Consider the following 101,374-nt stretch of genomic DNA (forward strand, 5'->3'; position numbering starts at 1 on the left):
ACGAAGCGGAAGAGCAGGGTGCCGAGACCGCGCCCCTGGAAATCGGGATGGGTGCAGAGCCCGCTGAGCTCGATGAAACCGGTCTGCCGCATCCGCTGCCCAGCCATCGCCACCAGCTGCCCGTCGCTTCTGATGCCCCAGAAGCTCCCCACGCACTGGGCGCGCAGAGTGAATGGCCCGGGTTTGGTCAGTGTCGCCAAAGCCAGCATGTCGGCGGCGTCGGCCTCCGTCAGCATCTCGATGCGGGAATCCGAAATTTTCGCATTCGGCTGCTCGGCAATCATCTGGACCAACGGTGCCTCCGTGGCGATGGCAAGGCCCGCTGGAATGGCGATCGGCCCGGCTTCGACGAGGATCATGCTCTCCTCCTGCGAAGGCAGGTTCTCGAGGGCGTCGAGGCTTTCGGGCCTATCGTCAGCGGAGGCGGCGAAGGAGACGATCGATGGTGGGTATCGCCGCGCGTTTTCGTTCCCCTCCGCAAGGCCGGCATGCGCCGTCTTAAGCGCGGTCCAGATCGGCCGGTCGAGGATATGGGTCATGCTTCTTCCTCCTTGCCGGGCTTGCGGCGCGCAAGCGGCACCGCCGCAAGCCCGTCCTCGATGGCTGCGAGCTGTTGGAGAATAGGCCCTTCGAGATCGCCGCAAAGATCCGCAACGGCGGCCGCGATGCGCGGCCAGATGACCGTCTTCGAATGATCGACGAGGTCCTGTCCCCTGGCGGTCAGCGAGACCAGTCGGCGGCGCTGATCGTCCGCGGCCGGCTGCATATCGACAAAGTCGAGTTCGAGAAGCTGGCCGATGGTACGCGTTGCACCGGGCTGGGTAATTCCTACTGCCTGGGCAAGCTCGCCGATCGTCAGCGGTCCGGCCCTGTCGATTGCCGCAAGAAAGGGATACTGACCCGCCTGGATGCCGAGACCGGCCTCGTCGATGACCTGCTGCGTATCGGCCTGCAGCCTCTCTCCAATACGCCGCAACCGGCTGCCCATGCACAGAAAGCCGAGCGTTCGGACCACATCCTCGACCATGCCGCCTCTCCATTTACAGTACAGGTTATATAACAGGTTATATAATTGATCAAATCGGAAATTTGGGGGCATGTGAGGCTAACTGCGAGAGCAGCAGAAGGAAAACGCCCTGGCGTGACCCGCCGCATATCGACTTCAGGCGCCACGGTCGCCGCACGGCTTGAGGATCGCCGGCCTATATCGCGATGGGCCGCGCCGCCCGCCAGACCAGGGGAACCAGCACCAGGGCGGCGGCCGGAAGCACGATCCAGTTGATCGTCTCCCAGCCGGAACTGTGGAGAAGCGATCCGGCCGAGAAGGACGCGCAGGCGACTGTACCAAAGACAAGGAAGTCGTTTGCACCCTGCACCTTGCTGCGTTCCGCCGGCGTATGGCAGTCGGCCACCATGGCGGTTGCGCCGATGAAGCCGAAGTTCCAGCCGATCCCGAGCAGAACCAGCGAGAGCCAGAAGTGGGCGATGTCGAAGCCGGAGAGCGCGACGGCCGCCGAGCAGCCGATGAGGAGGAGACCGACGGCTGCGATCCGTTCCTTGCCGAAGCGCACTATCAGGCGGCCGGTAACGAAACTCGGGGCATACATGGCGAGAATGTGCCATTGGATCCCCAGTGCCGCCTGGTCGATCGAGTGACCATGCCCGACCATCGCGATCGGTGACGCGGTCATCACGAAGGTCATCAAGCCATACGAAACGACACCGGTTGCGATGGCGAGGAGATAGCGCGGCGAGGTCAAAATCTGGACAAGCGGCCGTTCCGGGGCGCTTTCCGGTGCATGAGCCGCCCGCGGCGTCGATGTGCGAAGAAAGAGCAGCACCGGAAACGCCAAGGCGGCAAGGGCGGCCTGGCTGAGGAAGCTCCCGGCAAAGGGTGTTCCCGGAAGGGCGTCGCGCGTCCAGATGACGAGCTGCGGCCCGATGATCGCGGAGACCAGGCCGCCGACCATGACCCGGGCGATCGCTTTATGGCTCTGCGACCCGGTGGCGTTGTCGGTCGCGGCGAACCGGTAGCTCTGAACATAGGAGGAGTAGAAACCTGCAAGACAGGTGCCGAGACAGAAGACCAGGAAGCTGGAGAGCACGATCCCCAGTGCAGCGATCAGACCGGAGATCATGCCGATCGCCGAGCCCAGCAGATAGCCGGGCTTGCGTCCGAAGCGACGCATCACCCAGGCGGCGGGGAGCGTCCCGAGTGCCAGCCCAAGGCTGAGAAGACTGACGGGAAGGGTAACGAGATCGGGATCCGCTGACAAATGCTGTCCGACCAGACCGCCGAGCGAGACGATGATCGGGGCATTGGCGCCACCGAAGGCCTGCGCAATGGTAAGGACCCAGGAGTTGCGCTTCGCGACTGCCGGGTCGGCCGAGGCTTGATGTATGATGTTCATCTGGAATCCATCTTCGACAGAATGTCGGCGACTGCTCGACCCGCAGCGGTAACTGCGCCGGCAAGGTAACCAGGTTCGGAGGGGCTTGTCTCGCTCTCTGCCAGGATGAGGTGGTCCTTCCACAGGCCAGACACCCATTGCGGCTTCCGGGAAGCGGATGCCCGCCGCCGGCGCACAGCGGCGGTGATCCAGGCCGCAGTCGCGGCGAGGAGCGTCGCCCTCGTGCGCAAGGCGCTCGTGGCGCAGGAACTCGACAGCGGCAGGCTGGTCCATCTGTTGCCGGATATCCGCTGGCCGGTGAAGTGGGCGTATTACATCGTCGCCTCGCCAAAGGCGTTGCGTCGATACCAGGTTGCAGCGTTTCACGACTGGCTAGCCTCACGCCCGATGTAACGCCGAGGAGTAATCCCCGAACGCAAGACTGATCGCTTCAAACAGCCATATTCGAGGCTGCCGACATCACTTCCCGAGGGGCGGGACCGCCGAACATATGGCGACCACCCTCTTCGACTTCCGTGAAACACCAGCGCACGACGCCATCCCGATCGAGCAGGAATTCGCCGACAAGCTGGCCATAGCCGGTAGCGATCATCTGCGTGTCATCCTCAGTGAATTCGTAACCATCCGCCTTGTCGAGATAGTCCACCGCCGCCATCACGTCCATGGGCTCCGGGAGCTCGCCCGGCATGTCGATACGCATCGAGGTCACCGTGCTCATGCTGAGCTTGTGCGGCCAGTCATTCTCGGCTTCGGTGAACTGGACATTTGGCAGGCCGAACGCCCTGTGCGACATCCGCTCAGGGTCGGAGGCCGCCAGCAGGTTGGGAAGCGGGTGGTAGCGGAAATAGAGGCGGGCACGGTCGATCGGCGTATTCACCACAGTCAGGCTGTCGATACCTTTTTCCTGCAATGCACCGGTGAGTTCGGCCATGGCGGCGATCTGCCGGCGGCAGAAGGGGCAATGCAGTCCGCGGAACAGCCCGACAAGCACCGGCTTTTGACCGCGAAAATCGTCGATGGCGATCTTGCCCTGGCGGGTGATCGCATCCAGCACCACGTTCGGCGCGCGATCTCCAGGCTGCAATGGTCTTTCCGAGTGGTTCTCCTGCATGTTTAATTCCTCCCTTTATCTGTCTGAATCAGTTCGACTAACCGATCTCCAGTCGTGGTACGAAGAGGAGGATCAGTCGAGGAACGGCAAGACGACAAGTGTGCCTGGATCGAGGTTGTGGCGAATGCACACATCCTGTGCCAGCGTGAAATACCGCTCCGCCTCGTCCATGTCGTCATGCTCGAGGCTCAGTGTCGCCAAGCCATCATAGCACGGAAAGAGCAGTTGCGGCTCGTCAATTTCCTTCGCAACCTCAAGGGCTTCCTCGTAATACTTACGAGCTAGCTTCGGCTCCCCGTGGCACTGATGAATCTGCCCGAGGACGATCAGCGGCACGGAGAGATGATCGCGCTGATCGAGAGCCCGGTCGATTTCGACGGCCTTCTCCGCCGACGGAACACCCTCGGCGGCGCAGCGATCGGTAAAGGTACAGCAGGAAACGGCGAGATTGGCGAGAAGCCGCGCCTGGAAGCCGAGATCGCCGATACGGGTGGCGACCTCCAGTCCGCGCCGGCAGATCCTGATGGCGTTGGCCGGGTCGACGATAGTGTAGAGAACGCCGAGATTGGAATAGGCGCGGCACGCTGCACTTTGCAAATCGGCCTTTTCGGCGACCGCAAGGCTGCGCTCCACTTCCTGCACGGCATCGCGGCGGCGTCCAAGGCGCGCCAGAGCCACACCCTTGGTGTTCAGCGCCTCCGCCATCGCGCGCGCCGCCTCCCGCCCGGCCTCGGTCGTTCCGTCGACCGGCAGCGTCTGCAGGCATTGCAGCGCCTGCGTCGCCCACTCGGCGGCGGCAGCTTGATCGCCCATGCGGAAGGCGAGATGGCCGCGCTCCTGCAGCAGATGCGCGTGCTCGACCGGCGCATCGATCGTCGCGATCATCGCTTCGGCCGCGGCGCAATGGGTCTCCGCCTGGTCGCGGCGCCCCGCATCAAGATGTAGACGGCCAATCTTTCGCAATATCCTCGCTGCAGCTATCCGGTCGTCTTTGGCGCGGTGGATCGCCAGCGCGCTATGATAATGGTTCAAGGCATCGTCGCGCCGGCCCGCAGGACCACAAAGATCGGCAAGACGCTCCAGCAGCGCCAATTGCTCCGGCGTCACCTCCGGCTCGTTGGCAAAGGCCGCAAGCGCCTGACGGTAAAGGCGCATCGCATCGTCATTGGCATAGGTTTTGCGCGCCAGATCGCCCGCCGCCATCAGATACCCGGCTCCCTTGGCCTTTTCGGTCGTCAGGCTGAAGTGATGGCCGAGCTGCGCCAGATGCTCCGGCCGATCGGGCGCCGCGCCATATTGGTGTTCCAGAACCCGGCCGATCCGAAGATGAAGCTCCATGCGCCGTTGCAACAGGAGATTATGGTAGATGACGTCGTGCATCAGCGTCTGGCTGAAACGATAGCCCGGCAACCCGCCGGCATCGGGACCGCGCAATTCTTCGATGATATTGGCATCGCAGAGAAAATCCAACGCGGCATCGATCGCGCCGGGGTCGGTCGCCACGGTGCGGAGGAGGGCGGTATCGAACTTCGGGCCGACCACCGCCGCCTCCTGCGCCAACCGTCTTATCTCTTGCGGCAGACGATCGACGCGAGCAAGCAACAGCGCTTGCAGATTGACGGGTATATCGACATCCGTATCGTCGGCCGCGAAATGCCAGCGCTGACCGTCATTGTGCAACGTGCCCATGTCGATCAGCACCCTAAGGATTTCTTCGATGAAAAGCGGATTGCCGCCGGCGCGGTCGAGGATCCGCTTTCGCATCGTCACCGGCAACTTGCCATGACCCTCGCCGAAAAAGGCAGCAAGCAGCTTCTGCCCCTCGGCTGCAAAGAGCGGTTCAAGACGCTGCACGGTGACGTTGACGCGATTGGAGTTCAGCGGATCGGTCTGCGATGTCGGCCGGTAGATCGCAAGCAGCATCAGCCGGCTGCGCTCCAGCCGATCCATCATGAAGCGGAGCACTTCCAGCGAGGCAACGTCCGCCCAGTGCAGATCCTCGATGACAAGCAGCAAGGGACCTTGCGCCAACCGCCGCTCGAAGACGGTGCGCACCGCATAGAAGATCTGTCGTCGCAACTGTTCCGGCTCGATGTGCCGTAACGCCCCGTCGGGATCGCCGAGACCGAGGACATGCAGAAAGAGCGGCAAAAGTCCCTCGACGTCCTCCTGCGTGAGATCGAGCGCGCGGAAACCTGTCGTCAGCAGTTGCCGTGTCCTGTCGAGATCATCCCGCTCGCCGATGCCATAAGCGCTGCGCACAACCGCGGCGAGGGTGCCATAGGATTGCTCGCCGAGGGGAGAGCAGGTGGCTCTGCGTATGGCAAGGCCCTGGAATCGGGCCGCATTGGCGGCGGTCCCGACGAACTCGTCGACCAGCCGCGACTTGCCGATACCGGCCTCGCCGATCAAGCGGACGAGCTGCGCCGCACCGCCGCAGGCAAGATCGAGGCATGTCAGCAACCGCGACAACTCCGTATCCCGTCCGATCATCGGCGCCTGAAGGCCGAAACTTTCGAGCCCGCGCGCCGTATGCGGCGCTTCCAGCAGCCCGGTCAGCCGATGGACGAGGACGTTTCCGCTTTTGCCGCGCAGGGTCTGTGCGCCCAGACTGTCGAAGGCAAAGGCATGGCGGGTGAGCCGATAGGTCAATGGCCCGACCAGGATATCGTTTTCGCCGGCCATCGATTGCAGGCGCTGGGCGGTGTTCACCGTGTCGCCGGTTACGGAATAGGATTTTGTGCTGACTGCGCCGAAGCCGCCGGTGACAACAGGTCCGCTATTGATGCCGATATGCAGACGCAGCGGCACGCCGGCGCGTGAGCGCCAGCGCGCGCCGACTGCAGTCGCCCGACCGATCATATCGAGTGCGGCCCCGAGCGCCCGAACCGGATCGTCCTCATGTGCGACCGGCGCGCCGAACAGCGCCAGCAGCGCATCGCCGACGAACTTGTCGACGAAGCCGCCATAGGCCTCGACCGCCTGGGTCATCTCTTCGAACAATTCGTTCTGCAGCAGCCGCATGATTTCAGGATCGATCTGCTCGCTCAGCGTCGTGAAACCGCAGAGATCGGCAAAGAGCACGGTCACCGGCCGCCGGTCGGCGTCGCCATCGGATTTGGACGGCACCACCTCGATGCTTGGCTTCGGCGCAGGCTGGGCTTTGCCTGAGATCGACGCGCCACATTTGGGGCAAAAGGCAAAATCGGGCTGACAGGGATTGCCGCAAGCGGCGCAGGAAAGAGGCTGCCTTGCGCCGCATCGCGGACAGAAGGCAAAACCGCTTTGAACATCGAAACCGCAGCCGGCGCACTCCATCGCAGGCATCTCACGAAAACCGATATGTGACGGCTAGGTCAGCCGCAACCACGGGCTCTTAAAACAGAGGATCAGCATGAACCTGCTGCCCCGTGCCGGCAAGCACTAAACAGCCGGGGGAACGCCGATTGCCGTTGAATACATGGCGCTCTTGAGATCCGCGCCGAATGTCGGATGACGTCATCTCGTCCCTGCAAGAAACTGCCGAAATCTTTCGGATTTCGGATTGGTAAAAAGTTCGTCAGGTTCGCCCGCTTCTTCGACGACACCCTTGTGAAGAAATACCACTTTACTGGAAACGTCTCGCGCGAACCCCATCTCATGCGTTACAACCAGCATGGTCCGACCTTCCTCAGCAAGAGAGCGCATCACCTTGAGCACTTCTCCGACGAGTTCGGGATCAAGCGCAGAGGTCGGCTCGTCAAACAGCATGACCCTGGGCCGCTGCGCGAGTGCGCGAGCGATCGCAGCCCGTTGCTGCTGCCCGCCAGACAAGTGCGCGGGATAGAAATTTCGCTTGTCGACGATGCCGACCCGTTCGAGCAGAGCTTCAGCCTCGGCGATGCATTCGGCGCGGTTGCGTTTCTGCACGTGCACCGGCGCTTCGATCACATTCTCCAGGATGGTCATATGAGACCAAAGGTTGAAGCTCTGAAACACCATGCCGATGTGTTCGCGCATCCGATCGACTTGCCTGCGGTCAGCGGGCTCCGTTCTATGCCCCGCTTTCTTCAGAGCATACATCTCACCGCCGATGCGAATTTCTCCGCTGTCGGGGACTTCGAGCATATTGAGGCACCTGAGCATCGTCGATTTTCCGGAGCCGGATGAACCGAGAATGGAAATCACATCTCCCTCATGTGCTTCCAGGGAGACCCCCTTCAAGACTTCCAGTGGGCCAAAGCATTTCCGAAGATCCTTGACCGAAACGGCAGCGCTTTTATCATTGTTGTCGCTTGCCAAAACTGTTCCCCTGTCAGACATGCACACTCCCGTTTAAGATTGCAGCCGCATGCGCATGTGAGGCGAAAGCCAAAATTCGACCACCATGAGCATGCGCGTAACGACGAAAATGATCGCAAGGTAGATCGCGCCTGCGACGATGAAGATCTCGAAAGCGCGGAAGCTGTCGGCGATCAATTTTCCAGCCAGGCCGGTGACTTCCATGATCGTGATGACAGACGCGAGTGCCGTTGCTTTGAGCATCAGGATGATCTCGTTGCCATAAGCTGGCAGCGCATGCCTGATGGCAATCGGCAGGATGATGCGTCTGAACAAAAGAACGCCCGACATGCCGCAAGCGCGTGCCGCCTCGATCTCCTGGATGGAGACGGCCTGCAGGCCGCCACGGAAAATTTCGCTGCAGTAGGCCGCGGTGTTCAGAGTGAGCGCTAGCACCGCACACCAGTAGGGTTCGCGAAAGAACCCCCAGACGCCAAGATCCTGTAGCTCATGCCGGAATTGGCCAAGTCCATAGTAGATCAGGAACATTTGGACGAGCAGGGGCGAACCCCTGAATATGAAGACATAAGCGCCGGTTAAGGTTCGACCCATCGCACCGCCGGTCACGGCCAGCAGCGAAATCGCAAGCGCCAAGGCGCTTCCTGCGAGGATGGATGTAATTGCAAGCTCAAGGGTTAGCGGCAAACCGCCCAGAAGCGTGAGAAACGTTTCCCACAGAAAGCCCGTATCCATCACAACGCCCCCCTTATGCCCTGGGTCGTTCGAGCTTCCATGCGTCGGAACAGGATTGAAGAGAACCAAGTGATGACGAGATAGAGGACAACGGCCATCAGGTAGAACTCGAAGGGCCGGCGGGTAGAGCCGGCCGCGATTTGCGATTGGCGCAGGAGTTCGACCAGACCTGTGACAGAGACCAATGCGGATTCCTTCAGCACGAGTTGCCACGTATTTCCGAGACCCGGAATGGCGTAACGAAGGACGAGTGGAGCAACGATGCGCCTGAATTTAGGCCATGGCCGCATACCGACGGCGCTGGCGGCTTCGATTTCACCGCGTGCAACCGATCTGTAGGCTCCGCGAAAAACCTCAGCCTGATAGGCGGCCGAAACCACGCCAAGCGCCAGGGTTCCGGTTAGAAATGCCGGCATTCCGATGAATCCTTGATAGCCGAACAGACCCCCCACGGATCCGAGGAATGCACTGCCGCCAAAATAGAAGAGATAGATGACCAGAAGGTCCGGCACACCGCGCAGAATGGTCGTGTAACCGTCGGCGAGCCATCGGATGGCCATGTGACGGGATAGCTGCATGAAGGTGATAATCGTGCCGATTACCGTTCCAGCGAGAAAACCGCAGACGGATACACCGATTGTCATGGCGGCTGCGGTCAGAAGGAGCCAACCCCAACCCGTTTGCCCGAAGCCAACCAGAGCCAGGTAACTGTCGATAGGTGCCATGCGTGGACCTCTTGGTGAAGGATCGGGTTTCAGTCAGTCGGCCGCTCGCCGATGCGCCCAGATGCGCTGGAGCTTCGACATGTTTTTCAGCGAGCTTTGAACATGGGCGCGGGCTGCGTTTGCGGCGGCTTCCCTGTCGCGTGCACAGATGGCGTCTGCGATTGCCCGGTGCTCGTCGAGATCCGTGTGCTCCAGATCGACCCAAAGGACTTCGAGCCAAAGGGCCAGGCGAAGCTGCTGGTAAACTTGATCCGTCGCCCTTACGAGCGCCTCGTTGCGAGTCGATTCCACGATGACGCGATGGATGTATAGTCCAAGATCGAGGTTGCGGGCCGCGTCGGACGGCGTCTTGTTGGTCGTCTCCTTGAGTTCCACCATCTGGGCAATGACACCCCGAAGCCGATCGAGGTCTTCCTCGGTCGCCACCTCGCAGGCGAGTTGGGCGGCGCAAACATCGAGCGCTTCACGAACGACCAGCAAATTGCAGAACTTGGTGACATCAAGATCGGTCACCGTATAGCCAAAATTACGCTGCCCGACGATGAGCCCTTCCTCTTCAAGCTTCATCAGCGCTTCACGCAACGGCGTTCGGCTGACGCCGAAGCGCTTGGCCAGTGAAATTTCTGAAAGGCGCTCCGAGGGGCGGAGCTGGCCGCTCAGGATCAGGTCCTTCAATTGCGAATATGTGCTTTCACGCAATGATCCTCGCTGTTCCGTTTTGGTCGATGCCAAGCAATTCCCCTTCCATCTCTGGTCCATTCACCGGTCCGGCGAACGCCATCATAACTTTTTCCCTCTTGCTCGATCAAGAAGAATACGATTATGTATACAATGTTGACTACAACACGCAATGGTTCTAATCGGCTTTTTGAACGCGGCTTGAGATTTGGTTCAGAACATGGAGGCGCAATGCCGGAGATTCTCAATCTGGACGACCTGCGGAAGCGCTATTCCAACGCTTCAGGCGGTGAGATGTTCGATCCGGAGTTTCGAAAGGTCGCCGAATTGGTCTTTGGCGAGGGGGATAGTCGCCAGGCGCCCTATAGCGGCGTTCCGACATTGCTGAAGGCCCCGTATCGTCCAGACGCCGCACCCGATTTTGCGGGTATGGACATTGCGCTTTTCGGAATACCGATGGATCTCGGGGTGACGAACCGATCGGGTGCGCGGTTCGGGCCGAGAGCCGTCCGCAATGTCGATCGGGTTGGGCCTTATGATCATGTTTTGCGGGCCGTCCCGGCGGCGCATGCACGCATTGCCGATATCGGCGATGTCCCATTCAAAAGCCGCTTTGATCTTGCTGCCTCTCATGACGATATCGAAGGATTTGTCCGCAGGTTGGTAGAGGCAGACGTTGTGCCGCTTGCAGTCGGCGGCGACCACTCGGTCGGCCTTCCCATTCTCAAGGCCGTTGGCAGGGATCGACCTGTGGGGATGATCCACATTGACGCCCATTGTGACACCGGTGGTTCATTTGAGGGGTGCAAGTTCCATCATGGCGGACCGTTCCGCCAAGCGGTACTGGATGGTGTGCTTGATCCCAGGCGGACTGTCCAGATCGGAATTCGAGGGAATTCCGAGTATCTCTGGGAATTTTCCTATGCGTCCGGCATGACCGTCATACATGCCGAAGACGTTGGCGATCTCGGCATAAAGGCCGTAATCGCAAAAGCGAGAGAGATCGTCGGATCAGGTCCAACCTACGTCAGCTTCGACGTCGACTCTCTGGATCCGGCATTTGCGCCTGGCACGGGAACACCCGAGGTCGGTGGACTGACCTCCGCGCAGGCCCTTGGCATTTTGCGCGGTCTTATAGGGTTGGACATCGTCGGCGGCGACGTCGTCGAGATCGCTCCGCAATACGACCCAACGTCGAACACGGCGCAAATTGCCGCTCAGGTTCTATTCGAACTCCTCTGCCTTGCGGCCGAGGCAATCAAGGTTCGCGCGTCCTAGCAATCGGCTGGATGTCGCGAAGTCTGCAACCGCCTTGCTTGGGAAAAGGGCAGGGCGCAAAAAGGGGAATAAAGACATGCAACTATCAAAGCTTTTGTTGACGTCCGCTCTGCTCGGCGTCATGTCGGCCGGCGCTGCCACCGCGCAGACAAAACCAACCGAGATCACCATTGCGACCGAGGGCGCATACGAGCCCTGGAATTTTACCGGTCCTGACGGCAAGCTCGCGGGGTTTGAGATCGATCTCGCCAATGACCTTTGCGCCCGCATGAAGATCAAATGCACCATCGTGGCCCAGGACTGGGACGGGCTGATTCCGTCGCTCAATGCCAAGAAGTTCGACGCCATCATGGCCTCGATGATCGTTACCGAAAAGCGTCTGGCGGTCATCTCGTTCAGCAAGCCCTACGCCCCGACCGCCGCCGCATTCATGGTCGATAAAACCGGTCCTCTGGCAGATCTGCCGGGGACGGGGACGACGGTCGACCTTGCCGCAGACAAGGCGAAGGTCGAGCAGGAATTGCAGCCGCTTCGAGACGCCCTCAAAGGCAAGGCCGTGGGCGCCCAGGTTTCAACGGCGAACGCAGCTTTTCTCGACGCCTATTTCAAGGGCGTTGTCGATCCAAGAGAATACAAGACCGTCGAGCAACATGACCTGGACCTCCAGGCCGGTCGCATCGACGCCGTGGTTGCCCAGAAAACGTCATTGACTGCAACCCTCGGAAAGGACGACTTCAAAGATTACAAGATCGCCGGCCCGACCTTCAAAGGCGGAGTCTTCGGACAGGGGATCGCGGCGGGTATCCGCAAGGACGATACAGTCTTGAAGTCGATGTTCGACGCTGCGATCGACGCGGCGGAAGCGGACGGCACGATCAACAAGCTTGCGCAGAAGTGGATCAAGACATCTCTTGATTGATTAAGCGGTCAAGCTCCCATTCCGGCAGCGATTGGCGGCCGGTGCACCGAGAGGTCGCACCGGCCGCCGGGCGAAGCTTTGCCAAACGTCGCCGTCGAAACACACCTACATCTGGAGAACCATTGTGACCATCCTTCTCAACTCCGTTGAATCCCGCGACGCCGCGTTTGTTCTTCATCCCTATACCAACGCCTCGCAACATCTGAAGGACGGCCCGCTGGTGATCGCCAGGGGTGAGGGGATCCACATCTTCGACAACGAAGGCAATAAGTACATCGAAGGTCTTGGGGGGCTGTTTTGTGCGTCGCTGGGCTTTAGCGAACAACGTCTGGTCGACGCGGCAACCCGCCAAATGAAAGAATTGCCGTTCTATCACAGCTTCGGCGGCAAAACGCATGAGACCGCCGTCGAGCTTGCCGAACGGCTCATTCAGCTTTCACCGGTGCCGATGTCGAAAGTGTTCTTTGCCAATTCGGGTTCCGAGGCCAACGACACGGCCATGAAGCTTGTTTGGTATTATCACAATGCGATAGGCATGCCGGAAAAGAAGAAGATCATCTCACGCATGCGGGCTTACCACGGTGTCACCATCGCTTCGGCGAGCCTGACCGGACTCCCGAACAACCACCGCGATTTCGATCTGCCGATCGATCGGGTACTGCACACGGATTGCCCGGAGTTTTATCGCTACGGCCGCCCGGGCGAAACGGAGGAAGAATTCGCGACGCGCTGTGCCAACGCGCTTGAACAGATGATCCTTGCCGAGGGACCGGAAACCATCGGCGCATTCTTCGCCGAGCCATTGATGGCTTCCGGCGGCTGCATCGTTCCGCCGCCAACCTATTACGAGAAGATCCAGGCGATCCTCAAAAAATACGACGTGCTGCTGATCGCCGATGAAGTCATCTGTGGCTTTGGCAGGCTGGGCACGATGTTCGGGTCCGAAAGCTTCGGGCTTCAGCCGGATATGATCGTCATGGCAAAGCAGCTTTCGGCGGCCTATCAGCCGATATCCGCACTGATGATCAACGAAAAGATCCATTCCGCAGTCGTTGCCGAGAGCGAGAAAATCGGAACATTCGGCCATGGTTTCACCTATAGCGGCCATCCCGTTGCGACTGCGGTGGCCCTGGAAACCTTGAAAATCTACGAGGAACGCGACATCGTTGGCCATGTCCGGAACATCGCCCCGCTGTTCCAGCGGCGGTTGAACGAACTTCGCGACCATCCGCTCGTCGGCAACGCCCGCGGTCGCGGCCTCATCGGGACCCTCGAACTGGTTCGCAACAAGGAAACGAAAGAACAGTTCAAGCCAACGGACGGCATCGCCATTCACGCAGGCAAACAGGCCCAGGTCCATGGCGTCATCACGCGTGCCCTTGGCGACAATTATTCACTTTGCCCGCCGCTTATCATCACTGAAGCACAGATCAACGACTTGTTCGACCGCTCCACTCGGGCGTTAGATGACACGTACACCTGGGCGAGGGCGACCGGCCTCTATTGAGTGAAGGAACCGACGATATGCGAAACTTCGAATTGCCTGGACGATCGATGGCTGTCGGCCGCAGCGGAATGGCGGCAACATCCCACCCGATTGCGACCTTGACCGCCATCGACATACTCAAAGCCGGCGGCAAGGCGATAGACGCTGCCGTGGGTGCCTGCGCCGTGCAATGCGTCGTCGAGGCTGGTTCCACCGGCATAGGCGGCGATTGCTTTGCGTTGCTGTCATCAAACGGAAATGATGATGTCGTTGCCTATAATGGCTCGGGACGCACACCGGCGGTGGCGCATTTCGACTGGTTTCGGGAAAACGGGATCGCTTCGATCGAGCGATCGTCGCCGCATGCAGTGACGGTTCCTGGTGCGGTGGACGCGTGGACGCGTCTCGTTGCCGATCATGGAAGAATGTCGCTGTCAGAAATCCTTGCACCCGCAATTGCACTGGCTCGCGACGGTTATGCAATCACACCGCGGGTCGCCGCCGACCTCTCGAAGCAAACTGATTTGCTACTGCGCGATCCTTCGACACGCCGCATTTTCCTGGTCGACGATCAGGCTCCGCAGGTCGGATCGGTTCAACGTCAGTCGGAACTGGCACAGACACTGGAAACGATTGCAGCTTCGGGCCGGGACGGCTTCTATCGCGGCGCGGTGGCGGACGACATGGTGACACGGCTGAATTCGCTTGGCGGCCTTCATACACGCGAGGATTTTGCGTCTGCGGCTGGCGAATATGTCAAGCCTGTCAGCGCAACATATCGAGGATGGACGGTGCATGAATGTCCGCCGAACGGGCAGGGCATCGTCGCACTGATGATCCTGAAGATCCTGGAGCGCTTTGAACGCAAAGGCGATCCGCTTGATGTCGACAATCTGCACATCGAAGTCGAGGCCACTCGGCTGGCTTATGCCGCCCGTGATCGTTGGGTCGCCGACGCTGCGGTCTCGGATGTTCCGGTCGATTTCCTCTTGTCCGAGGAACTTGCCGACAGTCTTGCCGCCGAGATCGACATGAATAGGGTCGCCGACGCCGGGGCGGCCATCGACGGCGTCGAGCATTCAGACACCGTTTACATTTCGGTCGTCGACAAGGACCGAAATGTAGCCAGCTTCATCAACTCGATCTTCCATCCCTACGGAAGCGGCTTGATGGCTCCGAACTGTGGCGTCTTGTTCCACAATCGTGGACAGAGTTTCAGTTTGAAGCAGGGCCATCCGAACGCGATAGGGCCGCGCAAGAGGCCCATGCACACGATCATCCCAGGCCTGGTCACACGCCATGGCAAAACTGTTTTGTCATTCGGCGTCATGGGGGGACACTATCAGGCGATGGGCCACGCCCACTTCCTCACCAAGCTTTTTGATTTCAATTTGGACATTCAAACGGCAATCGATTTACCTCGTCTCTTTCCACTTCCTGGCACGGCGACGATCGAGGCCGAAGCACTTCTCCGTACCTCGATCGGTCCTGATCTTGAAGCGCGCGGTTTCAAGGTTACCGCTCCGAATTGGGCGATCGGCGGCGCCCAGGCAATCTGGATTGACGATCAACACAATACGCTGTTGGGCGCCTCCGATCATCGAAAAGATGGCTGCGCGCTCGGCTACTGACAGCAATGGAGAACGAGTATGGCGGCATATCCGGATACCCAACTTTATATCAATGGCCACTGGAGGGACGGCTCTGACGAGAGTCTGACCATCGTCAATCCCGCCTCGGGCGAGGTCATCGGCCGCGTTTCAAATGCCAGCAAGGGTGATCTCGACGAAGCGCTTTCGGCCGCCACCGCCGGGTTTGAACACTGGCGGCAAGTCAGCGCGTTCGAGCGGGCAAAACTCATGCACGACGCCGCCAAGATCCTGCGGGACCGCTCCCAGGCGATCGCGCGCGTAATGACGTTGGAGCAGGGCAAACCGCTAGCTGAATCCAAGGCGGAAACCGCGGGAGCTGCAGACACCATCGACTGGTTTGCCGAAGAGGCGCGTCGTGCCTACGGCCGTTTGATCCCGCCGCGGGCGACCCATATCAGGCAGATGGTCGTCAAGGAGCCTGTCGGCCCGGTGGCGGCCTTCAGTCCGTGGAATTTTCCATTGAATCAGGCCGTACGGAAAGTTTCGGCGGCCCTTGCAGCCGGCTGCTCGATTATCTTGAAGGGGCCGGAGGAGACGCCGGCAAGCTGCGCTGAACTCGTTCGCGCCTTTGCTGATGCGGGCCTGCCGGCGGGCGTGCTCAATCTCGTTTTTGGAGTTCCCGCCGATATTTCGAACTATCTTATTCCGCACCCGGTTATCCGGAAAATCTCCTTCACGGGATCGAGCGTGGTCGGAAAGCAGCTGGCCTCGCTGGCCGGCGCCCACATGAAGCGCGTGACGATGGAACTCGGGGGCCACGCGCCGGCTCTCGTTTTCGATGACGCCGATATCGATCTGGCGGTCAGACTGTTGGCCGGTGCGAAGTTTCGAAACGCCGGTCAGGTCTGCGTGGCACCGACACGGTTCCTCATCCAGGAAAGCGTCTATGAAAGATTTCTCGATGGCCTGGTAAAGGCGGCCGAGGCAATCAACGTCGGCGATGGATTGAGCGATGGTGTCACCATGGGGCCGCTTGCCAATGCGCGAAGGGTCGAGGCCATGGAAGCGCTGACAGCCGACGCGGTTATGCGCGGCGCGAAGATCGCAACCGGCGGCAAAAGGATTGGCAATCTCGGCAATTTCTTCCAGCCGACAGTTCTGACCGACGCTCCACAAGATGCGCGCGTCCTGAGCGAAGAACCGTTTGGTCCGCTTGCGATTGTCAGTGCCTTTTCAGACTACGCTTCTGCCGTTGCCGAAGCCAATCGCTTGCCATACGGGCTTGCGGCATATGCCTACACGACCTCTGCAAAGACCAGTGCCGGCCTTGCGCGCGATATCGAAAGCGGCATGCTGTCGATCAATCATCATGGACTGGCGCTGCCAGAGCTACCCTTCGGCGGCATAAAGGATTCCGGCTACGGTTCGGAAGGCGGTACCGAAGCGATGGAGAGCTATTTCAATACAAAGCTCGTAACCGAGGCGGTTGGTTAGCGGACCACCGATCCACGCGGTAACGTTGGGCGCGGGAAGGGCACGCCGCTCGGCAAACCTTCCGCCCCATAACTCGGTTCAGCTTTGCACAATTGCCTTTCGGATGAGCCGGTCTTTGACGATTTCAAACACCGCTCAGTCGGCCGATCGCGCCTTATGCCGCATCGACGCTGCGCCGCCAGTCCGGATCCGATCCAGCAGCCGGCGCGCACCTGCCGCTCGCTCAGGTCGAGAACATGCCCGGCCGACACCATCGTCATGCGGCCGGACATCACCTTCGACAGAATCTCGATCCGCTGCAGATCGCGCTCGCTCATCGCAATCAGTTCCATCTGCAATCTCCCAAGCGTCAATCAGACCCGGGGAGTGTGACATTCCAACTTTGCAAAAACAGGACACTTCAACTTTGCGGCTACATACGAATATCGCATAAGATGGATTATGGAACAAAAATATGCCGTTTGATTACAATGGTATACCGTCGTCATCCATCTCAGCCTCCCACTCTTTCAAACCAATCCTCGCGAATTTGCCTTTTGAAGCACATCTTCGATTTCATCTCCGGACCTTCCCTCGTAAAGCGGCGAAGCATTGCCCACAGACTGTTTCGAGACCCATGTCTCTGACGATGCGCGCTTGGCGACAACGGGGTCAGCGATTGCTTCGATAGCATTCGATGGAAAGCCGCCCGTGGCTCAACGCGGTTACTCCTCAGGTGTTGGGATGACTTTTGATGGCCGTTGTAGTTCCGCGGCGGCGGCGGAGGCTATTGCATCTCCCGTCCCGCTGGAAACATGAACCGTCGGAGTTGCAAACTGGATGCCTTTTTCCGCGAATGTCTTCCTGAGCATGGCAAGGGCCTTCCGGCGAACGCCGAATTGTTCGCCGGGTTTCGCCATGAACTTCAGCCGAATTTGCACACCGTAATCGGCCATCTGCTCGATCCCCTGCATTTTCAAGGGCTCGATGATGTTGGGCCCGAGTTCGGCATCCTCCAGAAGCTCGACGCCGATGCGCTTGATGGTCTTGCGGACCTCCTCAAGGTCGCTGTCATAATTCAGGGTAAGAGTAATGATATCGATCACCCAGTCGCGGCTCAGATTTTGCACCGCGCCGAGTTCGCCGAAGGGAACGATGGTGACTGGACCGCGATGATGTCGCAGGCGGATGGATCGTAGCGAGAAACCTTCGACCGTCCCTTTGTATTTTGCTGCCTGAATGTACTCACCGATGCGAAAGGCATCGTCGAACAGATAAAAGACGCCGGAGATGATGTCCTTGACGAGTGTTTGTGCACCGAAACCGACGGCTATACCGACGACGCCAGCGCCCGCCAGCAGCGGTCCGATCTGAATGCCGACCGCATCCAGGATCATCAGGAAACCGACAGCACCGATCGCCAGAAACAGCACATTGCGAAGGATCGGAAGCAGGGTATTCAACCGCTGACGCCGGCGCACTTCGGGTCCGTCGTGATGCCCAGCCTCCGCACTTCGCGACGCCACCGCCATCTGACTGTCGATCAGCGTGCTTGCGAGCTTCCAGATGACATCGGTCACCAGCAGCACGATAACGATACGGATTCCTGCACGGATCAAACGTGTGGTCACCGTCTCGGCTGCGGCAAGGTCACTGAGATTGACATCCCACGAACGGGCAATGAGCAGCGCGGCGACCACGATGAGGCCGTTACGCAGCGTTTGCATGATGACCACCGACCATCCGACGATGGCCGGATCTTCGACGGCGTGCTCGCCGCCGGATCGTATAATGCGACCAATGATATCACGAGCCACGGAAACAGTAAGCGGCAGAAGCGTCATGACGATCACTGTCCAGAATGCTCCGCGGAGCCCGGACACCCATAACAGCCACGACAGCATGATGCTCGCGCTGAAGCCGACACAGACCAGGCGGTTCACCGGCGGCCCATCAGAACGAAAATGCCGCAGCCAAATCATGGCGACCAGCGTGATTGAAACGACACCGAGCCACGCCGCGGTAAAAAGGTCGACCAGGATGGGTGAAGCCCCGATGGTCTGGAATACTTCGATGATCGCCCAGCCAGCCGCCAGCACGGCGACGATTGCGAGGAGCCAGTAGTACCAGAACCACGCAAGCGAGGTGGCAAGCGTCAGAAGCCGCATGTGCGGCAGCCGTGCGCCGGGCGCGATGACAATGCGGCCCACAAGCACGCCGAGGCGCACCATCAGCGCCGCTGATAGCAGAATGAGCGCAATATCGCGAAAGACGGCAGGCCAAGGAAAGAGGATAAACGCGCCGAGGCTTCCGATCAGATAACCGACCAACGCGAGAAGGCCCATTGAAAGCCGGCTCGCATGGAGCTTGATCCGCTGCCGCACGGTGTCGGCAGGCGCGGTCAGCACAAAATGAAGCAGCCCTCGCCCGGACCACCAGGCAACGCGCTGCGCAGCGAATCCGCCTGCTATGAAGAGGGTAACCGCCAGGATCAGTCCGACGGCATCGATACGATCATCCGTTTGGAAGACCCGGATCGCCGTTTGGATCTGTCCCGGAAGGGTCGGGACTGCATCGACGAGTATGAGCAACCTTTGGCGCAAATCCTGTAATGCAGTGGCAATCGACGGCGGTGCCGCCTCCTGCGGTGCCGCTGCCGGTTGCGCCGGTTCCTGAGTGCCGGGGACGATCCGATTGACCAGCGCGCGTCCGGCATCATCATTCGGCAATTCGATGATAACACGGATCGGTCCCGAGGAACCGGTCGGTTCGGCCGCTGTGGCGGCCGTTACGCTCGCGAGCAGAAGCGTCGAAAATACCACCGTCAGGACTATGGACACTCTGCCGAAAAAATGACGGTTGTCGTTGATGCGCATGTAGCCGTGGTCCCCGCGACGTTGGCGTCGCTTCTGCTTGGTTGGTAGAAACTTCGGACGTTGTGAAGCGTTGCACAATCAACGTCAATCGACGAACCCGTCTGACGGACGAAAGCCTAACGTTTGCCCCCGCGCGCAAATGGCCGCCGTTACCCGGAGATCCCTTCGACGGTGGCCTAAGCCCATGTTTTCAGGCTTGCAGAGGGGTGATGCGAGGATCAGCCACTGGCCGTCCGTGAACTCGTCGCATGATCACCGGCGATCAACGTTCCCTCGCCCCATCGGCGGCTCATGACCGCACCGTCTTGAACCCTGCCCTGATCTCCTGACTGAAGAGTTCCGGTTCTTCCCAGGCAGCGAAGTGGCCGCCCTTGGCGACGCGGTTGTAGTAGACCAGCTTCGGATAGGCTTTCGACAACCAGTGCTTGGGCGGCTTGTAGACCTCTCCGGGGAATACGGTGACGGCGACCGGTATTTTGACCTCCGTGAGCTTCGCGCCCGCCATCGCATTTTCCCAATAGATGCGGCCACTCGAGGGGCCCGTGTTCGTCAGCCAGTACAGCGTGATGTTGTCGAGGATGGCATCTTTGCCGAGCGCCTGTTCGGGGTCGCCTGGGGTGAACACCCAATCGGCGATCTTGTCGTAAAGCCAGGCGGCGAGGCCAACGGGAGAATCCGCAATGCCGTAACCGACCGTCTCCGGACGTGTGCTCATGATTGCGGCGTAGCCGAAGCCATTGTTGAGGAAGTCCCGCGCCTCGTCGAAGACCACTTTCTCGTCCGCAGACAGGGTACCGGGAGCCGGTCCTCCATTTTTGAGAGCTTGGGCTGCGTCCGATGGGAACGTCGTGGCGCGCTCGACCCTGTTGACGTGGATCGCGAGCAGCCCGTCGGGCGCCTGGCGACCCAGGGCGTCGCTGATGATCGCGCCCCAGTCGCCGCCTTGCGCGACGTAGCGGTCATAGTCGAGCCGCTTCATCAGCACGTCCCAGGCAGCCGCTATTCGCTGCGGGTTCCAACCCGTCGCCGGAGGTTTCCCGGAGAAGCCGAATCCCGGAATCGAAGGGATCACCAGGTGGAAGGCGTCCTCCGCCGAGCCGCCGTGCGCCGTCGGATCCGTGAGTGGTCCGATGACATCAAGCAGTTCGAACACCGAACCCGGCCAGCCATGGGTCATGATCAGCGGCAGCGCGTTTTCATGGCGGGAACGGGCATGGATGAAATGGACGTCCAGTCCTTCGATATTGGTGAGAAATTGCGGAAAGGCATTCAGCCTGCTCTCTGCCTTGCGCCAGTCGTAGGACGACTGCCAGTAGGCCACCAGCTCCTTCAGCCTCGCGGGCTGGACGCCCTGCGAACGATCCGTGACGGTTTCGCCGTCGGGCCATCGGGTCTCGGCAAGTCGCCGCCTGAGATCGGCGAGCGCTGCCTCGGAAACCTCGGCCTTGAACGGTCGGATCTCCGCCGCTGCGGCGGTGACATCGGCAGCCTCTGATGCGAGCGGAAGGAGAACCGCGGATATGCCGGCGGCGGCACTTCCCCACAGCAGCGAGCGTCGCGACATAGGCCTGTGGTTCAAAGAGGTCAGCAGCGCCATGACGTGTGTCCTTTCCTGACATCGAGGGTCAACGGACAGGTTCGACAAGGGCTGTTCCCTTGATGGGTTCAATTCGGTCAGTCATATCAGTTCTTCCTCATGCTGTCGCCCGACGCTCTGCCTCCCGCCTCGATACGCTAACGAGCTTTCTCAAATCGGCGGCTGGTAGCTATTTGGGTCGGTCGAAGCAGACCCAGCACCTTGAGAAATTAAGAGGCAGCCTCTCGATCGAAAAAGCATTGCGCAGCGGCGTCGCAGCGACATCGAGAGGGTTCCTCTCATTTTCCCCGGCTACCGCGCGGCGACGGCGTGGCCACTTATTTGCGCAGACAGAACCATTGACCCGTCGTTCAGGAAAGGACCTCCTATGTCTGAGAACAAAACCGCAAATAGCGCCGCATCGGTCGCCGCAGCTTCATCCATCCCCCTCGGAGAAGTCTTAGCGTCCGCGGAAACCCGGCACGGCGCCGTCGACTTCATCGAGATCGACGAGATGCTCACGCTGAGGAGAATGATTGTTCGCGCCCCGGCGCCAAAAGGCACCGCGCTTTTCCTGCATGGGTTTCCGGAAACGCTGACGGTCTGGAAGCATATCGCGAGCACGCTTGCTCGCGACTATGACGTTCATGCCTTTGATTGGCCGGGCTACGGCCAGTCGTCGCGCCCGATCCTGCAACGGTTTTCCTACGCGCCGCAGGCCTACGCGGCGGTGTTGAAGGCCTATATCGAGAGGGCCGGCATCGACCGGTCGAACCTCGTGATCTATGCGACCGATATCGCCGCCCTCCCCGTTCTGCTGCTTGCTCTCGATGAGCCGGCGATCGCCAGGCGGATCATCGTCGGAGACTTCGCGCCGTTCGACCGGCCGCAATACATGTGGGAGAGCCTGCAGAACCTCAAGGCCGAGCCGACGGCCTCGCCGACCCGAGCGTATATGAACAAGACAAGCGACGAGATCCTTCAGAACGTGCACAGGCGCGGCCTGTCGCCCGCTGAGCAATTCGATTTGCCGACCGACGTCCAGCGGGACATGGTCCGTTCGTGGAGCCTCGATGGGATGACGTCAGCGGACGCCTTTGCCCACTACTACGCGAGTTTCACGCGCGACCAGAACGTCCTCGAGGCCAACCTCGAGCGACTGAAGACGCCGGTCAAGCAGATCTGGGGCGAAAAGGACGTCTACATAAGAAAGGAAATGGGCATCGAGTTGGCCGCCAAGATCGGTGCGAAAATCGATATCCTGCCGGGTATCGGCCACTTTCCACATCTTCAATATCCTGAACATACAGTTGAAGAAATTCGCGCATCATTCAGATAAAGCTGGATTACCTTCTTTCTTCGATCGCGCGCCTAATCTTGGCGAAGCCCAGTCGACAAAAGCGCGTACCTTCAGCGCCAGAATCCTCTGGCGCGCGTAAACGATATGAATCGGCTGTGGTGCTCCATCGAAATCCCGCAGGATGGGCACGAGCGCGCCAGACGCCAGCTGGTCCGGAACCTGGTAGTCGAAGAGCCGCGCGATCCCCGCTCCGCCGACGGCTGCTGCGACGCAGTTCGCCGCTGTATTCACTTCCAGCCGGTTGCGGGGCGCCGCCTCCATCGGCCTGCCGTCGACGTCGAATGTCCAGAAGAATGTCCGCTTGTTGAAGAATATCCCCTCGCGATCGATGAGATCGCCCGGACCCTGAGGTTCGCCATGTCGCGCGAGATAGGCAGGGCTCGCGCAGGTCAGCAAACGGAATTCGCCGATTTTGACCGCATGGAGGAAGCTGTCGGCGAGGTCGCCGAGGCGAATGGCGATATCCACCTGCTCGGACACGAGATCGACCGTGCGATCGAGCGATAGAAGGTTCAGCGACACCTCCGGGTATCTGTCCATGAAACCGAGCGCAACGGGCAGCACGTACCGGTTCCCATATTCGATCGGCATCGTGATCGTGAGCACGCCTCTGGGCGTCTGGTATTCGCCGGACGCCCTTCGCTCCGCCTCCTCGAGATCCGCTATGATCTTTCGGGCGGCGTCGACATAGTCGCGGCCGGCATCGGTGAGCTGAAGATTGCGGCTGGTGCGGACAATGAGGTTTGCGCCAAGATGGCGTTCAAGGTCGGTTACCTTGCGGCTGACGCTGGGCAAAGGCGCGTTCAGCCTCCTGCTGCCGGCCGAGATGCTTCCGGCGTCGACAACGGCCAGCAATATGCGCATCGCTTCGAAACGATCCATTGGCCACCGCCCGCAAGATAGCGCTTCTGCTCATCATCGGCCAGCAGACTATGACGTTGCCCTGAACCGCAGGCAATCCTAATCCAGCAGTTTGCGTATGGCCATGATCCCCTTTGCAGCATCCGACCAGGATTGCCGCCAGATCAAAACGCCGACGCTGAGGACGGTCGCGACAAGGAAGGGTATTGGCCCAATGAACCAGAATGCGGCAGCGACGGTGAAGTAGTAGGATCGGACGCCGACGCTGAACGATCGAAGAGCCGGGTTCAAGACCAGGGTCAGGGCGTTCGTCCAGCTGACGATGTCCCTGTCTTCATCGCGCGACGGGCTCGCCCCGATCGCCGCAAGGCAATAGTTGATCTGCCGGACCGCCCATATGAAATCGGACAGGCCGCGCAACAGCGTCGCCATGATCAAGAGCACCTTGCATTGGAAGAACCAGGCGGGATCCTGCGCCGCAAACATCGCGATCAGCCCGCCGCCCGATCCGTAATTCGGCTCCATGAACAACGCACCGCTGAGCCCGACGATGACGATGAGGTTGGCCGATCCGAAGAAGGATGCCGAATTGATCGTGTGCCCGAGGATCGCCGCGTCGCCGATGAAGTTGTTGTCTCGAGTCAGCACCTCGCGCATCCAGGCCGCGCGAATGCGCACCATGTCGACGGAAAGACTGTCGTTCCGCCGCGGCCATCCCATTGCCATCAAAGGCTCGAGTGCCATCCAGACGAGAAGGAAGAATACGATCGCCGCGACGTTCAAAAAATCCATGGTGTCCCCCGAACTGAATGGCGTTTTTCCAGACACTACTTCGAGGGAACGGCGGCTCCAAGCGTCTATCGTCGTCCCCGGGTTCCTTCGGTGCGCACAAGCGCCAAGGCGCTACCAGCGGCGCGTCGCGAGCTTCTATGGCAGTCTCGGGCCTCGTGCACGAGGAAGATCAAAAAAGTCGATATTGCGTCCGGTCGAAAGGCGACTAAGATTGAGTGGCACCAGCCGCGTGACGTGGTCAACCGGCAGCGCTGGCGGTCAGACTGGGGATACGGAATGGACCTTGCCGAAGAGCCTGGCATCTTCACGTGGGACTTGGCGACCGACACGGTTTATGCGGATTCGGCGCTGGCAAACCTCTTTGGGCTTGATCCGGAGCAGACCATCTCGGGGCTGCCGATCATAAAATACCTCGACAGGATTCACCCGGACGACAAGCCATCCGTGGCCAAGGCGATTTCAGACTCTGTGATGACAGGAGATCCCTACCGCCATGACTATCGGGTATTTGATGGAAGCGGGCAAATGGTGGCCGTGGCCGCTTTCGGCCGCTGCTTCCGGGATCAAGCCGGAAACCCATCGCAGTATGCGGGCATCGTATTTCGGACGACTGATCACGTCCAGCAAGACGAATTGTATGCTCACTGCAGGGAAGCGCTGAAAATCGCGCAGTCATCCGGCCTGCAGACGACGGCCGATGCGCTTGAAGCGATTCTGAAAGAGCTTGCCAAGCCGATGCCTTCGGACGTTGTACCGCTTCATTGACTTCCTTCCAAGCCATGGTGTCGATGGGTCTGCTCTTGCCGCGCTGACCGCTCGTCCCTCAGCCGGTCACCGCCGCCTCGCCTCCCAGGCATGGCCGGCAGAGCCCGCAAGCAGCACGTCGAACGGCAGGCGCCGAACCAGCCTGGCGGCAACGAAGGTCGCGCCGATCGCCGCGGCTAGCTTTGCCCAAGGGTAGTCGCCGAGCTGAACATGGGCGTTTGCATCGACCGACGTGGCCTTGGCTTTGAGTGCCGCTTCGGCATCCTCGCGCAGCGCGGATATTCGGACCCGCAGCAGCCTTAGCTCCTGCCGCAGGGCGTTCAGGTCCTGATCGGCTTTTTCACGCGCGGTCTCGGCGGCGGCATCCGCAAACGGCGGCTCACCTTCGGCGATCAGTTCATCGGGGTCGAGCGGAAGGTGGCCGTCCCGGTTGATGGATGATTGCATGGACATGTCCTCCAATGACAGGCGAGAGAAAATAGGGCCCGGCATCGCCACCGGGCCGTGGGTTACGGCAGGTACTCATCAGTGGTCGCGTCGGAAACCCTGGCTCTGGTTGGATCCGCCTTGCGACTGGGTTTGCGATTGGCTATTGGCATCTTCCGACGGCGCGGCATCCCTGCCGCTCAATGTGTAGGCACGCACCTTGGCGCTTCCATGCGCGCTGTCGCGCATTGCGACCGGGCGTGCATCATCAGAAGCCGACGCCTCGAAGGCACTTTCGGACACAGCGAGGTCTTCTGACGCTTTGCCGCCAGAGGACTGGCCGGCAAAACCGGTATTGGATGCGCCTTGCTGCCGGTCCTCTAACGACCAGAGGTCCGCCCGGTCATCCATATCGATGCTGCCCTCGTCGTCGAGAATGTCGTGGACGGTCTCATAGAGCGCGTCATCGATATCATTGACCTGGACGAGGAAGCCGCCTCGCCGCAGCCCTTCTGCGTATACCGCACGATCCTCATCGGGAAAGAAGAAGTCCGCCAGCGCGTCGAAGAAACCGCTGCGGTCGTCGCCCATCGTGCCGGCGGTTTTTCCATCCGCCTGATATCCCGGCATCAACCTGATTCTGGCAACCGGCACACCCGCGTCCTCAAGACGAGACACGGCGGATTCGGCTTCCGAGCGGCTGTCGAAAAATGCGGTGAGGCTGCCGCCCCCTGTCGGGCCTGAGAAGGCCGGATTGGTATCGTTATAAATGCTGCTCATGGGATTGTCCTCTCGATGCATAGACCCACGCCGTCGATCCGCCGGCTGGTTTCCTGTTCAGAAAAACAGGTGGACGACAGGAATGTTCCAAGCGAATGCGGAGGATGTAATGGCGGCTCCCCGATATCGAAATGAGGAACGTTTTGGCATCGAGGATCGTTGTCCGGCGCCGCCGCAATTCCAAGCGCTGTAGCGGTTGACGTCAAACCTTCGAGACGCTAGCACGGCTCTTGACGCATCGGGGATAATTCATATGGACATCTTTACGGCAGCCGGTCTCACGGCTTTGCTGCAGGTCATTGCTATCGACCTCGTTCTCGCCGGCGACAACGCCGTGGTTATCGGTCTTGCCGCTGCCGGCCTCGAGGCCACGCAACGCCGCAAGGCGATCATCGTCGGCATTCTGGCAGCGACCGTCCTGCGTATTCTCTTTGCCAGCGTCGCGGTCTATTTGCTGGCGGTTGTGGGCCTGCTGCTTGCCGGCGGCCTGCTGCTCCTGTGGGTCTGCTGGAAGATGTGGCGCGAGATTCGTGCCGGCCATGGCGACAATCACGATGCGGCGAGTGCCGAAGGCGCGCCGAGAAAGACCTTCTTTCAGGCGGCGACCCAGATCGTCATCGCCGACGTCTCGATGTCGCTCGACAACGTGCTCGCCGTTGCCGGTGCCGCGCGCGAACACCCGAGCGTGCTGGTCATCGGTCTTGCCCTGTCGATCGCGTTGATGGGCATCGCTGCCAACCTGATCGCCCGGTTGCTCAACAATCACCGCTGGATCGCCTATGTCGGCTTGCTTATCATTCTCTACGTTTCGCTCGACATGATTTATCGCGGCGCCGTCGAGGTTATGCCCTACGTATAGTGGCCCTGGAGCAGAATGATTTTAGGCCGGACCGGCCTGAAATCTGAATTCTGTTCGAGGTGTTCAGTCCCGGCAGCGTGCTCTGGAGGCGGGGCTCAAGCCCCGATCCTCACTTCGATTTCGAAACTCATCTGGTCATAGGCCGGCACCACGTGGTCTGGCGTTTCAGCCATCACCGTGTCGTAGTCGAGCGGCGTGTGCATATGCGTGAGGATCGCCCGTTTCGGCTTCAGCCGGCCGATCCAGTCGAGCGACTGTTCCAGCGACAGGTGGCTCGGATGGTAGGTATACTGCAGTGCGTCGATGATCAGCACATCGAGATTGTGAAGCTTGTCGACGGTCTGCGGCGGAAAATCGCTGATATCGCTGCAATAAGCCACATCGCCGATACGGAAACCGAGCGAATGAATATCGCCGTGCTGCTGGATATGCGGATGAAACTGTATCTTGCCGCCGGGGCCGCGGATTTCGACGGGTTCGTCGAGGTTTTCGATGACAATGGGCAGCACTATCGGCGGATAATTGCTGCCCGGCGGCGTTTCCAGGCAATAGCCGAAGGCCTCCCGCAGCCTGTCCATCGTATATTGGTCTGCAAAGATCGGCACCCGGCGGCGGGTGTTGTGAAAATAGCCCCGCAGATCGTCGATGCCATGAATATGGTCTGCATGTGGATGGCTGTAGAGCACGGCATCGACATGGTCGGCCCCCGCCCTGATCATCTGCTCGCGAAAATCCGGTCCGGTGTCGACGACGACGGTGGTGACACCGCCATCCGGCGCAAATTGCTGCACCATGAAGGCGGCGCGCGTGCGCCGGTTCTTCGGATTGTCGGGATTGCAGGCGCCCCAGTCGCCGGTAATACGTGGCACGCCGGGTGACGACGAACAGCCGAGAATGGTGAAGCGCCGCCGGTAGAGCACGCGCTAGACCCTCGGCATCTTCGTAAACAGGCGCAAAGCGTTCTCCGTTGTGATCCGTGCGACCTCTGCGTAGGAAAGGCCGATCGTCTCGGCGAGCACCTCGGCGGTGTTGACGACATAGGACGGTTCGTTGCGCTTGCCCCGCCAGCGCTTCGGCGCCAGATACGGCGCGTCGGTTTCCACCAGCAGCCGATCCTGCGGGATTGTCTTGGCGATCTCGCGCAGCTCTTCCGACTTCGGGAAGGTCAGGATGCCGGAAAAGGAAACATAGCCGCCGAGTTCGACGCCGGTCCGTGCCAGTTCCGCGCCTGCCGAGAAGCAGTGCAGGATGAAGGGGAAGGCCCCCTTCCCCGTTTCCTCGGTCAGGATCGCTGCCATGTCCTTATCGGCGCTGCGGCTGTGGATGACGAGCGGCAGCTGCGTCTCGCGCGCCGCCGCGATATGGCGCAGGAAGCCGGTCTGCTGGTCCTCGGGGTTCTGCGTGTCGTAGAAATAGTCGAGACCGGCCTCGCCGATCGCCACCACCTTCTCATGGGCATTGGCAAGCCGCACCAGTTCTTCCGTCTGGATATCCAGCTCTTCGTCGGCATTGTTCGGATGCGTACCGACCGAGCAGAACACCGATGGATATTTTTCGGTGATCGCCAGCAGCCCGTCGAGCTTGCGCACCCGCGTCGAGATCGTCACCATCTGCTTAACACCGGCCTGGTGGGCGCGCGCAACGATTTCGTCACGCTCCGCCTCGAAGTCGGCGAAATCAAGGTGGCAATGCGTATCGATCAGCACGGCCTCAAGCCTCCGGAGCCACGTAGCGCGGGAAGACCGGCGTCGGCGCTTCGAGCGGCGTTCCGGCAACGAGACGGCCGGCTTGCCCGAGAGCAGCGAAGTCGCGCTTGTCTTCCGATGCCGCGACGAGATCGAGCAACTTGCCTGATGAATCAGGCATGAATGGCTGTAGCAGGATGGCGATCTGGCGTACGACTTCGGCTGTGACATAGAGCACCGTGCCCATACGCTCGGGATCGGTCTTCTTCAGCGCCCACGGCGCCTGCCCGGCGAAATAACGGTCGGTTTCGGAAACGACCGAAATGATCGAGGCGAGCGCCCGGTGGATCTGCTGCTTGCCCATGTCGTCGCGTGTCGAGGCATGCAGCGCGTCGGCCTGCGCCAGCATTGCCTTGTCCTCGTCGGTCAGCGGCCCGCATTCGGGGATCTTGCCGTCGCAGTTCTTGACGATCATCGACAGCGAGCGGCTGGCGAGATTGCCGATGCCGTTGGCGAGGTCCGAATTGATGCGGATGCCGATCGCCTCTTCGCTATAACTGCCGTCCTGGCCGAAGGACACTTCGCGCAGGAAGAAGTAGCGCACCGGGTCGAGGCCGAAATGGTCCACCAGATTGACGGGATCGACGACGTTGCCGAGCGACTTCGACATCTTCTCACCCTTGTTGAGCAGGAAGCCATGGGCAAAGACCCGCTTCGGCAGCGGCAATTTCGCCGACATCAGGAAGGCCGGCCAGTAGACCGCGTGGAAGCGGATGATGTCCTTGCCGATAATGTGCACGTCGGCCGGCCAGTATTTTGCCAACGGACCGTTCTTGTCCTCGATATAGCCGGTCGCGGTGATGTAGTTGGTCAGCGCGTCGACCCAGACATACATGACATGGGCGGGATCGTTCGGCACCTTGATGCCCCAGTCGAAGGTCGTGCGCGAAACTGAGAGGTCCTTGAGGCCAGACTTGACGAAGGAGATCACCTCGTTGCGGCGCTCGGCCGGGCCGATGAAGTCGGGATTTGCCTCGTAATGGGCAAGCAGCTTCTCCTGATATTCGGAGAGCTTGAAGAAATAACTTGCCTCTTCCACCCACTCGACCGGCGTGCCCTGCGGCCCGTAACGCACGCCGTCGGCGCGCAGCTCCGTCTCGTTTTCCTGGTAATAGGCCTCGTCGCGAACCGAATACCAGCCGGCATAGCTGTCTTTGTAGATGTCGCCATTGTCGGCCATCAGGTTCCAGATGTTGCGCGATGTCTCGTGATGACGCTCCTGCGTGGTGCGGATGAAGTCATCGTTCGAGGCATTGAGCAGCTTGGCCATTGCCTGGAATTCGCCCGAATTGCGATCGGCGAGCGCCTGCGCGGTGATCCCTTCTGCGCGCGCCGTCTGCTGCATCTTCTGCCCGTGTTCGTCGGTGCCGGTCAGGAAGAACACGTCCTTACCGTCAAGGCGCTGGTAGCGCGCCATCGCATCCGTCGCGATCAGCTCATAGGCATGGCCGATATGCGGCTTGCCGTTGGGGTAAGAAATCGCGGTGGTGATGTAGAAGGGTGTCTTGTCTATCATGGCGGCCAATGTCCGGCTAAGTCTATAAAAATGGTCAGCCGCTCTTAGCGCATGTCACCGCCAAGCGAAACATCAAGTTTTACCGCCGCCAATGATTTCCGGGACGTTAGCGTGGTGAACTTGACTCAGCTTCTGCCGCAATCTACCCGTCATGGAAAAGAGGGCGGGACAGAACGAAGTGCCAATTTTCATCTATCCGGTTTGTCGTGGCCGCGCGCCGTCGGAGGCGCTTGATTGACATTCGAACCTCTCTATTCACTTTCGGGCCTGTTTGTCGGCGCGCTCGTCGGCATCACCGGCGTTGGTGGCGGTTCGCTGATGACACCGTTGCTGGTGCTGCTCTTCGGCGTCCATCCCGCAACCGCCGTCGGCACCGATCTTCTCTATGCGGCGATCACCAAGACCGCCGGCACCGCCGTTCACGGCATGCACGGGCGCGTCAACTGGAAGATCGTCGGCAGCCTCGCGATCGGCAGCGTGCCGGCCGCCTTGCTGATGCTCTGGATGCTGGCAGGCGTCGATCGCAAAAGCATCGGCGTCACCAATACGATCACCACGGCGCTTGGCTGGCTTCTTGTCATGACCGCGATCATGCTGGTCTTCCGAGGCCCGATACTCGAGCTGGCGCGCCGCGCCATCGGCGACCGTACGCCGCCGCAGCCGAGAACCATCCTCGCCCTCACCGTCGTTCTCGGATTCCTCCTCGGCGTCCTTGTCACCCTGACCTCCGTCGGTGCCGGCGCCCTGGGCGTGACGATCCTGCTGGTCCTTTATCCCAGGCTCGACGTGCGCGAGATCGTCGGGTCCGATATCGTCCATGCGGTCCCGCTGACCCTGATCGGCGGAACGGGGTATTGGCTGATCGGCGAAATCGACTGGCCGATGCTGTTTGCCCTGCTCATAGGCTCTATCCCCGGCATCATCATCGGCAGCCTGGTGGCGCCGAAGCTGCACGAACGCACCATCCGCATCGTCCTTGCCTTGACACTCGCCGTCGTCGCCTGGAAGCTCTTGACCGGCTGACCGGAGCATCAGCATCCCGAGGTTAGAGGCCCGGCTGCTTGATGTCGGCGAGAATGCTGATGATCGTCTGTTTGCGGTCGAGGTTGTAGGCATCCGAAATGGCGAGCCGCTCGGTGATCTCGGAATAGAGCCGCGCCAGCCGCTCAGCAGTCGAGATCTGCCCCTCGCCTGCCGCTGCGCGAGCCCGGCTCATGATGTCGTCGCCGACATGGCTGACGAAGAAATCGAAGATCGTGTCACTTTCCCTGCCCGAAAGCGCGTCGGCCAGCCGATGCATGGCCTTGCGGGCGGTCGGTCCTTCGGCCGACAGCATCTCGTCGTAGGCGGCGATGATCTCGCCGCCGCCGTAGTTCAAGAGTTTCAGCGCCTCGCCGACGCTGCCCTTAGCGGCCGAAAGCACCGCCCCGCCCTCGCCTGATATGCCGAGATGGGCAAGCGCCGCCACCAGCGCATCGTCGGCAAGCGGCGCCAGTTTCAGCGGCAGGCAGCGCGAGCGGATCGTCGGCAGCAATCGTCCCGGCGCATGCGAGAGCACCAGAAACAGCGCTCGCTTCGGCGGCTCTTCCAGGATCTTCAGGATGGCGTTGGCCGCATTGCGGTTCATGTCGTCAGCCGGATCGATGATCACGATCCGCCAGTTGCCGGTGCCTGATGTCTGCGAGAAGAATTTGCCGGCGCGGCGCACTTCGTCGACGGTGATCGACGACTTCACCTTGCCGGTCTTTTCATCGACCGGCCGGGCAAGATGCAGGAGATTATGCGAGGCGCCGGAGGCGATCTGCCGGCTGACGGGAGAGGCCGGATACGGATCGCCGATCGTCTCCGGCGCACTCTCGGGATCGGGATGCGAGAGCACGTGATTGGCGAAGCGGAAGGCGAGCGTCGCCTTGCCGATGCCTTCCGGCCCCTCGATCAGGATGGCGTGGTGGCCCTTGCCGGACCGATAGGATTGCGCAAGGAAGGCTTCCGCCTCCTCATGGCCGAACAGCCTGGTATTTTCCCCCGGCCAGACGGCGCCGTCGAGCAGTCCGGGCCGGTCTTCACTCATAACGGGCTTCACTCATGATGGGCGGCTTCCGGCGTCCGGGCACGGTCCGCAGGCGACATGAGCTGCCGGACGATCGCCAGAATCTCGGCGGCGATCGCCTCTTCGCCCTGCATGGCGTTGATCACGTGACAGCGCTCCGGCTCGCGGGCGGCGATATCGAGAAAGGCTTCCCGCCGTTTCTCGTGCGTTTCGAGGCGCTCTTTCTCGAAGCGGTCGGGAGCGTCGGCGGCGGCGCGCTTCTGCGCCCGCTCCAGCCCGATTTTGGCGGGGATATCGAGGATCACTGTGCAATCCGGTATCACGCCGTTGATGGCGATGCGCTGCAGGGTTTCGATGAAATCGGGCTCGAGATTGCCGGTGATGCCCTGGTAGACGCGGGAGGAGTCAATAAAGCGGTCGCAGAGCACGATCTTGCCGGTGGCAAGTGCGGGCCGGATCACCTCTTCGACATGGTCGTTTCGCGCCGCTGCAAACAGGATCGCCTCCATCCGCGTGCCGAAGGCTTCGGCAGCCCCTGACAGCAGCACGTGGCGTACGGCCTCGGCACCCGGCGATCCGCCGGGTTCGCGCGTCATCAGCACGTCGCGACCTTCGCCCTTCAGTGCCTCGGCGAGGCGGCGGATCTGCGTGGATTTACCAGCGCCTTCCCCGCCTTCAAACGTAACGAATAATCCCGTACCGGATGACAATGACAACTTCCCGCATTCCGGGCGCCGCGCGCGCTCCATCTCTTCTATCTATCCGAAGATATCAGGGAGGAAAACCTTTCGCCGCGGCGACATATTCACCTTTCCCGGCAAATTGTATCAGAATGCCGGGGGTTCAAGCCCAGGCGTTCAGCCGGGCGCGGACTTGTCCCAGAGCCAGGAGAAAAACAGCGATTCGCCGAGTTCCAGCATGGCATCAACCGCCCGGCTGCTAAGCGAACCCTCACCGACCGCCTGCACGGTGTAGAGCGGCACTTCCCTGAGCAGCCGACTGCCCGTGAGAATCCTGAGCGTGCCTGCCTGGGTATTCGCCGTCACCGGCGCCGTCAGCGGCCAACGATAGACGATGCGTGCCGACAGCCTGTCGGGATTGCTGATCGGAATGTAGACGCTGACTGGCGCCTTGGCGATGAGATCGACGGTGCGCGCCGTGCCGCCATAGACGCTGGCAGAACCAATCACTTCCTTCTCGGCGAAGATTTGCCGGCTCTCGAAGGCGGTCAGGCCCCATTCGAGCACCCGCTTGGCCTCCTCCGTCCGCTCCTTGTCGGAAGCGATGCCGGCAAGCGCCAGAAACAGCCGCCTGCCGTCGCGCTCAACCGACGCGACGATCGAATAACCCTCGCCCTCGGTAAAGCCGGTGGCCAGCCCGTCGGCGCCGAGATCGAGCCCGAGCAGCGGATTGCGATTGCGCTGGAAAATCTTGTTCCACTCGAAATCCGGCTGCGCGAAATAGGGATAGAGCTTCGGATAGGATTGCTGCAGGGCCGTGGCCAGCGTCACCATCTCGCGCGCCGTCACCTTGCTCTTTCCATCGGGAAGGCCGGTGGAATTGCCGAACTCGGCCTTCTCCATGCCGAGCTCACGGGCACGCCGCGTCATCGACACGGCAAATTGCTGCTCGCTTCCAGCCATGCCTTCGGCGAGGATGATGCAGCTGTCATTGGCGCCCTGGATGGCGATGCCCTTGATCAGATCCTCGACGCGCACGCGCGATTTAAGGCTGGCAAACATCGTTGCCGTCCTCGACGGAGCGCCACCGGTTCTCCAGGCATACTCGGAAACCGGATATTCGGTATCGAACGTGATCTGGCCCTTTGTCACCGCCTCGAAGACGAGATCCATCGTCATCAGCTTGGCGAGCGAAGCCGGCGAAAAGCCCTGGTCTTCGTTTTTGGCGAGAAGCACCGTGCCGGTGGCGGCCTCGATCATATAGGCCTGCGTCGCCTTGGTGACGAAACCGGCAGCACCGCTATCGGCCGCAAGCGCCCCGGTGATGAACGGCATAAGGCATGCCAGAGCAATTCCAGCAAAAGTGCGTAGCGAAAAGGTTAGAGCGGTTCGGCGCTTCGATGGGAAGCTGAACCGCTCTAAAAGGCAAAGCACAGGCTTCAGCATCAACAGTTTCCATCGATCGAGCGGCGTGTCGTGAGGAAGTTAGAGCGAGAGGAAATCCGATGCAATTGCCGCGCTCAGCGCGCGGCGAATTTGGCCTGCTGGCGCTTGGCCGAAGCAAGGATCGACTCCTGCGTCAGCCCGTCGTTGCGCACCATCACCGCGTCGAAGGCGAGATCGACGGTTACCGTCTTCACGTCCTCGTTCTGGTAACCGAGCGCGAGAGAGCCAAGCGGCCGTTCGTAGGGCATGGGACCAATCTCCGGCAGCACGACCATCTGGTCGAAGGCCTGCGGGGCATTGTTGACGGACGGTGCTGGCGGCGCCACCAGAACATGCGCACCCGGAGCAAGAGCGGGTGCCGCATTATAGCGCGCGCTCGGCGTCGAGCCGGCATAGGAGGTCGCCGACATCGGTACCGGCACGTTGGCCGGCGTCTCGTAATCTTCCGAACTCTGCAACTGGTCGCGGGTGATCTTGCGGCTGTTGGAGGCGACCATTACGCCGGTTGCGATCTGGCCTTCCGGATTGACGCCGGGAAGACGGCTGCCCTTCGGCGCGTAGGAGGCCATTAGATAGGGCATGTCGTGTCCGTCCATGCGGGCGCGACCGACATATTGCACGCGCACCTTGCCGGTGCCGCTGTGCTGCAGATCCAGCATGTCGGCCGTCTTGTTCGAAAGGTCGATGATGCGGCCTTCATGATAGGGGCCGCGATCGTTGACGCGCACGATGACGGAGGAACCACTTTCGAGATTGGTGACGCGCGCATAGCTCGGCAACGGGAAGGTCGGATGCGCCGCGGAAAGATGCATCTGGTCGTAGACTTCGCCGTTCGCCGTCAGGCGCCCATGAAAAGCCGAGCCATACCAGGAAGCGACGCCGACCTTGTTATAGGCGAAGTCTTCCTTCGGATAATACCACTTGCCCTTCACCTCGTAAGGGTTGCCGACGATATAGCGGCCGCCGCCCTTGGGGATATTGTTGCCGGTGGCGACCCTCGGGCTCGCCTTCACGCCATATTCGGATTCGGAGAAATATTCTTTGCCGTGGGATTTCTTCTTCGGCACCGCCTGCGTCGTGCCGCACGCCGCAACCGTCGCACACATCGCCGATACCGCCAGCCACCGTGCTGTCGTTGCGAAAGACGCCGCCCCGTATCCCAATGTCATATGCCCCACGCCGCTCAACGATCGTTATGGTTAAGGAACTTTGCCCCATACTGGGCCAATAACGCCTTATCCCCACCCGCCTAACGAGGATTTAATCTTGCTAAGTTCGTGGCAAATTTACGAACGATTTCGCAGCGATAGCGACAATTCTAATAATTATGGTTTATAAATCACTAACGCGAGCCTTGCCGCCCCGCCCTTCCGCTGCCGCAAAGAGGCCTGAAATTCCCGTGCCGATGCGGTGAATATGGTAAACATTCGGCCGCTTCAAAACGCTCGAAAAGCTTTATATTGAGACGCTGTCGGCGATATGACGCTATGCACACGCAGTGTCTCGTATTGACCCTCCGCAACTGCGCGGGAACGAAATGTCCGCCACCGGCTTTGAAGGTTTATGCCTTTGGAGGATCACCATGAACGATGAAATCATTATGCAGCTCGAGACGGTCAGCCAGCAGTTGCATGCCCGGTCTCGCGCGCTTTCTCAGCCAGATCAAGACAACGACATCGCAATCCTGATGTCGGCACTCGCGGTGACGATGGCGGCAGTTCGATCTCTTTGCGAGGATATGAACCAACTCAACGGTCCAAAGGGCCTCGGATCTGACGGACGTTAGATCTGATGTCTCCGGCGCAATTCACACAGAGCTTGCAGCGGCAACGAGATATGCGCCAAACGCAAACTCCCACCGGCGTCCAAAGCTTGCCGGCAGTATCTGAAAGAACAGCGCTTTCTTCCGTTGGATTGTCGCGCGGCGTTCATCGAAAAGTAGATTTTAGCCGCTATTCCAACCCCGCTTCTCATCTCATATCGGGTTCCGGCAATGGATCTTGCGACAGTCCTTCTTCTACACAAGTCTTCCTTCATCGTGGGGGCAATCTGCTTCTTTTACGTGAGATGGCGTTCTGGAGCGACGCCAGGGCTCGGCGTACTTGCCGTCGGTTTCTCCTTGCTCGCGATCGCCTCAACGCTCGCCGGTCTGGATGAGCGCCTTCACATGTCCAATGATGCCAGAACATTCTGGAGTTTTTCGCTTGGCGCCAATGGTTACGGGCTGATGGCGGTGGGTCTTTTCGGCCTCAGCCGGCGTCATAGCTCTCTTCGAGACTGGTGGCCGTTGCTCCTGCCCGTCGTTCTGACGCTGAGTGCCGCGATCACGCCGTGGTATTTGGACAAAGGGCTCAGAGCATCCGTGTTCAACGGCAACGCCGCCATTCTGCTTGCCTTGTCAGGGTTCGTGATCGCCCGCGACTTCTTCGACGAGCGTCTGACCGCGCGGCTCGGTCTTTCCGCGGCTATTTTTGTAGCGACGTCTCTCTCCGCGTTGGTCGTGGTCGGTTTCATCTTTCCCAACGATGCGCCTCTTCCCCCGCGCTACGCATTCTTTTTGCTGATCATCTGTCATTTCGCAGTGGCTCTATTCGTGCTCGTGCTCGTGCAGGAACGAGCCGAAGAGAAGCTAACCAGACTTGCCAATACCGATATGCTGACCGGCGTTCCCAACCGGCAGCATTTCTTCAATTCGCTTCCTAAAGGCCTCGGACCCGGAGACGCATTCGTCCTTATCGATATCGACTTTTTCAAGAGTGTGAACGATCGGTTCGGACACGACAAAGGTGATGTTGTTCTCGTAAATGTTGCTCGGACGATTGCTGACAGCATACCCCAGTCCAGCGTCTTTGGTCGGCTGGGCGGCGAGGAGTTCAGCCTCTTCCTTCGCGGCGAAACCGAGGCCTCTGCTTTCGCACTCGCGGAGCAGATACGTGAGGCGGTCAACGCCTTGAGTCTCGTCTTCGACGGAAAACAGGTCTCACTGACCGTCAGCGCAGGTGTGGCGCTGTGGGAAGCGGGCCTCACGGAACAGGACGTCCAGAAGCGTGCGGATCAGGCGCTTTACAGTGCCAAAAATAACGGTCGCAACCGGGTGGAGTTGTTCACCGGCATCGGGTTGACCAATAGCACCCCTGCACTGGAACTGCGATCGGCCCGCGCAGGCTGACAAACACTGGAGCTCGGTCACGCTCAGACTGACTGGCACGCCATAGCGGAATGCCGGCATATGCTACAGAGCAAGTTGACGCTGCGATCAAAGCTGCTAAAACCCAGCCATCGAGTGATTGGGTCGCAAACCGGCACTAACAGCCGGTTGGAAGAAATCAACGAAATGTGATTTCTTAACCTTTCAATCAGATGGAAGAGTGTCCGAGTGGTTTAAGGAACCGGTCTTGAAAACCGGCGTGCGGGAGACCGCACCGTGGGTTCGAATCCCACCTCTTCCGCCATACCGCCAGTCGGCAGGATTTTACTCCCTCGCATGATCTCAGAATGACGGTCCATCCGGCCTGAAATCATAGATTGCTGGAAAAGCTTGCAAGCTGACGGCCGGCAATAGCTCTTACAATGCCGGAGGGCGTGTCCGAGATGTTTTGTAGGGTCGCGGTGCGACCCGATTAAAGGGATTTACGGCCTGGATATAGCGTGACCGGCAGCTGAAGACGCCGCCCCACTCACGAAAACAGCGAGTAGACCCAGAGGCCAACAGAACCCCAGAAGATAACCGGCATCAGTATCATTCCCAAAACGAAAATCTTCGTCACCGCAAAACCCCGCAACTCCACCAATGCCGCAAAATCTATTACGGTGACCGTGAGTTGCCATGGGCACGAAGTCCGGGATCGATCGGACCTTGGTCTAAGTTTCGATCGCTTATTGCATAGTTAAATCGGAATTGGTTCGGCGCCGGTAGGTCGCCGCCGCGATGGCAAGCGCCGTAGCGATCAATGCCGCTGCGACAGCGAAGGTGATCTGCATGCCTGAATGCACGGCCTCGGGACGCGCCGCGGCGATCTCGGATGCTGCCGATCCGTACGCGAACACGGCTCCCATGACGGATGCGCCGGTGATCAGCCCGAGATTGCGCGACAGGTGGAGCACGCCGGAGATGACGCCGCGCTGGTCGGCGCAGACATCCGCCATAACAGCCGTGTTGTTGGCTGCCTGGAACAGCTGATAGCCAGGCGTCAGCACAGCGATGGCGGTGATGTAGCCGGCGATTCCGGGCAGCACGGCGAGAGCGATGGAACCGGCGGCCATGGCGACGAGCCCTGCGGCAATGACGAAGGGCGCGTCCAGACGATCGACCAGGCGACCGGCCGGGACACCGCTGAGGATGGAGATGACGGGACCGATCGACATGACGGCTCCGACCAGCGCTTCGTTGAGCCCGAGCGCACGGGAGAGATAGAAGGGCGCGACCACCAGCGTCGCCATCATGACCGTCGAAACGAGCGCGTTCATCACCAGACTGGCGGTGAGCACGCGATTGCGGAATAGCGCCACCTGGATCAGCGGCGATGCCGTTCTGACCTCGGCGAAGACAAAGAGAGCGGCGCCGAAGCCGGCGGCGAGCAGCAGTGCCAGGTTCAACAGGCCAAAGCTGCCATGCCCGACCGTCATTGCCAGCGCATAGGCCGAAAGCGTCAGGGCAAGCAGTAGCGTGCCCAATGTATCGAAGCCGGCCCGATCCTTCTTCTTCTGTCCGCCGATCTCGTCCGGCAGATAACGATAGGCGAGAACGAAGGTCGCAATGCCGAGCGGTACGTTGACGAGGAAGATTGCCGGCCAGCCGAAAGAGGCGATCATGAGCCCGCCGAGCGACGGCCCAAGAGCCGTGCCGACCGCCGACATCGTTCCGAGCAGCCCCATGGCGCTCCCGGTCCTCGCCTTCGGCACCGTATCACCGACAAATGCCATGGTGAGCGCCATCATGATGGCCGCGCCCAGACCCTGTAGCGCGCGCGCCGCAATCATCAGCCACAGCGTCGGTGCAAGGCCGCAGACGACCGAGGCCAGCGTGAAGAGCAGGATGCCGATGAGCAGCAGCCGGCGGCGGCCGGTAATATCGCCGAGCCGCCCGACGCTGACGATCAGCGTGGTGATGGCAAGGAGATAGGCGAGCACGATCCACTGGACGTCCTGGAAGGAGGCGTTGAACGCCCGCGCCAGGCTCGGCAGGCCGACATTGGCGATGCTGGTGCCGAGCGATGGCAACAACATGGAGAGGGAAAGACTGGTGAGTGCCCAACGGACGGAATATGTGCGTTCGACACCGGCCTCGCCTGGCTCTGCAATGATCGGCTTCACCGTGAACTCCTCGTTACTGCTCCCGAAACGGAGCGAAGGAAACATAACGCTCCGGCCGATATGGCGAAACGCGCAGCATTTGCATTGTATTGATGCGTTTGGCGCCACATCAAACAGTGTTATATCGGATGTATGTCGACACCCGATCTCAACCTGCTTGTCACCCTGGATGTGCTGCTTGCCGAAGGCAGCGTTGCGCGTGCGGCCCAAAGGCTGCGGCTCAGCCCGTCGGCGATGAGCCGGGCGCTGGCGCGATTGCGCGAAACGACGGGCGATCCGCTGCTGGTGCGCGCCGGCCGCGGCCTCGTCCCCACGCCCCGGGCGCTCGAACTGCGCGAACGGGTCGGCCGGATCGTCGAGGAGGCGCAAACGGTCCTGCGCCCTGCCGAGGCGCTCGACCTTCAACGCCTGGTCCGAACGTTCACGCTGCGCGCCAGCGAGGGCTTCGCCGAGAGCTTCGGACCCGATCTTATCGCCCGCCTCGGTGGTGATGCGCCCGGCGTGCGGCTGCGTTTCGTGCAGAAGCCAGACAAGGACAGCGCCCCATTGCGCGACGGAAGCGTCGACCTGGAAACCGGTGTCGTCGGCGACACGATGGGCCCGGAGGTGCGGGCGCAGGCCCTGTTCCGCGACCGCTTCATCGGGGTCGTTCGAACGGGGCATGCGCTTTGCCGGGACGATGTCACACCCTCCCGATATGCGGCCGGCCGGCACATCCATGTCTCGCGGCGCGGGCTCGACAAGGGCGCGATCGATGAAGCCCTTGATGCGCTCGGGCTGCAACGGCAGATTGCCACCATCGTCGGCGGTTTTTCCACCGCGCTGGCTCTCGCCCGCGCGTCGGATTTGATCGCCAGCGTGCCGGAACGGCACACCGGAGCTTTGCGCCAGGGGATGCACAGTTTTCCCCTGCCGGTTCCGACCCCTGAGATCACCGTTTCACTGCTGTGGCATCCCCGGATGGATGCCGATCCGGCCCATCGCTGGCTGCGCGGCTGCGTTCGGGACGCTTGCGCGGCGGGGTGATCGGCGGCCACGTCGAACTGACCGGCGAGTGATCGATCCGTTCGCAATGGTTGACTATCCCTTGTAGACGTGATTTCCCGCGCCCAAGATCATCAGGCGAATTATCAGGCGGAAACATCATGGCCGACGACATCATCGTAAAGGACAGCAACGGAAGCCAGCTTCACGATGGCGATTCCATGACGCTGATCAAGGACCTCAAGGTCAAGGGAACCTCCGAGACGCTGAAGCGCGGAACGCTGGTCAAGGGCATTCGCCTGACCTCCAATCTCGGCGAGATCGAGTGCAACACCAAGCAGGTCAAGGGTCTGGTGTTGAAAACGGAATTCATCAAGAAGGCATAGGATCGGCCTCGCCCGCCCCGTCCTGCGGCACTTCCTCGGTGATCACCTCGAAGCGGGAGAGCGTTGCCGGGCCGAAGGCCGTCGACATCGCGACGTCGGTGGCGTCGCGGCCGGTCCCCATCAGTATCCTGCCGATGCGCGGCCTATTGTGGCGGGCATCGACCGTATGCCAGTGGCCGCCGAGAAAAACCTCGAACCAGGCGCTGAAATCCATTGGATTGGGATCGATCGGGACACCGATATCGCCGAGATAACCGGTGCAGTATCGGGCTGGGATATTCATGCATCGGCAAAGCGCGATGGCGAGGTGGGCAAAGTCGCGGCAGACGCCGGCCTTGTCGGTGAAGCCGCCATGCGCGGTTCGCAGCAAATCGGCCTTCTGGTAGTCGAAGGTGATGTGGTCATGAACGAAATCGCAGATCGCCTGGACGCGCGCCCAGCCGAGCGGCGTCGACGAGAATGTTGCCCAGGCAAAATCGCCAAGCCTGTCGGTGTCGCAATAGCGGCTGCCGAGCAGGAAGACGAGCACATCGTCCGGCAGGTCATTGATCGCATGTTGGATGGCATCGTCGGGAACTATGTCCGGTTGCCCGCTGTCATAGATCTCGAATTCCGTGGAAATCGTTGTAAGGCCTGGCGGGGCGACGATCCGGCTGCAGGCATTGCCGAACACATCGGTATAGCCCCAGGCCTCGATCGGCTGGTCGAATGTCAGCACCTGCTCGCTGAGAAGATCGGCGCGACGGGAGGGATGAATATTGAGGACGAGCAGCATCGGTGTCGGCTGCGTACATTCATAGCCCAAATGAAACCCGGCGCGTATCTTCATTGTGGCTTCCTTGTGTCCCACATAGGTGGCGTGACTATGCAACGTGGATCGCGCTGCCCGGTTCCCGCAGCCGCGGCTGTCGCCGCAAAACTCGGGATGTCCGATATTACTTCGTGGTGACGTTGACCTGCACCGTCATGCTGTCGAAATCCGTCCCATCCCCATCATAGCTGCCGCTCAACGGGACTGCCTGGCGCGGATCGCGGGCAACGGCGACACGAATGAGATCGCGGTTGCCGACGATCCCATTGGTCGGATCGAACTCCGTCCAGCCGGCGCCCGGAAGATAAATCTGGCACCACGCATGGGTGGAACCGCCGCCGAGCACGGTGGAGCCGTCGCGATCGGGAACATAGACATAACCCGTGACAAACCGCGCCGCGAGGCCGAGGACGCGTGCCGCCTCCATCATCAGCAGCGCGAAATCCCGGCAGGTGCCGGAGCGAAGCTGCAAAGTCTGCTGCGGCGTCTGCGTTCCGTGCTCCATCCGGCGCGCATAGACGAAGCTTTCCCGAATGGCATAACAGAGCGTCATCAGCAGATGCCCGGTCTCTGTCGGACGTCCCTGCCGCACGAACTGGCGCGCCCAGCGTCCGACATCGTCGTTGGGGTCGGGATAATGGCGCTGCATCGCCGGCGTCAGATCGGCAATTTCGTCCTTGTCGTAGGAGAATGGATAGGTCAGGGCCTGGTCGTCTACCTTGAGATCAAGGGCGACCTGGGGTGTGTGATCGAGCGTGATCCAGGTTTCGAAACGAAGCTCGGACGCCGGCCTCGAAAAATCGATGAGCGCCACGCAATTGCCGAAAACATCGTGGATCCAGCGCACATGACTTTCCTTAGGATATATCGTCAACGACGCTTCGATCAGCCGCTGGTCAAAACTGTCGCGCGGCCGGAACATCAGGCGATGCTCGCCGAAATCGACCGCCCTGACGTACCGATAGGACGTGATGTGGCGGACGGAAAAAATCGTCATCGGCCGCCGTCCGGTAATCTTTTCACTTCCTTGCTCCAAGACGGCGACGCCGCTCTTCCTCTACGGAGGCGCCCTCGCCGCTTCGCCGCTCATCCCGATTTCTTGTCATATAAGCACATTCGAAAAATTGCTATTCTACATCAAGCGATCGACGGCAGAGCCGTCCAACCTAAGAGGATAAAATGCATATCATCTGGGACGTTCTGACGCTTCTGCTGACAATCGGCTCGCTCTATGGCGGTCGCGAATACCGGATTATTCGCGCCCGTGCCCGCGCCCAGAACTGGGGCAACTTCTGATTGGATTAGACTTGAACGCATCGCTGTCGCCACGGTGGCGGTTACGTCGAATGACGTAAAGCCATACGCTTAAGGAAATGCTTCATTAGCCGAGACGGCGTCTATCCGTCCATTCTCCCTGTTATTGCAAGCCCGCCTCACCCCAGGCGGGCTTTTTTCGCCGTTGACCCTTCTTCGCCTGCCGCGAGAATATTGGCGCGCGTCTCACTTCTTGGCACCTGCCGAAAGCACCCGATGTGTCGCATTGTCCATGGCGTGGCTCGCCTCCTGCCCATCCTTCTTCAGCCCGTATGCGGTATTGCCGCAGCCGGAAAGCGTGAGCAGGCAGATGCAGGCGATGGCGATTGCAGCTTTTGACATCGAGTTTCCCCAGATGGAGTGGCGATCAGGGAAAGATGATGCATTTCCTGCCAAAATCAATCCGCCGGCCTTCGGTGCGGATCGCATATGGAACTCTATGGCGCGAGCGGCGTTTACAGAAGCCATCCAACCGGGATCAACGACATGGATTATCAGATTGCCTTCGCCGCGACCGTCGCGACAGCGTCCTTCCTCGTCTTCATGCTCGTCGTTCACCGGACATAATCGCCCGGAGGTGTGTAGCGGTGCCGGCAGAACCCCATGCATTAAAACAAAGCGCTAAAACGCGTTGCATGAATTATTTTGATGCGACGGACTTCAGACGTTCATAGCACCGACGACACGACGGAGATTAAGGTTGGCACAATAAACGCAGCTTATCCGTCAGTGCACCCCTAAATATTAGACAAGAAACGTTTCAATTTATACAAGCATTTAAACCATTATCGAATGTATTTAATTTTAGTTAAATGTCACGTTTAACTATCCATTAACAATATCCTTGCGCGCCGTCCACTTCCGCTTATGCTTTATGCAAAGGGGAGAGGAACGATGTTTAGCAAAAGCCTGATCATGCCGGTGGGATTTGCAATACTTGCCATTGCTGGCCTCTTGTTTCAGATTGCTATCCACGCGTTGGAGTCCCCTGTTACCATGCTGCAGCCGTAAGTCACATAAGCTGCTGAACGCGCGAGCAATCTCGTAACTGGGAGTGGAACTTCCCTTCGATTCGTGCATTCTGTGACTCGTTTTGCCAGGAGGGAGATAATCATGGAAAACGCAGGCGTGGGTTGGATTGCAGCCATCATCATCGGTGGCATCGCCGGATGGCTGGCGGAAAAGGTCATGAGCAGCAGCATGGGCTTGCTCATGAACATATTGCTCGGCATCGTCGGCGCCATCGTCGCCAACTGGATCCTGGGTCTGTTGCACATCCAGCCGCTTGCAGGTTGGCTGGGTTATCTGATCACCGGCTTTATCGGTGCCTGCATCCTGATTTTCATCGGGCGCGTCATCCGCCGCTGAAGGTCGCGCTAGCCTTCAAACATCGAAAGCCGGGCTATCATTGCGCCCGGCTTTTCATTGTCCTGAATTCTTTCTAGCGGCGGCTCAGCAGGCCGAAAACATAGGCAATGCCTGCCGTCACCGCGAGCGCCATCAGCGGTTCTTCACGAACCTTGTCGCGCAGCTGTTCCGTCATCAGCGATGCCTCGTCGGTCACCGCCGACTTTGCCCCCTGGCCGAGCGCGACCACGCTTTCCGTCAGCCGGGAGAGATCGTTGCGAAGGGCCGCGACCTGCGCCGACAGATCGTCTGCTGCGATATCGGCCTTGACCCGCGCAGCGGTGGATTCGGCGGAAGCGGTTTTCAATTCAGCCATGGTCTGCTCCTGTTTCATGGGATGCGGCTTCAACGAAATAGCGGCCCGAAAGGTTCCGCCGCAACCGATCTTTTGTTCGCCGCAGAGCCGCCACGCCGCCGCCGCCGCCCGGCGCAGCTTTTCGCGCGACAAACCCTTCATTTCCTGTCGCGTTTGTTCTAAGGAACGTCAAATGTCCGCCCGCGCGCGGGTTAATGATACTGCGAGGTTTGCGTTTCTATGTTCCATATCCTGAGAAGAGCCGCTCAGACCTGGGTCGCCAAGCTGCTGATGCTTCTGCTGGTCGCGTCCTTCGGCATCTGGGGCGTCTCCCGGTCGCTGATTACCGGCAGCAACAGCACCACGGTCGTGACCGTCGGCGATCAGCATGTGGACGTCAACGAATTCCACCTCGCCTACCAGCGCCAGGTGGCAAGCCTCAGCCAGCAGTTCGGCACGCGCCTCACGCCGGAACAGGCCCGCGCCTTCGGCGTCGAGCAGCAGGTGCTGGCCCAGCTCGTCGCCGGCGCCTCGCTCGATCAGCTTGCCGAAGAAATGAACCTCGGGCTGTCCGAAGATCGCCTCGCCCAGTTGATCGCCGATGATCCTGCATTCAAGGCTGTCAACGGCAAGTTCGACCGTGAACTCTTCATCTCGCGCCTGCGCAATGCCAATATCCGCCAGGATGATTACATCAAGGAGCGCAGCAAGGTCGCCGTCCGCAGCCAGGTCGTCGATGCCATCTCGAACGGCTTTACCGCTCCGAAGACGCTGGTCGACGCCCTGAAGCTCTATGGCGGTGAAAGCCGCAGCGTCGACTATTTGCTGCTCACCAACGCCAATATCGAGCCGATCAAGGCGCCTGCCGACGACGTGCTGGCGGCGTGGTTCGAGGGTGTGAAGCAACGCTACCAGGCGCCTGAGTACCGCAAGCTCGTCTATCTCAAGCTGCAGCCCGCCGATATCGCTGACGCAGCGACGGTCGCCGACGACCAGATCCACGAAGCCTTCGACAAGAGCAAGGATACCTACCGCACGCCGGAAAGCCGCACCATCGAACAGCTGACCTTCACCAGCAAGGATCTTGCCACCGCCGCCGAAACGGCCCTGAAGGGCGGCACCAGCTTCGATCAACTGGTCTCCGACCAGGGCAAGACGGCAAGCGACGTACTGCTCGGCGAGTTCACCAAGGACAAGGTTCCCGACCAGGCTGTTGCCGATGCGGCCTTCGCGGTTTCGCGCGATGGCGGCACGACACCTGTGGTCGAGGGCTCCTTCGGTTCCGTCATCCTGCGCATCACCAACATCAAGCCGGAAACGACCAAGAATTTCGACGAGGTGAAGGAGGACATCCGCAAGCAGCTGGCGCTTTCCAATGCCTCTCAGGAAGTGATCAACGTTCATGACCGCATCGAGGATCTGCGCGCCGGCGGCGCCACGCTCGAGGATATCGCCGGCCAGTTGAAGCTGAAGGCCGTGGCCGTCGACGCCGTCGATATGACCGGCGCAGACAAGGACGGCAAAGAGGTCAAGGATATTCCCGTCAAGCAGCAGCTGCTCGGCGAAGCCTTCAAGACCGAGGTCGCCGTCGATGCGCCGCCGCTGCCGATCGGCAATGATGGCTATGTCTGGTTCAACGTCCGCGAAATCACGCCGACCCGCGAGCGCCCGGTCGCCGAGGTGCGCGAAAAGGCGGTCGAGGACTGGACGGCGGAACAGCAGAAAGCCGAACTTGCCAAGAAGGCCGACGAATTGAAGGCCGCAGCCGCCAAGGGCACCGCGCTTGCCGATATCGCAACGCCGCTCGGCATCGCCGTCGAAAGCAAGAGCGGCGTCACCCGCTCAACCGATGATCCGGTGCTTGGCCGCGCCGGCGTCACCGCCGCTTTCTCCGGCCCCATCGATACGGTCGCGAGCGCTGTCGGCGCCGATCCGTCGACGCAGATCATGATGAAGGTCACAGAGGTCAACAGCGAGCCGACCAGCGATGCGCTGAACAACCGCGATGCCCAGATCACCGCCATGGCCAATGCCGCAGGCGACGATATTCTCGATCAGATGGTCAACCTGCTGCAGACGCAGTACGGCGCGCAGATCAACCAGACGCTCGCCGAACAGGCGACGCTTCGTTAGGAGGCCTTTATGACCGATCTGAAGCCGTTCCTGGCCAAGGCCGCAAGCCGCGAGCCGCTGACGCGTGACGAGGCTCGCGCCGCCTTCGACATCCTGATGTCGGGCCAGGCGACGCCCTCGCAGATCGGCGGCTTCCTGATGGCGCTGCGCGTGCGTGGCGAAACCGTCGACGAGATCGTCGGCGCCGTCACCGCGATGCGCTCGAAGATGCTGACCGTCGAGGCTCCGGCCGATGCGATCGACATCGTCGGCACCGGCGGCGATGCCAGCGGCACCTACAATATCTCGACGCTGGCGGCGCTGATCGTCGCCGGCGCCGGTGTCCCCGTCGCAAAACACGGCAACCGGGCGCTGAGTTCGAAGTCGGGTGCGGCGGACAATCTGGCGGCACTCGGCGTCAAGCTCGATGTCGGCCCCGAGATCATTTCCCGCTGCATCACTGAGGCCGGCGTCGGCTTCATGTTCGCGCAGCTTCATCATTCCGCCATGCGCCATGTCGGCCCATCCCGGGTCGAACTCGGCACCCGCACCATCTTCAACTTGCTCGGGCCGCTCTCCAGTCCGGCCGGCGTCCGCCGCCAGCTGCTGGGGGTCTTCTCGCCGCAATGGCTGGTGCCGCTTGCGGAAGTCATGCGCGATCTCGGCTCCGAATGCGTCTGGGTGGTTCATGGCGACGGCCTCGATGAGATCACCACGACCGGCATCACCAAGGTAGCCGCACTCGAAAACGGCAAGATCCGCACCTTCGAGCTGTCGCCCGCCGATTTCGGCGTCAGCCCCAGCGTGCTTGCCGACATCAAGGGCGGCGATGGTGTCGCCAACGCCGCAGCGCTTCGCGAGGTGCTCAGCGGCGCGAAGAACGCCTATCGCGATATATCGCTTGCCAATGCCGCCGCCTCGCTGGTGATCGCCGGCAAGGTCGAAACGATTCGCGACGGCATGACGCTCGCGGCGCAGTCGCTCGATAGCGGCGCCACCGCGCTCGCTCTCGACAAACTCATCGCCGTTTCCAACGATATCGACTAGGATTACCCCGATGACCGATATCCTGAAGAAGATCGAACTTTACAAGCGTGAGGAGATCGCCGCCGCCAAGGCTGCGGTGTCGCTTGCCGACCTGAAGGCGATGCAGGCCGGCCAGTCCGCCCCGCGTGGCTTCCATCGCGCCCTTGCTGCCAAGCGTGACGCCGGCAATTTCGGTCTGATCGCCGAGATCAAGAAGGCGAGCCCGTCGAAGGGGCTGATCCGCTCGGATTTCGATCCGCCGGCGCTGGCAAAGGCCTACGAAGCCGGTGGCGCGGCCTGCCTTTCCGTGCTGACCGATACGCCGAGCTTTCAGGGTGCGCCGGAATTCCTGACGACGGCACGGGCCGCCTGCGGTCTACCCGCTTTGCGCAAGGATTTCATGTTCGAGACCTATCAGGTGCATGAGGCGCGCGCCTGGGGTGCTGACTGCATCCTGCTGATCATGGCCTCGCTTTCTAATGACGAGGCCGAGCGTCTGCAGGACGAAGCTTTCTCGCTCGGCATGGACGTGCTGGTCGAGGTCCACGACGCCGAGGAGATGGAGCGGGCGCTAAAACTGTCCTCGCCGCTCATCGGCATCAACAACCGCAATCTGCGTACTTTCGAGGTCAGCCTGACTGTCAGCGAGACGCTGGCCGCCATGGTTCCGGCAGACCGGCTCCTCATCGGCGAAAGCGGCATCTTCACCAATGCCGATTGCAAGCGCCTGCAGGCCGTCGATATCAGCACCTTCCTTGTCGGCGAAAGCCTGATGCGAAAGGATGACGTGACGGCCGCCACCCGCGCGCTGCTCTTTGGCGAAGCCGCCATCGCGGCCGAATGATATGAGCGGCGGAAAGGCTAACCTAACGCATATCGATGCCTCCGGCGAGGCGCATATGGTCGACGTTTCCGACAAGGCCGAGACGCTGCGTATCGCCACGGCCGAGGGCTATGTGAAGATGGCGCCGGAAACACTCGCGCTCATTCGACAAGGCAATGCCAAGAAGGGCGATGTGATCGGCACGGCGCGCCTTGCCGGCATCATGGCGGCAAAACGTACCGCCGATCTCATCCCGCTCTGCCATCCGCTGATGCTGACGAAGGTGACCGTCGAGATCGAGGAAGACGCCGCCCTGTCTGGTCTGCGCGTCACGGCAACCGCCAAGTTGACCGGCAAGACCGGTGTGGAGATGGAGGCGTTGACCGCCGTCTCGGTCGCCTGCCTTACGATCTACGATATGGCCAAGGCCGCCGACAAGACAATGGAGATCGGCGGCGTCAGGCTGCTCGAAAAATCCGGCGGCAAGTCGGGCAATTTCCGTCATCCGGAGGCGAGATGAACCTTCTCCCGGTCGCCGAGGCGCAGAACCGTCTCCTGTCCCGCGCCAAGCCCGTCGAAGCCTCTGAAACGCTGCCACTTATCGATGCCGAAGGCCGCGTCCTGGCCGTCGATCTCAAGGCAGGCCTGACCCAGCCGCCCTTCAACTCCTCCGCTATGGATGGTTACGCCCTACGTCGCGAAGACGCGCCGGAGCCGGGCGCCTTGCTGAAGCTGATCGGCACCTCCGCCGCCGGCCATGCCTTCCAAGGCGAGGTCGGCAAAGGCGAGACCGTCCGCATCTTCACCGGCGCCCCAGTTCCCGCAGGCGCCGACAGCGTCCTTCTGCAGGAGGATGCCGAGAAGACTGAAGGCGGCATCCGAACCAATTTTCCTGTGCGGCAGGGCCAGCATGTGCGTCCCCGCGGCCAGGATTTTGCCGAAGGCGAAGCCGTGCTGTCGGCCGGCACAGTGCTTGATTTCTCGCGGCTGACGGTCGCTGCCGGCATGAACCGGCCCGATGTCGAGATTCTCAAACGCCCGCTGATCGCCATCCTTGCGACCGGCGACGAATTGCTGCCGCCCGGAAGCGCGCCCGGCCCGTCGCAGATCATCGCATCCAATACATTCGGTATTGCAGCCCTTGCCCGCAAAGCCGGCGCCGAGGTGCTCGATCTCGGCATTGTCCCGGACGACAAAGCCAGGATCACCGCGGCGATCGACGCGGCGCGAGACGCCGAGGCCGATGTCATCGTCACGCTCGGCGGCGCTTCGGTCGGCGACCACGATCTGGTGCAGGCGACGCTGATCGAGGCCGGCATGCAGCTGGATTTCTGGCGCATCGCCATGCGTCCCGGCAAACCGCTGATGGTCGGCAGCTTCGGCGAGACCCATGTGCTCGGCCTGCCCGGCAATCCGGTATCGAGCCTCGTCTGCTCGCTGCTCTTCCTGGAGCCGCTGATCCGCAAACTCGCCTCCCTGCCGCCGGTGCGGCGCGAGACAATGGTGGAGGCAGCCATCACGCTGCGCGTCAATGACCACCGCCAGGACTATATCAGGGCGAAACTCTCGAAATCCGCCGCCGGGAACTGGCTCGCCGAACCCTTCGACAAACAGGATTCGTCGATGATGAAGGTGTTTGCGCAAGCCGATTGCCTGATCATCCGCCCGCCGCATGCACCGGAGCTACCGGCTGGAGCGCCCTGCCCGGTCATGCTGTTGCGGCCGGATCTTCTGGCATAATCGCAGCCTTTCAGCCATCTCCGGCAAGTGAAAAGACGCCTGCCGGCACCACCTTGCCCCCCGTACCCGCGCCGAAATCTGCGACCGCATGGGTCGCGATTCGCCTAAGGTGTCCCTGCGGTAGATAAGCGCGCTCGGGATCGCCGATCAGCACCTCGATGCCGCTCGCTTGGCAACGCTGCAAGAAATCCATCACCCGCAAGGCAAGTGCGGGATCGTAGAACAGGTCGCCGACAACGACGAGATCAGTCTCCTCCGGCGGCGGCGCCTCGATGATATCGGCGGCGACGGCTACGATCTTCACGCCGTTGATCGCCGCGTTGAGACCGATTGCGGCGATGGCATTGGCATCGACATCGACCGCCGTGACCGTAGCAGCTCCGGCCTTCGCCGCCGCGATGGCGACGAGCCCGGAGCCGGCGCCAAGGTCGAGGACGCGGCGCCCCGCGACCACCTCGGGGCGATCGAGCAGATGGCGGGCAAGCACGGCGCCGCCGGCCCAGGGATAAGCCCAGTAGGGCGGCGGATCGGTTTCTCCCCGGCCGGCAAGTCGCCAGAGCCCGCTCGCAGGGCCTGCCATATAGAGCAGGATTTCGGAAATGGCCGGAACGGGGGAGATTGGCAGATTGGCCCGGATGAAGGCGGCCGGATCGGGACGCGGAATGCCGGAGCGTTTCATCGTCGTCCTGCTCCTGGCCCGCTATAAAACTAACGATTCAATAGTTCTTCATGGCGAGATGCGGCATGCCGCCGTCGAGAAATTCCGCTTGCGGCTAGCCGTCAGATAAAGCCCTCCGCCTGAACCGGCGAAGGGCCTGCGGCGCAATCAGCCGGGCTTCTTCTTCGAAAACTTGCCCTTCGGCCCGGCGCCGCCCTTGCCATCATATTTCGGGCGTTCGGATTTGGCGCCTTCGGATTTCCCGCCTTCGAATTTCGGCTTGTCGTATTTTGGCTTGTCGAATTTCGGCCCATCAAATTTAGGCTTATCGGATCTCGGGCCATCGAAGCCGGGCTTGCCCGGTTTCTTGCTCCAGGGCTTGGTGTCCTGTCTTTGCTGGCCGCTATTGTCAGCTGCAGCATATCCGCCGCCCGGAGCCTTGCCGAACTTGTTGTTCGGGCGTTCCTCGCGGAATGTGTCGCCCGGTCGCTCGTCACGCGACGACTTGCCGGCATAGGGCTTTGGCGACGGCGCCCGGCTGAAATCCGGCGTGCCGGAAAGCTTTGTCACACGGATGCCGCGTTCGAGCGCCTTGTTCGGTCCGATCGCTGCCAGGAAGCTTTCGGCACTCGCTGCTGCGATCTCCACAAAGGTTTCCTCAGGCTGCATCTTGATCGCACCGATCTCGCGCTTCGTGACATTGCCGTTGCGGCAGAGCATCGGAATCAGCCAGCGCGGCTCGGCATTCTGCTTGCGTCCGACCGAAACGGAGAACCAGACGCTGGCGCCGAAATCCTCGCGCGGTCCCCTCTGTGCCGGCTCGAACGGCTCGGCATTGTCGCGGCGCTTGCGGCTGCGATCGTCCTGCACGGTAACCTCGAGGAGGTCTTCCGGCGCCGAATGATTGGTGCGGTAGAGGCGCAGGAAGGCGGCGGCTAGCTTCTCGGCTCCGTGGCTGGCGAGTAGCTGCTGTACCAGCCCCTGTTCTTCTTCCTGCGGCGCTTCGCTGAAGATCGGATCGGCGAGCAGCCGCTCGTCGTCGCGCTCATTGACCTCCTCGGCCGACGGCGGCCGCGCCCAGGCAGCCGAAATTCCGGCATTCTCAAGCAAGCGCTCCGCCTTGCGCCGTGCATTCAGCGGCACGATCATAGCGCTGATGCCCTTGCGTCCGGCACGGCCGGTGCGGCCGCTGCGGTGCAGCAGCGTATCCGGATTGGTCGGCAGATCGGCATGGATGACGAGATCGAGGCCCGGCAGGTCGATGCCGCGAGCGGCGACGTCGGTCGCGATGCAGACGCGGGCGCGCCCGTCGCGCATCGCCTGCAGCGCGTGGGTGCGTTCGTTCTGCGTCAGCTCGCCGGAGAGTGCCACGACGGCGAAATTGCGGTTGTTGAAGCGCGCGGTCAGATGATTGACGGCGGCGCGCGTCGAGCAGAAGACGATGGCGTTGGTCGCCTCGTAATAACGCAGCACGTTGATGATCGCATTCTCGCGGTCGCTGGGGGCTACCATGAGCGCGCGATATTCGATGTCGATATGCTGCTTTGCCTCGGCCGCGGTGCTGATGCGCACGGCGTTGCGCTGATAGCTTTTGGCAAGCTTGGCGATCGCCGCCGGCACCGTTGCCGAAAACATCAGTGTCCGGCGCTCGTCCGGCGCCGCATCGAGAATGAATTCCAGGTCTTCGCGGAAGCCGAGATCGAGCATCTCGTCGGCCTCGTCGAGCACGGCGGCCTTTAGGTCCGACATGTCGAGCGCCCTGCGACGAATATGGTCGCAGAGCCGGCCGGGCGTGCCGACGACGATATGGGCGCCGCGTTCGAGCGACCGGCGCTCGCTGCGAATGTCCATGCCGCCGACACAGCTGGCGATCACCGCGCCGGTCATCTCAAACAGCCAGTCGAGCTCACGCTTTACCTGCAGAGCAAGCTCACGTGTCGGGGCGATGACGAGCGCCAGCGGGGCGCCGGCATTGCCGAAACGCTCACTATCCTCAAGCAGGGTCGGTGCCAGCGCCAGGCCGAAGGCGACGGTCTTGCCGGAACCGGTCTGGGCCGAGACCAGCGCGTCGGAAGCGGCAAGCGCCGGATCGAGCATTGCCTTCTGCACCGGGGTGAGTTCGGCGTAACCGCGCTTCTGCAACGCCTTGGCGATCGCCGGAACGACGCCGTTGAATTCTGTCATGAGTTCGATCTTTCGGAGCTGTCAGGCGCGAAATGCGCCATGGCCGGAGCCAGCCGGCGGGTATTTGCGCCGTTCCTAGCCGCTCCCGCCGCGATTGTCAAAGCGTGCGGCTGCGCCACAGCCACGCGTCGATATGCCTTGCCCGGCCGCGCAGCGTCGTTTCCAACGGACCCTCCATGCGGCCCGCCTGCAGCAACGCGCTGTCGGGGCCGGCCGCGCGGACGATTTCGGCGCTCAGCGCCAGCTCGACGCCATGGCGGGCGGCGACCTCCATCAGGCGGCTGCCGACGTTGATGGTGTCGCCTGCCGCGGTGATCTGTTGCCGGTCGCCGGTGCCAAGGCGCGAGGCGACGATCGGGCCGCAATGGGCGCCGACCTTGAAGCCGATCCTCTTCTCCGCGAAACCTCCGTGCGATCCAAGCCAGGCCCGCGTGCGCTCACACAGGCTGACGGCGCAGGCAGCGGCCCGGGCGGCATCGTCATCGGCAGGCTCCGGCAGGCCGAACAGGATCATCGCCCCGTCGCCCATGAAGCTGGTGATGGCGCCGCCGTGGGCGCGCGCCTCCTCATCGACCAGTTCGAAGAATCCGCTCAGAACCTCGCTCACCTTGACCGGGCCGAGGTTTTCGCTGAGGCCGGTGAAACCCGAGAGATCGATGAAGATGACGGCAGCGTTCTGGCGCACCGGTGCGGCGAGGAAATTTGGATCGCGTGCCAGCCACTCGCCGAGGCCGGGCGCCTCGATGCGCTGCAGCAACGCGCTCTGCTCGGCAAAATGGCGGGCGCGGCCGCGGTCGAGCCAGAGTTCGGCTGCACCGAAGATCAGCGCCGGCGGCAGCGCTGCGGCGATCGGCAGCGCCGCGCTCAGCCAATAACCATGCGCAAAGGCCGAAAGATTGAGCAGCGCCCAGACGATCAGCGTCAACACGATGATGAGATAGCCCATAGCACTCCGTCGCCAGGCAATCAGCGAAACGAGCACGATCGGCAGGCCGACGGCGATGCCGGCATCGATCAGCCTCATCCGGTGGTCGCGCACCATGCCATCGCCGCTGACGAGATGGGTGATCGCCGTCGACATCACCTCGACGCCGGGCATAACCGGATCGAACGGCGTCGGGAAGACGTCGCCGCCGCCGGTGACCGTCGAGCCGATGACGACGATGCGGCCGGCAACCGCATCGGCCGAAAGCGTGTCATCCAGCCCATCGGCCGCGCTGAAGGTGGCGATGCTGCCGTGCCCGCCATAGAAGGTCACCGGCAGCCGCTGGCCGATATCGGTGGGGATACGCAGCTTTCCGAGCATGATGGCATCGGGTTCGATGCTGGGGTCGACGCCGAGCGCCACCGAAGCGGCGCGCAGCGGAAAGGCCGGATCCAATCGATCCGCGGCGCGTGAGATCAGCGGAATGTAACGCGGCGTGCCGGTCTGGTCGGTTGCGACATTGACGATGCCGACGGCGGCGGCCTCGGCAAAGCGGGGAAGCGGCAACAGAAGCTGACCTGCCTCGGGGATGGCGGCGAGCGGATCGTTGGCGGCATCGGTGACCTGCTGGCTGCTTCTGGTGAAGGTGGCTGCGGCCGCAATCACGCTCGGCCCCTGGGCAAGGGCGGTAGCCAGCGCCGCATCGCCCTCCTCCGGCCCGGGATCGACCAGCAGAATGTCGAGCGCCAGGGCCTTCGGCTTCAAGGCGTTAATTGCGCTGACAAGGCGCGCAAGTGTGGCCCGATCAAGGGGGTAACCGTGGGACGCCGCGGTGCGGTCGTCGATGGCGATGATCGAGACGCCGGGAGGCGGTGTTTTCGCCCCGACGATAACGCTGCGGATATCGGTGAGCGAGGCCTCCATCCGGTCGAGAAGGCCGCTTCCGGCAGTGAGATTGGCATAGCCGAGCGCAGCTCCCCAAAGGCCGGCGAAAAACAGCGCGATCACCGTCTGCAGGCGATGGTTCATCGATTATTGGCCGAGGCGGGCAAGGAGAGCGGCGGCGCGCGGCGCCGGCCAGCGACGCACGATGAGGGGTTCCGTTCCGGCACTGACATCGACGCCCTCGCCCGGCGACAGCACCACCTGCTCGCCAGCCGGTCGGCGGACCGCGACGCTGCCTCGCACGACCAGCACCGAGGTCTTGCCGCCTGCGACGTCGACGGCCCATTGCGTGCCGCGCACGGCGGCGATCGCCTGCGGCGTCACCACCTCAAAACCACTCGCGTGCTGGCTGCTGTCGACATCAACGAGGATGGCCTTGCGCCGCAGCGACGCTGAATCGGGGCTGCCGTCACGGTTGCGGTCGGCAAGGCGGAAGGAGGCGCCGGCCTCCGCCGTGATCTTTACTCCGCCGGGACAAGTGAACACCTGGCGGGCGCCGGCGTCGCGCGAGATCGTGCAGCCGGCGGACTGCGCAAAGGCCGCCTCATGTGGAATGAGGCCGACAGCGAGTGCGGCGGCAAGCAGGCTGCGAAGTTTCGTATTCATGGAAAGGCCCCCATGACCGTGCGGGCAGCTTTTTCCAAAGCGTCCGCCAACCGTCTTCTTCCATGGCAGGCATGATAGCCGAATTCGGATAATTCCCTAGGTAAAAAAGCAAACCGCCACAATCGCCAGCCGATTCTTAGGGGCTGGTGTTGGTATCCGGCGCTGGTCCGGCATAACGCGCCCGCGGCCGGATCAATTCGCCGCTGTCGATCTGCTCCATCGCATGCGCAAGCCAACCGGCGGAACGAGCAAGCGAGAACATGATGATCGGCGCCTCCTTTGGAAGATCGAAGGCGGCGGCCATCGCGGCAAGCGCGAAATCGAGATTGACCTTCTCGCCGACCATTGCTTCGCCCGCATCACGAAGGTCTGCAAATTCCAGCGGCAGGGGAAAATGCGAGAGCAGCGCAATAGCCCTGATATCGCCGTCGGGATAGAGCGGATGGCCAAAGGCCGACAGGCGATGGCCCTGAGCAAGCGTGCGGCGGATCGCCTGCTCGGCCCCGAGGGTGACAGCGGCTTCGATCAAGGCGTCGACACCCTGCCAGGCGGCGCCATGCAGTGGCCCGGTCAGCGTCGCCAGTCCGGAAAGCACGGCGGCCGAAAGCGCAGCACCCGTCGATGCCGTGACCCGCGCCGCAAAAGTCGAGGCGTTGAGTTCGTGATCGGCAAGCAGCACCAGCGCCCGACGCAGGCAATCGGCAGCATCCGGCCGCTGCCAGCTTTCCGCAAGCCGCAGATGCAGCGGCCGATCCGATGGCCCCGGCGCCAGAGCATCGGCGACGGTGGAGAGGACTCCCTGCGCCTCGCGGCGAAGTGCCGCCTGCGATCGGCCGAGCGACGGCAGATCCGATGTCACCCGCCCTGCCAGCGCAAGGAACGCAGCCTGAAGCGACGGAGCGGCGTACCCGGCGCCGGCGCCGGAGAACACCGCTTCCGCACCGTTCCAAAGCAGTGCCGCCGTCTGCTCCAGCGTCGCTGCCTCGGCAAAAACGGCCGCATCGAGTCCGCGATAGGAAAGCCGCCCATTGATAATGGTGGAGATTGCCGACGAGAGAACCGGATCGCCCCACTTTATCGCCTCGGCGGCAACGGTTTCGGTCTTGCGGCGGCCGGCATGACGCTCGGCAAGCCGCTGCACGTCGGTCGCCTGGTAGAGGCTGCGGCGTGGGTCGGTGGGATCGGCCTTGGCACGGATGCGACCGCGGCTGACATTGGCGTAGAGCGTCTGCGGCTTGGTCTTCAGCGCCCGTAGCGCCTCCTCGGCGGTCAGCCACGACATCGGAGCCTCATATTGATCAATTACGTCAAGATTGACGTCAATGAGACTAGGTTGGATCATCCCGGCCGTAAAGGAGAAAACATTATGAAAAACGGCTTGGAAGATGTCATTGCCGCCGAAACGCAACTCTCGGATGTGGATGGCGAAGCGGGGCGACTGGTCATCCGCGGCATATCGCTGGATCATCTGGTCTTAGACGGCACCTATGAAGGTGTCGCCGCGCTATTGCTCGACGGGCTGATGGAACGAAGCTTCGGTGAAACAGAATTGCGCGGCTGGCTGGCGAAAGCCCGAACTGGGGTGTTCGATCATATCAAGGCTGCCGATACCGCCCTGCTCGCCCTGCCCCCGGTCGATGCGATGCGGGCACTGATCGCCCGGCTGCCAGACGGTGAGGATTTCGATACAGCGCTCAGCCTTCTGGCAGCGCCCGCCGTCTTCCTGCCGGCTGTTCTGCGCCTGCAGCGCGGCGAAAAACCGATCAGGCCCGACGCCTCGCTGCCGCAGGCGGCCGATATCCTGCGCATGCTGACCGGCAAATTGCCGACCAGGGAGCAGACGGCGGCGCTCGACGCCTACCTCGTGACGATATCGGACCATGGCCTCAATGCCTCGACCTTCGCATCGCGCGTCATCGCCTCCACCCAAGCCGGCCTCACCTCTTCGGTCCTGGCGGCGCTGAGCGCGCTGAAGGGGCCGCTGCATGGCGGCGCGCCCGGTCCGGTACTGGACATGCTGGACGCGATCGGAACGGCCGAGAATGCCGGGCTATGGCTAGGCGAAGCGCTTGATCGCGGCGAACGGCTGATGGGCTTCGGCCACCGCATCTACCGCGTCCGCGATCCGCGTGCCGATGCGCTGAAGGGCGCCCTGAAGCCGCTGCTCGCCACCGGGCAGGTCGACAGCGCCCGCGGCGCGCTGGCGGAAGCCGTGGAAGCTGCCGCCTTGGCGATCCTGAAGCTGCGCAAGCCCAACCGGCCGCTCGACGTCAATGTCGAGTTCTACACGGCGCTGCTGCTGGAAACGCTCGGCTTCCCGCGGCAGGCCTTCACCGGCGTCTTCGCGATCGGCCGCACGGTCGGATGGCTGGCGCATGCCCGCGAACAGGCGCTCGACGGTCGGCTGATTCGCCCGCGATCGGTCTATATCGGCCCGCTGCCGGCCGCTGCCTGAAGACTGAAATGGGCGGCGGGGCGTGTCCCCGCCACCAACCGTCAACCGCCGACGAAAGCAGCCAGGTTGTCTAACGTCAAACGGCACCCTTCCTCGTTGTCTTCAAGGCGGATGCCGGAGGGAATGTTGTCGCAGGCCATCGTCACATCGGTGCCACCATCCACCGGTGACAATGTCGTGCTGACCATCATCTCGCCGGAAAAGCCTTCATCTTCGGAATCGAAGACTGTAGCCCAGACGATCCGCTCATCAGGCACGAGTCTTGCGAAACGGCCTTCGAACCTGTCGGTCTTGTCGGAGGTCTTGCCCGGCTGCGACGCCTCGTCATCAGGATAGACGAGCGACATGCTGAATGCGCCGCCTTCCCTGCCTTCGAAAGCATGGACGATCCCGCGCATCGAACCGGGCGGAAGCCAGGTGGCGACCGCCTCCGCATCCAGGAAGGCACGGTAGATGCGCTCAGGTGGCGCGGCGATGAAGCGTGAAACGGTCGTGCTGCGTTGGGTGGCCATGCCGGCAAAATAGAGCACCACAAGCACTTGCCCAGATCGCGCCTGAAATCGCGCGATCTGGATCATCATTGTGATTAGACGAGGCGGCTCTGTTCCGTTGCCGCTTCGATGAAGCTGGCAAACAGCGGATGCGGGTCGAGCGGCCGGCTCTTCAGTTCCGGGTGATACTGCACGCCGATGAACCAAGGGTGATCGGCATATTCGATCGTCTCCGGCAGCACACCATCCGGCGACATGCCGGAGAAGACGAGGCCGCAGCTCTCGAGCCGGTCCTTGTAGTCGACATTGACCTCGTAGCGGTGGCGATGACGCTCGGAAATATCGGTGGAACCGTAGATATCCGCGATCTTCGTGCCCTTCTTCAGCGCCGCCTTGTAAGCGCCAAGACGCATCGTGCCGCCGAGATCACCGGCTGCCGTGCGCTTCTGCAACTCGTTGCCCTTGACCCATTCGGTCATCAGGCCGACCACCGGCTCCTTGGACGGGCCGAACTCGGTTGAGGACGCGCCCGATACGTCGGCGAGATTGCGCGCTGCCTCGATGACGGCCATCTGCATGCCGAAGCAGATGCCGAAATACGGCACCTTGCGTTCGCGGGCGAAGCGGGCTGCGTGAATCTTGCCTTCCGAACCGCGTTCGCCGAATCCGCCCGGCACGAGGATGCCATGCACCTTTTCGAGATAGGGCGCCGGATCTTCCTTTTCGAAGACCTCGGACTCGATCCATTCGAGCTTGACCTTGACGCGATTGGCGATGCCGCCGTGATGCAGCGCCTCGATCAGCGATTTATAGGCATCCTTGAGGCCGGTATATTTGCCGACGATCGCGATCGTCACCTCGCCCTCCGGCGTGCGGATGCGGTTGCAGACCTCTTCCCACGGGTCGAGACGCGGCTTCGGCGCCGGCTCGATGCCGAAGGCAGCCAGCACTTCGTCGTCCAGGCCTTCCTTGTGGTAGGCAATCGGCACATCGTAGATGTTGGCTACGTCCAGCGCCTGGATGACGGCGGACGGGCGCACGTTGCAGAACAGCGAGAGCTTACGGCGCTCTGCTTCCGGAATTTCGCGGTCGGCGCGCACCAGCAGGATATCGGGATGAATGCCGAGCGCCTGCAATTCCTTCACCGAATGCTGGGTCGGCTTGGTCTTCAGTTCGCCGGCCGCCGGAATGTAGGGCATCAGCGTCAGGTGGACGTAGACGGCGGTGCCGCGCGGCAGGTCGTTGCCGAGCTGGCGGATCGCCTCCATGAAGGGCATCGCCTCGATGTCGCCGACCGTGCCGCCGATCTCGCAGATGACGAAGTCGTATTCGTCATTGCCCTCGATGACGAAATCCTTGATCTCGTTGGTGACGTGCGGGATGACCTGCACCGTCGCGCCGAGATAGTCGCCGCGCCGTTCCTTGTCGATGATGTTCTTGTAGATGCGGCCGGTGGTGATGTTGTCGGTCTTGGTCGCCGAACGCCCCGTGAAGCGTTCGTAGTGGCCGAGATCGAGATCGGTTTCCGCGCCGTCGTCGGTGACGAAGACCTCGCCGTGCTGGGTCGGGCTCATCGTGCCCGGGTCCACGTTCAGATAGGGGTCGAGCTTGCGAAGCCGGACCCGATATCCACGGGCCTGTAGCAACGCTCCGAGAGCCGCGGCCGCAATTCCTTTTCCGAGAGAGGAAACCACGCCGCCAGTGATGAATACGTATCGCGCCATGGGATTCACCGGATACCTTTTCAAAAACGATTCCACCAGCCCCAAAAATTCTTTTCCGGAATTTTCGAAGCGTGGCGAAGGAATCTGAACAAAAGAAAACCGGCAGACCCGAGGGCCTGCCGGCGGTTTATGTCGAAGACCGGCTTACTGTCCCGTCGGGACGCCGGCGGGCTGAGCCGGTGCCGGCGCGGTTGCGGCCGGAGCCGTCGTGGAAGGTGCGGTAGCCGCGGGGGCCTGCGCTGCCGGAGCCTGAGTTGCCGGCGCTGGTGCGGCAGGCGTTGCCGCCCCGCTGCTCGGAACGCCGTTGCCGGCCGGCTGACCTGCCGGCGCCTTCGCACCGCCGCCGAGCGAATCGAGAATGCCGTTGCCCTGCCCGCCCGTTGCCGGAATGCGGTCCAGAATATCGCTCGGACGGCCTTGGTAACGCGTCAGTATCCCGAGGCCGAGCGAGGTCAGGAAGAACAGCGTCGCCAAGATCGCGGTGGTGCGCGTCAGCGCATTGGCCGTGCCGCGGGCCGACATGAAGCCCGAACCGCCGCCGATGCCGAGGCCGCCGCCTTCAGAGCGCTGGATGAGCACGACGCCGACGAGCGCGAGCACGATCATGAGATGAATGACAATCAATACGGTCTGCATGGGTCCAGTCCTGCCCGCCTGGAGACGGACATAAGTAAGAATTCTGGCGGCTCTTTACATGAGGCTTTGATCTATTCCAAGCCCTTCGGCCCGGAATAAACTTGGGAATTCACAATGCCTCAGGCGAGCAGCGCCTCATAGGCCCGGTAGATGGCGAGGAAGTCGGCTGCTTTCAAGCTCGCCCCGCCGATCAGCGCACCGTCGACATTGGCGATGCCCATCAGCTCGCCGGCATTGGCCGGCTTGACCGAGCCGCCGTAGAGAAGGCGCATCTTGCGGCCTTCATCGCCGAAGCGGGCCACTAGCTCGGCGCGCATGAAGGCATGCGCCTTTTCGACATCGCCTGATGTCGGCGTCACACCGGTGCCAATCGCCCAGATCGGCTCGTAGGCGATGACCGTGCTCTCGGCGATGGCGCCGTCCGGAACCGAGGCGGAAAGCTGACGCTTGATGACGTCGAGCGCCTGGCCGGTCCGGCGTTCATCCGCCGTCTCGCCGATGCAGATGATCGCCGTCAGCCCGGCGGCGAAGGCAGCCTCCGCCTTGGCGCGGACCAGATGATCCGTTTCAGCATGGTCGGTGCGCCGCTCGGAGTGGCCGACGATGACATACGTGCCGAAACAATCGGCAATCATCTCGGCCGAGATGTCGCCGGTATGCGCGCCTGACGGGTTCTGATGGCAGTCCTGGGCGCCGATCGCCAGCGGGCTGTCGGTGCAGAGCGCCGTCGCCACGTAAAGCAGCGTCGTCGGCGGGCAGATCAGCGCTTCGACCTTGTCGGCCAGCGGCGAGGAAACACCCTCGGCGATCGTCTTGATCTGATCCAGGGAGGCACGCATGCCATTCATTTTCCAGTTTCCCGCCACGAGCGGGCGCACGTCAGGTGTCATGCCAGCCTTCCAAATTCTGCATATGCCCAAATTCTGCATATGCATTGGGCAATATCAAAAGCGCGCGGCAAAGAAAAGCATCACGCCCTTGACGTAAGGGGAATCTCGGCGATCCAGCCTATATTTCTGCCGAAAAATGCTAGGGAGCCCGCTTCAGCCGGCGAGAATCCAGTTCAAGACCCGGCGCCAGTCGATCATCCGGATCGGCGTGCCGTGATTTCCGGTCTCAAACAGCGTGAACCGTGTCGGATATTTTGCCTTGTGCAGGCTTTCGAACAGCGCCTGCTGGTCGCTGGCGGCATAGACCGGGTCGCGGCTGCCGTGCGCGAACCAGAGCGGCAGCTTCGCCTTGTAGAAGGCGCTCCTGGTGAAATCGGGATCGGCGACGCCGCTCATAACAAGCATGCCCTTCAGCCGCTTGACGCTGTCGCCGTCGCGCGCAATGCCCCAGCAGACCTGGCTGCCCATTGAGGCGCAGGAAAGGATGACCGGCCGGCCCGGCGATTGGGCGCTGGCATAACGGATGAGGCCGGTGATTGCCGCAACGCCATTGCTGTCGAAACTCCTGACCGTCGGCGAATAATAAACGCCGCCATTGCCGGCGACGAGGTTCTTCAGCCGGTTGAAATTGCCGCCGAAGCTGTAATCGTTGGCGCCCAGCCGGCGATCGCCGTCGCGGCCATGGATGAAAATTACCGTGAAGGCGGCATTTTCGGCCGGTCCCACCCTGGTGACATCGAGCCTGATGCCGACGAGAGGCAGCGTCTCGTCGGCTTGAGCCTTGCGGATGCCAAGCGCCACATATTTCTGCTGCACTCGCTTTTGCGGGATCTGGTCGCGACCGTTGATATCGCGCATCTCGTTATAGTCGATGACCTCGAATGCACCGTCATCGCCTGTCTGCAGCGTGGCCTGCTTCGAAAACAGATCGTCCTTGAAAGGCGGCAGCGCATCGGCCGCCCGCGCCGGCCCGACAGCAGACAGGATGGCCGCGGACAAGAAAAACGCCGCAATTGCGGTGATGATGGTGCAATCACTTGTGGACATTCGCATTCGGATGGCTCCTGAAGCCTGCCGCCGCTTGCCATTCCGCGCCCGGCAACGCAAATCATTTGGGAAAAGCCGCCAAAACCGGCGGTGTCGCGTATAGAGGTGCTTTCTGGCAAAATCTGCCTGATTCGCAAACGTGACATGAAATGCGGTGATTTTGGGTCGGCGGCGGATGCCCGCCCAAGACAGGATGAAGATCTGAACGGATCCATGGACGATAGCAACGACCTCTTTTCCGGAATGCCCCTCTCTGAAAAACGCGAGGAGGCGCAGAAGCCTGCCGCGCCCGCCGAGCGGCCACCGGTCACGGCTGCGCCCGCCCCTGCCCCACCCGCCGCCGCACCCCCTACTGCCGGAGCATCAGCCCGGCCGGCGCCCGCTGCGTCGAATTCGGACGAATACGGCGCCTCGTCGATCCGCGTCCTCGAAGGCCTCGAGCCGGTGCGCATGCGCCCGGGCATGTATATCGGCGGCACCGATGAAAAGGCGCTGCATCACCTTTTTGCCGAAGTCATCGACAACGCGATGGACGAGGCGGTCGCCGGACACGCCAATTTCATCGAGGTCTATCTTGACCTCGAAGGTTATCTCACCGTCTCCGACAACGGCCGCGGCATCCCGGTCGAGAACCATCCGCAGGTACCGGGCAAGTCGACGCTCGAAGTCATCATGACAAAACTGCATGCCGGCGGCAAATTCGACGGCAAGGCCTACGAGACCTCGGGCGGTCTGCACGGTGTTGGCGTCTCGGTCGTCAACGCCCTTTCCGACGACCTCGAAGTCGAGGTGGCCCGCAACCGCAAGCTCTACCGCCAGCGCTTTTCCCGCGGCCTGCCGCAGGGTGGCCTCGAAGAGTTGGGCGACGTCCACAATCGCCGCGGTACCCGCGTGCGTTTCCATCCCGACCCCCAGATCTTTGGGGATCATATGAAGTTCGATGCCGCCCGCGTCTTCCGCATGGCGCGCTCGAAGGCCTACCTATTCGGCGGCGTCGAGATCCGCTGGAGCTGCGAGGCGGGCGTTTTGCCTGAAGGGTCCGAGGTCCCTGACAAGGCCGTCTTCCACTTCCCCGGCGGCCTGAAGGACTATCTCCAGGCGACGATGGGCAAGGAATTCACCGTCACCCGCGAGATCTTTGCCGGCAAGACGGAGAAGGTGAGCGGCCACGGCTCGATGGAATGGGCGATCACCTGGTACGGCGGCGATCCGCAGGTTCATTCCTATTGCAATACCATTCCGACGCCCGATGGTGGCACGCACGAGGCGGGCCTGCGCATCGCGCTGACCAAGGGCCTCAAGGCCTATGCCGAGCTGACGCAGAACAAGCGCGCCGCCCAGATCACCACCGATGACGTGATGATCTCGGCCGTCGGCATGCTGTCGGTCTTCATCCGCGAGCCGGAATTCGTCGGCCAGACCAAGGACAAGCTCGCGACCGTCGAGGCTCAGCGCATCGTCGAGAACGCGCTTCGCGATCCCTTCGACCATTATCTTGCCGACAATCCGAACGAGTCGGCCAAGCTGCTCGACTGGGTGATCGAGCGCGCCGAGGAGCGCCTGCGCCGCCGCAAGGAAAAGGAAGTCAACCGCAAGACCGCGGTGCGCAAGCTGCGCCTGCCCGGCAAGCTCGCCGACTGCTCGCAGAATACTGCCGAGGGCGCCGAACTCTTCATCGTCGAGGGTGACTCGGCAGGCGGCTCGGCCAAGCAGGCGCGCAACCGCGCCAACCAGGCAATTCTGCCGCTGCGCGGCAAGATCCTCAACGTTGCCAGCGCCGGCCGCGAAAAACTCGGCGCCAATCAGCAGCTCGCCGATCTCATTCAGGCGCTCGGCTGCGGCACGCGCTCGAAATACCGCGACGAAGACCTGCGCTACGAGCGCATCATCGTCATGACCGATGCCGACGTCGACGGTGCCCACATCGCCTCGCTGCTCATCACCTTCTTTTATCAGGAGATGCCGGAGCTGGTGCGCGGCGGCCACCTCTTCCTCGCCGTGCCGCCGCTCTACAAGATCACCCAAGGGTCGAAATCCGCCTATGCCCGCGACGACAATCATCGCGCCGAGCTGATGCAGACGGAATTCAAGGGTAAGGCCAAGGTCGAGATCAGCCGCTTCAAAGGTCTCGGCGAGATGATGGCCTCCCAGCTCAAGGAAACCACGATGGATCCGTCCAAGCGCACCTTGCTGAAGGTCATGATCGACGAGGTGGATTTCGAGGGCACCCGCAGCGCCGTCGACGATCTGATGGGCACCAAGCCGGAAGCCCGCTTCCGATTCATCCAGGATCGCGCCGCCTTCGCCGAAAACCTCGATATTTAAAACATATGCGAGCGGGATAGACGTGGGTTCGGCGCGGCCTGCATTTTAGCATCTGCGATTTCACGGAACTGACGAAGAACCGTAACAAGGCCTTCAAACAACCGGCGCATGAAGCGGTCGGCGCGCCTTCCCCTCTGGGGAGCAGCTGCGCCGGTTCGAACCGTTTCAACCCCCTGCCGGATCTTTGCCATGACCAAGCGTTTTCTCGCGGCTGCCGCTTTCATTCTTCTTTCCAGCACCGTCATCGCCAGCGCCACAGATATCCGCGCGACTGAGATCGGCGCCACCTTCGAGACCGCCTGCCCCTTCGGCGATTGCGCCGCCGGCATTTCGCTCTCCTATCTCGGTGAATTCGTGATCCCCACAGGTCACATGGAAAACGGCGTCGAATTCGGCGGCATTTCCGGCCTCGATTTCGATGCCGTCACCGGCCACTATCTCGCCATCAGCGACGACCGCTCCGAACGGGCGCCGGCCCGCTTTTATGAACTCGACGTCGATGTCGGCGCGTCCGGTCTCAAGGGTGTATCGGTCGTCAGCCAAGTGACGTTGAAGGACAAGAACGGCGAGCCCTTCGCCGCCAGGACCGTCGACCCAGAGTCGATCCGTCTCGGCAAGGACGGCATCTATTGGGGCAGCGAAGGCGACGGCAAGGCGCTGCTGCCACCCTTCGTCCGCGTGACAGCACTGGACGGCTCATTCGTGCGCGAATTCAAGCTGCCGCAGGGCTTTGCTCCCACAGCCGACAAGTCGACCGGCATCCGCGACAATCTCGCCTTCGAGGATCTCGCCGTCGCGCCCTCCGGCTATGTCTTCGTCGGTGTCGAAGCCGCGCTCTATCAGGATGGCCCCAACCCCTCGCTGACGTCGGGCAGCCTGTCGCGTATTATCCGCTACGACGGCGCGAGCGGCGAGCCGAAGGCCGAGTATGTCTACCCGGTCTCACCGATCCCGCAGGCCGCCACCAAGGCCGATGGCGGCAATGACAATGGTATGTCTGAAATGCTTGCGCTCGACGACCATCGCCTGCTCGCCGTCGAGCGCAGTTATGCCCAGGGCTACGGCAACACCATCAAGATCATGATGATGGATCTGGCCGACGCTACGGATGTTTCCGCCATCGCTTCGCTCGCCAAAAACGACCAGCGCGTCGTCCCGGCCCGCAAGAGCCAGGTCCTAGATTTGAGAGCGATCGGGCTCGTCCCCGACAATATCGAGGCCATGTCGCTGGGAAAGGCCAAAGACGGCACCGACGTTCTCATTCTCGGTTCCGACAACAATTTCTCGACCGGCCAGAAGACGCAATTCTACGCCTTCAAGGTTGTCAGGCGTCTGCAGCAGTAAGACGCTCGGTCTGGCGGCCGATTGGCGACGCTTTGTATACGCTTTCACGGTGCGGACCTTGAAACCGCCGGGTTGATGGCCCATAACCAGAGTACAAGAAAAAGAAGAGGCGCGCGTGGGTGTGTTCGACCGTCAGAAAAGCAATCATGAACCGCGATGGCTCGGGTCGTCGGCACCGACACGCACGCCGCTGATTCCCTCCATTTCGGCTGCGCGCTGGCTGCTTGTTCTGATCGTCGCGGCCGGTGTCTACTTCTTCTACGGCTTCCTCGTACCGGTGCTGGCGTCGCTGGTCATCGGGTTCGCCAGCTGGCCGCTCTACCGCAAGCTTCTTGCCCGCGTCGGCGGCAATACGACGATCGCCGCGACCATAGCCATCATCATGATCATCACTTTCCTGGTCATCCCGATCGGCCTTGCCGTCACCTATACGACGGGTGAAGTGCGCACCTGGGTTGCCTGGGCAATCCACGCCAACCGCGCCGGCGCCCCGACACCGGCCTGGATCGTCGCGCTGCCGTGGGCAGGCACCTATCTCGATGAAGTCTGGACCAAATATATCGGCAGCCCCGGCGCCCTGGGCGAGGTTATCCAGGCGGTCAGCGGAGCCAATATCGGCAATATCTACCGTGCCGTGCTTGCGGCCGGCGGTGGCGCCTTCCATCTCCTGCTGACGCTGCTCTTCATGCTGATCGCGCTGTTCTTTGTCTATCGCGACGGTTTTTCATTTTCCAAGCAGATCGACATGCTCGGCGAACGCATCCTGCCTAACCGCTGGGAGCGCATTTCCCGTGTCGTGCCGGCGACAATCAGCTCGACAGTCATGGGTATGACGCTGATTGCGATCGGCGAAGGCATCGTGCTCGGCCTGGCCTACTGGATAGCCGGCGTACCGTCGCCGGTGACACTCGGCGTGCTGACTGGCGTGATGGCGCTGATCCCGGGCGGTGCGCCGCTCTCCTTCACGCTGGTCTCAATCTATCTGCTGGCAAGCGGCTCGCATGTGGCCGGCATCGGTCTCTTTGTCTGGGGAACCGTCGAGCTCTTCATTGTGGACAAGACGCTGCGGCCGAAGCTCGTCGGCGGCCCGATCAAGCTGCCCTTCCTGCCGACCTTTTTCGGCCTCGTCGGCGGCGTCAAGACGATGGGTTTCCTCGGCCTCTTCATCGGCCCGGTGCTGATGGCGTTGATCGTCGCCATCTGGCGCGAATGGATCCACGAGGCCCGCAACGCCGACAAGAGCGAGACGGGGCCGCAGGTTCTCATCGACGAACAGGCCCCGCCGGCAATCCCCGAATCGCCGAAGACGATCCCCCGTATTGCCGAAGGCTGAACCGCCTTAGCAGACCGTCATCCCAGCCGCTTTTCCATGAACAGGCTGAGCGGGTCCGGCAGATAGCTGCCGAAAGGCTCGATGTCCCGGTATCCGTATTTGCGGTAGAGAGCGATCGCCTCGGGCTGGTAGATGCCGGTTTCGAGCCGGATCGCCGATAGCCGCTTTTCCCTAGCGATCGCTTCGAGCGCGTTCATCAGGCCGCTGGCGACCCGCAGCCCCCTCGCCTCTGGATCGACGAACATGCGCTTGATCTCGGCCGTGCCGTCGCCGGCCTCGACCAGCGCGCAGCAGCCGACGATCGCATCGCCGTTGCGCGCGACCAGGAATCTCACCGACGGCTTCTCCAGCAAGGAGAGGTCGACCAGATGGTTGCTCTCTGGGGGATAGAGCGATTGCGCATAGGCATCGGACAGATCGAGAAGGCGGATGACGCCGTCCTGACGCGGTGGCTCCAGGGCGATGGTGACGGACATGCTGCCTCTTTCTGTTGGCGCAGGGCAAGATTTTTCCGGAGATGACCAAGAGTTAATGCTCCTGCCTTCATTCGGTTGGAATTGCGCCCTCTAAGACGATGGCATGCTCAATAGCCACGGAGGCAAAATATGCAAGCGGTGCTGATCGCGATGACCATTCTCGGTTGCGACGATTCCATCAGCCAGTGCAGCTATGTCGCGACGGTCGACAAACGCTGGGAGACGGTTGCCGCCTGCGATGCCGAAGCCGAACGCCGGTTGAAAACCTATGCCAATGTCAGCTATCCCTCGGTGATCGCAGTCTGCGAAGCGCCCAAAGCAGTCGCTGCCGCCGAACCGCCGAAACCGGCGCCCGTAACGCCGGCCGCACCCGAAGCGGCCGAACAGCACCCGCAGGGACTGCGTGGTTTTGCCGACGACATTGCCGGACAGGTCCGCGACCATCTGCCCTCCGGCAGAAGCGTCAAGGACACGCTCGCCAAACCGGTGCATTTCGTCTCCGCCAGCTATTCTTGGGTCGTCACGCGGCTGGCCGATTAATGCATGTCGCCCGGAAGTGTGCAGCGGTTCTGGGACAGCGACATGCATAAAAACAAAGGGCTAAAGCGCGTCGCATGAATCAAATTTGATGCGACGCGCTTAGGCGGCCGCAAGCGCCGCATAGACGCGGGCCGATTGCCGCTGTTCGATGACATGCAGCTTTTCCACCATGTCGAGCAGCTCGCCGACCGCGCCGTGCGCGTCGTGATGGCGGAATTTTTCGAGAAGACGGCCGCAGACATTGCCGAGCACGCTGCCCGGCGCTTTTCTTGCTGCGTCACGCCACAGCATTGTGGCTTCGACGAAGATCACGCTGATGTCCCTGGACAGGCCGGCGGACTCGTAGAGCGCGCGCACCGCATGCATGCGCCCGGTTGCCAGGATCGAGCGCACCCGGCGCTCGCCGCAACCCGTCAGCTCGACGACCGCTCCCGCAAAGAAATCCACCTTGCCGGCGCAGAGCGCGTGCATCAGGAAGGACGGCGTCAGCCGGCCGTTGAGGCGCAGATGCTCGACGAGATCGGGTATCTCGCGCGGCGCGATGTCGCCGGCGATCGACACGATGGCAGCCTCCGTCGCCTCGCGGCTGATGCGTTGGAGCCGCTGCAGGCCGATCGCCGCCTGTGCGAGCGGTAGCCCAACCAGCGCATTGCTGACATGCTGGGTAAGCAACTGCCGGGCATCGGCGGGAAGATCGCTGCGGTCGAGAAGCAGATTGCGAATGTCGCAGCAGTCGCCAAGCCGTTCGGCGATGCGTTTCAGCGATTGGCTGGAGATCGCCGCACCGTCGTTCTCGAGCAGGCAGAGCAGCTCCTCCTCGTCGCCGACCTCCGCAAGCGCTGCGCAAACCGGGCGCGTCACATGCGCCCTCACCGCGATCAGCATGCGGGTGGCGCCATTGCCGCGCGCGGCGAGATCGACGAGATCGGCATCGCTCAACAGCGGCGAACAGGTCACCGCATGGCAGGCAACCTCAGGCTGGTCTTCGGCAAGCGAAAGAATCAGGCTGCGTGGCGCATCGGGCGACCAGGCGATCGCCTCGGCAAGTGCCAACCGCACGCGCGGCGACGGATCGTCGAGCAGAAAGGTCATCGCCATTTCGGCTGCCGCCCGCTCCTCCACCGTCATCTTGGACTGAAGATAGGCTCGCCCGAGCGCGTTTGCTGCCCGGGCCCGGTCACCGGTCTTGGCCGTTTCGATCCAACGAAGGAAAGCTTCTATGATCACACGACGCCCCAGCACTTGAACGCGATTCCCTCGCGTTTCATTCAATGCTGCGACCGTAGCGACAAAAGGTTTAAGATTGGTTCACCATATTTCTTAAGTCTTTGTAGGCCTTGCGGCTGGATCTAAACCTTCGGCAGATGCGGCCGGAACATTTCGAAGACCTCGCTGGCTTCGCTGTAGTCCATATAACCCAAACGCGCGACGGGGCGGGCGAGCGACATGTCGAGGCGGCCATCCCTGACGATCGCCTCGTCGATGCGGATGCCGACCACTTCACCGAAGATGAAGACGTTTTCGGACGGTTCGCCCGACAGCGTCTTCGGTTCGATGATCTCGGTCACCTTGCATTCGAGCACTGCGAAAGCCTCGCCGACATACGGCGCGTCGATGAGTTCGGCCGGCTTCGGCGTCAGGCAGGCGAAATCGAATTCGCTGTCGCCGTAGGGCAGCGCCGCCGAGGAAAGGTTCATCTTCTCGGTGAGATTTCGGCTGACGAAATTGCAGGTGAAGACACCGGTCTCGGCCGCATTGCGCTGGCTGTCCTTGCGCCCGCTGGAGGAAAACATCACCAGCTTCGGCCGGTCGGAAACCGCATTGAAGAAGGAATAGGGCGCGAGATTGATCGAGCCGTCCCTGCCCTTGCTGCCGATCCAGCCGATCGGCCGCGGCGACACGATCGCCTTGAAGGGATCATGCGCCAGCCCATGCCGGTTGCTGTCGGTGGTGTAAAACATCAGTCCTCTCCGCCGACCCAGGTCACCGTATCGGCAAGTTCCGGCCGCGGCCGCTCGATCGCCGGAAATGTCGTCGAGCCGATATGGATGAAACCCGCCACCTTTTCATCCGGGCCGACGCCGAGCAGCGGATAGGCGCGCTCGTCATAGGCAAACCACTCGGTCAGCCAGTTGGCAACGTAACCGCTGGCATTGGCGGCGAGGATGAGGTTGAAGCAGAGCGCGCCGGCCGACATCAGTTGTTCCCATTCCGGGATCTTGATATGCGGCCCAGCCTTGCTGACGACGGCAACGACCACTGGCGCGCGGGTGAAACGGGCGCGCTCGACCTGGATCATCTCTTCGGAAAGCTCGGGCTTCATTGCGAGTGCCAGCTTTAGAAGCTCCTCGCCGAGACGCACACGCTGGTCCCCGCGATAGACGATGAAACGCCATGGCGCGATCTTGCCGTGATCGGGAACACGCGAGGCAAGACGCAGGATTTCTTCGATCTCGGCCTTCTCCGGACCTGGTTCGCACATCTGGAAAGCGGGGATGGAGCGGCGCACGGCGAGGTAGTCGATCAGCTTGATATCGGATTTCATGCGGGAGAAACTTCCATTTTTATGCTGCTGCAAAGGGTGGGTCTTGAATTTGCCATCGCGTTGGTCTTGAAGTGGCCTTTGCGATTTCAGAAGTCAATCGGTTCACGAAACAGATGTTTGGCATTTCGCCTCTTGCACGCATCGGCCTTGCCATTGCCCTGATGATACTGACGCCGCTCGGCGCCGGCGCTCAGGATGCCTTCAAGGAATTCAAGCAGCTTGAATCGACGCCGAAGATGCCGAAGCTCGATGCCTTCATCGCGCCCGGCACGGCGCCCGAAGGGGTCAAGCTGCGCAACGTTGCGATGGAAGCCAAGCTGACGGCGGACGGCACGCCGGTCGAGGAAGGCCTCTCCTGGTACGTCTTCAGCCCGATCGCCGGAACTGACGGCAAGCTGCCGCTGATCGCCAGCGCCAAGGGCGGACCCGCCGCCTTCCAGCTCGCTCCCGGCGATTATTTCGTCAACGTTTCCTTCGGCCGTGCCGGCGTTACCAAGAAACTGACCGTGCCCGCTGATGGCGAGGTAGACAAGCAGGTGATGGTGCTCGATGCCGGCGGCCTGCTGCTCAATGCCGTCTCCGGCACCGATGCCCGCATCCGCCCCGATCAGTTGAGCTTCTCGATCTATTCCTCGGAAGTGCGCGACGACGGCGAGCGCGGCCTCGTCATGGCCGATGTCTCGCCGAACACCGTCGTCCGCCTGAATGCCGGCACCTATCACATCGTCTCCGAATATGGCAGCGTCAACGCCGTCATCCGCGCCGACATCCAGGTCGAAGCCGGCAAGCTGACCGAGGCGACGATCCAGCATCGTGCCGCGCAGGTCACCTTCAAGCTGGTCTCGGATGCCGGCGGTGAGGCGATCGCCGATACGGCATGGTCGATCCTGACGGCGGCCGGCGACAGCGTCGGCGAAAGCGTCAGCGCCTTCCCGACCATGGTGCTCGCCGAAGGCGGATATTCCGCCGTCGCCCGCAACAAGGACAAGATCTACCAGCGCGATTTCACCATCGTCGCCGGCAGGAACACCGATGTCGAGGTTCTGATGAAGGACCAGCAGCCACAGCCGCCGGTGAACGATGCGGCCCGCACGGTGCAGCAAGTGCCTGTGGGAACGCCGCCGCCACCAGGTGTCCAGCCGGCGCCGGTGGCACCACTCCCTTCCTACGAACAGCTCGCACCGCAAGGCGGCGACGACACAAGCCTCGATTGATTGTGTCGCGAGCGGTTTTCGGCTCAGCCGAGATGTTTGGGTCCGGCCCGTTTAGGCGGCGCCACTGGCAAGACTGGCTCGTGACCGCGCCCGACCGTGCCGATCAAAGGCGTTCCAGACGCGCGTTCCATCATTGGCATGGAGAATTCTTTGAAGCGCATTGCAGCGTGGTTATTGGCTGCATGATCGTGGCGGCAACATCGCAGCCCTTGATCAGCTTCCGACAGCGCCGAAGTCCGGCGCTGTCGGATAGACGCGTTTTTTAGGCCGCCTTGGCTTTCTTTGCTTCGGCCTTGCGACGGATGTCGGGCGGCGTCGCTTCCAAGGCAAGGCTCTCGACGGCGACATCGAGCTCCATCGAAACCTGGTCCTGGCTGCCGAGGCGGCGGATGTTGACCGTGCGCTCCTCGGCTTCCTTCCGGCCGCAGACGATGATGACAGGCACCTTGGTGACCGAGTGTTCGCGGACCTTGTAGTTGATCTTCTCATTGCGGAAATCGGTCTCGACGTTGAGACCGGCCTCGCGCAGCGCCTCGGCCACTTCAAGCCCGTAGGTGTCGGCTTCCGAAGTGATCGTCGCGACCACCACCTGGAGCGGCGATACCCAAAGCGGCATGTGGCCGGCGAAGTTCTCGATCAGGATGCCGAGGAAGCGCTCCATCGAGCCGCAGATGGCGCGATGGATCATCACCGGCTGCGTCTTTTCGGAGTTGCTGTCGATGTAGAAGGCACCGAAGCGTTCCGGCAGGTTGAAGTCGACCTGCGTCGTGCCGCATTGCCATTCGCGGCCGATCGCATCCTTCAGCGTATATTCGAACTTCGGCCCGTAGAAGGCGCCCTCGCCCGGCAAGATGCCGGTCTTGATGTTGTTCGACTGCTGCTGGATCGTCTCCAACACATTCATCATCACGCTTTCGGCGCGGTCCCAGAGATCGTCGGAACCGACGCGCTTGTCCGGCCGGGTCGAGAGCTTGATGGTGACCTCGTCGAAGCCGAAATCCTTGTAGACCGAGAGGATCAGATCGTTGATCTTCAGGCATTCGGCAGCCATCTGCTCATCGGTGCAGAAGATGTGCGCATCGTCCTGCGTGAAGCCACGCACGCGCATCAGCCCGTGCAGCGCCCCCGACGGCTCGTAGCGATGGACGTTGCCGAATTCGGCAAGCCGGATCGGCAGCTCGCGGTAGGATTTCAGCCCATGTTTGAAGATCTGGATATGGCCGGGGCAGTTCATCGGCTTCAGCGCGAAAACCCGGTCGTCGTCGGTGTCGTCACCGGCAACCGTCACCTTGAACATGTTGTCGCGGTACCAGCCCCAGTGACCGGAGGTCTCCCACAGCGACTTGTCGAGCACCTGCGGCGCGTTGACTTCCTGATAGTCACCGGCTAGCCGGCGGCGCATATAGGCGACCAGCGTCTGGAAGACGCGCCAACCCTTGCCGTGCCAGAAGACGACGCCCGGGCCCTCTTCCTGGAAATGGAAGAGATCCATCTCGCGGCCGAGGCGGCGGTGATCGCGCTTCTCGGCTTCGGCAAGCATATGCAGATAATTGTCGAGTTCCGACTGCTCGGCGAAGGCCGTGCCGTAGATGCGGCTCAGCATCGGGTTGTTGCTGTCGCCGCGCCAGTAGGCGCCGGCGACCTTCAAGAGCTTGAAGGCGCTGCCGATCTGGCCGGTCGAGGCCATATGCGGGCCGCGGCAGAGATCGAACCAGTCGCCCTGGTAATAGATCTTCAGATCCTGCCCTGCCGGGATGGCGTCGACGAGTTCGACCTTGTACTGCTCACCCTTGTCGGCGAAGACCTGTTTGGCCTTCTCGCGCGACCAGACCTGCTTGGTGAAGGGGGCGTTGCGGGCGATGATCTCCTTCATCTTCTTTTCGATCTTCGGCAGATCGTCGAGCGTGAAGGGCTCGTTCTTGGCAAAGTCGTAGTAGAATCCGTTTTCGATGACCGGGCCGATCGTCACCTGAGTGCCGGGCCAGAGCTCCTGCACCGCTTCGGCCATGACGTGCGCCGCGTCGTGGCGGATAAGTTCCAGGGCGCGGTCGTCGTTGCGGGTGATGATCTCGATCCGGCCCGTCGTCACGGGATCGGAAAGGTCGCGCACGGTGCCGTCGATCGCAATGGCGACCGCCTTCTTGGCAAGCGACTTGGAAATGGATTCGGCGACATCTCGGCCGGTTGCGCCAGCATCGTAGCTGCGCACGGAACCATCGGGAAATGTCAGGGAAATAGCTTGGGACATCGAAATTCTCCTTGTCCAGTCCCGCCAACGAATGCGGGTGGTTGCAACGGCAGCGCCTCCGTCTTTGGATGCGCTCCCGCCTGATAATCAGATTTCTCTCGTGAGTAAAGAAGAAGCCGGCCTACATGATCATCTCGGCAAGGCCGCACACGGTGTTCCAGTTACGCATCGTCCCGACGCCTATCCGCTTGTTCGTCAGGGCCGAAAGCAGCTTGGATTGGCTGGGTTTGCCGGCAAAATCGATCCAAAGATCGCCGCCGACGACGGCGATGCGCTGTCCCTCCGTCATCAGCGGTTTCAGCGCCTCCACCTTCTTCGGATCGACCGGCAGTCGCATCACCCGGACGATGACCTGGTCGGCGTTGCCATCCTTGAAGGGATTGGTGCTGCAAAGCGCCATCCAGCTGCAGTCGTTGCGCACGACGATATCGACGTGTTTGCCGAACTTTTCTTCAAAGCCCTCTTCCAAGGTCACCTCGAGTTCGTGCGGCCGCATATCGTCGGCTTCGAAAACCAGATTGCCAGTGGAAACCAGCGTGCGCGGTTCGCGATAACCGAGCTCTTCGGCCAGTGCGCGCAAATCCTGCATGATAACGCGGCGATCGGGCGTCAGGACAATGCTGTGCAGAAGGGCGATGAAGGTACTCATGGCGCCCACCCTTTCTTGCGTCCGAGGGAGAGATACCGCCACGGCGTCCACCAGCGGCACTGATCGCCGAGCACTTCAGGCACCTGGTCGAGGCCGCTGGTGCCACCCGGGCCGCAGCGGCCGACCCGAAACAACGTCATCCAGCCGCCAGCCCACAGGCCGTGGCGGGCGATCGACTCATAGCCGTATTCGGAGCAGGTGGGGATATGGCGGCAGGAATTGCCGACAAAGCTGGAAAGCGTCAGCTGGTAGAGGCGGATAAAACCCATCCCGAGCAGGCGGTCGGGAGTCTTGCGGAACGGACCGGTATAATTGCGGGATGTGTGTGCGGCCTTTTCACGCGGTTTTTCAGGTCCGGCGGCACCGCCGTCATCCTCATCGCTTGCCTGCAGGGCGCAGAACTCGCACATCTCCGTTACGCCTCGACAAACTCAGCCCGTTTCGCCTCGATCTGCCCGATCGCATCGACGACCGCATCGAAGGTCAGCATCGTCGAGGCATGGCGGGCCTTGTAGTCCCGCACCGGCAGCAGATAGCGCATGTCTTCGAACCGTCCCTCGGGCCCCGCTCCATCCGCCTTCAACATGGCAAGCATGTCCTGGCGTGCCTGGCGCAATTCGCCCGATGTGGCGCCGACGACATGGCGGGCCATGATCGAGGACGAGGCCTGGCCGAGCGCGCAGGCCTTCACGTCATGGGCAAAACCGGTCACGGTATCGCCGTCCATCTTCAGCCAGATTCGCACCTTCGAGCCGCAAAGTTTCGAATAGGCCTGGGCGCTCGCATCGGCCTCCGCCAACGTGCCGGTCAACGGAATATTGCCGGCGAATTCGAGGATCTTGCTGTTGTAGATGTCGTCCATGTCGGATTTCCGCTCCAAAATCACTGCGGATCGGCCTCAATAAGGGCTGTTATTGTTATTGAAACAAAAAACACACCGTGTCATCTGAGGATACTTACATACGATGGCCGTCTTCCTATATGTATGTCGTTCGAAGGCCATGAAAATGCAATGGCCTCGTGTAAGTTTGATTGGGAAACCGTGCCGGACGGGCGTTGAATGCGCCTTGAAAGCCCCGGAGCCTGCCAAAGGTGCATGAATTCCCGCATGGGATTGACCAGTGGCGATTCCGACAGATGGGTCCGCGGTGCGGACCAGGAGACCATTGTTCATGGACGCCATCGTAAAAAACTTTCCGCAGACCAACCGCGACTCCGATCGCCCCTCTCAGCAGGAGGCGGAGGAAGCCGTTCGTGTGCTGCTGCGCTGGGCCGGTGACAACCCGACCCGCGAAGGCCTGCTCGAAACGCCGGCCCGTGTCGTCAAAGCGTACCGCGAGCTTTTTTCCGGCTACGACATGGCGCCGGAAGACGTGCTCGGCCGCACCTTCGAAGAGGTCGCCGGGTACGACGACATGGTCCTCGTCAAGGACATTCCGTTCTTCTCGCATTGCGAACACCACATGGTGCCGATCATCGGCAAGGCCCACGTCGCCTACATGCCGGACGGGCGTGTTCTCGGCCTGTCGAAGATCGCCCGCGTGGTCGAGATTTATGGCCGCCGCCTGCAGACGCAGGAAACGATGACCGCGCAGATCGCCCGGGCCATCGACGATACGCTTAATCCGCGCGGTGTCGCGGTATTGATCGAGGCCGAACATATGTGCATGGCGATGCGCGGCGTTCAGAAGCAGGGCTCGACCACGTTGACGACGACGTTTACGGGTACGTTCAAGACCGAGCCGGCCGATCAGGCCCGTTTCATGACCATGGTGCGGAGCCGCTGATACCGGCTCCCTCAGGAGGGCCGCGATGAGTCAAATGATCTTCAATCAACCATCCGAGGACAAGTCGGCGTTGGAAGACGCCGGCGATTTCACGCCGCGTTTCGATGACCGCGGCCTGATCACCGCGATCGTCACCGACGCTGGCGACGGCGAGTTGCTGATGGTGGCGCACATGAACGCCCAGGCGCTGGCGCTGACCATCCAGACCGGCACGGCTCATTATTTCAGCCGTTCGCGGGGCAAGATCTGGAAGAAGGGTGAAACCTCGGGCAATCTCCAGACGGTGAAGGAAATTCGCACCGATTGCGATCAGGACGCCATCTGGCTGAAAGTCGAGGTCGCCGGCCACGACGCCACCTGTCACACCGGCCGCCGCTCCTGCTTCTATCGGACGATTACGCTTCAAGACGGAAAGCCAATGCTGGATATCGTCGACGACGAGCGTCATTTCGATCCGCAGGACGTTTACGGGAAATAAGCCGAACGCGCCGGCATTTGCTCCTTATTGCGCCAGAAACCGCTTCTATATACCATTTGGAAACTGATCGGGCACACTATCGGGACCCAAAGTGTTCTGCTGGGAGGGAGAGCGCCATGCTGAGCTGGAATTTGCATCGTCAAAGCTCTGAAGGCGAAGGTTCCGGTACCGCCATATCCACCACGATCGAGGTGATCCCGCCTCCAGCACCCATCAAGAAAATCAAGATCGCGCTGGCGCTCGGCGGTGGTGCTGCCCGCGGCTGGGCCCATATCGGCGTGCTGCGCGCCCTCGACGAGGCAAAAATCGAGATCGGCATGATTGCCGGCACCTCGATCGGCGCGCTGGTCGGCGGCTGCTATCTCGCCGGCAAACTCGATGAACTCGAAAGTTTCGCCCGCTCGCTGACGATGCGCCGGATCGCAAGCCTCCTCGATCTCACCATCGGCGGCAGCGGCCTGTTCGGTGGCATGCGGCTGACCAAGCGTATGCAGGAACATCTGGAAGGCTTGAACGTCGAGGATCTCGACCGGCCGTTCGTCGCCGTCGCCGCCGAGGTCAATACTGGTCACGAGGTCTGGATCGCCAATGGTTTGCTGATTACCGCGCTGCGCGCCTCCTATGCCCTGCCCGGCATTTTCGAGCCCGTGCGCAGCAATCACCGCACGCTGGTCGACGGCGCGCTGGTCAACCCCGTCCCCGTCTCCGTCTGCCGCGCCTACGAGCAGCCGCTGGTCGTCGCAGTCAATCTCAATTACGATCTCTATGGCCGCTCGGCCGTCGTCCGGCACAACGCCAGCCTTTCGCCGCAGGAAGTGCAGAAGCAGGAAGAGGCGCCCTATGCCCGTCTCGGCATGACCGGCGTCATGGTGCAGGCATTCAACATCATCCAGGATAGGATCGCCCGCGCCCGCCTTGCCGGCGACCCGCCGGATATTTCGCTGCAGCCGCGTCTGAGCTACATCGGCCTTTCGGAATTCCACCGGGCCGGCGAGGCGATCGAACGCGGCTACGAGGAAGCCAGGGCAAGACTCCCCGAAATCAAACGCATGCAGGAAGTTTACGCCACCTCCCCCTGATGGATATCGTCCGAAAGCCCGTAGCGCTTGAGGCCGGCAAGACCTCAGCCGGCGATATAGGCCTTGATCTCCTCGGCCTCGCGCTCAACTTCGGCGATGCGAGATTTTACCACGTCACCAATCGAGATGATGCCGGCAAGCTTGCCGTTGCTTTCCACCGGCACATGCCGGAAGCGGCGGCTGGTCATCAGCTCCATCAGCTCGTTGACGGTCGTCTCCTCATGGCAGCGGTAGACCTTCGCAGTCATGACCTGGGCAAGCGACTGGTCGAGCCCGTCCTTGCCGTGTTTGGCGATCGCATGCACGAGGTCACGCTCGGTGAACATGCCGGAAATCCGGTTTTCCATGCCGACGACGACGATAGCGCCGATCTTCTTCTTGCTGAGGATGGCGGCCGCCTCGGCGACGGTGGTGTTCGGCCCGGCGGTGACGACGTCCCTGCCTTTCAGGTCGAGGATTGCTTTGACTGAACTGGTCATTCGAACCTCCTATGTCCGTGAAACACTTGTCACAGGCATCCGCGGCGGTTTCTCCCCCCATCGCGGATAATAGGTCGATGGTGCACCGCCCGGCTCAGGATTGCAACAGATCCTTCTCTGTTCCCGCAGCTTCCATCCCCGGTGGGCGCGGCGCCCGGTCGAACAGCGAAAACAACAGGAAGCCGAAGACGAAGCCGCCGATATGCGCGTCCCAGGCAATCGCCTGATCACTATCGCCGACGAGCGGGATGCCGACGGCGATCAGGGCGTTGCCGACCAGCCAGAGCAGCATGAAAATGACGACCGTGCGGCTCTGCAGCGCCTCGACGATGGAAAGCCGGGCATTGAGATGCGCAGGCAGCATCGGCCGACGTTCGGCCGGAAAGGCGAATCGGCAGGCGGCGCCCATCAACCCGGAAATGACGCCCGACGCGCCGATCAGCAGCGTCACATCTCCCCAGTTCAGGACCGCATGCAAGGCCGCCGATGCGACGGCCGAAAAAAGCCAGAAAAGCACAAAACGCAGCGTTCCGATGCGGCGCACGACCGGCGCGCCGAAGGCCATCAGCCAGAAGGCGTTGAAGACGATATGCTGGACGCTGCCGTGCAGCAGTGAATAGGTGACCGGCGTCCAGAACAGCTCCAGCCCTTGCTGCGACAGTGGAATCACATAGCGGGCGGGAACGAAGCCGAAGGTGAAGAATAGCCAACTCAGCGCATCGTCTGAAAGCACGAGCTCCTGCACCGCATAGATGACAACAAGCAGACAAAGGCTGAAGAACAGCGCCGGCGGAAGGTTGAAGACCGGCACGCGCGGCGGCTTTGCCAGCGGCTGGACCTCGGGAGGTTCGGGCGCCTTATGCGGCTCGGCCGTCTGCTCATTCATTTCAATATCGCCTCGTTGAGGCCACAGCCATACAGGACCACCTGTCAAAAAAAAAGCCGTCCGAAGTGCCGGACGGCATACCGGGAGTTCAAGGAAAGACCTCGGCCCGGGCAGGTTGTGCTGAACTTCGAAAGTCGAAGCGATGACCGGACAGTGTCACGACGGGCACAGCATCTCAACCGAAACCGTTTCTTAACCTTAACCGCCGCGGTTTGGCATGAAATCCGCAAGGTAGAGCCTGTCGGGGCAATGATTGCCCGAAAATGATCCGGAATGGGACAGGTTGGTGTAAAATGCGTGTGCAAACGACCATCGAGATTTTTGACTACTGGAACCGTATCCGCGGCGCTGCCGATGCGCCGCTGAAACAGCAGGTCGAACCCTCCGCCGTACCCCATCTGCTCCAAAGCCTGTTTATTCTCGAGACGCGCGAGGGAGGTGACATCGGCTTCCGGCTCGCCGGCACCCGCATCTGCGATCTGTTTGGGCGGGATCTGCGTGGTGAACGTTTCGCCTCGCTCTGGGCAAACGGCCAGCACGCCGACATCGAACGCACGGCAATGGGTGTGATGGACCATACCATGCCAGCCCTGTTCAATGCGACGGGCTACAGCACCGTCGGTCATCAGGCCTCCTTCGAGATCATCATGATGCCACTGCGCTCGCCGGGCGGCGCCTGCGATCGGCTACTCGGCGGGATCGCACCCACGGCGGCTGCGAGCTGGCTGGAGATCGTGCCGCTGGAATTCCTGGCGCTCGACCGCAGCCGACTGCTGCCCGGAAAATTCGGCACGGCCACACCAGCTGAACAACGCCCCATCAACGAAATCGTTGCCGGCAAAAGCCTCGGCTTCGGGCAGGTCATGCGCCGCATGGTGTCGCAGCTGCTGAGTGCGGAGGCGCACTGACCGTTTCGTTTCAGGACATAGCGGATACTCGTTTTCCGCTATGTCCGAATGAGGCCAAACAACCTTCTGTTAAGGGATTGCGGGTAAAGATCAGTCTCTGCGATTTTGATGAAGAAGCCATTTGATGCACTCGTTCCAGCCAGCTCAGACGCAAAGACCTGCGCCGCGCCCTGAACAGGGCGTTTTTCAGCGCGTGCCCATCAATATGCAGGGCCGGCTGATGCTTGCGAATTACGAGGAGTTCGAATGCATAGTGATCGACATGTCGCCTGGCGATATGTACGTCACCTGCCTCGGTCGGCCACGCACCAACGAACGTGTCGTCGCCTATATTGACCATCTCGGCCGCGTCGAAGGTTATGTCCAGACGCTCGATGGCCGCGGCTTCACCATGTCGATCAATGCCACCGAGCGGAAGCGCGAGAAGCTCGCCGCCCAGCTCACCTGGCTTGCCAACAAGCACGAACTCGGCCTGCCGGAAGACCGTCGCCATGACCGCCTGACGCCACGCGACACGAATACCGAGCTGACGCTCGAAGACGGCACACGTTATACCTGCCGCATCATGGACCTTTCGCTGTCGGGCGCTGCCGTCGACGTCGAGATGCGCCCGTCGATTGGAACGGCTGTGCGGCTCGGCAACATGCGCGGTCGCGTCGTCCGCCATTTCGTCGAAGGTGTGGCGATCGAATTCCTGTCGATCCAGTCCCGCGACACGCTGCGCGAATTCCTCTAACAGACCGCGACGTTGCCGCCGCTCTTCGTGGTGGGTGCAATGTCCTGACGGACTCCGCTGAAGATGATGGCAGGTCCGGGCCGCACCCGGTCAGGTCGTGTTGAAACGCCTGGGCTTCACCGCAACAGATCTGCAAGCGGAGACCAATCTGGCTTTGGAAAGCAAGCAGAACATCCTGTCGCAAGTGGTTCCAACCTATCTTCTAGTAAAGGTTATGAGTGGAACAACCTGCGACAGGCAGAACGATGGCAGCTCTCTATCCGAAAATCGAACCCTAATGATCACGGCCTGCTCGACACGAGCGATGGCAACCTGATCTATTGGGAGGCCTGCGGCAATCCGGCGGGCCGTCCGGCGTTGGTGCTGCATGGCGGGCCTGGCTCCGGCTGTTCGACCACGGCGCGGCGCCATTTCGATCTGGACACCTATCGAATCATTCTGTTCGATCAGCGCAATTGCGGCCGCAGCCTGCCGAGCGCTGCCGATCCCGAAACCGATCTCTCCCTCAACACCACCTGGCATAGTGTTGCCGATATCGAACGGCTGCGGGTCTTCTTCGGCATCGACACCTGGCTCGTTTTCGGCAATTCCTGGGGAGCGACGCTGGCTCTCGCCTATGCCGAAACCCATCCGCAGCGCGTCTCGGCGGTCGTCCTCGCAGGTGTGACCACCACAAGGCGCTCGGAAATCGACTGGCTCTATCGCGGCATGGCGCCGCTTTTCCCGGAAGAATGGCACCGTTTTCGCCAGGCGGCTTGCTCAGGCAGCCAGGGGCAAGATCAGGACATGGTTGCCGCCTATCATCATCTGCTCAACCATCCCAACTCCGAGACGCGCGTGAAAGCGGCGCGCGACTGGCATGACTGGGAAGCGGCTTCCATCCTGCTCGCCGATCCTGAAGGCCTGCCGCGCCGCTGGGCCGATCCGGCCTATATGCTGACGCGTGCCCGCATCATCACCCACTATTTTACCAATGGCGCCTGGCTGGAGGACGGCCAGCTTTTGAACAACGTTGAACGGCTGACAGGCATTCCAGCGATCCTGCTGCAGGGACGGTTCGATATCGAGGCCCCGCTGGTGACCGCCTGGGAACTGGCCCGCGCCTGGCCGCAAAGCGAGCTGCAGATTCTTCCGCATGCTGCCCATTCCACCGCAAATCCCGCGATGAGCGCCGCGATCGTCGCCGCCACCGATCGATTTCGCCATCTCCATCAAAAATAATTTTTCCGCCGGAATCTGAAATCCGAGCGACAGTCTGCTTTCGAGCGGGTCGAATCGGCCGATTCCGCCGGCATTGCCGACCGGCTGCGCGCCGCAGGACCGCAATCTGCCTTTACCCGGCTCAACGAAAATCCTTAACGCCAGGACGGCAATGCAAGCTTTTCGCGGGTGAAAAGCCTTGTTGCAGGAATTATAATTTTAATCGATTTCGAGACAAATGCGCGTCGAATTTTAGGCGCATTCGAGATTGTTTTTAGTCAAGTTTTCTTGGCATTTGAATCAACTAAGCATTTAATTCTATTACGCAATTTTCCGTGAGATAAAAACGTCCGTGTCATTGTCGCCTCAACTTACGGGGAGACGGCAATGACAACTGCAAACATCCTGAAAGGCGGTCTTCTGGCCGGTGCCCTCATGATGGCAATGGCGGGTTCGGGCCAGGCGATGCCCGCCAGCATGGCCCTGGCAGGCAATGCCAGCCCGCCGATCGGCCACTATGAATTCTGCAAGGCGAATCCGACGGAATGTGCCTTTGCCGGCGGCGATGCCGGGCCGACCATCCTCACCGAGGATCGCTGGAAAGAAATTCTCAAGGTCAATTACACCGTCAATTCGACGATCCAGCCGGAGACGGATGAACAGATTTACGGCGTCGAAGAACGCTGGGCCTATCCGACAACTGTCGGCGACTGTGAGGATTATGCCCTGCTGAAGCGCAAGATGCTGATCGAAGACGGCTTCTCGCCATCCGACACGCTGATCACCGTCGTGCTGCAGCCGAACGGCGAAGGCCATGCCGTGCTGACGGTCCGCACCGATCACGGCGACTTCATCCTCGACAACATGCGCAACAAGGTGCTGCTGTGGTCGGATACCGAATACACCTACCTGAAGCGCCAGTCCGCCGACGATCCGGCCCGCTGGTCGAAGCTCCAGGACGGCCGCACTGTCGCGGTTGGTAGCGTCAAGTAAGAATAGTCTGCGCCCGGTCAGTCCCCGCATCCCGTCCCGACCGGCGCCCAAGAGCCGTTCCCGCTGTCCCGGGAACGGCTCGCTCTTTTTTGGGACAGGCATTCGTCCCCAGGCGACCCACACCCCTGAAATCTTAGCGAATTATTAACCGTGCCAGTCCGATCATGCCGATCAGACTCATCATCGGCACCGGCGGCTCATGTTCCTCCTGCGGCGGACCGAAACACGAAGAACCGCCATGAGCCATGCCGCGCGCAGCGCACCCGACGAGCAGCCGCTTTTTTCCATGGGCTTTCTGCTCCGCACGATGGCGGTGATTGCCGTCCTGGCGGTCCTGACGGTTGCCATCAGCATCGGCGGCCGTTGGTTCGGCCGGCATATCTCGCTTGCCGGCAACACCGACAGTACGGTCGAGATCACGCTGGCCATCGGCCGCGATACCGTGAAATTCCCCGAGAATGCCATCCGCTTCCCGAGTCAAAGGCATGACGGTGCGGCCGAGCGTGTCGATCTCTATCTCGCCTGGCCTGATATGCAGGGCTACGGCAAGGAAAACCACCTTCGATTCGACGATGTCGCCCAATCCTCCGGCCTGATCTTCCTGCAGATTACCCAGAGCACAATGTCGCGCGACATGTCCGGGCGGCTGGAGCCGATCTATTCGCATCTGCTCGAAGGACCGGCCGCACCCTTCCGCGACGGCCTGACGCTGCACCGTCTTCGCGCCGACGCCGGTTACGGCGACGAGGTGCTGCTGACGGCGCCCGTCAAGGGCGGGCCGGATTACGTCGTGCGCTGCCTGTTGCCTTCCGTCCCCGACAAGGCTTCGAGCGGGGATTGTCAGCGCGATATCAAGGTTGGCAGGGATCTCAGCGTTCTCTACCGCTTCTCAAGCAGCCATCTCGACGACTGGGACCATATTGATGCCGCTATCCGCACCTTTGTGGACGCGCGTCTTGTGAACCGTTCTGCGACAAGTCCCTAAAATGCTCCCCGGACAGCGAAATAAACGATTCATCATAAACGGATTGGTAACGCCCAATCGGTAGATTTTGAAGACGGGCTGTACGGCGGGAGGTGTGCGGTTCCTGCCGATAGTTGAAGTGCCAAATATCTGAAATGCAAGCGAAGAGTGGAATAGTGTCAAGGTCAGTCTCCCCCGTACCATCGTCCCGATCCGGCAGCTTTTTCGCCAAGCTGCTGGCGATCCTTTCGGTGGCCGTCACGATCGTCCTGGTCGATTCGGTAAGCGCCGAAGCTGAGGCGGCGAATTCGAAGTATGCAGGCATCGTCGTCGACGCCAAGACCGGTAACGTTCTCTACAGCGAGAATGCCGATCGGCTGCAATACCCCGCCTCCCTGACCAAGATGATGACCATCTACATGACCTTCGAGGCACTGGAGCAGGGTCGTATCCGTCTCGATACGCCGGTTCCCTTCTCCGCTCATGCGGCAGCCCAGGCGCCGACCAAGCTCGGTGTTCGCGCCGGCGGCACGATCACCGTCGAGCAAGGCATTCTCGGCCTCGTCACCCTGTCGGCCAATGATGCCGCAACGGCGCTCGGCGAAATGCTCGGCGGCGGCAGCGAGGATCGTTTCGCCCAGTTGATGACCGCCAAGGCGCATGCGCTCGGCATGACACGCACCACCTATCGCAATGCCAACGGCCTGCCGAATACCGCGCAGATGACGACGGCGCGCGACCAGGCCCGCCTCGGCATCGCCCTTCGGCAGCATTTCCCGCAATATTACGGCTATTTCTCCACCCGCGCCTTCAAGTTCGGCAGCCGCACGATCCGCAGCCACAACCGCCTTGTCGGCTCCGTGCGTGGCGTCGACGGCATCAAAACCGGTTATACCCGCGCTGCCGGCTTCAATCTGGTCAGTTCGGTGCAGGTCGACGGCAAGTCGATCGTCGGTGTCGTGCTCGGCGGCGCTTCGACGCCTGCCCGCGATACCCAGATGCGCAATCTGATCGCCACCTACCTGCCGAAGGCATCGAGCCGCGGCGGGTCGTCGGCCCTGATCGCAGAGGCGGCCCCTGCCCCGGCGATGATTGAGACACCTGCTCCGGTCATGCCACAGAAGGTCCAGCAGAAGGCCCAGCCGCAAATGGCCAAGGTGATCACCGCAGCGCAGCCGCCGGTTTCGGCCGCTGCCGCCGATCTCAGCCTGCCGCACAAGGGCCCGCTGCCGGATGCCCGTTATCAGGTCGCCGAGACCGAGGTCGCTTATGTCGAGACGGCTCAGGCGAAATCCGACAACCCGCTGGTAGCCCAGCCAATGCCGGCGCCGACCAAGGTCAAGACCACGACCATCAAGCAGCAAGCATCGCTCGCCGTGCCGAAACCGGCACCCGCTGCCTTGCCGCAGGAACGGGACGATACGGCGGTCGATAACGTCACCACCGCTTCGACCACGCCGACCTCGACCAGTGCCGCTTCAACCGACAATGGCCCGGCCGGCTGGGTCGTGCAGGTCGGCGTCTCGCCGAGCCGGCAGATGGCCATGGATCTCCTGGAAAGCGCCAAGAGCAAGGGCGGCAAGGCGCTGGCCTCGGCAAAGCCTTTCGCCGTCGCCTATGCCGCCGGCGGTGACCAGCTTTACCGCGCCCGCTTCGGCGGTTTCGATGACCAGCGCGATGCGGTCAATGCCTGCAAGGCCTTGAAGAAGGCCGGAATCAAGTGCTGGGCGGCTGCCCAATGAGCTATTCGATGCTGCCGGCAAGATGGCCGGCGGCATCGGTAATGGCCGGAATCGGTGTTTGCGTTTCCGGCCACCGTTCTTGAACTCGATCAGTGTTGCGTACGGGGAAAACAATGGCAATCAATGAGAATGTTCCGGGAATGCCTTCAGACCGCCGCATGCCGGCCAAGGGGCGCTCATCGCTGCATCCGTTGCACGAGGCTGCGTTGCGGCTGGCCGAAATGGGCCTGCAGCGTCCGAAGGCGAAGTCTCCAAAGACCCGCGATCTCATCAATCTGCTGCTTAGCCATGGTGCCCGCGCCTGGCGCTATTCCCAGCCCGAGGCCCGCATCCATCTGCATGTGACCTCGCAGGACGGCAGTGTGCCGGTGCAGCTGCGCCTGCGTTGAAGCTTGGTAGTGTAGCCCAGAACCAGGACGCGTTTTTGGGCGACAGACGTTAGAGCAGACCAAGTTCCGTCAGCTCGCGGCGCAGGTCCGCGGGCATTTCGACAATGCCTGCCCCAAGGCTCATCAGGTCGCGCGGCACGTCATCCTCAGTGTAATAACGCCAGCCCTGGAAGGGACGCTTCGGCTGCACGGCCGTCTCGATGACCTCCGGGCCCAGCATCAGGCGGCAACGCGAAATACCCTCGCCGTCAGTGAAGGTCTCGATGTCGAGCAGCCTCTGCCGCGCCTGCACCTGGCCTTTGATCACCCAATAGAGCGAGCCGCCGTCAAGCAGCTCGTCCATGCGTTTCGGCGCCATGCGCGTCGTGTGCACCGAATGCGGCTCGAGCCCGGCGGCGATGGCGCGCAGCGAGCGTTCCGCCACCCATTCGCGCAGATCCTCTATCGAGTCGGCGCCGACGCAGAGTTTGATGAGATGCAATGCCATGCCGCCGTTGAAATCCTTTTGGCAGCGGGCGTCAAGCAAGAAGCATCACGCGTCCACAAACTCAGCACTCGACCACGTTGACGGCAAGGCCGCCGGTCGAGGTTTCCTTGTACTTCTCGCTCATGTCGTGGCCGGTCTGGCGCATTGTCTCGATACAGGCATCGAGCGGCACGAAGTGCTGGCCGTCGCCCTTGACAGCGAGTGACGCTGCGGTCACCGCCTTGACGGCCCCGAGTGCGTTGCGCTCGATGCAGGGAACCTGCACCAGGCCCGCAACCGGATCGCAGGTCATGCCAAGATGATGTTCGAGGGCGATCTCGGCGGCGTTCTCGATCTGCTCGGGCGTGCCGCCCATGACGGCGGCAAGGCCTGCGGCCGCCATTGCCGCTGCCGAGCCGACTTCGCCCTGACAGCCGACCTCGGCGCCCGAGATCGAGGCATTGTGCTTGATGATGCCGCCGATGGCCGCAGCCGTCAGCAGGTAATCGCGGATGCCGTTCTGATCCCAGTCCTCGTGGAAGTGCTCGTAGTAGCGGATCGTCGCCGGGATGACGCCGGCCGCACCGTTGGTCGGCGCCGTGACGACGCGCCCGCCGGCGGCATTCTCCTCGTTGACGGCCATCGCATAGACGCTCAGCCAGTCGTTGGCGAGCAGCGGGTTGACGCGGTTGCTGCGCCACTCCTCCTCCAGCTTGTCGTGAATCCTGCGGGCACGGCGCTTGACGTTGAGGCCGCCCGGCATGATGCCATCGACCTTGAGGCCGCGCTCGATACAGGAGCGCATCGCCTCCCAGATGCGGTCGAGCCCCTGATCGAGCTCTTCCTGGCTGCGCTGGCTCTCCTCGTTTGCCCGCTTCATCTGGGCGATCGACAGCCCTGAGCGCTCCGCCATCTCGAGCATCTGTTTTGCGGTGGCGAAGGGATAGGGCACGCGCGTGCCGCCGGCCGCGTTCTTTTTCGCCCGCATCTGCTCCAGCTCGGTGTCGGTGACGACGAAGCCGCCGCCGACCGAATAATAGATACGCTTGACGAGCAGCCGGCCGTCCCTGTCATAGGCGGAAAAGACCATGCCGTTGGCATGACCGGGCAGCGGCTGTTTCTTGTCGAAGATCAGGTCTGTCTTCGGCTGGAACTGATAGGCGGGATGCCCCTCCGGCGTGATGCGGCCGGTGCGCTCCACCGTGTCGACGATGCCGTCCATTTTGTCGGGATCGACACTGTCGGGCGCCTCGCCCATCAGGCCGAGAATGACCGCCCTGCCGGTGCCGTGGCCGATGCCGGTATGGGCAAGCGAGCCGTGCAGGCTGACCTTGATCGCGACGACCTGGGCGCCTGCGGATGGGCGCGGCCATTCGTCCGACAGGATCAGGTCGAGAAACCGGTTGGCCGCCGACATCGGACCCATCGTGTGCGAGCTCGACGGCCCGACACCGATCTTGAAGACATCGAATACCGAGAGAAACATGGATGCGCCTTCTGATTACGAGGATGCAAGCTTAAGCGATGCCGGTTTTCAATCCGTGCGGCACACCGACATCACATGGAGCCGGTGCGACATTGCGGCTGAACACTAAAACGATGAGGCCCGCCTTACCAGTCATTGCAGCATTTCGATGCATATGTAAGGTGGCCGCACCTCATGCGGAGACTGAATCACTGATGACGACGGCGGACTATATCGCTCTGGCCTTCTTTGCCGGTGTCTGGATGGGCTATTCCTGGCTGCTGCATGGCCGCACCTTCTTCGGACGCACCAGCCTCACCCATGCGATGATCGAACGGCGGCGAGAATGGATCTATAACTCGCTGCGCCGCGACCTGAAGATGATCGACACGCAGATCATGGCAGGCCTGCAGAACGGCACCGCCTTCTTCGCTTCGACCTCGATCTTCGCATTGGGCAGTTGCTTTGCGCTGCTCGGGGCGACGGAGAAGGTCGACGCCGTCTTCGCCGACCTGCCCTTCGTCTTGCACGGCGGCCATGCCGTCTTCGAGATGAAGGTCGGCGGGCTGGCAGTGCTGTTCGGCTATGCCTTCTTCAAGTTCGGCTGGTCCTATCGGTTGTTCAACTACTGCACCATTCTGTTCGGCTCGATCCCGATGCTGCGCGATACCGAACGCGACGTCATCGCCGCCGAGCGGGCCGCCGAGCGCGTCATCCGCATGAATGTCATTGCCGGCAGCAATTTCAACGAAGGCCTCAGGGCGATCTTCCTGTCGATCGGTTATCTCGGCTGGTTCATCAACCCTTATGTCTTCATGCTGACGACGGCGATCGTCATCTTCGTTCTGACACGGCGGCAATTCTTTTCGCAGGCGCGGTTGGCGATCATGGATGCCGGCCCGCCGTCGAATTTCCACCTTTCCGCGTTTGGCCGCGACATGCCGTCGAGCGACGGACGTGATTTGCCCGAGGGACTTTAATGACATTGCCGGCAACGCAAGCCGATGCGGCGGTAAAGCCGCCGCGCATCGGCCTATTGGACACGGCGCGCGGTCTCGCGCTGATCGCCATGGCGAGCTATCATTTCAGCTGGGATATGGAGTTCATGGGCTATCTCGCGCCGGGCACGGCCGAGACAGGCTGGCTGAAGATCTATGCCCGGGCGATCGCCACGACGTTTATCTTCATCGTCGGCATCAGCCTGGTGCTCTCGAGCAAGCCCGAGGTCCGCTGGCCCGCCTTCTGGAAGCGTTTCGGCATGATTGCCGCGGGAGCCGCCGTCATCTCGATCGCCACGCGCATCGCGATGCCGAACGAGTGGATCTATTTCGGCATCTTGCACTGCATCGCGGTGCTGACGCTGATCGGCATCGTCTTTATCAGATTGCCGCTCGCCGTCACGCTCGTCGCGACGGTGGCGCTCATTGCTGCCTGGCTTACCGATAATTTCGGCACACCCGGCCTGCTTCGCTCATCCTTCTTCGATCCCAGATATCTCGCCTGGATCGGCCTTGCGGTGATGCCGGAACGGTCCAACGACTATGTGCCGCTGTTTCCCTGGGCAACGCCCTTTCTTGCTGGATTGAGTTTCGCCTCGATCGGCATCAGAACCAGACTGCTGCATCGGCTTGCCGCCATCGGCACCGGTTCATGGTGGCCGGCAAGGCTTGGCCGCCACAGCCTTGCTTTCTACCTCATTCACCAGCCGGTGTTGATCGCCATCGCCTACGGGCTTTCCCTCGTCGTCCCGCCGCAGGCGCCGGATCCGGTCGCGACTTACCTAAAGCAATGCAACGCCTCTTGCGTCATGCAGCAGGGCGAAGCGCTCTGCCACAGCTTTTGCCAATGCACGCTGGAGAAATTGCAGGCTCAAGCCCTGTTCACGCCGCTGCAGGGGGGCGCGATCGATATACAGAATGACGAGCGGGTGCAGACCATCGCCGCCGAATGCAGCGCCGAAGCGGAATAAGTCTCGTTCCGCTCAGGTGGTGACGCCGATCTCGGCGAGGCGACCGAGGCAGGCCTCTTCGATATTGTCGAGTTCCACCAGCGTGTCGTCGATATCCTTGCGCTTCTGGCGCAGATCGTCGCGCTTCTCGTCGACGCGTTTCATCAGCAGCTTCAATTGACCGAGCTCGCCCGGCGGCTCCTTGTAGACCTGGATGATCTCGCGGATCTCTGCGATGGTGAACCCGATGCGCCGGCCGCGCAGAATTTCGCCGATGAGCCGTCGGTCGGCCTGGCGAAAGAGACGGGTGCGCCCTCGCCGCTCCGGATGAATCAGTCCCTCGTCTTCGTAGAAGCGAAGCGTGCGCGTCGAGACCCCGAATTCGCGCGTCAGCTCCGTTATGCTATAATATTTGTTCACCAGCATGGGTTCCCCGTCATGAACCGGCAATAATATTGACTTTTACGTAATAGTCAATTTCATCAGACCGTTCAGATGCCGAACCACCAAGTGGCGATGCCGAGAAAGGCGAAGAAGCCGGTACAGTCGGTCACCGTCGTCACGAAGACCGACGACGCGATCGCCGGGTCGGCCCCCACCTTATCGAGCAGCAACGGCAGCAGAATACCGGCAAGCGCCGCCGCCATCAGATTGATGATCATCGCCGCCGCGATCACCCCGCCGAGCTGATAGTCGTGGAACCAGGTGCCGGCGATCATGCCCATGATCGTCGCGAAGACGATGCCGTTGAGGATGCCGACGCCGGCCTCCCTGCGGATGATGCGGCCGGCATTGTAGATGTCGAGATCGCGGGTGGCGAGCGCGCGCACCGTCACCGTCATCGTCTGCGTGCCGGCATTGCCGCCCATCGAGGCGACGATCGGCATCAGCACCGCAAGTGCGATCATCTTCTCGATCGAGGCGTCGAACAGGCCGATGACGCTGGCCGACAGCATTGCCGTGCCGAGGTTGATCAAGAGCCACAGAAAACGCGAACGCGCCGTCGAAAGCACATTGTCCGACAGCTCTTCGTCGCCGACGCCGCCAAGGCGCTTGATGTCCTCGTCCGCCTCCTCGTGGATGACGTCGACGACGTCGTCGATGGTCAGCACGCCGACCAGCCGGCCGTTCTCGTCGACGACGGCGGCCGACAGAAGGTCATACTGTTCGAACAGCTGGGCGGCCTCCTCCTGGTCCGTCTCGGCCGGAACCGGATGGTTGGTCTCGCGCATGATCTGCTCGATCTTCGTCTGCCGCTTGGTACGCAGGATCTGGTCGAGAGCGACGGCGCCGAGCAGCTTGAAGGTCGGATCGATGACGAAGATCTGCGAGAAGGAATAGGGAAGATCCTCTTCGTCGCGCATGTAGTCGATCGTCTGGCCGACCGTCCAGAACGGCGGCACAGCGACGAATTCCGTCTGCATGCGGCGCCCGGCCGAGCTTTCGGGATAGTCGAGCGCCCGACGCAGCCTGACCCGCTCGGTAAACGGCAGCTGAGCGAGGATCTCTTCCCGGTCTTCCTTGTCGAGATCTTCGAGAATGTAGACGGCATCGTCCGAATCGAGATCGCCAATCGCGGCGGCGATCTGCTCGTTCGGCATCTGGTCGACGATCTCGCGGCGGATCGCCTCGTCGACCTCGGTCAACGCCGTCATGTCGAAATCGTCGCCAAGCAGGCGCACCAGCGCCAGGCGCTGATCCGGCTGGATCGCTTCCAGCAGGTCTCCTATCTCAGATTCATGCAGGCGGGCAACATTCTGGCGCAGGAACAACGTGTCGCGGTCGGCGATCGCGGCGCCGACCAGCGCCAGGAAATCGCTGCGGACATTGCCGTCCTCGTCGTAGATATCGGCTTCCTCGTCCTCGGGACGCCTGCGGATGCGGTCTTCCCCATCGGTCGTCGTCATCTGCCGCCCTCGCATCTGGTTCGAATTTCAACGACTACAGCGCCACATTCGCAAATGTCGGCCGAAAACACATTGTCAACAATCAGATAAGCCAGTCCCGCGCGCGGCTTCCGCGGTGGGATTCATGGCTTCTGCTAGCCCAAAGCATCCCTGCCGTAAAGCCGCAAACCTGCCTCTTGATGACAATGCCCACGGCCGGCGATAGTTTCGCCACCTGTCCAAACCCCGGCCAAGCCCCATCCAAGTAAAGAAAGCCTGCCCCATGCCCCTCCGTCCGATTCTGCGCTATCAGCATCCTGGTCTGAAGACCGTCTGCGCGCCGGTGACAGCCTTCGATTCGTCGCTCGCCGCGCTTGTCGACGACTTGGTGGCGACGATGCGGGCGGCGCCCGGCGTCGGCATCACCGCCGCCCATATCGGCGTCTTCAGCCGTGTTACTGTGCTGGAGCTCGACAAGACGGACGGCGTGCGGCTCTACATCAACCCGGAGATCACCTGGTTCTCGAAGGAGACGATGCGCCATGCAGAAGGCAGCGTCTCCATGCCCGGCGCCACTGAAGAGGTCACACGCCCGCGCGCGATCCGCTTCCGTTACCAGAATGCCGAGGGCATCGTGCACGAGGAAGCAGCCGAAGATTTCCACGCCATCTGCATCCAGCACGAGGTCGACCAGCTCGACGGCATTTTCTGGCTGCAGCGCCTCTCGCGGCTGAAACGCGACCGTCTCGTGAAAAAATGGGAGAAGGCACCAATCTGACAATCAAGCCTGACAATCAAGCCTGACAAATCGCCACCTGCACCGAACCATTCGCCACTGCCGGCGTTTCCCGCAGAGACCCCCCGCAGAGAAACCCCCTCAGCGAAAAAGGAGCGACTGCAATGGCAAGGATCGGTGACAAGACCCAGTTTTCCCGGGAGAAGCCTGAGCTTTCCCGGGAGGAAGATTATCGCGACCTCGAGGAACGCAATCTCGACGACGGCTGGCCCTATGCCGACGCCACCGGCGCCGACCCGGCCAACCGCCCCTATGGCGAGACCGCGGCAAATTTCGACAGCGATCCCAACAAAGGCTTCCGGATCGACGGCACGGATGCAGACGGCAACGAGAACCGCTTGAAGGATTCGCTCCGCGCCGATACCATCGACCGCGATGAAAGCGACGACCTCGAAGCACGGGTTAACGACAATCTCGAAAATATTCCCGAGGTCGACATCAATAGCATTGAGGTTCATGCCGACGGACACGTCGTCACCCTGGAAGGTTCGGTGGAAACGATCGGCATCGCCCGTAAGGTCGAGCTCGGTGCGCTTTCGGTCGACGGTGTCCACCATGTCCGCAACAAATTGCAGCTGACCGGTGTCGACGCGCATATCCCGAACGAGGACTAATCGCGCACCAAGATACGGAAGTCACGCGGGAGGCATCGATGCCTCCCGGCCGCCCCTGTCAAAATTTCAGTCGGCCAACATTACCAAAAGTTAACAATTTCAGATTGCATCGCAATTTAGACCTTTTGCTTAGGCGGCTTGTGTAACAAGAACGTCAATTTCATTGACAACACTGTGATTTCATTTGGACAAAAGGTCGCGGCCACGCCGTCAATTTATCACAAAATTGCCTGAATTGGGGCGCGAACTCGCAGCTGCCGAGGGTTAGTTTATGTTGTGAAATTCAACAACAGATTGAGGAGATAGACCCATGCGCATCAAATTTGCCCTTGCCGCGTCACTGTTCGCCGTCAGCCTTGCAGGCGCTGCCTTCGCCCAGCCGACATATTCCGACGACTATACCAACGATAGCGACGGTTTTTCACAGAGCCCGATGTCGAAGCCGGCCCCCGTTCACTACACCAACCGCAAGGCCGCGGCCTATTCCAGCGATTATACCAATGATAGCGACGGCTTCGCCCCGAGCGCGATGGCGGCCCCTGCCGTCGACAAGACCGCAACGGCGAGCATCAACGCCCTGCCCCCATGCCACAGCATGATTGGCCCGAGCGGCTCCCACACCAAGGGTGCCGACAGCGGCGCCTCTCGCACCGACGCATGCCGCGCGACGCATTGATCCAAACAAAAGAAAGGGCCGGAATCCGGCCCTTCTCTTTTTCATTTCGCTCTCTGTCGTCTTAGAACACGAATGGAACCAGCCGATAGCGGGTCGTGGCCATGAAGGCCGTATAAGCAGGATCCTGCTGGAGCAGACGCTCCTCCGCCAAGAGGCGGAAACATTGTGCGGCAAGCGCCGTTGCATAGATGGCAAAATTCCAAAGGCTCGGATGAGCCATGAAGAATCCGATATGTGCCATCAGATAACCCGCATACATCGGATGACGGACAAACTTGTAGGGTCCGCCAATCTTAATACCGCGATTGGCCGGCAGCAGGCCGAAGCTTCGCCGCAATGACAGCTTTGCCGATATCTGCAGCACGAAACCGAGTGCCAACACCGTGCCGCAGAGTGCGAGCGGCGCAAGCGGCTCTGTCGCGGAGGGTGAGGCGAGCAGCGGGAAGAGCGTGCCGATGGCGGTGACCATCCAGTCAAACAGGCGCAGCGACGCATTTCTCGTCGGCCGGCGCGTCAGGATAAGGAAGGTGGCGGCCGCCTCGGAGACCAGCAGCAGGCCGTCAATAATCGCCCTGTTGTCCTGCATCTGCGGCAGCATTCGCATGACGATCGCAGCGAAGAAATAGCCGATGAGGACTTTCTCGAGAATGTCGAGAACGAAATACACGTCGAAGAATGACCAGCTTGCCACTGCCTGTTTTTTCATTATTTGCAAAGACTTCCGCATCACGAGATTATGGTGTCATATACATGCGGCAGCGCTAATAATAAGTTAAAGCTTTCGTTGCGGACGTTCTTACCTTGCCGATCCTCACTGCAGAATCTAGCGGCGGTGAAAGGCACCAAATTGCCGTCGAGAAAGGTCAGTTTTCGCTCGTCGTTTCGCCGAAAACCGCCTCGAAGGCGGTGCGCAGCCGGATATCGACATCAGCCATCATCACCAGCAAGCCAAGATCGACGAGGCTGGTGACGCCATAGGCTGAAATCCCGCAGGGCACGATGCCGCCGAAATGATCGAGATCGGGATCGACGTTGAGCGACAGTCCGTGGAAAGTCACCCATTTCCGCAGCCTTATGCCGAGGGCGGCGATCTTGTCCTCTGCCATTGTCCCATCGGGAAGCAATGGCTTTTGCGGCCGGCGCACCCAGACGCCGACGCGATCTTCACGTCGCTCGCCGCGCACATTCATCATGTCGAGCGTGCGGATGACGACATCTTCAAGCGCGGTGACGAAGGCGCGCACGTCCTGGCGTCTGCGCTTCAGGTCGAGCATCACATAGGCGACGCGCTGGCCAGGCCCATGATAGGTATATTCACCGCCTCGCCCCGTCGCAAAAACCGGAAAACGGTCTGGCTGGACGAGATCCCTGGCATTGGCGCTGGTGCCGGCGGTATAGAGCGGCGGATGTTCGACGAGCCAGACGAGTTCGTCGCCGCCATCTGATATCGCCGCCACCTCGCGCTCCATTGTCTCCACAGCCTCCGCATAGGGAACGAGGCCATCGGCGATGCGCCAACGCACCGGGCGGGTGCCGAGATTCGGGAGCATGGAGAATTCGAGATCGGTGCGAAGCATGGCCATTCCTTGCCGCTGTCCCCGAAATGCCTGAAAAAAGGGGGCGGCAGGACAGCTATATGGACCCGTTTCGGGGGCAATTCAAATGCTGTGACCGCTTTTGAAAAAAACTGTCATATCGCCCTTGTGCACCCCAAATGCTTTTGCTACATGCTGCCCCGCCGACGCAAATCGGCACCTACCACGATGCGGTCGTGGCGGAATTGGTAGACGCGCAGCGTTGAGGTCGCTGTGGGGCAACCCGTGGAAGTTCGAGTCTTCTCGACCGCACCATTTCCCTTCTGGGAATCGCTTTCTAAGCGACGATTTGGATTTCACCTCGAAGCTATTTGCGGTTGCTCTGCTTGATCGATCGGCCTTCTCATGGTTGATGGCGTCATCCCTGCCAAGAACCGGCCACCATGACAGAGCATCCAGCCCATCAAAATTCCCTGCCGGGCATGGCGATCATGTCCGGCGCCATGCTGATCCTGCCGATCATGGATGCGATCGCCAAATACATGGCGACCTTCGAGGCGATGTCGCCGGGCCAGGTGACCTTCTACCGATTCTTTTTCCAGATCGCCTGCACCCTGCCGATTCTCTTTGCCCTTTTCGGGCTGAAGGCGCTTTCGGCAAAACGGCCATGGATGAACCTGCTGCGCGGCGTGCTGCACGGTGGCGCGAGCCTGCTTTTCTTCGTCGCCGTCAAATACATGCCGCTTGCCGACGTTTTCGCCATTTATTTCGTCGAACCCTTCATGCTGACGGCCATGTCGGCGCTGTTCCTCGGGGAGAAGGTCGGCTGGCGGCGCTGGATGGCAATCGTCGTCGGTTTCGGCGGCGCGATGATCGTCATTCAGCCGAGTTACGAGATTTTCGGCCTGAAGGCGCTGCTGCCGGTCGCCTGCGCTTTTCTGTTCTCGCTCTATCTGTTCCTCAACCGCGCCATCGGTGACGCCGATTCGCCGCTGACCATGCAGACGATGGCCGGCATCGGCGGAACGGTCTTCATGGCGGCGGCCCTTCTCGTCGGAAGCAGTTCCGGCAATGCCGATTTTGCCGTCTCTCTGCCCGCCTCAGGTCTCGGTCTTGTCCTGCTTCTCGTCCTCGGCTCGATTTCGGGATATGCGCATATGCTCATCGTCCGGGCTTTCCGCCTCGCACCACTGTCGCTGCTTGCACCGTTCCAATACTTCGAGATCATCTCGGCGACCGTTCTCGGCTACGCGCTGTTTAATGATTTCCCCAGCTTTTCCAAATGGATCGGCATCTTCATCATCGTCGCATCAGGTCTCTTCATCATCTGGCGCGAGCGGCTGCAGGCGCAATCGTTAAAATCTTCCTCACCCCGGGAATGTCGGGTTAACTCCTCTTCTTGAGGGATCGTCAATTCGCAGGCGCTAAAACTGTCTCCGGCTTCATGATGAAGCCTGGAGCTAAAACATGAGCGAATTTCGTCTCGCTTTTCCGGCCTGTGTGGTGGCCGGCAAGCATCGGCTGACGGCCGAAGATATAATGCTATTGCGCAAACATGCTTTTCCGGAGGGTATCCGGACATCCGACGATGTCGTGGCGATGTTGGCGCTCAACAATTCCTGCCCTGAGAAATGCGCTGCCTGGAACGCTTTCTTCGTCGAGCAGTTCGCCGGTTTCATCGTCCATTACACCTATCCGCAAGGCTCGCTTGATGAAATCAACGTCGCCTGGATCATGCGCATGTTCACGACCGCCGGTGTCGTCAACTCGGCGCTGGAACTCGAGCTCATTCTCCACGTCATGGAGATTTCGACCGTTGTCCCGGGTGAATTGAGAGCGCTCGCCCTCGACCAGCTCCGTGTGGCGATCACCGACAATATCGGTGGCTACAAGCTGTCGCGTGCCGTCGATCGCCGGGGCATTACCCGCCAGGACGTCGATTTTGCCATGCGCATCTTCAGAAGCGTCGCCGAAGGTGGTGTCATTCCCGTCTCGTCGGTCGAATACGGCGTGCTCCAGCAGATCGAGCAAGCGACGCTGCCCGGCGCCAATCATCCGCACTGGGCCGGCATCATGGCCGCCGTCCAGCTGCGCGACTATGCCGAACCGCGGCGCAGCCGCTGGCTGCGTATCGTCGACGAGGAACCCGTCTCGCAGGCAGCTGTCGCCTGACGCTGCTCAAGCCTGATTGTGCGTTCCGGTGTTTTATGCGTAAAACTCCGGAACGCATTTCTGGGTGGAGTCTCGATGTTCAAGAAAATCCTGATCGCGAATCGCGGCGAAATCGCCTGCCGCGTGATCAAGACCGCGCGCCGCATGGGTATTTTGACCGTTGCGGTCTATTCGGATGCGGATCGGGACGCGCTGCATGTCGAGATGGCCGACGAGGCCGTTCATATCGGCCCGGCCGCAGCCTCCGAGAGCTACCTGGTTGCCGAAAAGATCGTCGCCGCCTGCAAGGCAACCGGCGCCGAGGCGGTGCATCCGGGCTACGGCTTCCTGTCCGAGCGCGCCTCCTTCTGCGCTGAGCTGGAAAAGCAGGGCATCGTCTTCATCGGCCCGAAGCCGAAGGCCATCATGGCGATGGGCGACAAGATCGAATCGAAGAAATTCGCCAATGCCGCCGGCGTGTCCACCGTGCCCGGCCATCTCAGCGTTATCGAGGATGCCGCCCAAGCGGAAGTGATATCAGGCGGGATCGGTTATCCCGTCATGATCAAGGCATCGGCCGGCGGCGGCGGCAAGGGCATGCGCATTGCCTGGAATGATGGCGAGGTGCGCGACGGCTTCGAGCGCGCCCGCTCGGAGGCGAAGAGCTCCTTCGGCGACAACCGCGTCTTCATCGAGAAATACATCGTCGAGCCGCGCCATATCGAGATCCAGGTGCTGGCCGATGCGCATGGCAACGTCGTCTATCTCGGCGAGCGCGAATGCTCGATCCAGCGGCGGAACCAGAAAGTGGCAGAAGAGGCGCCCTCGCCCTTCCTCGACGAAAAAACCCGCAAGGCGATGGGCGAACAATCGGTGGCGCTGGCGAGAGCGGTCGATTACCAGAGCGCCGGCACCGTCGAATTCATCGTCGACCGCGACCGCAATTTCTATTTCCTCGAAATGAACACCCGTCTGCAAGTCGAACATCCCGTGACCGAACTCGTCACCGGCATCGATCTCGTCGAACAGATGATCCGTGTCGCAGCGGGGGAGCCACTTCCCCTCACCCAGGAAGACATCAGGCTCGACGGCTGGGCGATCGAAAGCCGGCTCTATGCCGAAGACCCCTACCGCAACTTCCTGCCGTCGATCGGCCGCCTGACGCGCTACCGCCCACCGGCCGAAGGCCGGACCGGCAATGTCGTCGTCCGCAACGATACCGGTGTCTTCGAAGGAGCCGAGATCTCGATGTATTACGATCCGATGATCGCCAAGCTCTGCACCTGGGCACCGACGCGGGTCGAAGCGATCGAGGCCATGGGCCGGGCGCTCGACGGTTTCGTCGTCGATGGCATCGAGCACAATGTCCCCTTCCTGGCGGCGCTGATGAAACATCCGCGCTGGCGCGAGGGCCGGCTGTCTACCGGCTTTATCGCCGAGGAATATCCCGACGGTTTCGCGCCGATGAAACCGGACCGCAAGGAAGAGGCCACGCTTGCCGCCATAGCCCTTTCCGCCGGCCTGATCGAGACGAACCGGCGCGAGCATTTCGCCGATCGCCTGCGCGCCGCATCGGGCGCGCTGCGCGAGCACTGGGTGGTCAAGATCGGTGACAACTACGTCGCTGCAAGATTGCTCGATGGCCTCGTCACCATCCCTTTCGATATGGACATGGCGGTCGAGGGGGCGATTGACGGCGAGAGCATCAGCGTTGTCACCGACTGGAGACCGGGCGATCCCGTCTGGAGCGGCAAGGTCGGCGGCCGCGATATCACCGCGCAGATCCGCCCGCTCCTCAACGGGTTGCGCATCGACTGGCAGGGGCTTTCGGTGACGGCCAAAGTCTTTTCGCCGCGTCATGCCGAACTCGACAAGCTGATGCCGGTGAAGCTGCCGCCCGATACCTCCAAACTCCTGCTCTGCCCGATGCCCGGCCTCGTCGTCGCCATCGCGGTTGCCGAGGGCCAGGAGGTCAAGGCCGGGGAGACGCTTGCGATCGTCGAGGCGATGAAGATGGAAAACGTGCTGCGCGCCGACCGCGATCTCGTCATTTCGAAGATCAATGCCGCCGCCGGCGAAAGCCTGGCCGTCGATGCCGTGATCATGGAATTCGCCTGAGAGGAAAAGGCCGGCGGCCGGTTTTCGCTTGAGCGCGGCTCGCCGACCGTGCCAAGGTCGCCCCAATAAATTACCAGGGAGATTGTGAAGATGGACGTTCGCGCCGCCGTTGCCGTTCAGGCCGGAAAACCGCTGGAAGTGATGACCGTGCAGCTGGACGGCCCGAAGGCCGGCGAAGTGCTGGTCGAGGTCAAGGCGACCGGCATCTGCCACA

At 61.4% G+C, this 101,374-nt stretch carries 97 protein-coding genes, 2 tRNA genes and 3 pseudogenes (1 of these 102 running past the window's edge); 48 read left to right on the plus strand and 54 right to left on the minus strand.

Going from position 1 to position 101,374, the window contains the following annotated elements; all coding sequences use genetic code 11:
- The 3 genes from HJB82_RS05145 to HJB82_RS05155 form a co-directional block, all read right to left on the minus strand.
- On the minus strand, positions 1 to 539 hold the 5' portion of the coding sequence (locus HJB82_RS05145) for a GNAT family N-acetyltransferase (RefSeq protein WP_221115987.1). Its footprint begins 142 nt before the window's first position; 539 of the gene's 681 nt are visible here — the first part of the coding sequence; the start codon lies at positions 537 to 539; its stop codon lies beyond the left edge, outside the window.
- Positions 536 to 1,027 carry a MarR family winged helix-turn-helix transcriptional regulator gene (locus HJB82_RS05150; RefSeq protein ID WP_221115988.1) on the minus strand — a complete coding sequence of 164 codons (492 nt, stop codon included), beginning with the start codon at positions 1,025 to 1,027 and terminating at the stop codon, positions 536 to 538. The genes HJB82_RS05145 and HJB82_RS05150 overlap by 4 nt, the downstream gene beginning before the upstream one ends.
- A 175-nt stretch (positions 1,028 to 1,202) precedes the next feature.
- A complete protein-coding gene (locus tag HJB82_RS05155) occupies positions 1,203 to 2,411 on the minus strand; it encodes an MFS transporter (RefSeq protein WP_221115989.1) in 1,209 nt (402 codons plus the stop codon).
- A 105-nt stretch (positions 2,412 to 2,516) separates the two neighbouring features.
- On the opposite strand from HJB82_RS05155, the gene HJB82_RS05160 reads away from it, so the two are divergent.
- Positions 2,517 to 2,804 carry a LysR substrate-binding domain-containing protein gene (locus HJB82_RS05160; protein WP_259669483.1) on the plus strand — a complete coding sequence of 96 codons (288 nt, stop codon included), beginning with the start codon at positions 2,517 to 2,519 and terminating at the stop codon, positions 2,802 to 2,804.
- 37 nt (positions 2,805 to 2,841) lie between these two features.
- Here HJB82_RS05160 and HJB82_RS05165 read toward each other — a convergent pair whose 3' ends face one another.
- From HJB82_RS05165 to HJB82_RS05190, 6 genes are all read right to left on the minus strand, one after another.
- The gene (locus tag HJB82_RS05165; RefSeq protein ID WP_207580492.1) at positions 2,842 to 3,522 is read right to left on the minus strand and encodes a peroxiredoxin-like family protein; all 681 of its coding nucleotides are present in this window, start codon (positions 3,520 to 3,522) and stop codon (positions 2,842 to 2,844) included.
- A gap of 72 nt (positions 3,523 to 3,594) precedes the next feature.
- A complete protein-coding gene (locus HJB82_RS05170; RefSeq protein ID WP_207584313.1) occupies positions 3,595 to 6,840 on the minus strand; it encodes an adenylate/guanylate cyclase domain-containing protein in 3,246 nt (1,081 codons plus the stop codon).
- 180 nt (positions 6,841 to 7,020) lie between these two features.
- The gene (locus tag HJB82_RS05175; protein WP_207580493.1) at positions 7,021 to 7,824 is read right to left on the minus strand and encodes an ABC transporter ATP-binding protein; all 804 of its coding nucleotides are present in this window, start codon (positions 7,822 to 7,824) and stop codon (positions 7,021 to 7,023) included.
- Positions 7,825 to 7,836: 12 nt separating this feature from the next.
- Positions 7,837 to 8,535, minus strand: a complete 699-nt coding sequence (locus HJB82_RS05180; RefSeq protein ID WP_207580494.1) for an ABC transporter permease — start codon at positions 8,533 to 8,535, stop codon at positions 7,837 to 7,839.
- Complete coding sequence (locus HJB82_RS05185; protein ID WP_207580495.1) at positions 8,535 to 9,260, minus strand: ABC transporter permease; 726 nt, start codon at positions 9,258 to 9,260, stop codon at positions 8,535 to 8,537. The genes HJB82_RS05180 and HJB82_RS05185 overlap by 1 nt, the downstream gene beginning before the upstream one ends.
- A 33-nt stretch (positions 9,261 to 9,293) precedes the next feature.
- A complete protein-coding gene (locus HJB82_RS05190) occupies positions 9,294 to 10,019 on the minus strand; it encodes a GntR family transcriptional regulator (RefSeq protein ID WP_209884545.1) in 726 nt (241 codons plus the stop codon).
- 150 nt (positions 10,020 to 10,169) lie between these two features.
- Between HJB82_RS05190 and speB the strand changes: the two genes are divergently transcribed.
- The 5 genes from speB (at position 10,170) to HJB82_RS05215 (ending at position 16,707) form a co-directional block, all read left to right on the plus strand.
- The gene (gene speB / locus HJB82_RS05195) at positions 10,170 to 11,216 is read left to right on the plus strand and encodes an agmatinase (RefSeq protein WP_221139682.1); all 1,047 of its coding nucleotides are present in this window, start codon (positions 10,170 to 10,172) and stop codon (positions 11,214 to 11,216) included.
- A gap of 76 nt (positions 11,217 to 11,292) precedes the next feature.
- On the plus strand, positions 11,293 to 12,135 hold the full coding sequence (locus HJB82_RS05200; protein WP_207584314.1) for a transporter substrate-binding domain-containing protein: 843 nt from the start codon (positions 11,293 to 11,295) through the stop codon (positions 12,133 to 12,135).
- A gap of 124 nt (positions 12,136 to 12,259) precedes the next feature.
- Positions 12,260 to 13,642 carry an aspartate aminotransferase family protein gene (locus tag HJB82_RS05205; RefSeq protein WP_221139655.1) on the plus strand — a complete coding sequence of 461 codons (1,383 nt, stop codon included), beginning with the start codon at positions 12,260 to 12,262 and terminating at the stop codon, positions 13,640 to 13,642.
- Positions 13,643 to 13,659: 17 nt separating this feature from the next.
- Positions 13,660 to 15,252 (plus strand): gamma-glutamyltransferase, encoded by a 1,593-nt coding sequence (ggt, locus tag HJB82_RS05210; RefSeq protein WP_221139656.1) that lies wholly within the window; start codon positions 13,660 to 13,662, stop codon positions 15,250 to 15,252.
- 18 nt (positions 15,253 to 15,270) lie between these two features.
- On the plus strand, positions 15,271 to 16,707 hold the full coding sequence (locus HJB82_RS05215; protein WP_207580500.1) for an NAD-dependent succinate-semialdehyde dehydrogenase: 1,437 nt from the start codon (positions 15,271 to 15,273) through the stop codon (positions 16,705 to 16,707).
- A 150-nt stretch (positions 16,708 to 16,857) separates the two neighbouring features.
- Here HJB82_RS05215 and HJB82_RS05220 read toward each other — a convergent pair.
- The 3 genes and pseudogenes from HJB82_RS05220 to HJB82_RS05230 all read right to left on the minus strand — a co-directional run.
- Positions 16,858 to 17,039 (minus strand): annotated as a pseudogene (locus HJB82_RS05220) (helix-turn-helix domain-containing protein); the annotation flags it as partial.
- 372 nt (positions 17,040 to 17,411) lie between these two features.
- Positions 17,412 to 19,562 carry a mechanosensitive ion channel family protein gene (locus tag HJB82_RS05225; RefSeq protein WP_221139657.1) on the minus strand — a complete coding sequence of 717 codons (2,151 nt, stop codon included), beginning with the start codon at positions 19,560 to 19,562 and terminating at the stop codon, positions 17,412 to 17,414.
- A gap of 289 nt (positions 19,563 to 19,851) precedes the next feature.
- Positions 19,852 to 21,159 carry an epoxide hydrolase family protein gene (locus HJB82_RS05230; protein WP_207580502.1) on the minus strand — a complete coding sequence of 436 codons (1,308 nt, stop codon included), beginning with the start codon at positions 21,157 to 21,159 and terminating at the stop codon, positions 19,852 to 19,854.
- 367 nt (positions 21,160 to 21,526) lie between these two features.
- On the opposite strand from HJB82_RS05230, the gene HJB82_RS05235 reads away from it, so the two are divergent.
- Positions 21,527 to 22,477, plus strand: coding sequence for an alpha/beta fold hydrolase (locus tag HJB82_RS05235; RefSeq protein WP_221132626.1), 951 nt, complete (start codon positions 21,527 to 21,529; stop codon positions 22,475 to 22,477).
- Here HJB82_RS05235 and HJB82_RS05240 read toward each other — a convergent pair.
- Positions 22,466 to 23,380, minus strand: a complete 915-nt coding sequence (locus tag HJB82_RS05240) for a LysR family transcriptional regulator (RefSeq protein ID WP_207580504.1) — start codon at positions 23,378 to 23,380, stop codon at positions 22,466 to 22,468. The two genes, HJB82_RS05235 and HJB82_RS05240, sit on opposite strands and share 12 nt — an antisense overlap.
- A 78-nt stretch (positions 23,381 to 23,458) precedes the next feature.
- A complete protein-coding gene (locus HJB82_RS05245; RefSeq protein WP_207580505.1) occupies positions 23,459 to 24,151 on the minus strand; it encodes a DUF599 domain-containing protein in 693 nt (230 codons plus the stop codon).
- A gap of 276 nt (positions 24,152 to 24,427) precedes the next feature.
- Here HJB82_RS05245 and HJB82_RS05250 point away from each other — a divergent pair, with 276 nt between their 5' ends.
- Positions 24,428 to 24,916 carry a PAS domain-containing protein gene (locus HJB82_RS05250; protein ID WP_207580506.1) on the plus strand — a complete coding sequence of 163 codons (489 nt, stop codon included), beginning with the start codon at positions 24,428 to 24,430 and terminating at the stop codon, positions 24,914 to 24,916.
- 66 nt (positions 24,917 to 24,982) lie between these two features.
- Here the strand turns inward: HJB82_RS05250 and HJB82_RS05255 are convergent, their stop codons facing one another.
- Together HJB82_RS05255 and HJB82_RS05260 are read right to left on the minus strand one after the other, a co-directional pair.
- The gene (locus HJB82_RS05255) at positions 24,983 to 25,363 is read right to left on the minus strand and encodes a hypothetical protein (RefSeq protein WP_207580507.1); all 381 of its coding nucleotides are present in this window, start codon (positions 25,361 to 25,363) and stop codon (positions 24,983 to 24,985) included.
- Positions 25,364 to 25,441: 78 nt separating this feature from the next.
- A complete protein-coding gene (locus tag HJB82_RS05260; RefSeq protein ID WP_221132628.1) occupies positions 25,442 to 26,122 on the minus strand; it encodes a hypothetical protein in 681 nt (226 codons plus the stop codon).
- Positions 26,123 to 26,375: 253 nt separating this feature from the next.
- Between HJB82_RS05260 and HJB82_RS05265 the strand changes: the two genes are divergently transcribed.
- A complete protein-coding gene (locus HJB82_RS05265) occupies positions 26,376 to 26,981 on the plus strand; it encodes a TerC family protein (RefSeq protein ID WP_207580509.1) in 606 nt (201 codons plus the stop codon).
- A 95-nt stretch (positions 26,982 to 27,076) separates the two neighbouring features.
- Here the strand turns inward: HJB82_RS05265 and HJB82_RS05270 are convergent, their stop codons facing one another.
- Genes HJB82_RS05270 through metG form a run of 3 tightly spaced genes read right to left on the minus strand, consistent with a single transcriptional unit; the run spans position 27,077 to position 30,242 of the window.
- Positions 27,077 to 27,901 (minus strand): MBL fold metallo-hydrolase, encoded by an 825-nt coding sequence (locus HJB82_RS05270; protein WP_221115997.1) that lies wholly within the window; start codon positions 27,899 to 27,901, stop codon positions 27,077 to 27,079.
- A 3-nt stretch (positions 27,902 to 27,904) separates the two neighbouring features.
- Positions 27,905 to 28,687, minus strand: a complete 783-nt coding sequence (locus HJB82_RS05275) for a TatD family hydrolase (RefSeq protein ID WP_221115998.1) — start codon at positions 28,685 to 28,687, stop codon at positions 27,905 to 27,907.
- A 4-nt stretch (positions 28,688 to 28,691) separates the two neighbouring features.
- Positions 28,692 to 30,242, minus strand: a complete 1,551-nt coding sequence (metG, locus tag HJB82_RS05280) for a methionine--tRNA ligase (protein WP_221115999.1) — start codon at positions 30,240 to 30,242, stop codon at positions 28,692 to 28,694.
- Between the two features lie 234 nt (positions 30,243 to 30,476).
- Here metG and HJB82_RS05285 point away from each other — a divergent pair, with 234 nt between their 5' ends.
- Positions 30,477 to 31,265 carry a sulfite exporter TauE/SafE family protein gene (locus HJB82_RS05285; RefSeq protein ID WP_221139658.1) on the plus strand — a complete coding sequence of 263 codons (789 nt, stop codon included), beginning with the start codon at positions 30,477 to 30,479 and terminating at the stop codon, positions 31,263 to 31,265.
- A gap of 22 nt (positions 31,266 to 31,287) precedes the next feature.
- Here HJB82_RS05285 and HJB82_RS05290 read toward each other — a convergent pair whose 3' ends face one another.
- From HJB82_RS05290 to HJB82_RS05305, 4 genes are all read right to left on the minus strand, one after another.
- Entirely contained in the window at positions 31,288 to 32,313 is a 1,026-nt protein-coding gene (locus HJB82_RS05290) for a DNA polymerase III subunit delta' (RefSeq protein WP_221139659.1), read from the minus strand.
- A gap of 8 nt (positions 32,314 to 32,321) precedes the next feature.
- Positions 32,322 to 33,002 (minus strand): dTMP kinase, encoded by a 681-nt coding sequence (gene tmk / locus HJB82_RS05295; protein ID WP_207580515.1) that lies wholly within the window; start codon positions 33,000 to 33,002, stop codon positions 32,322 to 32,324.
- A gap of 147 nt (positions 33,003 to 33,149) precedes the next feature.
- Positions 33,150 to 34,307: a D-alanyl-D-alanine carboxypeptidase family protein gene (locus tag HJB82_RS05300; protein ID WP_207580516.1), complete on the minus strand. Its 1,158-nt coding sequence runs from the start codon at positions 34,305 to 34,307 to the stop codon at positions 33,150 to 33,152.
- Positions 34,308 to 34,492: 185 nt separating this feature from the next.
- Complete coding sequence (locus tag HJB82_RS05305; protein ID WP_207580517.1) at positions 34,493 to 35,587, minus strand: septal ring lytic transglycosylase RlpA family protein; 1,095 nt, start codon at positions 35,585 to 35,587, stop codon at positions 34,493 to 34,495.
- Positions 35,588 to 36,000: 413 nt separating this feature from the next.
- On the opposite strand from HJB82_RS05305, the gene HJB82_RS05310 reads away from it, so the two are divergent.
- The 3 genes from HJB82_RS05310 (at position 36,001) to HJB82_RS05320 (ending at position 37,870) form a co-directional block, all read left to right on the plus strand.
- On the plus strand, positions 36,001 to 36,204 hold the full coding sequence (locus tag HJB82_RS05310; protein ID WP_207580518.1) for a hypothetical protein: 204 nt from the start codon (positions 36,001 to 36,003) through the stop codon (positions 36,202 to 36,204).
- A 207-nt stretch (positions 36,205 to 36,411) separates the two neighbouring features.
- Complete coding sequence (locus tag HJB82_RS05315) at positions 36,412 to 37,587, plus strand: GGDEF domain-containing protein (RefSeq protein ID WP_221139660.1); 1,176 nt, start codon at positions 36,412 to 36,414, stop codon at positions 37,585 to 37,587.
- Between the two features lie 193 nt (positions 37,588 to 37,780).
- Positions 37,781 to 37,870, plus strand: a tRNA-Ser gene (locus HJB82_RS05320).
- 424 nt (positions 37,871 to 38,294) lie between these two features.
- Here HJB82_RS05320 and HJB82_RS05325 read toward each other — a convergent pair.
- Positions 38,295 to 39,731: an MFS transporter gene (locus HJB82_RS05325; RefSeq protein ID WP_221139661.1), complete on the minus strand. Its 1,437-nt coding sequence runs from the start codon at positions 39,729 to 39,731 to the stop codon at positions 38,295 to 38,297.
- A 132-nt stretch (positions 39,732 to 39,863) separates the two neighbouring features.
- Between HJB82_RS05325 and HJB82_RS05330 the strand changes: the two genes are divergently transcribed.
- Together HJB82_RS05330 and HJB82_RS05335 are read left to right on the plus strand one after the other, a co-directional pair.
- A complete protein-coding gene (locus HJB82_RS05330; protein ID WP_221139662.1) occupies positions 39,864 to 40,757 on the plus strand; it encodes a LysR family transcriptional regulator in 894 nt (297 codons plus the stop codon).
- A gap of 119 nt (positions 40,758 to 40,876) precedes the next feature.
- The gene (locus HJB82_RS05335; protein WP_221139663.1) at positions 40,877 to 41,101 is read left to right on the plus strand and encodes an alkylphosphonate utilization protein; all 225 of its coding nucleotides are present in this window, start codon (positions 40,877 to 40,879) and stop codon (positions 41,099 to 41,101) included.
- Here the strand turns inward: HJB82_RS05335 and HJB82_RS05340 are convergent.
- From HJB82_RS05340 to HJB82_RS05350, 3 genes are all read right to left on the minus strand, one after another.
- Positions 41,088 to 41,930: a transglutaminase family protein gene (locus HJB82_RS05340; protein WP_207580523.1), complete on the minus strand. Its 843-nt coding sequence runs from the start codon at positions 41,928 to 41,930 to the stop codon at positions 41,088 to 41,090. The two genes, HJB82_RS05335 and HJB82_RS05340, sit on opposite strands and share 14 nt — an antisense overlap.
- A 106-nt stretch (positions 41,931 to 42,036) precedes the next feature.
- Positions 42,037 to 42,909 carry a transglutaminase family protein gene (locus tag HJB82_RS05345; RefSeq protein ID WP_207580524.1) on the minus strand — a complete coding sequence of 291 codons (873 nt, stop codon included), beginning with the start codon at positions 42,907 to 42,909 and terminating at the stop codon, positions 42,037 to 42,039.
- 503 nt (positions 42,910 to 43,412) lie between these two features.
- Positions 43,413 to 43,568: a hypothetical protein gene (locus HJB82_RS05350; RefSeq protein ID WP_018495827.1), complete on the minus strand. Its 156-nt coding sequence runs from the start codon at positions 43,566 to 43,568 to the stop codon at positions 43,413 to 43,415.
- A gap of 87 nt (positions 43,569 to 43,655) precedes the next feature.
- Between HJB82_RS05350 and HJB82_RS05355 the strand changes: the two genes are divergently transcribed.
- Together HJB82_RS05355 and HJB82_RS05360 are read left to right on the plus strand one after the other, a co-directional pair.
- Positions 43,656 to 43,793, plus strand: a complete 138-nt coding sequence (locus tag HJB82_RS05355) for a hypothetical protein (RefSeq protein WP_207580526.1) — start codon at positions 43,656 to 43,658, stop codon at positions 43,791 to 43,793.
- 546 nt (positions 43,794 to 44,339) lie between these two features.
- Complete coding sequence (locus HJB82_RS05360) at positions 44,340 to 44,594, plus strand: GlsB/YeaQ/YmgE family stress response membrane protein (RefSeq protein WP_207580527.1); 255 nt, start codon at positions 44,340 to 44,342, stop codon at positions 44,592 to 44,594.
- A gap of 73 nt (positions 44,595 to 44,667) precedes the next feature.
- Here HJB82_RS05360 and HJB82_RS05365 read toward each other — a convergent pair whose 3' ends face one another.
- On the minus strand, positions 44,668 to 44,949 hold the full coding sequence (locus tag HJB82_RS05365) for a hypothetical protein (protein ID WP_026188395.1): 282 nt from the start codon (positions 44,947 to 44,949) through the stop codon (positions 44,668 to 44,670).
- Positions 44,950 to 45,168: 219 nt separating this feature from the next.
- Between HJB82_RS05365 and HJB82_RS05370 the strand changes: the two genes are divergently transcribed.
- The 5 genes from HJB82_RS05370 to glp are packed head-to-tail and all read left to right on the plus strand — an operon-like array spanning position 45,169 to position 50,629.
- Positions 45,169 to 47,061 (plus strand): peptidylprolyl isomerase, encoded by a 1,893-nt coding sequence (locus HJB82_RS05370; protein WP_221139664.1) that lies wholly within the window; start codon positions 45,169 to 45,171, stop codon positions 47,059 to 47,061.
- A 9-nt stretch (positions 47,062 to 47,070) separates the two neighbouring features.
- Positions 47,071 to 48,087: an anthranilate phosphoribosyltransferase gene (gene trpD, locus HJB82_RS05375; protein WP_207580529.1), complete on the plus strand. Its 1,017-nt coding sequence runs from the start codon at positions 47,071 to 47,073 to the stop codon at positions 48,085 to 48,087.
- Positions 48,088 to 48,097: 10 nt separating this feature from the next.
- Positions 48,098 to 48,910, plus strand: a complete 813-nt coding sequence (gene trpC / locus HJB82_RS05380; protein WP_207580530.1) for an indole-3-glycerol phosphate synthase TrpC — start codon at positions 48,098 to 48,100, stop codon at positions 48,908 to 48,910.
- A 1-nt stretch (position 48,911) separates the two neighbouring features.
- Complete coding sequence (moaC, locus tag HJB82_RS05385; RefSeq protein ID WP_221139665.1) at positions 48,912 to 49,409, plus strand: cyclic pyranopterin monophosphate synthase MoaC; 498 nt, start codon at positions 48,912 to 48,914, stop codon at positions 49,407 to 49,409.
- Complete coding sequence (glp, locus tag HJB82_RS05390; protein ID WP_221139666.1) at positions 49,406 to 50,629, plus strand: gephyrin-like molybdotransferase Glp; 1,224 nt, start codon at positions 49,406 to 49,408, stop codon at positions 50,627 to 50,629. The genes moaC and glp overlap by 4 nt, the downstream gene beginning before the upstream one ends.
- A gap of 10 nt (positions 50,630 to 50,639) precedes the next feature.
- On the opposite strand, the gene HJB82_RS05395 is transcribed toward glp, so the two are convergent.
- From HJB82_RS05395 to HJB82_RS05415, 5 genes are all read right to left on the minus strand, one after another.
- Positions 50,640 to 51,308 carry a methyltransferase gene (locus tag HJB82_RS05395; RefSeq protein WP_221139667.1) on the minus strand — a complete coding sequence of 223 codons (669 nt, stop codon included), beginning with the start codon at positions 51,306 to 51,308 and terminating at the stop codon, positions 50,640 to 50,642.
- A gap of 147 nt (positions 51,309 to 51,455) precedes the next feature.
- Entirely contained in the window at positions 51,456 to 53,471 is a 2,016-nt protein-coding gene (locus tag HJB82_RS05400) for a DEAD/DEAH box helicase (RefSeq protein ID WP_221139668.1), read from the minus strand.
- Positions 53,472 to 53,568: 97 nt separating this feature from the next.
- Positions 53,569 to 55,425 carry a CHASE2 domain-containing protein gene (locus HJB82_RS05405; RefSeq protein ID WP_221139669.1) on the minus strand — a complete coding sequence of 619 codons (1,857 nt, stop codon included), beginning with the start codon at positions 55,423 to 55,425 and terminating at the stop codon, positions 53,569 to 53,571.
- 3 nt (positions 55,426 to 55,428) lie between these two features.
- Positions 55,429 to 55,947: a FecR domain-containing protein gene (locus HJB82_RS05410; protein WP_207580536.1), complete on the minus strand. Its 519-nt coding sequence runs from the start codon at positions 55,945 to 55,947 to the stop codon at positions 55,429 to 55,431.
- Between the two features lie 136 nt (positions 55,948 to 56,083).
- Positions 56,084 to 57,229, minus strand: a complete 1,146-nt coding sequence (locus HJB82_RS05415; RefSeq protein WP_221139670.1) for a citrate synthase — start codon at positions 57,227 to 57,229, stop codon at positions 56,084 to 56,086.
- 84 nt (positions 57,230 to 57,313) lie between these two features.
- Here HJB82_RS05415 and HJB82_RS05420 point away from each other — a divergent pair, with 84 nt between their 5' ends.
- Entirely contained in the window at positions 57,314 to 58,402 is a 1,089-nt protein-coding gene (locus HJB82_RS05420) for a citrate synthase/methylcitrate synthase (protein ID WP_221132638.1), read from the plus strand.
- A gap of 41 nt (positions 58,403 to 58,443) precedes the next feature.
- Here the strand turns inward: HJB82_RS05420 and HJB82_RS05425 are convergent, their stop codons facing one another.
- The 5 genes from HJB82_RS05425 to HJB82_RS05445 form a co-directional block, all read right to left on the minus strand.
- Positions 58,444 to 58,914 (minus strand): SRPBCC family protein, encoded by a 471-nt coding sequence (locus tag HJB82_RS05425; RefSeq protein ID WP_221132651.1) that lies wholly within the window; start codon positions 58,912 to 58,914, stop codon positions 58,444 to 58,446.
- A 74-nt stretch (positions 58,915 to 58,988) separates the two neighbouring features.
- Complete coding sequence (locus HJB82_RS05430) at positions 58,989 to 60,617, minus strand: CTP synthase (protein ID WP_221132639.1); 1,629 nt, start codon at positions 60,615 to 60,617, stop codon at positions 58,989 to 58,991.
- Positions 60,618 to 60,761: 144 nt separating this feature from the next.
- Positions 60,762 to 61,253 carry a preprotein translocase subunit SecG gene (gene secG, locus HJB82_RS05435; protein ID WP_221116011.1) on the minus strand — a complete coding sequence of 164 codons (492 nt, stop codon included), beginning with the start codon at positions 61,251 to 61,253 and terminating at the stop codon, positions 60,762 to 60,764.
- 119 nt (positions 61,254 to 61,372) lie between these two features.
- The gene (tpiA, locus tag HJB82_RS05440) at positions 61,373 to 62,143 is read right to left on the minus strand and encodes a triose-phosphate isomerase (protein ID WP_207580540.1); all 771 of its coding nucleotides are present in this window, start codon (positions 62,141 to 62,143) and stop codon (positions 61,373 to 61,375) included.
- Positions 62,144 to 62,296: 153 nt separating this feature from the next.
- A complete protein-coding gene (locus HJB82_RS05445; protein WP_221116012.1) occupies positions 62,297 to 63,196 on the minus strand; it encodes an alpha/beta hydrolase in 900 nt (299 codons plus the stop codon).
- Positions 63,197 to 63,403: 207 nt separating this feature from the next.
- Between HJB82_RS05445 and parE the strand changes: the two genes are divergently transcribed.
- From parE to HJB82_RS05460, 3 genes are all read left to right on the plus strand, one after another.
- A complete protein-coding gene (gene parE / locus HJB82_RS05450) occupies positions 63,404 to 65,515 on the plus strand; it encodes a DNA topoisomerase IV subunit B (RefSeq protein WP_207580542.1) in 2,112 nt (703 codons plus the stop codon).
- A 189-nt stretch (positions 65,516 to 65,704) separates the two neighbouring features.
- Complete coding sequence (locus HJB82_RS05455; RefSeq protein WP_221116013.1) at positions 65,705 to 66,859, plus strand: esterase-like activity of phytase family protein; 1,155 nt, start codon at positions 65,705 to 65,707, stop codon at positions 66,857 to 66,859.
- A 115-nt stretch (positions 66,860 to 66,974) separates the two neighbouring features.
- A complete protein-coding gene (locus HJB82_RS05460; RefSeq protein ID WP_221132643.1) occupies positions 66,975 to 68,192 on the plus strand; it encodes an AI-2E family transporter in 1,218 nt (405 codons plus the stop codon).
- Positions 68,193 to 68,209: 17 nt separating this feature from the next.
- Here HJB82_RS05460 and HJB82_RS05465 read toward each other — a convergent pair whose 3' ends face one another.
- Positions 68,210 to 68,668 (minus strand): GNAT family N-acetyltransferase, encoded by a 459-nt coding sequence (locus HJB82_RS05465; RefSeq protein WP_207580545.1) that lies wholly within the window; start codon positions 68,666 to 68,668, stop codon positions 68,210 to 68,212.
- Positions 68,669 to 68,797: 129 nt separating this feature from the next.
- Here HJB82_RS05465 and HJB82_RS05470 point away from each other — a divergent pair, with 129 nt between their 5' ends.
- Complete coding sequence (locus HJB82_RS05470; protein ID WP_207580546.1) at positions 68,798 to 69,208, plus strand: hypothetical protein; 411 nt, start codon at positions 68,798 to 68,800, stop codon at positions 69,206 to 69,208.
- Positions 69,209 to 69,307: 99 nt separating this feature from the next.
- Here the strand turns inward: HJB82_RS05470 and HJB82_RS05475 are convergent, their stop codons facing one another.
- The 3 genes from HJB82_RS05475 to HJB82_RS05485 form a co-directional block, all read right to left on the minus strand.
- Positions 69,308 to 70,450, minus strand: coding sequence for a DUF2336 domain-containing protein (locus HJB82_RS05475; protein WP_207580547.1), 1,143 nt, complete (start codon positions 70,448 to 70,450; stop codon positions 69,308 to 69,310).
- 107 nt (positions 70,451 to 70,557) lie between these two features.
- The gene (locus tag HJB82_RS05480; RefSeq protein ID WP_207580548.1) at positions 70,558 to 71,169 is read right to left on the minus strand and encodes a flavin reductase family protein; all 612 of its coding nucleotides are present in this window, start codon (positions 71,167 to 71,169) and stop codon (positions 70,558 to 70,560) included.
- Entirely contained in the window at positions 71,169 to 71,753 is a 585-nt protein-coding gene (locus HJB82_RS05485) for a nitroreductase (protein WP_207580549.1), read from the minus strand. Before HJB82_RS05485 ends, HJB82_RS05480 begins: the two co-directional genes overlap by 1 nt.
- 113 nt (positions 71,754 to 71,866) lie before the next feature.
- Between HJB82_RS05485 and HJB82_RS05490 the strand changes: the two genes are divergently transcribed.
- Positions 71,867 to 72,967: a hypothetical protein gene (locus HJB82_RS05490; protein WP_207580550.1), complete on the plus strand. Its 1,101-nt coding sequence runs from the start codon at positions 71,867 to 71,869 to the stop codon at positions 72,965 to 72,967.
- 262 nt (positions 72,968 to 73,229) lie between these two features.
- On the opposite strand, the gene thrS is transcribed toward HJB82_RS05490, so the two are convergent.
- The 4 genes from thrS to HJB82_RS05510 all read right to left on the minus strand — a co-directional run bounded on the left by thrS (position 73,230) and on the right by HJB82_RS05510 (position 76,726).
- The gene (gene thrS, locus HJB82_RS05495; RefSeq protein ID WP_207580551.1) at positions 73,230 to 75,215 is read right to left on the minus strand and encodes a threonine--tRNA ligase; all 1,986 of its coding nucleotides are present in this window, start codon (positions 75,213 to 75,215) and stop codon (positions 73,230 to 73,232) included.
- A gap of 121 nt (positions 75,216 to 75,336) precedes the next feature.
- Positions 75,337 to 75,864 (minus strand): DUF1697 domain-containing protein, encoded by a 528-nt coding sequence (locus HJB82_RS05500; RefSeq protein WP_207580552.1) that lies wholly within the window; start codon positions 75,862 to 75,864, stop codon positions 75,337 to 75,339.
- Positions 75,861 to 76,274, minus strand: coding sequence for a membrane protein insertion efficiency factor YidD (yidD, locus tag HJB82_RS05505; RefSeq protein WP_221139671.1), 414 nt, complete (start codon positions 76,272 to 76,274; stop codon positions 75,861 to 75,863). The genes HJB82_RS05500 and yidD overlap by 4 nt, the downstream gene beginning before the upstream one ends.
- Positions 76,275 to 76,279: 5 nt before the next feature.
- Positions 76,280 to 76,726, minus strand: coding sequence for an iron-sulfur cluster assembly scaffold protein (locus HJB82_RS05510; protein ID WP_207580554.1), 447 nt, complete (start codon positions 76,724 to 76,726; stop codon positions 76,280 to 76,282).
- 310 nt (positions 76,727 to 77,036) lie between these two features.
- On the opposite strand from HJB82_RS05510, the gene folE reads away from it, so the two are divergent.
- From folE to HJB82_RS05525, 3 genes are all read left to right on the plus strand, one after another.
- Complete coding sequence (gene folE, locus HJB82_RS05515; protein ID WP_221139672.1) at positions 77,037 to 77,651, plus strand: GTP cyclohydrolase I FolE; 615 nt, start codon at positions 77,037 to 77,039, stop codon at positions 77,649 to 77,651.
- Positions 77,652 to 77,676: 25 nt separating this feature from the next.
- On the plus strand, positions 77,677 to 78,129 hold the full coding sequence (gene hisI / locus HJB82_RS05520; RefSeq protein WP_207580555.1) for a phosphoribosyl-AMP cyclohydrolase: 453 nt from the start codon (positions 77,677 to 77,679) through the stop codon (positions 78,127 to 78,129).
- Positions 78,130 to 78,245: 116 nt separating this feature from the next.
- On the plus strand, positions 78,246 to 79,208 hold the full coding sequence (locus HJB82_RS05525) for a patatin-like phospholipase family protein (RefSeq protein WP_207580556.1): 963 nt from the start codon (positions 78,246 to 78,248) through the stop codon (positions 79,206 to 79,208).
- A gap of 44 nt (positions 79,209 to 79,252) precedes the next feature.
- Here HJB82_RS05525 and HJB82_RS05530 read toward each other — a convergent pair whose 3' ends face one another.
- Both HJB82_RS05530 and HJB82_RS05535 read right to left on the minus strand, forming a co-directional pair.
- The gene (locus HJB82_RS05530; protein WP_164014594.1) at positions 79,253 to 79,687 is read right to left on the minus strand and encodes a CBS domain-containing protein; all 435 of its coding nucleotides are present in this window, start codon (positions 79,685 to 79,687) and stop codon (positions 79,253 to 79,255) included.
- Between the two features lie 94 nt (positions 79,688 to 79,781).
- On the minus strand, positions 79,782 to 80,573 hold the full coding sequence (locus HJB82_RS05535) for a rhomboid family intramembrane serine protease (protein ID WP_207580557.1): 792 nt from the start codon (positions 80,571 to 80,573) through the stop codon (positions 79,782 to 79,784).
- A 263-nt stretch (positions 80,574 to 80,836) separates the two neighbouring features.
- Between HJB82_RS05535 and HJB82_RS05540 the strand changes: the two genes are divergently transcribed.
- From HJB82_RS05540 to HJB82_RS05570, 7 genes and pseudogenes are all read left to right on the plus strand, one after another.
- Positions 80,837 to 81,481 (plus strand): PAS domain-containing protein, encoded by a 645-nt coding sequence (locus HJB82_RS05540; protein ID WP_221116016.1) that lies wholly within the window; start codon positions 80,837 to 80,839, stop codon positions 81,479 to 81,481.
- Positions 81,482 to 81,605: 124 nt separating this feature from the next.
- Positions 81,606 to 82,217, plus strand: coding sequence for a PilZ domain-containing protein (locus HJB82_RS05545; protein ID WP_207580559.1), 612 nt, complete (start codon positions 81,606 to 81,608; stop codon positions 82,215 to 82,217).
- A 245-nt stretch (positions 82,218 to 82,462) separates the two neighbouring features.
- A pseudogene (gene pip, locus HJB82_RS05550) lies at positions 82,463 to 83,438 on the plus strand (prolyl aminopeptidase).
- A 366-nt stretch (positions 83,439 to 83,804) separates the two neighbouring features.
- Positions 83,805 to 84,410, plus strand: coding sequence for a transglutaminase-like cysteine peptidase (locus HJB82_RS05555; protein ID WP_207580560.1), 606 nt, complete (start codon positions 83,805 to 83,807; stop codon positions 84,408 to 84,410).
- Positions 84,411 to 84,609: 199 nt separating this feature from the next.
- Positions 84,610 to 85,395 (plus strand): hypothetical protein, encoded by a 786-nt coding sequence (locus HJB82_RS05560; protein WP_207580561.1) that lies wholly within the window; start codon positions 84,610 to 84,612, stop codon positions 85,393 to 85,395.
- Between the two features lie 134 nt (positions 85,396 to 85,529).
- Positions 85,530 to 87,116, plus strand: coding sequence for a serine hydrolase (locus HJB82_RS05565; protein WP_207580562.1), 1,587 nt, complete (start codon positions 85,530 to 85,532; stop codon positions 87,114 to 87,116).
- A gap of 113 nt (positions 87,117 to 87,229) precedes the next feature.
- Positions 87,230 to 87,505, plus strand: a complete 276-nt coding sequence (locus HJB82_RS05570; RefSeq protein WP_164014607.1) for a hypothetical protein — start codon at positions 87,230 to 87,232, stop codon at positions 87,503 to 87,505.
- Between the two features lie 49 nt (positions 87,506 to 87,554).
- Here HJB82_RS05570 and HJB82_RS05575 read toward each other — a convergent pair whose 3' ends face one another.
- Both HJB82_RS05575 and HJB82_RS05580 read right to left on the minus strand, forming a co-directional pair.
- Entirely contained in the window at positions 87,555 to 87,992 is a 438-nt protein-coding gene (locus HJB82_RS05575; RefSeq protein WP_221132649.1) for a DUF1489 family protein, read from the minus strand.
- Positions 87,993 to 88,053: 61 nt separating this feature from the next.
- Complete coding sequence (locus HJB82_RS05580) at positions 88,054 to 89,457, minus strand: L-serine ammonia-lyase (protein ID WP_221139673.1); 1,404 nt, start codon at positions 89,455 to 89,457, stop codon at positions 88,054 to 88,056.
- 194 nt (positions 89,458 to 89,651) lie between these two features.
- On the opposite strand from HJB82_RS05580, the gene HJB82_RS05585 reads away from it, so the two are divergent.
- Positions 89,652 to 90,416: a DUF599 domain-containing protein gene (locus HJB82_RS05585; protein WP_221139674.1), complete on the plus strand. Its 765-nt coding sequence runs from the start codon at positions 89,652 to 89,654 to the stop codon at positions 90,414 to 90,416.
- Positions 90,416 to 91,405 (plus strand): heparan-alpha-glucosaminide N-acetyltransferase, encoded by a 990-nt coding sequence (locus tag HJB82_RS05590; protein ID WP_221139675.1) that lies wholly within the window; start codon positions 90,416 to 90,418, stop codon positions 91,403 to 91,405. Before HJB82_RS05585 ends, HJB82_RS05590 begins: the two co-directional genes overlap by 1 nt.
- A 12-nt stretch (positions 91,406 to 91,417) precedes the next feature.
- Here HJB82_RS05590 and HJB82_RS05595 read toward each other — a convergent pair whose 3' ends face one another.
- Positions 91,418 to 91,810 carry a MerR family DNA-binding transcriptional regulator gene (locus tag HJB82_RS05595; RefSeq protein ID WP_037073057.1) on the minus strand — a complete coding sequence of 131 codons (393 nt, stop codon included), beginning with the start codon at positions 91,808 to 91,810 and terminating at the stop codon, positions 91,418 to 91,420.
- 65 nt (positions 91,811 to 91,875) lie between these two features.
- Complete coding sequence (gene mgtE, locus HJB82_RS05600) at positions 91,876 to 93,291, minus strand: magnesium transporter (RefSeq protein WP_207580567.1); 1,416 nt, start codon at positions 93,289 to 93,291, stop codon at positions 91,876 to 91,878.
- 262 nt (positions 93,292 to 93,553) lie between these two features.
- Between mgtE and HJB82_RS05605 the strand changes: the two genes are divergently transcribed.
- The 3 genes from HJB82_RS05605 to HJB82_RS05615 all read left to right on the plus strand — a co-directional run bounded on the left by HJB82_RS05605 (position 93,554) and on the right by HJB82_RS05615 (position 95,356).
- Complete coding sequence (locus tag HJB82_RS05605; protein WP_207580568.1) at positions 93,554 to 94,048, plus strand: peptide deformylase; 495 nt, start codon at positions 93,554 to 93,556, stop codon at positions 94,046 to 94,048.
- Between the two features lie 122 nt (positions 94,049 to 94,170).
- Complete coding sequence (locus HJB82_RS05610; protein WP_207580569.1) at positions 94,171 to 94,680, plus strand: BON domain-containing protein; 510 nt, start codon at positions 94,171 to 94,173, stop codon at positions 94,678 to 94,680.
- A gap of 310 nt (positions 94,681 to 94,990) precedes the next feature.
- Entirely contained in the window at positions 94,991 to 95,356 is a 366-nt protein-coding gene (locus tag HJB82_RS05615) for a hypothetical protein (protein WP_207580570.1), read from the plus strand.
- Positions 95,357 to 95,417: 61 nt separating this feature from the next.
- Here the strand turns inward: HJB82_RS05615 and HJB82_RS05620 are convergent, their stop codons facing one another.
- Together HJB82_RS05620 and lipB are read right to left on the minus strand one after the other, a co-directional pair.
- A complete protein-coding gene (locus HJB82_RS05620) occupies positions 95,418 to 96,062 on the minus strand; it encodes an isoprenylcysteine carboxylmethyltransferase family protein (RefSeq protein ID WP_207580571.1) in 645 nt (214 codons plus the stop codon).
- Positions 96,063 to 96,219: 157 nt separating this feature from the next.
- A complete protein-coding gene (gene lipB, locus HJB82_RS05625) occupies positions 96,220 to 96,939 on the minus strand; it encodes a lipoyl(octanoyl) transferase LipB (RefSeq protein WP_207580572.1) in 720 nt (239 codons plus the stop codon).
- A 182-nt stretch (positions 96,940 to 97,121) separates the two neighbouring features.
- On the opposite strand from lipB, the gene HJB82_RS05630 reads away from it, so the two are divergent.
- The 5 genes and pseudogenes from HJB82_RS05630 to HJB82_RS05650 all read left to right on the plus strand — a co-directional run.
- Positions 97,122 to 97,206, plus strand: a tRNA-Leu gene (locus HJB82_RS05630).
- A gap of 128 nt (positions 97,207 to 97,334) precedes the next feature.
- Positions 97,335 to 98,294 carry a DMT family transporter gene (locus tag HJB82_RS05635; protein WP_207580573.1) on the plus strand — a complete coding sequence of 320 codons (960 nt, stop codon included), beginning with the start codon at positions 97,335 to 97,337 and terminating at the stop codon, positions 98,292 to 98,294.
- A gap of 64 nt (positions 98,295 to 98,358) precedes the next feature.
- Positions 98,359 to 99,063: a hypothetical protein gene (locus HJB82_RS05640; protein WP_207580574.1), complete on the plus strand. Its 705-nt coding sequence runs from the start codon at positions 98,359 to 98,361 to the stop codon at positions 99,061 to 99,063.
- 75 nt (positions 99,064 to 99,138) lie between these two features.
- Positions 99,139 to 101,160 carry an acetyl/propionyl/methylcrotonyl-CoA carboxylase subunit alpha gene (locus HJB82_RS05645; protein ID WP_207580575.1) on the plus strand — a complete coding sequence of 674 codons (2,022 nt, stop codon included), beginning with the start codon at positions 99,139 to 99,141 and terminating at the stop codon, positions 101,158 to 101,160.
- A gap of 90 nt (positions 101,161 to 101,250) precedes the next feature.
- A pseudogene (locus tag HJB82_RS05650) lies at positions 101,251 to 101,374 on the plus strand (S-(hydroxymethyl)glutathione dehydrogenase); the annotation flags it as partial.

The organism is Rhizobium sp. NZLR10, assembly GCF_019685125.1.
Classification (GTDB): domain Bacteria; phylum Pseudomonadota; class Alphaproteobacteria; order Rhizobiales; family Rhizobiaceae; genus Rhizobium.

Excerpts from the sequence above, each read along its gene's own strand:
- HJB82_RS05150 (WP_221115988.1), bottom strand. The coding sequence starts at position 1,027 with ATGGTCGAGGATGTGGTCCGAACGCTCGGCTTTCTGTGCATGGGCAGC.
- HJB82_RS05155 (WP_221115989.1), bottom strand. The coding sequence starts at position 2,411 with ATGAACATCATACATCAAGCCTCGGCCGACCCGGCAGTCGCGAAGCGC.
- HJB82_RS05160 (WP_259669483.1), top strand. The coding sequence starts at position 2,517 with ATGAGGTGGTCCTTCCACAGGCCAGACACCCATTGCGGCTTCCGGGAA.
- HJB82_RS05165 (WP_207580492.1), bottom strand. The coding sequence starts at position 3,522 with ATGCAGGAGAACCACTCGGAAAGACCATTGCAGCCTGGAGATCGCGCG.
- HJB82_RS05170 (WP_207584313.1), bottom strand. The coding sequence starts at position 6,840 with ATGGAGTGCGCCGGCTGCGGTTTCGATGTTCAAAGCGGTTTTGCCTTC.
- HJB82_RS05175 (WP_207580493.1), bottom strand. The coding sequence starts at position 7,824 with ATGTCTGACAGGGGAACAGTTTTGGCAAGCGACAACAATGATAAAAGC.
- HJB82_RS05180 (WP_207580494.1), bottom strand. The coding sequence starts at position 8,535 with ATGGATACGGGCTTTCTGTGGGAAACGTTTCTCACGCTTCTGGGCGGT.
- HJB82_RS05185 (WP_207580495.1), bottom strand. The coding sequence starts at position 9,260 with ATGGCACCTATCGACAGTTACCTGGCTCTGGTTGGCTTCGGGCAAACG.
- HJB82_RS05190 (WP_209884545.1), bottom strand. The coding sequence starts at position 10,019 with ATGGACCAGAGATGGAAGGGGAATTGCTTGGCATCGACCAAAACGGAA.
- speB (WP_221139682.1), top strand. The coding sequence starts at position 10,170 with ATGCCGGAGATTCTCAATCTGGACGACCTGCGGAAGCGCTATTCCAAC.
- HJB82_RS05200 (WP_207584314.1), top strand. The coding sequence starts at position 11,293 with ATGCAACTATCAAAGCTTTTGTTGACGTCCGCTCTGCTCGGCGTCATG.
- ggt (WP_221139656.1), top strand. The coding sequence starts at position 13,660 with ATGCGAAACTTCGAATTGCCTGGACGATCGATGGCTGTCGGCCGCAGC.
- HJB82_RS05215 (WP_207580500.1), top strand. The coding sequence starts at position 15,271 with ATGGCGGCATATCCGGATACCCAACTTTATATCAATGGCCACTGGAGG.
- HJB82_RS05225 (WP_221139657.1), bottom strand. The coding sequence starts at position 19,562 with ATGCGCATCAACGACAACCGTCATTTTTTCGGCAGAGTGTCCATAGTC.
- HJB82_RS05230 (WP_207580502.1), bottom strand. The coding sequence starts at position 21,159 with ATGGCGCTGCTGACCTCTTTGAACCACAGGCCTATGTCGCGACGCTCG.
- HJB82_RS05235 (WP_221132626.1), top strand. The coding sequence starts at position 21,527 with ATGTCTGAGAACAAAACCGCAAATAGCGCCGCATCGGTCGCCGCAGCT.
- HJB82_RS05240 (WP_207580504.1), bottom strand. The coding sequence starts at position 23,380 with ATGGATCGTTTCGAAGCGATGCGCATATTGCTGGCCGTTGTCGACGCC.
- HJB82_RS05245 (WP_207580505.1), bottom strand. The coding sequence starts at position 24,151 with ATGGATTTTTTGAACGTCGCGGCGATCGTATTCTTCCTTCTCGTCTGG.
- HJB82_RS05250 (WP_207580506.1), top strand. The coding sequence starts at position 24,428 with ATGGACCTTGCCGAAGAGCCTGGCATCTTCACGTGGGACTTGGCGACC.
- HJB82_RS05255 (WP_207580507.1), bottom strand. The coding sequence starts at position 25,363 with ATGCAATCATCCATCAACCGGGACGGCCACCTTCCGCTCGACCCCGAT.
- HJB82_RS05260 (WP_221132628.1), bottom strand. The coding sequence starts at position 26,122 with ATGAGCAGCATTTATAACGATACCAATCCGGCCTTCTCAGGCCCGACA.
- HJB82_RS05265 (WP_207580509.1), top strand. The coding sequence starts at position 26,376 with ATGGACATCTTTACGGCAGCCGGTCTCACGGCTTTGCTGCAGGTCATT.
- metG (WP_221115999.1), bottom strand. The coding sequence starts at position 30,242 with ATGATAGACAAGACACCCTTCTACATCACCACCGCGATTTCTTACCCC.
- HJB82_RS05290 (WP_221139659.1), bottom strand. The coding sequence starts at position 32,313 with ATGAGTGAAGACCGGCCCGGACTGCTCGACGGCGCCGTCTGGCCGGGG.
- HJB82_RS05300 (WP_207580516.1), bottom strand. The coding sequence starts at position 34,307 with ATGCCGTTCATCACCGGGGCGCTTGCGGCCGATAGCGGTGCTGCCGGT.
- HJB82_RS05305 (WP_207580517.1), bottom strand. The coding sequence starts at position 35,587 with ATGACATTGGGATACGGGGCGGCGTCTTTCGCAACGACAGCACGGTGG.
- HJB82_RS05310 (WP_207580518.1), top strand. The coding sequence starts at position 36,001 with ATGAACGATGAAATCATTATGCAGCTCGAGACGGTCAGCCAGCAGTTG.
- HJB82_RS05315 (WP_221139660.1), top strand. The coding sequence starts at position 36,412 with ATGGATCTTGCGACAGTCCTTCTTCTACACAAGTCTTCCTTCATCGTG.
- HJB82_RS05330 (WP_221139662.1), top strand. The coding sequence starts at position 39,864 with ATGTCGACACCCGATCTCAACCTGCTTGTCACCCTGGATGTGCTGCTT.
- HJB82_RS05335 (WP_221139663.1), top strand. The coding sequence starts at position 40,877 with ATGGCCGACGACATCATCGTAAAGGACAGCAACGGAAGCCAGCTTCAC.
- HJB82_RS05340 (WP_207580523.1), bottom strand. The coding sequence starts at position 41,930 with ATGAAGATACGCGCCGGGTTTCATTTGGGCTATGAATGTACGCAGCCG.
- HJB82_RS05345 (WP_207580524.1), bottom strand. The coding sequence starts at position 42,909 with ATGACGATTTTTTCCGTCCGCCACATCACGTCCTATCGGTACGTCAGG.
- HJB82_RS05350 (WP_018495827.1), bottom strand. The coding sequence starts at position 43,568 with ATGTCAAAAGCTGCAATCGCCATCGCCTGCATCTGCCTGCTCACGCTT.
- HJB82_RS05355 (WP_207580526.1), top strand. The coding sequence starts at position 43,656 with ATGGAACTCTATGGCGCGAGCGGCGTTTACAGAAGCCATCCAACCGGG.
- HJB82_RS05360 (WP_207580527.1), top strand. The coding sequence starts at position 44,340 with ATGGAAAACGCAGGCGTGGGTTGGATTGCAGCCATCATCATCGGTGGC.
- HJB82_RS05365 (WP_026188395.1), bottom strand. The coding sequence starts at position 44,949 with ATGGCTGAATTGAAAACCGCTTCCGCCGAATCCACCGCTGCGCGGGTC.
- HJB82_RS05370 (WP_221139664.1), top strand. The coding sequence starts at position 45,169 with ATGTTCCATATCCTGAGAAGAGCCGCTCAGACCTGGGTCGCCAAGCTG.
- trpD (WP_207580529.1), top strand. The coding sequence starts at position 47,071 with ATGACCGATCTGAAGCCGTTCCTGGCCAAGGCCGCAAGCCGCGAGCCG.
- trpC (WP_207580530.1), top strand. The coding sequence starts at position 48,098 with ATGACCGATATCCTGAAGAAGATCGAACTTTACAAGCGTGAGGAGATC.
- moaC (WP_221139665.1), top strand. The coding sequence starts at position 48,912 with ATGAGCGGCGGAAAGGCTAACCTAACGCATATCGATGCCTCCGGCGAG.
- glp (WP_221139666.1), top strand. The coding sequence starts at position 49,406 with ATGAACCTTCTCCCGGTCGCCGAGGCGCAGAACCGTCTCCTGTCCCGC.
- HJB82_RS05395 (WP_221139667.1), bottom strand. The coding sequence starts at position 51,308 with ATGAAACGCTCCGGCATTCCGCGTCCCGATCCGGCCGCCTTCATCCGG.
- HJB82_RS05400 (WP_221139668.1), bottom strand. The coding sequence starts at position 53,471 with ATGACAGAATTCAACGGCGTCGTTCCGGCGATCGCCAAGGCGTTGCAG.
- HJB82_RS05405 (WP_221139669.1), bottom strand. The coding sequence starts at position 55,425 with ATGAACCATCGCCTGCAGACGGTGATCGCGCTGTTTTTCGCCGGCCTT.
- HJB82_RS05410 (WP_207580536.1), bottom strand. The coding sequence starts at position 55,947 with ATGAATACGAAACTTCGCAGCCTGCTTGCCGCCGCACTCGCTGTCGGC.
- HJB82_RS05415 (WP_221139670.1), bottom strand. The coding sequence starts at position 57,229 with ATGTCGTGGCTGACCGCCGAGGAGGCGCTACGGGCGCTGAAGACCAAG.
- HJB82_RS05420 (WP_221132638.1), top strand. The coding sequence starts at position 57,314 with ATGAAAAACGGCTTGGAAGATGTCATTGCCGCCGAAACGCAACTCTCG.
- HJB82_RS05425 (WP_221132651.1), bottom strand. The coding sequence starts at position 58,914 with ATGGCCACCCAACGCAGCACGACCGTTTCACGCTTCATCGCCGCGCCA.
- HJB82_RS05430 (WP_221132639.1), bottom strand. The coding sequence starts at position 60,617 with ATGGCGCGATACGTATTCATCACTGGCGGCGTGGTTTCCTCTCTCGGA.
- secG (WP_221116011.1), bottom strand. The coding sequence starts at position 61,253 with ATGCAGACCGTATTGATTGTCATTCATCTCATGATCGTGCTCGCGCTC.
- tpiA (WP_207580540.1), bottom strand. The coding sequence starts at position 62,143 with ATGACACCTGACGTGCGCCCGCTCGTGGCGGGAAACTGGAAAATGAAT.
- HJB82_RS05445 (WP_221116012.1), bottom strand. The coding sequence starts at position 63,196 with ATGCGAATGTCCACAAGTGATTGCACCATCATCACCGCAATTGCGGCG.
- parE (WP_207580542.1), top strand. The coding sequence starts at position 63,404 with ATGGACGATAGCAACGACCTCTTTTCCGGAATGCCCCTCTCTGAAAAA.
- HJB82_RS05455 (WP_221116013.1), top strand. The coding sequence starts at position 65,705 with ATGACCAAGCGTTTTCTCGCGGCTGCCGCTTTCATTCTTCTTTCCAGC.
- HJB82_RS05465 (WP_207580545.1), bottom strand. The coding sequence starts at position 68,668 with ATGTCCGTCACCATCGCCCTGGAGCCACCGCGTCAGGACGGCGTCATC.
- HJB82_RS05470 (WP_207580546.1), top strand. The coding sequence starts at position 68,798 with ATGCAAGCGGTGCTGATCGCGATGACCATTCTCGGTTGCGACGATTCC.
- HJB82_RS05480 (WP_207580548.1), bottom strand. The coding sequence starts at position 71,169 with ATGTTTTACACCACCGACAGCAACCGGCATGGGCTGGCGCATGATCCC.
- HJB82_RS05485 (WP_207580549.1), bottom strand. The coding sequence starts at position 71,753 with ATGAAATCCGATATCAAGCTGATCGACTACCTCGCCGTGCGCCGCTCC.
- HJB82_RS05490 (WP_207580550.1), top strand. The coding sequence starts at position 71,867 with ATGTTTGGCATTTCGCCTCTTGCACGCATCGGCCTTGCCATTGCCCTG.
- thrS (WP_207580551.1), bottom strand. The coding sequence starts at position 75,215 with ATGTCCCAAGCTATTTCCCTGACATTTCCCGATGGTTCCGTGCGCAGC.
- HJB82_RS05500 (WP_207580552.1), bottom strand. The coding sequence starts at position 75,864 with ATGAGTACCTTCATCGCCCTTCTGCACAGCATTGTCCTGACGCCCGAT.
- yidD (WP_221139671.1), bottom strand. The coding sequence starts at position 76,274 with ATGTGCGAGTTCTGCGCCCTGCAGGCAAGCGATGAGGATGACGGCGGT.
- HJB82_RS05510 (WP_207580554.1), bottom strand. The coding sequence starts at position 76,726 with ATGGACGACATCTACAACAGCAAGATCCTCGAATTCGCCGGCAATATT.
- folE (WP_221139672.1), top strand. The coding sequence starts at position 77,037 with ATGGACGCCATCGTAAAAAACTTTCCGCAGACCAACCGCGACTCCGAT.
- hisI (WP_207580555.1), top strand. The coding sequence starts at position 77,677 with ATGAGTCAAATGATCTTCAATCAACCATCCGAGGACAAGTCGGCGTTG.
- HJB82_RS05525 (WP_207580556.1), top strand. The coding sequence starts at position 78,246 with ATGCTGAGCTGGAATTTGCATCGTCAAAGCTCTGAAGGCGAAGGTTCC.
- HJB82_RS05530 (WP_164014594.1), bottom strand. The coding sequence starts at position 79,687 with ATGACCAGTTCAGTCAAAGCAATCCTCGACCTGAAAGGCAGGGACGTC.
- HJB82_RS05535 (WP_207580557.1), bottom strand. The coding sequence starts at position 80,573 with ATGAATGAGCAGACGGCCGAGCCGCATAAGGCGCCCGAACCTCCCGAG.
- HJB82_RS05540 (WP_221116016.1), top strand. The coding sequence starts at position 80,837 with ATGATCCGGAATGGGACAGGTTGGTGTAAAATGCGTGTGCAAACGACC.
- HJB82_RS05545 (WP_207580559.1), top strand. The coding sequence starts at position 81,606 with ATGCACTCGTTCCAGCCAGCTCAGACGCAAAGACCTGCGCCGCGCCCT.
- HJB82_RS05555 (WP_207580560.1), top strand. The coding sequence starts at position 83,805 with ATGACAACTGCAAACATCCTGAAAGGCGGTCTTCTGGCCGGTGCCCTC.
- HJB82_RS05560 (WP_207580561.1), top strand. The coding sequence starts at position 84,610 with ATGTTCCTCCTGCGGCGGACCGAAACACGAAGAACCGCCATGAGCCAT.
- HJB82_RS05565 (WP_207580562.1), top strand. The coding sequence starts at position 85,530 with ATGCAAGCGAAGAGTGGAATAGTGTCAAGGTCAGTCTCCCCCGTACCA.
- HJB82_RS05570 (WP_164014607.1), top strand. The coding sequence starts at position 87,230 with ATGGCAATCAATGAGAATGTTCCGGGAATGCCTTCAGACCGCCGCATG.
- HJB82_RS05575 (WP_221132649.1), bottom strand. The coding sequence starts at position 87,992 with ATGGCATTGCATCTCATCAAACTCTGCGTCGGCGCCGACTCGATAGAG.
- HJB82_RS05580 (WP_221139673.1), bottom strand. The coding sequence starts at position 89,457 with ATGTTTCTCTCGGTATTCGATGTCTTCAAGATCGGTGTCGGGCCGTCG.
- HJB82_RS05585 (WP_221139674.1), top strand. The coding sequence starts at position 89,652 with ATGACGACGGCGGACTATATCGCTCTGGCCTTCTTTGCCGGTGTCTGG.
- HJB82_RS05590 (WP_221139675.1), top strand. The coding sequence starts at position 90,416 with ATGACATTGCCGGCAACGCAAGCCGATGCGGCGGTAAAGCCGCCGCGC.
- HJB82_RS05595 (WP_037073057.1), bottom strand. The coding sequence starts at position 91,810 with ATGCTGGTGAACAAATATTATAGCATAACGGAGCTGACGCGCGAATTC.
- mgtE (WP_207580567.1), bottom strand. The coding sequence starts at position 93,291 with ATGACGACGACCGATGGGGAAGACCGCATCCGCAGGCGTCCCGAGGAC.
- HJB82_RS05605 (WP_207580568.1), top strand. The coding sequence starts at position 93,554 with ATGCCCCTCCGTCCGATTCTGCGCTATCAGCATCCTGGTCTGAAGACC.
- HJB82_RS05610 (WP_207580569.1), top strand. The coding sequence starts at position 94,171 with ATGGCAAGGATCGGTGACAAGACCCAGTTTTCCCGGGAGAAGCCTGAG.
- HJB82_RS05615 (WP_207580570.1), top strand. The coding sequence starts at position 94,991 with ATGCGCATCAAATTTGCCCTTGCCGCGTCACTGTTCGCCGTCAGCCTT.
- HJB82_RS05620 (WP_207580571.1), bottom strand. The coding sequence starts at position 96,062 with ATGAAAAAACAGGCAGTGGCAAGCTGGTCATTCTTCGACGTGTATTTC.
- lipB (WP_207580572.1), bottom strand. The coding sequence starts at position 96,939 with ATGGCCATGCTTCGCACCGATCTCGAATTCTCCATGCTCCCGAATCTC.
- HJB82_RS05635 (WP_207580573.1), top strand. The coding sequence starts at position 97,335 with ATGACAGAGCATCCAGCCCATCAAAATTCCCTGCCGGGCATGGCGATC.
- HJB82_RS05640 (WP_207580574.1), top strand. The coding sequence starts at position 98,359 with ATGAGCGAATTTCGTCTCGCTTTTCCGGCCTGTGTGGTGGCCGGCAAG.
- HJB82_RS05645 (WP_207580575.1), top strand. The coding sequence starts at position 99,139 with ATGTTCAAGAAAATCCTGATCGCGAATCGCGGCGAAATCGCCTGCCGC.